Origin of the sequence: Winslowiella toletana (assembly GCF_017875465.1) — a bacterium.
GTDB lineage: Bacteria > Pseudomonadota > Gammaproteobacteria > Enterobacterales > Enterobacteriaceae > Erwinia > Erwinia toletana.
This window is the reverse complement of sequence record NZ_JAGGMQ010000001.1, coordinates 1,030,954-1,144,896: the sequence shown is the minus strand read 5'-3', so window position 1 is coordinate 1,144,896 and position 113,943 is coordinate 1,030,954. Positions and strand designations below refer to the sequence as shown.

General features: G+C 54.0%; 106 protein-coding genes, 6 tRNA genes, 1 other RNA gene and 1 pseudogene (1 of these 114 only partly in view). 70 read left to right on the top strand and 44 right to left on the bottom strand.

Annotated elements, in window-relative coordinates:
• Positions 1 to 90 precede the first annotated feature (90 nt).
• The 17 genes from J2125_RS05380 to J2125_RS05300 all read left to right on the top strand — a co-directional run bounded on the left by J2125_RS05380 (position 91) and on the right by J2125_RS05300 (position 15,620).
• Positions 91 to 315, top strand: a complete 225-nt coding sequence (locus J2125_RS05380; RefSeq protein ID WP_017803194.1) for a DUF943 family protein — start codon at positions 91 to 93, stop codon at positions 313 to 315.
• Between the two features lie 267 nt (positions 316 to 582).
• Positions 583 to 1,149 carry an acetate uptake transporter gene (satP, locus tag J2125_RS05375; protein ID WP_017803195.1) on the top strand — a complete coding sequence of 189 codons (567 nt, stop codon included), beginning with the start codon at positions 583 to 585 and terminating at the stop codon, positions 1,147 to 1,149.
• Positions 1,150 to 1,334: 185 nt separating this feature from the next.
• Positions 1,335 to 1,994 carry a DUF2625 domain-containing protein gene (locus tag J2125_RS05370; RefSeq protein WP_017803196.1) on the top strand — a complete coding sequence of 220 codons (660 nt, stop codon included), beginning with the start codon at positions 1,335 to 1,337 and terminating at the stop codon, positions 1,992 to 1,994.
• 475 nt (positions 1,995 to 2,469) lie between these two features.
• Complete coding sequence (locus tag J2125_RS05365) at positions 2,470 to 3,546, top strand: ABC transporter substrate-binding protein (protein ID WP_420864408.1); 1,077 nt, start codon at positions 2,470 to 2,472, stop codon at positions 3,544 to 3,546.
• An 87-nt stretch (positions 3,547 to 3,633) separates the two neighbouring features.
• The gene (locus J2125_RS05360) at positions 3,634 to 5,403 is read left to right on the top strand and encodes an ABC transporter permease (RefSeq protein WP_017803198.1); all 1,770 of its coding nucleotides are present in this window, start codon (positions 3,634 to 3,636) and stop codon (positions 5,401 to 5,403) included.
• The gene (locus J2125_RS05355; protein ID WP_017803199.1) at positions 5,396 to 6,466 is read left to right on the top strand and encodes an ABC transporter ATP-binding protein; all 1,071 of its coding nucleotides are present in this window, start codon (positions 5,396 to 5,398) and stop codon (positions 6,464 to 6,466) included. Before J2125_RS05360 ends, J2125_RS05355 begins: the two co-directional genes overlap by 8 nt.
• 355 nt (positions 6,467 to 6,821) lie before the next feature.
• Positions 6,822 to 8,267, top strand: a complete 1,446-nt coding sequence (locus tag J2125_RS05350) for an NAD(P)-binding domain-containing protein (protein WP_017803200.1) — start codon at positions 6,822 to 6,824, stop codon at positions 8,265 to 8,267.
• A complete protein-coding gene (locus J2125_RS05345) occupies positions 8,264 to 8,746 on the top strand; it encodes a carboxymuconolactone decarboxylase family protein (protein ID WP_026111996.1) in 483 nt (160 codons plus the stop codon). The genes J2125_RS05350 and J2125_RS05345 overlap by 4 nt, the downstream gene beginning before the upstream one ends.
• Entirely contained in the window at positions 8,743 to 9,306 is a 564-nt protein-coding gene (locus J2125_RS05340) for a peroxidase-related enzyme (RefSeq protein WP_017803202.1), read from the top strand. The genes J2125_RS05345 and J2125_RS05340 overlap by 4 nt, the downstream gene beginning before the upstream one ends.
• Before the next feature lie 57 nt (positions 9,307 to 9,363).
• The gene (locus J2125_RS05335) at positions 9,364 to 10,101 is read left to right on the top strand and encodes an amino acid ABC transporter ATP-binding protein (protein ID WP_209499472.1); all 738 of its coding nucleotides are present in this window, start codon (positions 9,364 to 9,366) and stop codon (positions 10,099 to 10,101) included.
• A gap of 20 nt (positions 10,102 to 10,121) precedes the next feature.
• Positions 10,122 to 10,940 carry a transporter substrate-binding domain-containing protein gene (locus J2125_RS05330; protein WP_017803204.1) on the top strand — a complete coding sequence of 273 codons (819 nt, stop codon included), beginning with the start codon at positions 10,122 to 10,124 and terminating at the stop codon, positions 10,938 to 10,940.
• Between the two features lie 86 nt (positions 10,941 to 11,026).
• Positions 11,027 to 11,719 (top strand): amino acid ABC transporter permease, encoded by a 693-nt coding sequence (locus J2125_RS05325; protein WP_017803205.1) that lies wholly within the window; start codon positions 11,027 to 11,029, stop codon positions 11,717 to 11,719.
• Between the two features lie 18 nt (positions 11,720 to 11,737).
• Positions 11,738 to 12,430 (top strand): amino acid ABC transporter permease, encoded by a 693-nt coding sequence (locus J2125_RS05320; RefSeq protein WP_017803206.1) that lies wholly within the window; start codon positions 11,738 to 11,740, stop codon positions 12,428 to 12,430.
• 113 nt (positions 12,431 to 12,543) lie between these two features.
• On the top strand, positions 12,544 to 13,125 hold the full coding sequence (locus tag J2125_RS05315) for a peroxiredoxin (protein ID WP_017803207.1): 582 nt from the start codon (positions 12,544 to 12,546) through the stop codon (positions 13,123 to 13,125).
• A 24-nt stretch (positions 13,126 to 13,149) separates the two neighbouring features.
• Positions 13,150 to 14,382, top strand: coding sequence for a protein-disulfide reductase DsbD family protein (locus tag J2125_RS05310; protein WP_017803208.1), 1,233 nt, complete (start codon positions 13,150 to 13,152; stop codon positions 14,380 to 14,382).
• 49 nt (positions 14,383 to 14,431) lie between these two features.
• Positions 14,432 to 14,989 (top strand): sigma-70 family RNA polymerase sigma factor, encoded by a 558-nt coding sequence (locus J2125_RS05305; RefSeq protein ID WP_017803209.1) that lies wholly within the window; start codon positions 14,432 to 14,434, stop codon positions 14,987 to 14,989.
• Complete coding sequence (locus J2125_RS05300; RefSeq protein ID WP_017803210.1) at positions 14,976 to 15,620, top strand: NrsF family protein; 645 nt, start codon at positions 14,976 to 14,978, stop codon at positions 15,618 to 15,620. The genes J2125_RS05305 and J2125_RS05300 overlap by 14 nt, the downstream gene beginning before the upstream one ends.
• A gap of 182 nt (positions 15,621 to 15,802) precedes the next feature.
• On the opposite strand, the gene J2125_RS05295 is transcribed toward J2125_RS05300, so the two are convergent.
• The gene (locus tag J2125_RS05295) at positions 15,803 to 16,267 is read right to left on the bottom strand and encodes a nuclear transport factor 2 family protein (protein WP_017803211.1); all 465 of its coding nucleotides are present in this window, start codon (positions 16,265 to 16,267) and stop codon (positions 15,803 to 15,805) included.
• Positions 16,268 to 16,411: 144 nt separating this feature from the next.
• On the opposite strand from J2125_RS05295, the gene J2125_RS05290 reads away from it, so the two are divergent.
• A complete protein-coding gene (locus tag J2125_RS05290) occupies positions 16,412 to 16,771 on the top strand; it encodes a winged helix-turn-helix transcriptional regulator (protein WP_209499558.1) in 360 nt (119 codons plus the stop codon).
• 74 nt (positions 16,772 to 16,845) lie between these two features.
• Positions 16,846 to 17,625, top strand: coding sequence for a DUF3750 domain-containing protein (locus tag J2125_RS05285; RefSeq protein ID WP_017803213.1), 780 nt, complete (start codon positions 16,846 to 16,848; stop codon positions 17,623 to 17,625).
• Here the strand turns inward: J2125_RS05285 and mgtE are convergent, their stop codons facing one another.
• Together mgtE and J2125_RS05275 are read right to left on the bottom strand one after the other, a co-directional pair.
• Positions 17,626 to 19,062, bottom strand: coding sequence for a magnesium transporter (gene mgtE / locus J2125_RS05280; RefSeq protein WP_017803214.1), 1,437 nt, complete (start codon positions 19,060 to 19,062; stop codon positions 17,626 to 17,628).
• A 123-nt stretch (positions 19,063 to 19,185) separates the two neighbouring features.
• The gene (locus J2125_RS05275) at positions 19,186 to 19,368 is read right to left on the bottom strand and encodes a YfgG family protein (protein WP_026111999.1); all 183 of its coding nucleotides are present in this window, start codon (positions 19,366 to 19,368) and stop codon (positions 19,186 to 19,188) included.
• A gap of 308 nt (positions 19,369 to 19,676) precedes the next feature.
• Here J2125_RS05275 and J2125_RS05270 point away from each other — a divergent pair, with 308 nt between their 5' ends.
• A complete protein-coding gene (locus J2125_RS05270) occupies positions 19,677 to 21,911 on the top strand; it encodes an EAL domain-containing protein (RefSeq protein ID WP_071590558.1) in 2,235 nt (744 codons plus the stop codon).
• On the opposite strand, the gene tehB is transcribed toward J2125_RS05270, so the two are convergent.
• The 3 genes from tehB to ppk1 form a co-directional block, all read right to left on the bottom strand.
• The gene (tehB, locus tag J2125_RS05265) at positions 21,901 to 22,509 is read right to left on the bottom strand and encodes a tellurite resistance methyltransferase TehB (RefSeq protein WP_017803217.1); all 609 of its coding nucleotides are present in this window, start codon (positions 22,507 to 22,509) and stop codon (positions 21,901 to 21,903) included. The two genes, J2125_RS05270 and tehB, sit on opposite strands and share 11 nt — an antisense overlap.
• A 73-nt stretch (positions 22,510 to 22,582) precedes the next feature.
• Positions 22,583 to 24,109 (bottom strand): exopolyphosphatase, encoded by a 1,527-nt coding sequence (ppx, locus tag J2125_RS05260; RefSeq protein WP_017803218.1) that lies wholly within the window; start codon positions 24,107 to 24,109, stop codon positions 22,583 to 22,585.
• Between the two features lie 5 nt (positions 24,110 to 24,114).
• Positions 24,115 to 26,175: a polyphosphate kinase 1 gene (gene ppk1 / locus J2125_RS05255; RefSeq protein ID WP_017803219.1), complete on the bottom strand. Its 2,061-nt coding sequence runs from the start codon at positions 26,173 to 26,175 to the stop codon at positions 24,115 to 24,117.
• Between the two features lie 154 nt (positions 26,176 to 26,329).
• Between ppk1 and J2125_RS05250 the strand changes: the two genes are divergently transcribed.
• The 3 genes from J2125_RS05250 to pstB are packed head-to-tail and all read left to right on the top strand — an operon-like array spanning position 26,330 to position 30,908.
• On the top strand, positions 26,330 to 28,462 hold the full coding sequence (locus J2125_RS05250) for an ABC transporter permease subunit (RefSeq protein WP_017803220.1): 2,133 nt from the start codon (positions 26,330 to 26,332) through the stop codon (positions 28,460 to 28,462).
• Complete coding sequence (gene pstA, locus J2125_RS05245; protein WP_017803221.1) at positions 28,459 to 30,111, top strand: phosphate ABC transporter permease PstA; 1,653 nt, start codon at positions 28,459 to 28,461, stop codon at positions 30,109 to 30,111. The genes J2125_RS05250 and pstA overlap by 4 nt, the downstream gene beginning before the upstream one ends.
• A 14-nt stretch (positions 30,112 to 30,125) precedes the next feature.
• On the top strand, positions 30,126 to 30,908 hold the full coding sequence (gene pstB / locus J2125_RS05240) for a phosphate ABC transporter ATP-binding protein PstB (protein ID WP_017803222.1): 783 nt from the start codon (positions 30,126 to 30,128) through the stop codon (positions 30,906 to 30,908).
• A gap of 36 nt (positions 30,909 to 30,944) precedes the next feature.
• On the opposite strand, the gene purN is transcribed toward pstB, so the two are convergent.
• Together purN and purM are read right to left on the bottom strand one after the other, a co-directional pair.
• Positions 30,945 to 31,583, bottom strand: coding sequence for a phosphoribosylglycinamide formyltransferase (gene purN / locus J2125_RS05235; protein ID WP_026112001.1), 639 nt, complete (start codon positions 31,581 to 31,583; stop codon positions 30,945 to 30,947).
• Positions 31,580 to 32,620, bottom strand: coding sequence for a phosphoribosylformylglycinamidine cyclo-ligase (gene purM, locus J2125_RS05230; RefSeq protein ID WP_017803224.1), 1,041 nt, complete (start codon positions 32,618 to 32,620; stop codon positions 31,580 to 31,582). The genes purN and purM overlap by 4 nt, the downstream gene beginning before the upstream one ends.
• 240 nt (positions 32,621 to 32,860) lie before the next feature.
• Between purM and upp the strand changes: the two genes are divergently transcribed.
• The 3 genes and pseudogenes from upp to hda all read left to right on the top strand — a co-directional run bounded on the left by upp (position 32,861) and on the right by hda (position 35,752).
• Entirely contained in the window at positions 32,861 to 33,487 is a 627-nt protein-coding gene (upp, locus tag J2125_RS05225; protein ID WP_017803225.1) for a uracil phosphoribosyltransferase, read from the top strand.
• Between the two features lie 81 nt (positions 33,488 to 33,568).
• Positions 33,569 to 34,852: pseudogene (gene uraA / locus J2125_RS05220) on the top strand (uracil permease).
• Between the two features lie 198 nt (positions 34,853 to 35,050).
• A complete protein-coding gene (gene hda, locus J2125_RS05215; RefSeq protein WP_241764046.1) occupies positions 35,051 to 35,752 on the top strand; it encodes a DnaA inactivator Hda in 702 nt (233 codons plus the stop codon).
• 6 nt (positions 35,753 to 35,758) lie between these two features.
• Here the strand turns inward: hda and arsC are convergent, their stop codons facing one another.
• Both arsC and bepA read right to left on the bottom strand, forming a co-directional pair.
• Positions 35,759 to 36,106 (bottom strand): arsenate reductase (glutaredoxin), encoded by a 348-nt coding sequence (gene arsC, locus J2125_RS05210; RefSeq protein WP_017803229.1) that lies wholly within the window; start codon positions 36,104 to 36,106, stop codon positions 35,759 to 35,761.
• Positions 36,107 to 36,112: 6 nt separating this feature from the next.
• Entirely contained in the window at positions 36,113 to 37,579 is a 1,467-nt protein-coding gene (gene bepA, locus J2125_RS05205) for a beta-barrel assembly-enhancing protease (protein WP_017803230.1), read from the bottom strand.
• Between the two features lie 742 nt (positions 37,580 to 38,321).
• Between bepA and J2125_RS05200 the strand changes: the two genes are divergently transcribed.
• The 4 genes from J2125_RS05200 to J2125_RS05185 all read left to right on the top strand — a co-directional run bounded on the left by J2125_RS05200 (position 38,322) and on the right by J2125_RS05185 (position 42,633).
• A complete protein-coding gene (locus J2125_RS05200; RefSeq protein WP_017803231.1) occupies positions 38,322 to 38,927 on the top strand; it encodes a DsrE family protein in 606 nt (201 codons plus the stop codon).
• Positions 38,928 to 38,957: 30 nt separating this feature from the next.
• A complete protein-coding gene (locus tag J2125_RS05195; RefSeq protein WP_017803232.1) occupies positions 38,958 to 39,560 on the top strand; it encodes a DsrE family protein in 603 nt (200 codons plus the stop codon).
• Between the two features lie 273 nt (positions 39,561 to 39,833).
• Positions 39,834 to 41,444: a sensor domain-containing diguanylate cyclase gene (locus J2125_RS05190; protein WP_026112003.1), complete on the top strand. Its 1,611-nt coding sequence runs from the start codon at positions 39,834 to 39,836 to the stop codon at positions 41,442 to 41,444.
• A gap of 121 nt (positions 41,445 to 41,565) precedes the next feature.
• Complete coding sequence (locus tag J2125_RS05185) at positions 41,566 to 42,633, top strand: AI-2E family transporter (protein ID WP_017803234.1); 1,068 nt, start codon at positions 41,566 to 41,568, stop codon at positions 42,631 to 42,633.
• A 105-nt stretch (positions 42,634 to 42,738) separates the two neighbouring features.
• On the opposite strand, the gene bcp is transcribed toward J2125_RS05185, so the two are convergent.
• Together bcp and J2125_RS05175 are read right to left on the bottom strand one after the other, a co-directional pair.
• Positions 42,739 to 43,206 (bottom strand): thioredoxin-dependent thiol peroxidase, encoded by a 468-nt coding sequence (bcp, locus tag J2125_RS05180; RefSeq protein WP_017803235.1) that lies wholly within the window; start codon positions 43,204 to 43,206, stop codon positions 42,739 to 42,741.
• Entirely contained in the window at positions 43,184 to 43,777 is a 594-nt protein-coding gene (locus tag J2125_RS05175) for a glycine cleavage system transcriptional repressor (RefSeq protein ID WP_017803236.1), read from the bottom strand. The genes bcp and J2125_RS05175 overlap by 23 nt, the downstream gene beginning before the upstream one ends.
• A gap of 158 nt (positions 43,778 to 43,935) precedes the next feature.
• Between J2125_RS05175 and dapA the strand changes: the two genes are divergently transcribed.
• From dapA to J2125_RS05150, 5 genes are all read left to right on the top strand, one after another.
• Complete coding sequence (dapA, locus tag J2125_RS05170) at positions 43,936 to 44,814, top strand: 4-hydroxy-tetrahydrodipicolinate synthase (protein ID WP_026112004.1); 879 nt, start codon at positions 43,936 to 43,938, stop codon at positions 44,812 to 44,814.
• A gap of 14 nt (positions 44,815 to 44,828) precedes the next feature.
• A complete protein-coding gene (bamC, locus tag J2125_RS05165; protein WP_026112005.1) occupies positions 44,829 to 45,863 on the top strand; it encodes an outer membrane protein assembly factor BamC in 1,035 nt (344 codons plus the stop codon).
• Between the two features lie 117 nt (positions 45,864 to 45,980).
• On the top strand, positions 45,981 to 46,694 hold the full coding sequence (gene purC / locus J2125_RS05160; protein ID WP_026112006.1) for a phosphoribosylaminoimidazolesuccinocarboxamide synthase: 714 nt from the start codon (positions 45,981 to 45,983) through the stop codon (positions 46,692 to 46,694).
• Positions 46,695 to 46,882: 188 nt separating this feature from the next.
• Positions 46,883 to 47,737, top strand: a complete 855-nt coding sequence (gene ypfJ / locus J2125_RS05155; protein ID WP_017803240.1) for a KPN_02809 family neutral zinc metallopeptidase — start codon at positions 46,883 to 46,885, stop codon at positions 47,735 to 47,737.
• 6 nt (positions 47,738 to 47,743) lie between these two features.
• Positions 47,744 to 49,759, top strand: coding sequence for a tRNA(Met) cytidine acetyltransferase TmcA (locus J2125_RS05150; protein ID WP_017803241.1), 2,016 nt, complete (start codon positions 47,744 to 47,746; stop codon positions 49,757 to 49,759).
• A 6-nt stretch (positions 49,760 to 49,765) separates the two neighbouring features.
• On the opposite strand, the gene J2125_RS05145 is transcribed toward J2125_RS05150, so the two are convergent.
• Genes J2125_RS05145 through J2125_RS05135 form a run of 3 tightly spaced genes read right to left on the bottom strand, consistent with a single transcriptional unit; the run spans position 49,766 to position 51,458 of the window.
• Positions 49,766 to 49,954, bottom strand: a complete 189-nt coding sequence (locus J2125_RS05145) for a YpfN family protein (protein WP_017803242.1) — start codon at positions 49,952 to 49,954, stop codon at positions 49,766 to 49,768.
• A gap of 24 nt (positions 49,955 to 49,978) precedes the next feature.
• Complete coding sequence (gene dapE, locus J2125_RS05140) at positions 49,979 to 51,106, bottom strand: succinyl-diaminopimelate desuccinylase (protein ID WP_017803243.1); 1,128 nt, start codon at positions 51,104 to 51,106, stop codon at positions 49,979 to 49,981.
• 1 nt (position 51,107) lies between these two features.
• Positions 51,108 to 51,458, bottom strand: a complete 351-nt coding sequence (locus J2125_RS05135) for an ArsC family reductase (protein WP_040462559.1) — start codon at positions 51,456 to 51,458, stop codon at positions 51,108 to 51,110.
• Between the two features lie 309 nt (positions 51,459 to 51,767).
• Between J2125_RS05135 and J2125_RS05130 the strand changes: the two genes are divergently transcribed.
• Positions 51,768 to 51,944 carry a Hok/Gef family protein gene (locus J2125_RS05130; RefSeq protein WP_209499471.1) on the top strand — a complete coding sequence of 59 codons (177 nt, stop codon included), beginning with the start codon at positions 51,768 to 51,770 and terminating at the stop codon, positions 51,942 to 51,944.
• Positions 51,945 to 52,191: 247 nt separating this feature from the next.
• Positions 52,192 to 52,368 (top strand): Hok/Gef family protein, encoded by a 177-nt coding sequence (locus tag J2125_RS05125; protein ID WP_083865670.1) that lies wholly within the window; start codon positions 52,192 to 52,194, stop codon positions 52,366 to 52,368.
• A gap of 95 nt (positions 52,369 to 52,463) precedes the next feature.
• Here J2125_RS05125 and J2125_RS05120 read toward each other — a convergent pair whose 3' ends face one another.
• Entirely contained in the window at positions 52,464 to 52,901 is a 438-nt protein-coding gene (locus tag J2125_RS05120) for a GNAT family N-acetyltransferase (protein WP_017803245.1), read from the bottom strand.
• Positions 52,902 to 53,087: 186 nt separating this feature from the next.
• Here J2125_RS05120 and ypfM point away from each other — a divergent pair, with 186 nt between their 5' ends.
• Entirely contained in the window at positions 53,088 to 53,147 is a 60-nt protein-coding gene (ypfM, locus tag J2125_RS05115; RefSeq protein ID WP_101505280.1) for a protein YpfM, read from the top strand.
• Positions 53,148 to 53,245: 98 nt separating this feature from the next.
• Here the strand turns inward: ypfM and acrD are convergent, their stop codons facing one another.
• The 5 genes from acrD to J2125_RS05090 form a co-directional block, all read right to left on the bottom strand.
• The gene (acrD, locus tag J2125_RS05110) at positions 53,246 to 56,362 is read right to left on the bottom strand and encodes a multidrug efflux RND transporter permease AcrD (protein WP_017803246.1); all 3,117 of its coding nucleotides are present in this window, start codon (positions 56,360 to 56,362) and stop codon (positions 53,246 to 53,248) included.
• A gap of 248 nt (positions 56,363 to 56,610) precedes the next feature.
• Positions 56,611 to 57,438, bottom strand: a complete 828-nt coding sequence (locus tag J2125_RS05105) for a metal ABC transporter permease (protein ID WP_017803247.1) — start codon at positions 57,436 to 57,438, stop codon at positions 56,611 to 56,613.
• Entirely contained in the window at positions 57,435 to 58,286 is an 852-nt protein-coding gene (locus tag J2125_RS05100) for a metal ABC transporter permease (protein ID WP_017803248.1), read from the bottom strand. The genes J2125_RS05105 and J2125_RS05100 overlap by 4 nt, the downstream gene beginning before the upstream one ends.
• Complete coding sequence (locus J2125_RS05095; protein WP_017803249.1) at positions 58,283 to 59,089, bottom strand: manganese/iron ABC transporter ATP-binding protein; 807 nt, start codon at positions 59,087 to 59,089, stop codon at positions 58,283 to 58,285. Before J2125_RS05095 ends, J2125_RS05100 begins: the two co-directional genes overlap by 4 nt.
• Positions 59,086 to 60,009: a metal ABC transporter substrate-binding protein gene (locus tag J2125_RS05090; RefSeq protein WP_017803250.1), complete on the bottom strand. Its 924-nt coding sequence runs from the start codon at positions 60,007 to 60,009 to the stop codon at positions 59,086 to 59,088. Before J2125_RS05090 ends, J2125_RS05095 begins: the two co-directional genes overlap by 4 nt.
• A gap of 471 nt (positions 60,010 to 60,480) precedes the next feature.
• On the opposite strand from J2125_RS05090, the gene J2125_RS05085 reads away from it, so the two are divergent.
• The 4 genes from J2125_RS05085 to J2125_RS05070 all read left to right on the top strand — a co-directional run bounded on the left by J2125_RS05085 (position 60,481) and on the right by J2125_RS05070 (position 64,615).
• On the top strand, positions 60,481 to 60,756 hold the full coding sequence (locus J2125_RS05085) for a YdgH/BhsA/McbA family protein (protein ID WP_017803251.1): 276 nt from the start codon (positions 60,481 to 60,483) through the stop codon (positions 60,754 to 60,756).
• Between the two features lie 355 nt (positions 60,757 to 61,111).
• Positions 61,112 to 62,617, top strand: coding sequence for an L-asparagine permease (gene ansP / locus J2125_RS05080; RefSeq protein WP_017803252.1), 1,506 nt, complete (start codon positions 61,112 to 61,114; stop codon positions 62,615 to 62,617).
• A gap of 109 nt (positions 62,618 to 62,726) precedes the next feature.
• Entirely contained in the window at positions 62,727 to 63,305 is a 579-nt protein-coding gene (gene nudK / locus J2125_RS05075) for a GDP-mannose pyrophosphatase NudK (RefSeq protein WP_017803253.1), read from the top strand.
• A 260-nt stretch (positions 63,306 to 63,565) separates the two neighbouring features.
• Complete coding sequence (locus tag J2125_RS05070) at positions 63,566 to 64,615, top strand: DUF1176 domain-containing protein (protein ID WP_026112010.1); 1,050 nt, start codon at positions 63,566 to 63,568, stop codon at positions 64,613 to 64,615.
• Between the two features lie 75 nt (positions 64,616 to 64,690).
• Here J2125_RS05070 and tkt read toward each other — a convergent pair whose 3' ends face one another.
• From tkt to rpiB, 3 genes are all read right to left on the bottom strand, one after another.
• A complete protein-coding gene (gene tkt / locus J2125_RS05065) occupies positions 64,691 to 66,691 on the bottom strand; it encodes a transketolase (protein ID WP_017803255.1) in 2,001 nt (666 codons plus the stop codon).
• Positions 66,692 to 66,782: 91 nt separating this feature from the next.
• Positions 66,783 to 67,733, bottom strand: coding sequence for a transaldolase (gene tal, locus J2125_RS05060; protein ID WP_017803256.1), 951 nt, complete (start codon positions 67,731 to 67,733; stop codon positions 66,783 to 66,785).
• Positions 67,734 to 68,082: 349 nt separating this feature from the next.
• Positions 68,083 to 68,541, bottom strand: a complete 459-nt coding sequence (gene rpiB / locus J2125_RS05055) for a ribose 5-phosphate isomerase B (RefSeq protein WP_017803257.1) — start codon at positions 68,539 to 68,541, stop codon at positions 68,083 to 68,085.
• Between the two features lie 445 nt (positions 68,542 to 68,986).
• On the opposite strand from rpiB, the gene J2125_RS05050 reads away from it, so the two are divergent.
• The 7 genes from J2125_RS05050 to maeB all read left to right on the top strand — a co-directional run bounded on the left by J2125_RS05050 (position 68,987) and on the right by maeB (position 78,173).
• Positions 68,987 to 70,327 (top strand): MFS transporter, encoded by a 1,341-nt coding sequence (locus J2125_RS05050; protein WP_017803258.1) that lies wholly within the window; start codon positions 68,987 to 68,989, stop codon positions 70,325 to 70,327.
• Positions 70,324 to 72,081, top strand: a complete 1,758-nt coding sequence (locus J2125_RS05045; protein WP_017803259.1) for a dihydroxyacetone kinase family protein — start codon at positions 70,324 to 70,326, stop codon at positions 72,079 to 72,081. The genes J2125_RS05050 and J2125_RS05045 overlap by 4 nt, the downstream gene beginning before the upstream one ends.
• The gene (locus J2125_RS05040) at positions 72,078 to 72,869 is read left to right on the top strand and encodes a triose-phosphate isomerase family protein (protein WP_017803260.1); all 792 of its coding nucleotides are present in this window, start codon (positions 72,078 to 72,080) and stop codon (positions 72,867 to 72,869) included. The genes J2125_RS05045 and J2125_RS05040 overlap by 4 nt, the downstream gene beginning before the upstream one ends.
• On the top strand, positions 72,870 to 73,676 hold the full coding sequence (locus J2125_RS05035; protein WP_017803261.1) for a sugar phosphate isomerase/epimerase family protein: 807 nt from the start codon (positions 72,870 to 72,872) through the stop codon (positions 73,674 to 73,676).
• 3 nt (positions 73,677 to 73,679) lie between these two features.
• Entirely contained in the window at positions 73,680 to 74,537 is an 858-nt protein-coding gene (locus J2125_RS05030; protein WP_017803262.1) for a phosphogluconate dehydrogenase C-terminal domain-containing protein, read from the top strand.
• Positions 74,538 to 74,718: 181 nt separating this feature from the next.
• Positions 74,719 to 75,681 carry a sugar-binding transcriptional regulator gene (locus J2125_RS05025; RefSeq protein ID WP_017803263.1) on the top strand — a complete coding sequence of 321 codons (963 nt, stop codon included), beginning with the start codon at positions 74,719 to 74,721 and terminating at the stop codon, positions 75,679 to 75,681.
• Between the two features lie 212 nt (positions 75,682 to 75,893).
• Entirely contained in the window at positions 75,894 to 78,173 is a 2,280-nt protein-coding gene (maeB, locus tag J2125_RS05020) for an NADP-dependent oxaloacetate-decarboxylating malate dehydrogenase (protein WP_017803264.1), read from the top strand.
• An 82-nt stretch (positions 78,174 to 78,255) separates the two neighbouring features.
• Here the strand turns inward: maeB and hemF are convergent, their stop codons facing one another.
• Positions 78,256 to 79,164, bottom strand: a complete 909-nt coding sequence (gene hemF / locus J2125_RS05015) for an oxygen-dependent coproporphyrinogen oxidase (RefSeq protein WP_026112011.1) — start codon at positions 79,162 to 79,164, stop codon at positions 78,256 to 78,258.
• A 36-nt stretch (positions 79,165 to 79,200) separates the two neighbouring features.
• Positions 79,201 to 80,061 (bottom strand): N-acetylmuramoyl-L-alanine amidase AmiA, encoded by an 861-nt coding sequence (amiA, locus tag J2125_RS05010; RefSeq protein ID WP_017803266.1) that lies wholly within the window; start codon positions 80,059 to 80,061, stop codon positions 79,201 to 79,203.
• A 220-nt stretch (positions 80,062 to 80,281) separates the two neighbouring features.
• On the opposite strand from amiA, the gene J2125_RS05005 reads away from it, so the two are divergent.
• The 4 genes from J2125_RS05005 to J2125_RS04990 all read left to right on the top strand — a co-directional run bounded on the left by J2125_RS05005 (position 80,282) and on the right by J2125_RS04990 (position 82,913).
• The gene (locus J2125_RS05005) at positions 80,282 to 80,707 is read left to right on the top strand and encodes a GNAT family acetyltransferase (protein WP_017803267.1); all 426 of its coding nucleotides are present in this window, start codon (positions 80,282 to 80,284) and stop codon (positions 80,705 to 80,707) included.
• A 62-nt stretch (positions 80,708 to 80,769) separates the two neighbouring features.
• Positions 80,770 to 81,219 (top strand): DUF2919 domain-containing protein, encoded by a 450-nt coding sequence (locus J2125_RS05000; protein WP_017803268.1) that lies wholly within the window; start codon positions 80,770 to 80,772, stop codon positions 81,217 to 81,219.
• 66 nt (positions 81,220 to 81,285) lie between these two features.
• Entirely contained in the window at positions 81,286 to 81,900 is a 615-nt protein-coding gene (locus tag J2125_RS04995; protein WP_017803269.1) for an RpoE-regulated lipoprotein, read from the top strand.
• A gap of 116 nt (positions 81,901 to 82,016) precedes the next feature.
• The gene (locus J2125_RS04990) at positions 82,017 to 82,913 is read left to right on the top strand and encodes a Dyp-type peroxidase (RefSeq protein WP_017803270.1); all 897 of its coding nucleotides are present in this window, start codon (positions 82,017 to 82,019) and stop codon (positions 82,911 to 82,913) included.
• A 32-nt stretch (positions 82,914 to 82,945) separates the two neighbouring features.
• On the opposite strand, the gene J2125_RS04985 is transcribed toward J2125_RS04990, so the two are convergent.
• Positions 82,946 to 84,427 carry a PhoPQ-activated pathogenicity-related family protein gene (locus J2125_RS04985; RefSeq protein ID WP_017803271.1) on the bottom strand — a complete coding sequence of 494 codons (1,482 nt, stop codon included), beginning with the start codon at positions 84,425 to 84,427 and terminating at the stop codon, positions 82,946 to 82,948.
• A 332-nt stretch (positions 84,428 to 84,759) separates the two neighbouring features.
• On the opposite strand from J2125_RS04985, the gene J2125_RS04980 reads away from it, so the two are divergent.
• From J2125_RS04980 to cysM, 5 genes are all read left to right on the top strand, one after another.
• Complete coding sequence (locus tag J2125_RS04980) at positions 84,760 to 85,776, top strand: sulfate ABC transporter substrate-binding protein (protein ID WP_017803273.1); 1,017 nt, start codon at positions 84,760 to 84,762, stop codon at positions 85,774 to 85,776.
• A complete protein-coding gene (cysT, locus tag J2125_RS04975; RefSeq protein WP_017803274.1) occupies positions 85,776 to 86,609 on the top strand; it encodes a sulfate/thiosulfate ABC transporter permease CysT in 834 nt (277 codons plus the stop codon). Before J2125_RS04980 ends, cysT begins: the two co-directional genes overlap by 1 nt.
• Positions 86,609 to 87,484, top strand: a complete 876-nt coding sequence (gene cysW, locus J2125_RS04970) for a sulfate/thiosulfate ABC transporter permease CysW (RefSeq protein WP_017803275.1) — start codon at positions 86,609 to 86,611, stop codon at positions 87,482 to 87,484. The genes cysT and cysW overlap by 1 nt, the downstream gene beginning before the upstream one ends.
• Positions 87,474 to 88,562 (top strand): sulfate/thiosulfate ABC transporter ATP-binding protein CysA, encoded by a 1,089-nt coding sequence (gene cysA / locus J2125_RS04965; RefSeq protein WP_017803276.1) that lies wholly within the window; start codon positions 87,474 to 87,476, stop codon positions 88,560 to 88,562. Before cysW ends, cysA begins: the two co-directional genes overlap by 11 nt.
• Before the next feature lie 108 nt (positions 88,563 to 88,670).
• Positions 88,671 to 89,552, top strand: coding sequence for a cysteine synthase CysM (cysM, locus tag J2125_RS04960; protein WP_017803277.1), 882 nt, complete (start codon positions 88,671 to 88,673; stop codon positions 89,550 to 89,552).
• A gap of 74 nt (positions 89,553 to 89,626) precedes the next feature.
• On the opposite strand, the gene J2125_RS04955 is transcribed toward cysM, so the two are convergent.
• Positions 89,627 to 91,567, bottom strand: coding sequence for a MacB family efflux pump subunit (locus tag J2125_RS04955; RefSeq protein ID WP_017803278.1), 1,941 nt, complete (start codon positions 91,565 to 91,567; stop codon positions 89,627 to 89,629).
• A 3-nt stretch (positions 91,568 to 91,570) separates the two neighbouring features.
• On the bottom strand, positions 91,571 to 92,764 hold the full coding sequence (locus J2125_RS04950; protein WP_017803279.1) for an efflux RND transporter periplasmic adaptor subunit: 1,194 nt from the start codon (positions 92,762 to 92,764) through the stop codon (positions 91,571 to 91,573).
• A 175-nt stretch (positions 92,765 to 92,939) separates the two neighbouring features.
• Between J2125_RS04950 and J2125_RS04945 the strand changes: the two genes are divergently transcribed.
• Positions 92,940 to 93,620 carry a response regulator transcription factor gene (locus J2125_RS04945; protein ID WP_017803280.1) on the top strand — a complete coding sequence of 227 codons (681 nt, stop codon included), beginning with the start codon at positions 92,940 to 92,942 and terminating at the stop codon, positions 93,618 to 93,620.
• Positions 93,617 to 94,966: a sensor histidine kinase gene (locus tag J2125_RS04940; RefSeq protein ID WP_017803281.1), complete on the top strand. Its 1,350-nt coding sequence runs from the start codon at positions 93,617 to 93,619 to the stop codon at positions 94,964 to 94,966. The genes J2125_RS04945 and J2125_RS04940 overlap by 4 nt, the downstream gene beginning before the upstream one ends.
• Positions 94,967 to 95,012: 46 nt before the next feature.
• On the opposite strand, the gene crr is transcribed toward J2125_RS04940, so the two are convergent.
• The 5 genes from crr to cysZ all read right to left on the bottom strand — a co-directional run bounded on the left by crr (position 95,013) and on the right by cysZ (position 100,182).
• Positions 95,013 to 95,516, bottom strand: a complete 504-nt coding sequence (gene crr / locus J2125_RS04935) for a PTS glucose transporter subunit IIA (protein WP_017803282.1) — start codon at positions 95,514 to 95,516, stop codon at positions 95,013 to 95,015.
• Positions 95,517 to 95,559: 43 nt separating this feature from the next.
• Entirely contained in the window at positions 95,560 to 97,287 is a 1,728-nt protein-coding gene (gene ptsI / locus J2125_RS04930; protein ID WP_017803283.1) for a phosphoenolpyruvate-protein phosphotransferase PtsI, read from the bottom strand.
• Between the two features lie 163 nt (positions 97,288 to 97,450).
• Positions 97,451 to 97,708, bottom strand: a complete 258-nt coding sequence (gene ptsH / locus J2125_RS04925; RefSeq protein ID WP_017803284.1) for a phosphocarrier protein Hpr — start codon at positions 97,706 to 97,708, stop codon at positions 97,451 to 97,453.
• A gap of 540 nt (positions 97,709 to 98,248) precedes the next feature.
• Positions 98,249 to 99,220, bottom strand: a complete 972-nt coding sequence (cysK, locus tag J2125_RS04920; RefSeq protein ID WP_017803286.1) for a cysteine synthase A — start codon at positions 99,218 to 99,220, stop codon at positions 98,249 to 98,251.
• Between the two features lie 191 nt (positions 99,221 to 99,411).
• Positions 99,412 to 100,182, bottom strand: a complete 771-nt coding sequence (gene cysZ / locus J2125_RS04915) for a sulfate transporter CysZ (protein WP_017803287.1) — start codon at positions 100,180 to 100,182, stop codon at positions 99,412 to 99,414.
• 76 nt (positions 100,183 to 100,258) lie between these two features.
• Here cysZ and J2125_RS04910 point away from each other — a divergent pair, with 76 nt between their 5' ends.
• The 4 genes from J2125_RS04910 (at position 100,259) to J2125_RS04895 (ending at position 103,661) form a co-directional block, all read left to right on the top strand.
• On the top strand, positions 100,259 to 100,405 hold the full coding sequence (locus J2125_RS04910; RefSeq protein WP_157819481.1) for a hypothetical protein: 147 nt from the start codon (positions 100,259 to 100,261) through the stop codon (positions 100,403 to 100,405).
• Complete coding sequence (zipA, locus tag J2125_RS04905) at positions 100,402 to 101,355, top strand: cell division protein ZipA (RefSeq protein ID WP_017803288.1); 954 nt, start codon at positions 100,402 to 100,404, stop codon at positions 101,353 to 101,355. Before J2125_RS04910 ends, zipA begins: the two co-directional genes overlap by 4 nt.
• 70 nt (positions 101,356 to 101,425) lie before the next feature.
• On the top strand, positions 101,426 to 103,444 hold the full coding sequence (gene ligA, locus J2125_RS04900) for an NAD-dependent DNA ligase LigA (protein WP_017803289.1): 2,019 nt from the start codon (positions 101,426 to 101,428) through the stop codon (positions 103,442 to 103,444).
• Between the two features lies 1 nt (position 103,445).
• On the top strand, positions 103,446 to 103,661 hold the full coding sequence (locus tag J2125_RS04895) for a DUF3820 family protein (RefSeq protein ID WP_017803290.1): 216 nt from the start codon (positions 103,446 to 103,448) through the stop codon (positions 103,659 to 103,661).
• Positions 103,662 to 103,695: 34 nt separating this feature from the next.
• Here the strand turns inward: J2125_RS04895 and J2125_RS04890 are convergent, their stop codons facing one another.
• The gene (locus tag J2125_RS04890; RefSeq protein ID WP_017803291.1) at positions 103,696 to 104,718 is read right to left on the bottom strand and encodes a bile acid:sodium symporter family protein; all 1,023 of its coding nucleotides are present in this window, start codon (positions 104,716 to 104,718) and stop codon (positions 103,696 to 103,698) included.
• Between the two features lie 94 nt (positions 104,719 to 104,812).
• Here J2125_RS04890 and J2125_RS04885 point away from each other — a divergent pair, with 94 nt between their 5' ends.
• Positions 104,813 to 105,733, top strand: a complete 921-nt coding sequence (locus J2125_RS04885) for a LysR family transcriptional regulator (RefSeq protein ID WP_017803292.1) — start codon at positions 104,813 to 104,815, stop codon at positions 105,731 to 105,733.
• Here the strand turns inward: J2125_RS04885 and J2125_RS04880 are convergent.
• From J2125_RS04880 to J2125_RS04850, 7 genes are all read right to left on the bottom strand, one after another.
• The gene (locus J2125_RS04880; RefSeq protein WP_017803293.1) at positions 105,730 to 106,089 is read right to left on the bottom strand and encodes a FlxA-like family protein; all 360 of its coding nucleotides are present in this window, start codon (positions 106,087 to 106,089) and stop codon (positions 105,730 to 105,732) included. The genes J2125_RS04885 and J2125_RS04880 overlap by 4 nt on opposite strands.
• Positions 106,090 to 106,228: 139 nt before the next feature.
• Positions 106,229 to 107,779 carry a methyl-accepting chemotaxis protein gene (locus J2125_RS04875; protein ID WP_017803294.1) on the bottom strand — a complete coding sequence of 517 codons (1,551 nt, stop codon included), beginning with the start codon at positions 107,777 to 107,779 and terminating at the stop codon, positions 106,229 to 106,231.
• A 256-nt stretch (positions 107,780 to 108,035) separates the two neighbouring features.
• Positions 108,036 to 108,163: non-coding RNA, RtT sRNA (locus J2125_RS04870), on the bottom strand.
• Positions 108,164 to 108,208: 45 nt separating this feature from the next.
• Positions 108,209 to 108,284: transfer RNA gene (locus J2125_RS04865), tRNA-Lys, on the bottom strand.
• A gap of 4 nt (positions 108,285 to 108,288) precedes the next feature.
• A tRNA-Val gene (locus tag J2125_RS04860) sits at positions 108,289 to 108,364 on the bottom strand.
• 44 nt (positions 108,365 to 108,408) lie between these two features.
• Positions 108,409 to 108,484: transfer RNA gene (locus J2125_RS04855), tRNA-Val, on the bottom strand.
• Positions 108,485 to 108,524: 40 nt separating this feature from the next.
• Positions 108,525 to 108,600: transfer RNA gene (locus tag J2125_RS04850), tRNA-Val, on the bottom strand.
• Positions 108,601 to 108,871: 271 nt separating this feature from the next.
• Between J2125_RS04850 and gltX the strand changes: the two genes are divergently transcribed.
• On the top strand, positions 108,872 to 110,287 hold the full coding sequence (gene gltX / locus J2125_RS04845) for a glutamate--tRNA ligase (protein WP_017803296.1): 1,416 nt from the start codon (positions 108,872 to 108,874) through the stop codon (positions 110,285 to 110,287).
• Positions 110,288 to 110,339: 52 nt separating this feature from the next.
• On the opposite strand, the gene J2125_RS04840 is transcribed toward gltX, so the two are convergent.
• Together J2125_RS04840 and J2125_RS04835 are read right to left on the bottom strand one after the other, a co-directional pair.
• Entirely contained in the window at positions 110,340 to 110,693 is a 354-nt protein-coding gene (locus tag J2125_RS04840) for a YfeC-like transcriptional regulator (protein WP_017803297.1), read from the bottom strand.
• A gap of 131 nt (positions 110,694 to 110,824) precedes the next feature.
• Positions 110,825 to 111,613, bottom strand: a complete 789-nt coding sequence (locus J2125_RS04835; protein WP_017803298.1) for a formate/nitrite transporter family protein — start codon at positions 111,611 to 111,613, stop codon at positions 110,825 to 110,827.
• 359 nt (positions 111,614 to 111,972) lie between these two features.
• Here J2125_RS04835 and J2125_RS04830 point away from each other — a divergent pair.
• From J2125_RS04830 to J2125_RS04815, 4 genes are all read left to right on the top strand, one after another.
• Positions 111,973 to 112,048: transfer RNA gene (locus J2125_RS04830), tRNA-Ala, on the top strand.
• A 44-nt stretch (positions 112,049 to 112,092) separates the two neighbouring features.
• Positions 112,093 to 112,168: transfer RNA gene (locus J2125_RS04825), tRNA-Ala, on the top strand.
• A gap of 517 nt (positions 112,169 to 112,685) precedes the next feature.
• Positions 112,686 to 113,249, top strand: coding sequence for a hypothetical protein (locus J2125_RS04820; protein WP_017803299.1), 564 nt, complete (start codon positions 112,686 to 112,688; stop codon positions 113,247 to 113,249).
• Between the two features lie 562 nt (positions 113,250 to 113,811).
• Positions 113,812 to 113,943, top strand: the 5' portion of a protein-coding gene (locus J2125_RS04815) for a hypothetical protein (RefSeq protein ID WP_017803300.1). 51 nt of this gene lie beyond the right edge of the window; the window shows 132 of its 183 coding nt (coding positions 1-132); the start codon lies at positions 113,812 to 113,814; the stop codon falls past the right edge of the window.

Sequence of the window (113,943 nt, the reverse complement as noted above, 5' to 3'; positions counted from 1 at the left end):
TGGCAAATACAAACTATTAGCAATGATGTTTTCGTCTGGCAATAATTCTACCCTGCCGCCGTTAATGGAAACATTTATGACTGAATTTCAGTGCAAATATTGCATCAGAAAATTGATGATGAAGAAAGTTATAAAAATGATTTATACTGCTTTAATGCTATGAAAACAAATAGAAATTGCATCAGGAAAAATCTTCTTCTGACGATTAGAAAGGGAGTGGATGGGAAAACAAAATTTACCATTGGTATAGATGGTGATGCTTATGTTTTGGATAATAATAAAATACTAAAAATCCAGCAGAATAAAAACTGGTAAGCACAGGGTTCCAGAGACCTGGCGCGATCGGGAAAAGAGCGACACGATGCAGTGCCATCAGGATGTATTCTCTGTTGATAATCCTGCCAGTGGGCAGCAGACCAGCGTCTGACTGCACCCGTCAATGAGAAAGCATAAAAATTTCAAATTTCACCCTGTCTGGATCAAAGTCGTTGTTGATAGTTCTGATTATGATTTCGCGCCCGGCCTGAGAGCGTCGGCGTGGGTTTAACCATTTCAGCATATCAATAATGATTTTGAGGACTTATGGGCAGCACTAAATTAGCTAACCCGGCTCCGCTGGGTCTGATGGGTTTTGGCATGACGACAATTTTACTGAATCTGCACAACATCGGTTTTTTCCCGATGGATAGCATTATCCTGGCAATGGGGATTTTCTATGGCGGTATCGCACAAATCTTTGCGGGCCTGCTGGAATATAAAAACGGCAATACCTTCGGTTTAACCGCCTTTACCTCTTACGGTTGTTTCTGGCTGACGCTGGTGGCGATTCTGCTGATGCCGAAGATGGGGCTGACAGATGCGGCAAACGCGCACTTCCTCGGCGTTTATCTGGGGCTGTGGGGCGTATTTACCCTGTTTATGTTCTTCGGCACCCTGGCAGGCAACCGCGCGCTGCAATTTGTTTTCCTCAGCCTGAGCCTGCTGTTCGCCCTGCTGGCGATGGGTCATCTGGTGGATAGCCAGCGCATCATTCACACGGCAGGCTGGATTGGTATTGTCTGCGGCGCCAGCGCTATTTACCTGGCAATGGGTGAAGTGCTGAACGAACAGTTTGCTCGCACAGTTCTGCCGGTGGGTGAAGAACACTAATTGCTTCCTTGCTTGCCTGCGCGCGCAGGCAAGTCTCTCTCCCGCAACGTCCCGTAAATTATCGTATGAGAATAGTTTTCTCTGATTACTTATCGCATCGAAACTTTACATGAGATAACGGACGAAAAAATGAGACCATGCAGCTATAAAGTGCAAAGGTGTGGTTAAACGATAGGGGGAAAGCGGTGCGGGAGTTATCTGAATTAATCGACCAGCAGGAACCAGCCTGGCTGATGGTGCAGGAGTGGTTAAGCAATGCGACCAATGACTATGAGGTTCTGCCGCGTGATGCGGATCTCGCCCGGCGGGCATTACATCAGCTTCAGGTAACGACACGCTCGCCGATGGGGGCTGTGGTATTCGAAACGGGTGGGATCCTGATCGACAACGGCTGGCTGCGGATTCTTGGTTCAGGGCATTCCCGCCTGACACGCAGCCCCGCTGCGTGGACGCAGTCGAAGGCTGAATGCCAGTCGTTGCAGGCGCTGTTGATTGCTGACGATGCCTCGGGTGGTTTTTTTGCTGTTAACGGTGGCGGGCTTGGTGAGGATATCGGCTGTGTTTATTACTTTGCCCCGGATTCTCTCGAATGGGAGAGCCTTGAGGTGGGTTATTCGGCCTTTCTGCAATGGGCATTATGCGGTGACCTGGCGCTGTTTTACCAAACCGTTCGCTGGAATGGCTGGGGTGAAGAGCCATTGCCGCCAGCGGGTGACGAGGTTTACGCTTTTTTCCCCTTTTTATGGACCGAGCCACATTTATCCGTGGAAGAACGTTCCCGCTCCATCGTGCCGATTGAGCAACACTGGCGTCTTACGCAGGAATTAAAACAGCAATTAATATAACGCCATGCGCGGTCTGTCTATTATGTTTACAGGCCATGTCAGGAAATAGATTATGTCAGATTAACTATTGAAAAACGTGGGGTGATATATCTTGTTAAGTTTTAAATAAAAGATGTAAGTGCATTTTTTCTCACTCAGTAATAAATGGTGTGTTATTAATTTGCAAGTGGGGTTTATTTCGTGGTTATTGTAGTAAAGCATTCTGCTTAATGTTATTTTTTTTAGCCTCGCAGTGAATTTACCATCATAAAATGGCATAATTTCACTGCGGAATTATTATTTGGCAAAGCCACTTATATGGTGTTTTTAAACGCTGGATGCTGTGTCTCAGGCTTTAATTCATCTTATTTAAAACGCATAACCGTCACAAAAGTCAAAAAAAACAAGTAACCGCGTTGCATCGTGCGCGCAACGCGCTATATGTTAATTTTATGTTTAAACACGATGGTTAGGGGCTGAGCTTATGAATAAAAAAATGGGTGCTATAGCTGCTTCACTGGCGACGATATTTTCCGGTTCCATTCTGGCGGCGGTTCCGCAGGGCTATCCTGCTGATTATCAGAAAGTGGTTGATGCCGGCGTGAAGGAGGGCAAAGTTGTCATCTACTCAACCACAGACACTAAAGCCGCTGGCCCTCTAATCAAAGGTTTTGAATCACTGTACCCGGGAATTAAAGTTGAATATAACGATATGAACAGTACCGAACTGTATAACCGTTATATCAGCGAACAGGCTTCAGGCGGCGCCAGTGGTGATGTGGTCTGGAGTTCTTCAATGGATACTGGCCTTAAACTGGCGACAGATTATGCCGCGGAGTATGCTTCGCCGGAGCTGGATAAATTGCCGAAATGGGCGGTATGGCAGCAAAAGGCGTATGGCACAACCTACGAGCCGGTGGTATTTATTTATAATAAACGTCTGATTCCCCAGGGCGATGTACCGGATTCACATAGCGCACTGGCAAAATTGATCGCCAGTCAGACCGACAAATTTAAAAATAAAGTCACCACTTATGATATTGAAAAATCCGGGCTTGGCTTTATGCTCGCTGTGCAGGATCGTAAGGCCGATGCGGACTATTTCAAAACCCTTGGCGAGGTGGCAAAAGGCGGCCTGACGGTACAGTCATCGACCGGTACGATGATGGAACGCGTCTCCTCCGGGGAAAACCTGATTGGGTATAATATCCTCGGATCCTATGCTGAAGCGCGGGCGAAAGGCGATGCATCGCTGGGCATCTCTTATCCGAAAGATTATGTGCTGGTGCTGTCGCGTGTGTCATTTATCAGCGATCAGGCTGAGAACAGCAATGCCGCGAAACTATGGCTTGACTATGTATTGTCGGAAAAAGGGCAGAGCATTCTTGCCAACCAGTCCGATATTCCCTCCCTGCGGAATGATATCGAAGGCAAAAATGATATTGACGGCATCACCAAAATTCTCGGCAATGCGTTGAAACCGATTCCGGTTGATGAGTCGCTGCTGGAATATCTCGAGCCGAAAAAACGCCTGGAGTTTATTAAGCAATGGCGCGCAGCCGCGGCCAAATAAACTCTGCTTCGGTTGCGTGTTTATGACGCGCAACCCTCTTTATCACCCAACTGGTTGGCATTAAGCATCTGACCAAAGGGATGGCATATGAATAGCTTGCGCAGAAAGTGGCAGGGGTTGCCGCGTGGCGTAGTGGTATTGATAACGGCACTGGTTATTTATATACCGCTACTGTTTATCATCGTGCAGAGTTTTCTCTCTGCGCCTTTTTTTGCCCGTAGAAAAGAATTCAGTCTCGAGTCTTTTGCGTTTATTTTTACCGACCCCGATTTCTGGCATGCACTGGAATCAGGATTTATTCTGGCATTTGGGCTGGTGATCATCGCGATTCCTCTGGGCGGGATCCTCGCTTTTTTAATGGTGCGCACCGATTTACCCGGTCGCAGAATTATTGAACCCCTGATTCTGGTGCCGATATTTGTTTCCCCGATGGTGCTGGGCTTTGGCTATGTGGTGGCCGTTGGCCCGGTAGGCTTTTTCTCCCGCTGGGCAGAGCAACTGCTTGGTTTTGTGCCGTGGAACATCTATTCGATGTTCAGCATTGTGGTGATCGCGGGTCTGACGCATGTACCGCATGCCTATCTCTATATCTCTTCGGCGTTACGCAGCGTCGGCTCCGATGTGGAAGAGGCCGCCAGAACGGTGGGCGCTTCGCCGCTACAGATAATGACTGCTGTCAGCTTGCCGATGGTACGCCCATCGATTCTCTACGCCTGTGTGCTGCTGTTTTTCCTCGGACTGGAAGTGTTCGGCCTGATGCTGGTGCTGGGCGATCCGGAAGGCAATATGGTGCTTGCCACTTACCTGTATAAACTCACCAACAAGCTGGGCACTCCCTCTTACCATCTGATGGCGGCGGTGGCGGTGGTGCTGATCTGTATCACTATCCCACTGGTGATGCTGCAACGCCGGCTGATGCGCACCGCTAACCGCTTTGTCACGATGAAAGGCAAAGCCTCTCAGGCGCGGGCGCTGCCGCTTGGCAAATGGCGCTGGGTGGCCGGTGCGGTAGTAATGGCCTGGCTTACCGTCACCATTGGCGTGCCATTGCTGGGCGTGGTGCTGCGCGCCTTTATTTCCAACTGGGGTGTCGGCGTCTCAGTGTGGGATGAACTGTCACTGGATACCTTCCGCAATATCTGGCAGCAACCGAATCTGCTGCGCGCCATCGTTAACTCTATGGCCATCGGGGTGTTTGGCGGTGCGCTGGCCGTGCTGTGCTATCTGTTTGTCGGCATCGCCATGCACCGTAAGCAGGATAACGTCACGCGATTCCTTGATTACAGCGTGCTGGTTCCACGTGCGGTGCCCGGGCTGCTGGCCGGGCTGGCATTTCTGTGGGTGTTCCTGTTTCTGCCGATGTGGCTGGATCAGTCGCTGAAAAATGGCTGGCTTTCGCTACTGCCGGTGGCGGAATGGCTGCGTGAACATCTGATCGTCTGGCTGCGCTCGTTGCGAAGTACCATTTTCAGCGTCTGGCTGGCCTACACCGTGGTGTGGATGGCTTATGGCTTGCGCCTGATATCCTCAACGCTGTTGCAGGTGGGGCCGGAGCTGGAAGAAGCGGCGAGAAGTACCGGCGCCACGCGCGGACAGGTAACTCGCCATATCACCGTCCCGCTCTCGCGTTACGGTTTGATTGGCTCCTGGCTGTTGATGTTCCTGATTTTTGAGCGTGAGTATTCCACCGGGGTTTATCTGCTCTCCTCCGGCACGGAAACCATTGGTTCCATGCTGGTTTCCCTGTGGGCGGCTGGCGCCATTGATATCGTGGCGGCGCTCTCCTTTATTAATATCCTGCTGGTGGTCATTGGCCTTGGTGTGGCTCTGCGCTTTGGAGTGAAATTACATGATTGAACTATCGGTAGAAAACCTGCATCTGACCTATGGCGACAACCCGGTGCTGAAAGGCGTTTCAATGCAGCTGAATAAGGGGGAAGTAGTATCGCTGCTTGGGCCTTCGGGAAGCGGAAAAACCACCTTATTGCGTGCGGTCGCCGGGCTGGAAAAACCGACCCAGGGGAGAATTACCATCGGCAGCAATATTGTCTATGATGGCAACCCCCGCAGTGAGATCCCGGCGGAAGAGCGAAATCTGGGGCTGGTGTTTCAGTCGTATGCGTTATGGCCGCACAAAACGGTGTTTGAAAATGTCGCCTGGCCACTTAAATTGCGTAAAGTGGCTGCAGCTGAAATCAACCAGCGGGTACAGAGCGTGCTCGACCAGCTTGGCCTCGGGCATCTGGGCAAGCGCCACCCACATCAGCTTTCTGGCGGGCAGCAGCAACGCGTGGCGATTGGACGTGCGCTGGTCTATAACCCACCGGTTATTCTGCTTGATGAACCCTTATCTAATCTGGATGCCAAGCTGCGTGAAGAGGCCAGAGTCTTCCTGCGTGAGCTGATTGTTAAACTGGGATTGTCAGCACTGATGGTGACGCATGATCAGAATGAAGCGATGGCGATTTCTGATCGCATCCTGCTGCTGAATAATGGCGTGATAGAACAGCAGGGGACACCACAGGAAATGTATGGCACGCCGTCAACACTGTTCGCCGCCGAGTTTATGGGCAGTAACAACCGCTTGCATGGCAAAATTACCGAGGTGGCGGAAGGAAAGGCGCGTATTGAAGGCGCGAAGTGGGCGCTATGGGGGCGCGCTGGCGCAGGGGTAAGCGTCGGCCAGCACGCTACGGCCGTAATTCGCGTTGAACGCCTGCATTTTAGCGAATCGCCTGCGGAAAACTCGCTTGAGCTTCCGCTCCTGACCAGTATGTATCTTGGCGACCGTTGGGAATATCTGTTCCGCACCGAAGGAGATGATTTTTCTATCCGTGTATATGGCAAAGAGATACGTAACGCACAACATTGTCATATTACGTTGCCCGCCAGTGATTTGTGGATTTTCCCCAAACAGTGAAGACGTAGCAGTCAAAACAGCGATTTCATCTTGACCCCGACATCCAAAATAACCCTCTGTTTTTACAGAGGGTTTTTTGTTAATTGGCCTGTAAAATATCCTATATATGAATTTATGCATAAGATATAAGAAAACCATTGGTTAAAAATCAGGCGTTATTATTGACACCTCTGTGCGGAGGAGAGAGTATTCCGGGCCATGTCTTTTACTATGCAGTAAACAGATACTGAATAACTAATTATGCATTAAGGCGATAATAAAAACGCACAACTACCGGGCCTCTTTTGCTCCCGTGCGCCTTAATCAAACAACCTGTGACACGCCCGGAATCGGGCAAACGTTAAGGAACCAAATCATGTCGACAGCTCTTTCCGCGCTGGAAGCGCAACTTCAGCAGGATCTCGAGCTGCTTGAACTGCCCGCTAAACCCTGGGTGCCTGAACAGCTGCACGATGGCGTGCCGGTTCGTGACGTGGTGGTGATTGGCGGCGGCATGTGCGGGCTGGCGGCTACGGCAAAGCTGATTCTGACCGGGATAACCAATATTGTCGCTTATGATGCGTCGCCAGCCGGTCGTGAAGGGCCGTGGGTCACCTTTGCGCGCATGGAGACGCTGCGTTCACCGAAAACCCTGCATGGCCCGGCGCTGGGCCTGCCGCAGCTGACTTTCCGCGCCTGGTTTACCGCGCAGTGGGGCGCTGAGGCCTGGCAGGCGCTGGACAAAATTCCTAAAGATCAGTGGATGGATTACCTCGTCTGGTATCGCAAGGTGCTTAATCTGCCGGTGCGCAATAATGTGCGTATGACGGGGATTACCCAGGTCGGCGATCTGATTGCCATCGATATTGCAGGCGCTGAAACTGGCCGGGTGCTTACCCGTCGGCTGGTGCTGGCAACCGGGCGCTCCGGTCTGGGTGGTTTTGCCGTTCCCGATTTTCTTCAGGGTATCGATCGTGCTTATTGGGCGCATTCTGCCGACGATATTAATTTCGCGCAGCTGCAGGGTAAACGTGTGGCGGTGATCGGCGCGGGCGCTTCCTCAATGGATAACGCTGCAACCGCGCTTGAGGCGGGGGCAGGGGCGGTTGATCTGCTGATCCGCCGCAAAGAGATGCCGCGTATTAATAAGATGACCGGTATCGGCAGCCAGGGTGTGGTTCACGGCATGCACCAGTTACCGGATGCATGGAAATGGAAATTCGTCGATTACACCGCTTCGACCCAGACACCGCCACCGCGTTCCTCAACGCTGCGGGTGTCGCGTCATCCGAATGCCCGCTTCTTTCTCGATTGCGGCATTGTGGCGGTGAAGCAGGATGCCGATGGATTGCTGATTGAAACCACCCAGGGAGCGATGCGCTACGATTTCCTGATTGCTGCGACCGGTTTTTCCAATGACTTTAGCGGTCGTCCGGAGTTTAGCGCCATTGCGCCGCATATTCGTAACTGGGCGGATGGTCGCTACACGCCAGAGATGGGCGCGCCGCGCGCAGGTCTTTCGGAAGCGCCAGATCTGGGGCCGGCCTTCGAATTCCGTGAGCGTGTCTCCGGCAGCTGCCCGATGCTGGCGCATATCCACTGCTTTAACGATGCTGCGATGCTGACCCATGGCAAGGTCTCCGGTGATATTCCGGCCGTCAGTGCTGGCGCCGATCGTCTGGTACGCGGCATTGCCGCATCATTGTTTGCCGAAGATGTTAAAACTCACTTCGCCAGCCTGGTCGCTTATAACAACCCGGAACTTCAGGGTGATGAGTGGCTGGATTCGACCCCCTTTATTAAACAGGAGAACGCGTTGTGATCGACGCAATAGACAAGGCCGCCGGTCTTTCCCCGGACGACGTACTGTTCAGCGCCCGACGTTTTCGACCAGAATTCGTTGAGGGGGCGGAGCTTTGCCGCCTTTCGGTACTGCAACCCGCAAATGATCAGGGGCTGACGCCGGTGTTACGGGCTGCGCTGGCGCGCCGCATGGCCGCGCTCAATGCCGATCAGGATTTAATTGCCGCCTTTGATGCGCAGCTGGCCGGATTTGCCGCCACTGAATCGCAGCTGGCGCTGGCCGCAGGCGCGACCGATCTGGAGCAACCGCTGGCGGCCATCGCTCGTCATGTCGATCTGGTGACGCTGACGCCGGTGAAGGCCGTCGCCGACGATATCCGGCTGCTGGAGCAGGCCGGGCTGAACAATCCACAAATCGTCGCGCTTTCCGAACTGATTGCCTTCGTCAACTTCCAGACGCGGGTTGCGGCCGGTTTACGCCTGATGAGGTCATTATGATTCCGCTGGTCAGCCTGAAGCCACTCTCCTGGCACCCTTATATCGCGCCGGTAGAGCTTGCCGACGCCACGCCTGAACAGCTTGAAGCGATGAAGGTGACGCCATCCAGTAAGAAGATTTCAGAATATGTACGTACGCTGGCGCATGATCCTGACAGCTATGTGGCGCGTACCCTATTGTTTAACGCCATTATGTATGTTGAGGGCGGGCTGGCGCGCCCCGATCGCGAACTGGGCGCGCTGGGCGCCTCGATCGTCAATGGCTGCAAATATTGCGCGGTAGTGCATGCCCGCCGCCATGCTCAGCTGACGAAAAGCGATGAAGTAGTCAGCGCACTCTATTTCGATAAAGCTGAAACCCTCGGTGCGCGTGATGCGGCCATTTACCGTTTTGCCCGTAACCTGTCGGCGGCGCCTGCCGAGGCGACGCCGGAGGATATCGCTGCGTTGCGCGCTGTCGGCATGGATGACCACGAGATTATCGATCTGATCCACGCCATCGCTATTTTTGGCTGGGCAAATCGCCTGATGCACGTGCTTGGCCACGCTGAAATCGCGTAATGAAATTTCACCTGCAACAAGCGTTAAATAAAGACTCTCATTAAAGGGCACAAATAAATGCTTGAATTAAAAGATTTAAAACTGTCGTACGGCAGCACACCGATCCTGAAAGGCGTCAACCTTTCAGTGAAGCGTGGTGATGTAGTGTCAATTATCGGCCCGAGCGGCACCGGTAAAACCACGCTGCTGCGCTGCATTAATTATCTGGCTAAGCCAGCATCAGGAATGATTACTTTCGATCAGATTCGCATGGATTATCGGTCAGCAAATAAAGCTGATATCCAGGCGATCCGTTTGCGCACCGCGATGGTGTTCCAGCAATTTAACGTGTTCAAGAATATGACAGTGCTTGAGAACGTGATGGATCCCCTGGTGGTGGTGCAGCGCAAATCCAGAGAGGAGGCGCGCGCTATCGCCATGGAAGAACTAGAACGTGTTGGCCTCGCGGCAAAGCAGGGCCACTATCCGTCGCAGCTTTCCGGCGGTCAGTTGCAACGCACCGGTATCGCACGTGCGCTGGCGGTGCGACCGGATGTGATTCTGTTCGATGAGCCAACCTCATCGCTGGATCCGGAACTGGTAGGGGAAGTGCTGAAGGTGATTAAAGATGTCACCTCTTCAGGTATTACTTCGCTGCTGGTGACTCACGAGATGCAGTTTGCGAAGAGCGTATCCAATCGCATCGTGTTTATGGATCAGGGCGTTGTCGCTGCAGAGGGCAGCCCGGCGGAGATTTTCGATAATCCCACTCTTCCACGTCTTGCGCAGTTCCTTAATTCTGAAACAGTACTCTGATAATAAAAGGAATCAACGATATGCCTGCAATCAAATCAACATTACGTCGCCTGGCGGTGCTGGGTGGTATGACCCTCGCGCTGTCGATCTCCGCGTTAAGCCATGCTGAATCGGTACGCACCATCAAGATCGCCACTGCGGCGGAATCCAAGCCACTGTCATGGGGGGCTATCGGCGTTGAGCCGCAAGGCTATGAGCCAGATGTGCTGAAAGCCATCAACGCTAAGCTGCCGCAGTACAAGTTTGTTATGGAAGGCGCTGCGGATATTGCGCAGGAGACCGGCCTTGTCACCGGCAAATACGATATGGCGACTGGTGGCTACTATAAAGCGCCGGCACGCAGCAAACAGTTCCTGATCCCGGACAGCCCGATGGGCGCCAGCCTGATGAAAATCTATAGCCGTGACGATAGCAATATCAATGGTATGAAGGATCTGGTCGGCAAGAAAATTGTGCCGGTTACCGCAGGCGGTGGCGTATACAAATTTGTGAAGCAGTGGCAGCAAGATAACCCTGATGCAGAAGTCGATATTAAAGCCTCCAGCGCCGGTATTCCTTACCCGGATCGTCTGAAGGAAGTGCAGAACGGCAAATATGACGCGCTGATCCTGCCATCAAACCTCGGTGAGCAGACGGTTATCGATAATCAGAAGCTGAAAATTAAAGCCAGTGAGCCGGTGGCGATCAATAACACCTACGCTCTGATCCACAAGTCAGATGAAAACAAGGTGCTGAGTGACGATATCGATAAGGCGCTCAAACAGCTGAAAGAAGACGGTACGCTGGACAAACTTTCACAGAAGTGGTTTGGCGAAGAAGTCGTCAAGTATATGAAGTAACTGATTCACCGGAAACCCAGCGTTTTGTGGTCAACGGTCAAAGCTGAAATTGCCATCAGGAGTGTTTTACAGTGGATTTATCTACCATGATCCCCGAGTTACTTTCGGCTTTGCCGCTGACGCTCGCGATTATGTTTGTCGCCCTTATCGCCGGTTTCTGCCTGGCGCTGGTAGCGACAACCTTCCGCGTGCGCAGGGTGCCGGTTATCAGCCAGCTGGCCGATCTCTATGTATCCTACGCCCGCAGCGTGCCGGTGGTGCTCCAGCTCTTTGTCGCGTTTTACGGGCTGCCGCTGGTCGGCAGTCTGTTTGGCGTGGACGACTTTTTCTCGGCGACCGTCGCTTCAATGGTCGGGCTGAGTCTTTACCATGGTGGCTATCTGTCAGAGGTGATGCGGCCTGCATTCCTTGCAGTTGAACGCGGTCAGCATGATGCGGCAGACAGTCTGGGCTACAGCTTCCGCCAGAAGATCCGCCGTATCGTCGGTCCGCAGGCGTTACATATCGGCCTGCCGGGCTACGGCAACGCGGTTATTTACCTGATCCACAATGTCGCGCTGGTGATGTATATCGGCGCCGCCGATGTGATGGCCACCGCGCATCTGATTATGGAACGTGACTATAACCAGTATCAGTTTGGCACCTATCTGGTGCTGGCGGTGCTCTATTCGTTGCTGTGCCTGGTTGCGTGGCTGATTGTGCGTTTCTTTGAACTGCGCCATGCAAAGTACAGTTCGAAAACCGCATCGGCGAAGATTAAGTTCACGGCGAACCTCTGACAGAGAGAGTAATCATTTATGTTTGATATCGACGTTTTGTTACCAGATTTCTGGAGCATTATGGACGCCGTGCCGGTGACGCTGGCGATGGCGGTCACCATCTTTATCTTTTCCACACTGATCGGCGGTCTGTTTGCGTGGGTTGAACACAAACGACTGCCAGTGCTGCGCCAGCTGGTTGTGACCTATAAAGTAGCCTTTAAAGGCGTGCCGATGGTGGTGGTGATCTTCCTCGCCTATTACGGTATTCCACCGGCGCTGCATTTTGTCGCTTCACTGCTGGGGGTAGAGGTTAACGCCCACTCAATGCCGAACTGGGTGATTATCGTTGTGGCGCTGACCGCCTGTGTGGCCGCGTTTCAGGCCGAGGTGGTTAAAGGTGCGCTGAATTCTTTTGACAGCGGCCAGTCGGATGCGGCGCACTCGTTAGGCTACACCAACGCTCAGCTGTTTCGCCGGGTGATGTTTCCGCAGATTATTGTCGCGGCGATCCCTGATCTGGCGAATGCGTTTATGGTGATTATGAAGGCGCTTTCACTGGCCTTCGCCATTGAAGTTGTCGATATTTTTGCCCAGGCGCAGTTAACCGCCGCGCTGAATTTTTACTATCTCGAAGCCTTTGCGATTGCCGTCGTGTTCTATATGGTCATTGCCTGGGTAGTGACAAAAGTCGCCGATAAAATTGAGGCGGCGCTGCGGGTGCGCACCTGATGAGATCGGCTGATTAGTTAATTTTTTTCCTGCGGCGAAACTTTTTGCACCGACACAGCGAACTGTTATTGAGAGTCCAAATCCGGACCTGTTAACAGTCGCAGGAGCAGAAGATGAACCGCATAAAAAATCTTGTTTGCAGTCTGAGTATCGCAACGGCCATCGGCCTTTCTTTCGTCGCGCTGCCTGGCGAAGCCGCGCTGCCCGCCGGGGCGAAAGCGCCCAATTTTGAGTTGCAGGGCGCGCTGGGCGGCAAGCCGCTGACTTTCTCCCTGCAGAAGGCGTTGCAGAAAGGACCGGTGGTGCTCTATTTCTTCCCCGCAGCCTTTAGCGCCGGTTGCACTATCGAAGCCCATGCGTTTGCTGAAGCCAGTGACAGCTTTAACAAAATGGGCGCGACGGTGGTCGGTGTAACCGCTGGCAATACCGATCAGGTCGACGAATTCTCGAAACTGGAATGCCGCGATAAATTTGCCGTTGCAGCAGATCCGGGCGCGAAAGTCGCTGCTGAGTACAACACGCTTATGCAGATGAAAGGTAAAACCCTCTCGGACCGCACCTCATATGTTATCGCCCCGGATGGCAATATCCTGTTGAGCTATACCGACCGCAACCCCGATGCGCATATCCAGAAAACCCTCGACGCGGTGAAGCACTACAGTGAATCTCATCCGCAAACCGCGGCTGCCAATTAATCCTTTATCATCCCGGGGCCAATTATGCTGACCGCCATGCTGGCCGCCTTTATTGGCGGCATAATTCTTAACCTTATGCCTTGTGTTTTCCCGATTATTTCGCTGAAAGCACTGGGATTATTGCGGCATCAGGGCAGTCCGGCCAGCGCACGTCGCGAAGGGCTGGGCTTCCTGCTGGGCGTGATTGTTACCATGATGGCGCTGGCGGGCGTGTTACTGGCGGTTCGTGCCGGTGGCGCAGCGGTTGGCTGGGGCTTTCAGCTGCAGTCGCCGCTGGTGGTGGCCATTCTCGCGCTGGTGATTCTGGGGGCGGCGCTCAACCTGCTGGGGGTCTTTGAGGTTGGACTTTCGGTGCAACGGGTTGGCGCCGTTTCCGCTGGTGGTGGGGTGTTTATGCGTTCCGCACTGACCGGCGCACTGGCGATTATCGTCGCCACCCCCTGTTCCGCACCCTTTATGGCCAGTGCGGTAGGCTATGCGCTGGTGCAGCCACCGGCGGTCGCGCTGGCGATCTTCGCGGCGCTGGCGCTGGGATTTGCCGCGCCTTTTACCCTGGTCTCGTTATTTCCCGTGCTGGCGAAAATCCTGCCACGGCCCGGCGCCTGGATGGATGTACTGAAACGCGGGCTGGCCTTCCCGATGTTTGGCGCGTATGCCTGGCTGGTATGGGTGCTGGCGCAACAGGCCGGGACCGCCGCGCTGGCGACCCTGCTGGCCTGTTCCGTGGTGCTGGGCTTCGCCGCCTGGTTATACGGTATGGCGCAGCTGCGGCGTTTTGCGGGTAAAGGGTATAAAGTTCTGTTCGCTGTCACTGCGGCGCTGGCGCTGGCTGTCATTGTACCGCTACCCTCTATGATGAAAGTGGGGGCGTCATTGCCAGACAGCCAGCTAACGGAAAACGTAACGCCGGTAAAATGGACGCCGCAAAATGTCGACGACAATCGCGGTCATGGCAAAGCGATCTTTGTAAACTTCACCGCATCCTGGTGTATAACCTGCCAGGTTAATGAGCGGACGTCGCTCTCTACCGCGGCGGTAAAAGACGCGCTGGCCAAAACCGGCGCCCTGTATATGGTGGCGGATTCCACCAAATTTAATCCTGATGTTGATGATGCGCTGAATCAATTTGGTCAGGGTGGATTGCCGCTGTATGTGGTCTATCCTGCCGATGGGAGTGCGCCAAAAGTTTTGCCGCAGGTGTTAACCCCCGGCATTGTGGTCAACGCGCTGAATCAGGCGGCCGGTAAGAAGACATGACAGTCAGGCGGCGCGCAGACTGTCTGTCATCATAGCAATAAGGTGAAATATGGTTATGTGCGATGCGGCGCGAGAAAGCTGGCCCGGCTTAATGGCACGCGCCCAGGCGGGTGATCAGCACGCCTATACGCAGCTGTTAAAAGCGCTGGTGCCGGTTATTCGTTCGCTGGCGCATAAACATATCGCGGATGAGGTGCTGGTCGAGGATGTGATTCAGGACGTGCTGCTGACGTTGCATCGGGTGCGCCACACCTATGATCCGCAATATCCGTTTCTGCCATGGTTAATGGCGATTGTCTCGGCGCGCGCGGTGGATGCGTTGCGGCGTCGCGGCCGTTATCAGCGCTGGGAGGCGGAAGAGAGCGCCGCGAGCGACAATATTGCCGACAGCAACGCCGGACAGCAGGAGTCGCGCGAGGAGCTGGGGATCTTTTTACGTCAGCTTCCGTTGCGACAGCGGGAGATTGTCGAGCACGTGCATCTGCGCGAGATGAGTCTGACGGAAGCCGCTGCGCATAACAACCTGAGTGTGGCGGCGGTGAAGTCGTTATTGCATCGCGCGTTAAAAAATCTTCGTCGTTTCGGAGCCCATCATGGCAGATCATGATTTGTTAATTGAAAAACTGAGCCGTTCCGCCGATCCGGTAAAGCGGCCTTTACCGACTCGCTGGCGTGTGGCCTGCTGGATGGCGATCGCACTGCCTTGCGGCGTGGCCGCCAGCCTGCTGGTGCAACGCACCCTGACCGACTGGACGCAACCCGGCGTGCTGCCGACCATCCTGCAACTGCTGCTGTCATTTCTGCTGGGCGTACTGGCGATCCGTAGCGCATTTAATCTCAGTATTCCCGGGCGACGCGTAATGAGCTGGAAAGTCTTTGCGCCATTGATTGCGCTCTGGCTGATCGCCAGCAGCAGCAATCTGTCGGCAGAGCCTTTGCTGGCTAATATTGCCGAAGGGACGGGGTGTTATCGGTTTATGCTGGTAGTCAGCCTGCCGATGATCGCGCTGATTATTGCCACTCTGCGCCGCACGCGGACGTTATATCCGCTGCGCAGCCTGGCAATGGCGGGGTTTGGCGTCGCCTGTATGGCGATGACCATGCTGGCGTTTTGCCATCCGCTCCATTTTCATCCACTCGATTTACTGATGCACCTTGCGGCGATTGCAACCATTGTGGCGCTGACGATGGTGAGTGGGAAGCACTGGGTCAGATTGCAGGCATTTTCTTCCAGCTGAATCTTTCAGCAGGATATATTGCTGATATAATCAGCACCGCAGCTCTGTGCTTACGTCCTCTCCCAGCCACCTTACTGGTGATGACACCAGGTTCATTCTGGCCCTGTTATGCAGGGCCACTCCAATTCCCTGACGAACCCGCCAGATCCCAGTATGCGACTCGAATGTTCTGTTAGTCTCTGTTAAACCCCTGCCAGCACAGCTGGATCACCGCTACGCCAGACGTTATCCACGGTATTACGCTCGATCAGCCAGCTTTCACCCTCCCTCACCAGCTCGACCTGATAGCGATTTTTCATCAGATAGTGGCGTGAGTGATCGTCACGCGGCAGATGCTGTGCTTCGACAATCGCTTCCAGCTGTGCTTTATCGCCGTCGATGCTGACGCGCGGATTACTGACTGAATGGGTGGTATCGAACGGGCTAAGGGCGGCAGACAGCATGGCGACAATATTCTCCCGGCCTTCCAGCAGCGGATAGTCAAAACCCGCTTTCGCCGCCGCAGGGCGGAAATCGGATACGGCATTTTCTGCCAGCGCAGAAGCCAGTAGCGCGTTATCGCGCAGATCTATACCCGCGGCAAAGCGGTAGAGGGCTTCCACGACTGCGAGCTGGTCAGCGGCCTGATTAGGGGATGTGAATGACATAATGAACTCCTTATTTAAAATGTAGCGCCATGGTATATTCTGTATACCTGGTGTCAATCAGGCACTTAAAATCTATCAGGTATCGCGGAGGAAACTATGTCGGCAAATAATCAACAGACGGCGGAACAGCCCGGGCCAGAAGTTATGGCGTGCAATGGCGACAGTGCAAGCCGTTTATTGCTGGATCAGATCACCGATAAATGGTCGGTACTGATCCTGACGGTGCTCTGCAAGCAGCCGCAGCGCTTCAATGAAATTAAGCGGCAGCTGGAAGGTATTACGCAAAAATCGTTAACCCAGAGTCTGCGCCGTCTTGAGCGCAACGGCATTCTTGCGCGGCGGGTGATCCCTGCTTCGCAGATCGCCGTGGAGTACAGCATCACGCCGTTAGGGCGCACGCTGGAAGCGCCGTTTCAGGCGTTGTATTTGTGGACGGTCAGCCATTCAGCGGCAGTGATGCAAGCGCAGGCGCAGTATGATCAGCGCACAGTTGAGGAGATATAAATTGACGCCAGCTGGCAGTACACTGGCTGACCGGGCGTTAACCTGCTTTTCTTGCCACTGGACCGATGAAATCTATGAGCCTTCTTAAAGTGATCAGTATCGTTTTTATCTGCGTGTTGTTGCTGTCATTTGGTCAGAGTCTGGCGCAGTCGATGCGTAAAGGTGAAAGCACCAGCGCTCAGGGCTGGATGACGGCGCGCCGCGATTCTGCCGGGATTGCGCCTGATGCGCGTCAGTATCGCAATCTGGCGATTGTGCAGGTCTATACCGCCCAGACCTATGGCTGGCGTGGACTGTTTGCCGTCCACCCGTGGATTATCTTTAAGCGCGCCGGCGAAACTCAGTATCATCGCTATGAAGTGATTAGCTGGGGCAGCAGTGATGTGGTGCGCCATAACTATACGGTGCCGGATGGTTTCTGGTTTGGCGCAAAGCCGGGACTGCTGCTGGAGCATCGTGGCGCGGCGGCGGAAGCGATGATTCCGCATATTGAAGCGGCGATTAAAAGTTATCCGTGGCCGCATACTTATCACGCGTGGCCGGGGCCGAACAGCAATACCTTTCTGGCCCATATTGGCCGCGAAGTGCCGGAGCTGAAGCTGAATATGCCGGCTAATGCCATCGGCAAGGATTATCGTGCCCTGACCAACCCGATTGGCTTACCGCCGTCAGGTAAAGGCGTGCAGCTCTCCTTACTGGGCGTGCTGGCGCTGACTGTTGGCGCGCAGGAGGGGCTGGAGGTCAATATCCTCGGCCTGAATCTCGGCGTGAATATTGCGCCTCCGGCGCTGCGCTTGCCGTTTATTGGTCAGCTGGCCGCGGCAACGGCGGAAAAGCCGGACAGCGGATATTAATCACTGCAGTAAAAACAGCGTCGCCAGACCGAGGAAAATAAAGAAGCCGCCGGTATCGGTTAAAGCGGTGATTAATACGCTGGAGCCGACTGCCGGGTCGCGGTTCATCCGCGTCATAATCAGCGGAATCAATACTCCCATCAGCGCCGCCAGCAGCAGGTTCAGCACCATCGCCAGCATCATTACGCCGCCCAGTTGCGGATTGTCATACATCAGCCAGGTGACAATGCCCATAATGCCGCCCCAGAACAGGCCATTAATCAGCGCCACGCCAAGTTCACGCATAATCAGGAATGAGAAGTTGCCCGGCTCCACCTGATGCAACGCAAGCGCGCGCACAATCATGGTAATGGTCTGATTGCCGGTGTTACCGCCAATTCCGGCGACAATCGGCATCAGCGCCGCCAGCGCCACCAGCTGTGAAATGGTGGCTTCAAACATGCCTATCACCCGCGAAGCGACAAAGGCGGTGCAGAGATTGACCGCCAGCCACGCCCAGCGCGTGCGCACCGCTTTTTTTACCGGCGCAAACACATCTTCGTCCGGGCTTAAGCCGCCCATTTTGCGAATATTGCTGTCGCTCTCTTCGTTTACCAAATCCACCACATCTTCAATGGTGACGCGACCGATCAGCTTACCTTGCTGATCGATAACGGCGGCGGAGATCAGGTTATAACGTTCGAAGGCGCCTGCCGCATCTTCCGCTTTGTCGTCAAGGCGAAATGTGGTCGGCTTGCTGTTCATTACTTCAAGTACCCGTTTATCCGGCGTATTCAGCAGAATCGCGGTTAACGGCAACTCACCGAGCAGAGTGTTATTCTTATCGGTCACAAACAGTTTATCGGTGCCGCCGGGCACCGACTTCTGGCGGCGCAGAAAGCGCTGCACCGTCGCCAGCGTAACGTCGGCACGGACCGTCAGCAGATTGAAATCCATAATGCGTCCGACACGATCGCGGTCGAAATGCATCATATTTAATACATGCGCGCGCTGGCCCGGCTCCAGCGAGGTCAGCAAGCGGCCAGTCAGGTCACGTGACAGATACTTGGCCAGGTAAGCCTGATCGTCGATATCCAGCGGCTCGATCGCCTGCAGGATCGCTTTATCGCTCATCTCCTCAATCAGGCTTTCCCAGACGCTCTCCGATGCTTCAACCAGCACCTGGCCGCGGCGTTCATCTTCAATCAGACGCCAGAGCGCCAGACGTTCATCTTCCGGCAACGCTTCGAGAATATCCGCGAGGTCAGCCGCGTGCAGCAACGGGATATACTGCTGAAGTTCAGCCGTTTGCTGCTCGACCGCCTGGGTCTCTTGTTCGGTTTCACGATGGGGATGTTCGAGAAGGGTGTCGACTAAATCATTATTATTCAGCAGCAGGTTGAGAATACGGCTACGGATCTCAGCCAGCTGTTGGGCGTGGGAAGCAGGTGCAGACATAGATATCCCTTGTGTCTGTAAAGCAACACGTCAAAGCGGCATTAAGCCGACAAAGCAACTATATGAAATGAGGGTAAGTTGTCTCAATCAAGGCAACTTAACTCTCGTGTCATCACGTGAGCATTATGGCGTGGTTACTGGGGCGGTGATTGCCGGTGCTGGTGTGTTCTTTTGCTGATAATGTTCGATGGCGCCCGGAATCGTGTAGAGCAAACGCCCAAGTAAAATAATAAAACTGATCAGCAGAACGATGCGTGTCATCCGTCCAGTTTTTTTGTGTCGTCGTATATGCATAGCGTTATTCACGCGAAGGGTTCCTGTCGTAAGCCCGCGCTGCGAGCGATGGGGGTATTTAGGCACAGCGCAGCGATCAGGTCAATCCGCCACACCGTTCAGGCTACTAAAATAGCATCCTGTTGCTGACCGCTGGTTAAACATGCTGGTTGTTCAAAAAATTATCAATCTGTTTGTTGATTTATGTCAAACTTAAAGTGACCTGGTGGCATACCAGGCAGCCCCGGACAGGGGCGGGCCAGCCCTCACGGGCTTCTTCAGGACGAAGAGCATCCAACGGCAGAGACAGATCGCCGGGCTCTGCAACATAGATGATGCATATGCGCAAAACTTTCCGTTACCGATATTTCAGCACACACTGGTGGGGACTGCCGCTGCTGTTGCCGCTGATTCTGATGCCGCTTTCCAGCCATTTCTCCGCACGTCTGCAACTTGCCGAAGGTGATGTTTATCTGATCTATCTGCCGCTGGCGATGATGGTAGCGATGCTGATGGTATTTGACTGGGCGGCGCTGCCGGGGATCTGCATCGCGCTGCTGTTTCGCTACGCGATGATTATCCCGCCGGGCCAGGCGCTGATTGCCAGCGTATTGTTTCTCGCCGGAATCTGTATCAGCTGGGCCGGTTATCGCATGCATGCGCGTAATCGCTGGGGCGTTGGCTTTGGTGCGCTGGGTATGGCGCCAGTGCGACTGTTCTGGCTGGCCTTTTTTCTGCCGACACTGATGCTTATTCTGTTGCAAATGGTGGTGACACTGGGGGTTTTGCCGGAAGCCAGCGCTATTTTCTCACGCGATCCTTTCACTATCCGCACGCTGATTAACTTTCAGGCGCTGTTGCTCTCCTGCGCTTCGGTGTTGCAGGTCTATTACTGGCTGATTCGCGTTATAAAACATCCGCGTTTTGCGCTGATTTTATGGCGGCGATTAAAGCAGCAGATTGCCGAAGAGGCTACGCTGCGCGAGTTGATCTGCTGGGCAGTACTGATGACGCTGGTGCTGGCGGTGCTTACCCATTTTCGCGTCGACCGGGCGAACCTGCTGACCAGTGACTACACCTTAACTCTGCTGCTGCCGCTGATGCTGTGGGCGGCGATGCGCTTTGGCTATCTGATGACATCACTGAGCTGGTCGCTGATTTTGCTGGCGCTGTATCAGTTTCGTGAGCAGTTTCTCGATATGCAGACGCAGTTACAGCATCTGGCGATTATCTCCTCCAACCTGCTGGTGTTTACCGTCACCATCTTTATGATGGCGGCGCTGGGCACCCATCAACGGCGGATTATTATTAAGGCGAAACGCGCGGCGTTAACCGATCCGGTGATTGGTCTGCCGAATCTGCGCGCGCTCAGCGCCGACCTCTCGGCGCGTGTCCACTCGACGCTCTGTTTTTTGCGTATTCCCGAACTCGACCTGTTGAGCCGCACCTACGGTCTGCAACTGCGTATCCAGTACAAACGCTGTCTGGCTGGCCATTTGCGCCCCTTTATGCGCGCGGGTGAAGAAGTGTATCAGTTGCCGGGCTTCGACCTCGCTCTGCGGCTGGAGAGTGACGCCCCGCTGGTGCGTGTGGAGGAGATTGCCGCACGGCTGAAGAACTATCGCCTGACCTGGGATGGTTTACCGTTACAGCCGAGTGTCGGCCTGAGTTTTTGCAGCGTCAGGCCGCCGGTCAGCCATCTGCATGAGCTGCTCGGTGAACTCAGCGCCATGGCGGAGGTGTCACTGAATAGCGGGTTGCCGGAAAACCTGCAGCAGGGCGGCATCCCGGTACAGCGTAAAGTCAAAGATAAGCTGGCGATGTTGCATGAAGTGCAGTTTGCGCTGGATAACGACAGATTCGTGTTGCTGGCGCAGCGCATTCAGGGGCTGCGTGGCGATGACTATCACGAAATATTGCTGCGTATGGTGGATACGCAGGGTGAGCAGCTGAAACCAGAAATATTTCTGCCGGTGGTGCATGAGTTTGGTATGAGCTGGGAAATTGACCGCTGGGTGCTGGAGCAGACACTGAGCTTTATTGATGAACATCGCCAGTCATTGCCCGGAGCGCGCTTTGCCGTCAACCTGTTTGCTTCCACGATGTGCCGTCCGCACCTGGCGAAGGAGATCGCCATGATGTTGCGCCACTACCATATTGAACCCTGGCAGCTGATTGTGGAGGTGGAAGAGTCACATATGCTCAGTGACTTAACCTGGGGCAATCGTTCGATTAATCAGTTGCGTGAGCTGGGATGTCAGGTGGCAATCGATGATTTTGGCACCGGTTACGCCAGTTATACCCGTCTGCGCGAGATTCAGGCGGATATCCTGAAAATCAATGGCAGCTTTGTGCGCAATATTCTTATCAGCAGTCTGGACTACCATATTATTGAGTCAATCTGCTGCGTCGCGCGGCTGCGGCGCATGAAGGTGGTGGCGGAGTTCGTTGAATCTGACGATATCGCCACCGCTTTGCGGAAAATGGGGGTGGATTATCTGCAGGGCTATGCCATCAGCCTGCCGCAGCGGCTGGAGACACTGGCGCCAGCGGGTGGCGCAGAGATCAATCCTTAGTCGGCGCTTTTTGCGCCAGTAGCGTGGCGAAACGCAGGCTGATGCGATTACCTTGCTCATCGGTTTTAAACAGCTGACCGACATCCTCGTTATATTTCACAATATGCCACTTGCGGTAATAGTGGCTGAGTTCACCGGATTTAAAGGTGAACGGGAAGGGCAGGGGGCAGGGGTAATCGCTGCTGTCCATCGCGGCGACAATCAGGTTATAACCGTCGCGGCGGGTGCTGGCCTGCATATCGGCAATCATCTGCGGAATGGTGTTCGCTTGCAGGAACATCATCACCACGGTGGAAAAGACAACATCGTATTCGCCATTAAAGCGCAGATTATCGAGATCCTGGATGGCGGTGCGGATATTGCTGAGCGACTCCTGTGTAATAATATGGTTTAGCGTGGCAATGCTGTCGGCGTTTTTATCCCAGGCGGTTACATCAAACCCGAGTTGATTGAGGTACAGCGAATTGCGTCCGCTGCCGCAGCCGAGATCGAGCGCTTTGCCCGCAGGGATACGTGTGGCGGCGGCCACAATTTCGGAGTGGGGAGCGCTAAGCTGATACTTTTCGGCAAAAAATTTTGCACTGTCTGCTGCTGTCATTATTAAACCATTCGTCATTGCTTGCCGGTTAAGCGCGATGGCATAACCGGCAGTGAACTCGTGCGCCGGGTGTTTACAACCCTTCCTGAATCATCAGCTTCCAGCCGATGACCTCTTCCCAGTACGCCTGCTCACGCTCAAGATCGAGCTGAACGAGGTTGTTCTGGGCGAAATAACCAGTCGGGAAAGTCAGCGTCCAGTGACCATCGTCGGTTTCCAGCTTTAACGCCTCGGGCCGGGTGGTTGCCTGACGCTGATTATTTAACAGCGCGCCTAAACGCAGCAAAAAGACCAGCGGCAGAAATTGCTTCTTCTTAAACAGCGTGAAGCGCGGCATCTCATCCACTTTTACTGCTTTACGGTGATAGCGTACCAGCATCGCCAGTAGCGACTGTTGATCCTGGTTAAAGCCCGGCATATTGGTATTTTGCAGGATATAAGAGGAGTGGCGTTGCAGACCGCTGTGGTTAATGGTCAGGCCGACTTCGTGCAGCATCGACGCCCACTTCAGCAGCGCTGCCAGCTGCGGATTGGCCAGTTTCGGGTTCTGATCTTTCCACTGCAGATAGAGCTGCTCTGTGGTATCGAGCACGCGGCGCGCCTGATCGGTATCGATATTGTAGTGATTGGCGAGGCTCTGCGCGGTACGGCTGCGAATATCCTGATGGCGGAAGCGTCCCTCCATCTCATACAGCACCCCTTCACGTAGCGCGCCGTCAGAGAGACGCAGCTCGCGGATCGCCAGCGCATCAAAGACGCCGCACAGGATCGCCAGCCCTGGCACAAACACCGCTTTACGTTCGTCAGAAAGGCCCGGCAGACTAAGTGCATCAAAAGATTTATGTTTGATCACTTCGTCATACAGCGTCTCCAGACGCTCTGGCGTAATCAGCTTCTCTTTCTCGCCCATTGCCTGCAACACTTCGCAGGCCGCCTTAATGGTGCCGGAGGCGCCAAGCGCAAACTGCCAGCCGAGCAGGCGATACTGCCAGGCCAGCGTTTCCAGTTTCTGTGCCGCCGCCAGGCGCGCGCGACGGAAATTCTCTTTGCTGATCACACCCTGGGCGAAATAGTGCTGGGCAAAACTGACGCAGCCCATACGGCGGCTCTCCACCAGTTTTGGCTCAAAATCTTCGCCAATTACCAGTTCCGTCGAACCGCCGCCGATATCAATTACCAGCTTGCGGCCTTTTTCCGGCTGCGTATGTTCCACACCCATAAAGATCAGACGTGCTTCTTCGTGGCCGGAGATCACCTCGATCGGATAGGGGATCACATCGGCGGCGCGTTGCAGAAACTCTTCGGCATTGATTGCCTGGCGAAGGGTATGGGTGCCGACAATCGTCACATTCGCCGGGCTGAAGCCCTGCAGGCGCTCGGCAAACAGCGCGAGGCAGCCCAGTCCACGCTGGATTGCATCTTCGCTCAGCACATTATTGGCGTCGAGACCGTCAGCCAGGTGCACCCGCTGTTTCAGCCGTCCCAGCACCTGCATGGCGCCATCCACCACGCGGGCAATCACCATGTGAAAACTGTTAGAACCGAGGTCAATGGCAGCAAATTCCTGCGGTTTTGGCGTACTTTTATGGGATATTGGCATAGTGATTATTCAGGTTGTTCCAGGGATTTGATGTAATCGTAAATGGCTAACTGCGCGCGTACTTTACGGCGGTTACCACGCGGCACATAACGGTTACTCAGCTCTTTATCAACGTAGCGGGCTTTCAGGGTATCACTGAACAGGATGCCAATAATATCCAGGATCCGCTGTTTCAGCGTCGGGTCGAGGATCGCTACCGCCACTTCAATACGATAATCGATGTTACGCGTCATCCAGTCAGCGGAAGAGAGATACACTTTTTTATCGCCGCCGTTATCAAAGATATAGACCCGATCGTGCTCAAGGTAACGGTCTATGATGCTGATTACCCTGATATTATCGCTGATGCCTTCGAGGTTGGGGATCAGTGAGCACATGCCGCGTACCAGCAGATCAACCTTCACGCCAACACTCGACGCGGTGTACAGACGGTCGACCAAACCTTTATCCACCAGATTGTTGATTTTCAGCGTAATGCCAGCCGCAATACCATTCTGTGCATTGGCGATTTCGTTATCGATTAGCTGATACAACATACGGCGTGAGTTTTGCGGCGATACCATCAGATGCTCAAATGTGACCGGGCGGTAAGGGTTTTCAATAAAGTTAAACACCCGGCGCACTTCGTTAGTAATGCGCGCATCAGCGGTCAGCAGTGAATAATCGGTATACAGGCGCGCGGTCTTCTCATTAAAGTTGCCGGTACCAATATGAGCGTAGCGCACAATCTCACCGTTCTCACGGCGCGAAACTAAAAACAGCTTGGCGTGAATTTTCAGACCCGGCGCGGAGAAAATTACATGCACTCCGGCTTCGGTTAAGCGTTTGGCCCAGTGAATATTGGCTTCTTCATCAAAACGTGCCTGTAACTCCACCACTACCGTGACTTTTTTTCCGTTATAAGCGGCGTGGATCATCGCATCGATAATGCGCGAGTTTTTGGCTACGCGGTAAATATTGATTTTTATCGCCAGTACGCTTGGGTCAAACGAGGCCTGACGCAGCAGCTCCAGCACATGCTCAAAGGTGTGATACGGATAGTAGAGCAGCACGTCGTGATTGCGGATGGCGTCAAAGCCATTGCGAAAACGGTCAAACCAGATATGACGCAGTTGCGGCAGCGGTTTATTGACCAGATTAGCTTTGCCGACATTGGGGAAGCTAATAAAGTCTTTGAAGTTATGGTAGCGGCCACCGGGGATTATCGAGTCGTAGTTGGAAATATTCAGCTTGCCACGCAGTAGCTCGACCAGTGTATCCGGCATATCGCGCTGATAAACAAAACGTACCGGCTCGGCGGTCAGACGCTGTTTCAGACTGGATGACATCAGCTCCAGCAGGCTGGATTCCATCTCGGTGACCAGATCGTATTCCGCATCACGCGTCATCTTCATCGAATAGGCATTCAGCGCGTCATAATCGAAGAAGCCTTTAAAAATATCATCCAGGCAGTAGCGCAGAATGTTATCCAGCAGGATCATCGGCTTGCGACGGCGCGGTGCTTCCGGCGGCAGATTGACGAAGCGCGGCACTTTATCGGAGGGGATCTCCAGCAGGGCATGGTGCGCCTCATCGCCCCGAATAATTTCGACCGCCAGATAGGTGTAATCATCTTTCAGGAATTCGGTCAGGTCGGTGTCGTGATTAATCAGGATTGGCGTAATGTGCTGACGCAGATGATGCTTAAAATAGTGACGCAGCCAGCTCTGCTGATTGGGTGACAGCTGACGCTCATTGATCAGGAAAATCTGGTTGCGCGCCATTTCCAGCAGCAGATCGTTATACAGGCCGTCAAATTCCTGATCGGCTTTCATCACCCGTTGCTGGATCTTTTTCAGTAAATGGCGTGGCGTACTGGCGGACCCCTGCTCTTCACCGATCAGAATGCGACGTTTCAGATCGGCAAAGCGTACCTTATAGAACTCATCAAGATTATTGGAATAAATACCCAGAAATCGCATGCGTTCAATCAGCGGGTTAGTCTTGTCAGCCGCTTCCTGCAGCACGCGTTCGTTAAAGGATAACCAGCTAAGTTCTTTTTCTATATATAACTTTTCCTGACCCATTTTTACTCCGTTGTGCTGATTTGGCACCAGGGTACCCCATGTCCACACCCATTATGGCGAGAGTATGGCCGCATTGTCCAACCCCAACAGTTGTCTTATCAGGCAGCTACGGGCAACATAGCGGCTTGAAAATGAAACGGACACCCATGCAGGCATGATCGATAACCATATTCCCGTACAGTTCAGCGACAAACGCCGGCGATTTATCGACCGGCTGACGCGTCGCGTGGTGACGGCCTGTGGCATCGGCATCTTGTTGGTGATGATGCTGCTTTTCTTCTGGCTTATCTGGGTGGTGACACCGTTATTTTCTTCACCTTCACTACAGTCAGTCAGCACCTTTTCCCTGTGGCAGCCGCAGCCCGCGGTGGCGCTTGGCCTTAACGGCAACTGGGGCTGGCGTATTGACCAGCAGGGTATGGCGCGCTTTATCCCGCTGAGCGGCGAACCGGCTGAACCGGCGCTGCAACTGGCGAACGGCCCGGTGCAGGCGGCGCTTACCGCCGACAAATCTGCGGTGCTTTTGTTACAGTCTGATGACAGCGTGAAACTGGTCAGCGCAGATTTCACTGCCCGTGACGGTGAGCCGCGCTGGAAATTCCCGTTGGGTGATATTGCACAGAAGATTGCTTCACAACGATTGCAGCATCCTGCAGTGGCGCGCAGCGGCGACGATCAGTGGCTGGCGGCGGCATCAACTGGTGACGCTATCGTGCTGGCGCAATTACGCGCCAGCCAGCCGCCAGTGATTCGCACCATTAACGCTGCCAGCAGCGACCAGCTATTACTGACCCCGGATGGCAAACTGCTGTTTGCGCTGGCCGGTAATCTGTTGCGCGTCTGGCGCATCACGGATGACCAGATTAACTTACGCGACATCATTACGCTGCAAGAAAAACCGCAGCAGATGCAGCTGCTCAGTGGCGGTAATTCGCTGCTGATTGCCGGACCGTCTGGTGTTGCGCAGTGGTTTGATATCGCCAGCGCTACCGGCCCGCATCTGAATTTTATTCGTTATTTTAATGGCGCCAGCACGCCATCCCTGCTGATCACTGAAGCGCAGCGGCGGGTATTTGCCACGCTTAATCCGCGCGGCGAGCTGCAACTGTTTGCCAGTAAACAGGATGGTGCAATCTTCGCGCAGAAACTGGTCGCCGGTATCCGCCATGCGGAGTTTGCGCCACAGGGCGATGGGCTGCTGGTGGAGCGCAGCGGGCAGTGGCAATACTATCGTTTGCATAATCCGTGGCCCGACTTTAGCTGGCGTAGCCTGTGGCAGAAGGTCTGGTATGAAAACTATCCTGAACCGGCCTGGGTATGGCAATCCACCGCTGCAGACGACCACTATCAGGCGAAATTCAGCCTGATGCCGATGGTGTCCGGCACGCTGAAAGCTTCGGCGCTGGCGCTGCTGTTCGCCACGCCGCTGGCGCTGGCCGCTGCAATTTACAGCGCGTGGTTTATGTCGCCCGCGCTGCGACGCTGGGTTAAACCGGGGATTGAAATGATGGGCGCACTGCCCAGTGTGGTGGTGGGGTTAATTGCCGGACTCTGGCTGGCGCCGCGTATTGCCGATCATCTGCTGGGCGTGCTGCTGCTGCCCTTTATGCTGGCGCTGGCGTTGCTGCTGTGCGCCTGGGGTTCGCGACGGTTACCGGCACGCTGGCAGCGACTCTGCGCCGACGGGCGTGAAGTCTGGCTGTTACTGCCATTGCTGTTGCTGGTCAGCATCCTCAGCCTGTGGCTCTGGCCGCTGCTGGATAGCGCGCTATTTGGCCGTGGGCTGGCCGATCGTCTGACGCACGGCTATGAGCAGCGCAATTTGCTGGTGGCCGGTGTGGCGATGGGGTTTGCGCTGGTGCCATTGATTTTCACCCTGGCGGAGGATGCCATTTTTAGTGTTCCGGCTTCTTTGGGGCAGGGATCGCTGGCGCTGGGCGCAACGCCCTGGCAAACCCTGTCGCGCGTAGTTCTGCCGAGTGCCTCAGCGGGCATTTTTGCCGCGCTGATGATCGGTTTTGGTCGCGCAGTGGGTGAAACCATGATTGTGCTGATGGCCACCGGCAACACCCCGGTTACTGATGGTGGCCTGTTCGATGGCTTGCGCACGCTGTCGGCAAATATCGCCGTGGAGATGCCGGAAGCGGCGGCGGGCAGCGCGCACTATCGTATCCTGTTCCTCAGCGCGCTGGTGCTGCTGGTGTTTACCCTGGTGGTAAACACGCTGGCCGAGCTGGTGCGTCAGCGGCTGCGTCAGCGTTTTGGTAAGCATGAGGGGCAGGGATGAATAAACCGACGCGGCAAAACGATCGCTGGCGCTGGTTAACTGCGGGGGCCGTCGCTTTTAGTCTGCTGGCCTTTTTCCTGCTGATTACTTTGCTGGCCTGGCAGGGATTGCGTGGCTTCTGGCCGCAACCGGTAACGCTGTTTACCCTCAATCAGCCGGGGGCTGGTGGGGTACAACTGCTGGGCGAGGTGGCCAGCAGTAGTCAGGTATCGCGCCAGCAGTTGCAGGCCAGCGGGCGCCAGATACCGGCGGATATGCCGCCGCAAGTGACGCGTTACCTGCTTAAAACTGGTAATCGTGACTTTGCCGCCCCGGATTTCCGTGCATTGTTATCCAGCGATATCAGTGAGCGGCAGCATCCCAGAGAGATAATCGTGTTGCAACGGCGTAGCGGCGGCAATGCCTATGGCTGGTTCGAAGGGCTGCGGGAAGGGACACAGCCGCTGATCGCGCATAATATGGGGCGCGCTTTGCAGCAGCGTCTGCAGCAGACACATCAGCAGCTGGCGCAGGCGGCTGAGCTGCGCCGCGTTGAGATGGCGCGTATAAATGCCCAGCTGGAGGCGCTGCAACATAAGGCTGAAGAACTGCGCGCCGCAAAGCGCTTTGATGCGCAGGAGCAGTCCATTTATCAGGCGGATCGCGCCGAGTTACAGCGCCAGTTCAATCGTCTGGCGACGCGACTGGCCTCCCTCAACAGTGAAATTGACCGTAGCGCGCTGATCCTGCGTGATGCCAGCGGTAGCGTGCAGCGCATTCCGCTGGCGCAGGTGGTGGCCGCCTGGCAGCCGAACGCCATGAGCCTTGGGCAGAAGTGGCGCCATTTCGCCAGCCAGCTGTGGCGCTTTGTCAGCGACTCGCCAGCCGAAAACCAGTCGGAGGGCGGGGCGTTTCCGGCGATTTTCGGCACGGTATTAATGGTGTTGCTGATGTCGGTGGTGGTCATGCCGCTGGGGGTGATTGCGGCGGTCTGGCTGCATGAGTATGCCGGTCGCAACGCCTTAACCCGGCTGGTACGTATTGCGGTGGTTAATCTGGCCGGGGTGCCGTCGATTGTCTATGGCGTATTTGGTCTTGGCTTTTTTGTCTGGCTGATTGGCGGCTCGCTGGATCAGTTATTCTTCCCGGCGGCGCTGCCGAATCCGACTTTTGGCACGCCTGGCCTGCTATGGGCGTCGCTGACGCTGGCGCTGCTGACGTTGCCGGTGGTGATTGTCGCCACCGAAGAGGGGTTGTCACGAATTCCGCCGGCGCTGCGTCAGGGCTCGCTGGCGCTGGGCGCCACTCGTGCGGAAACGCTATGGAATATCACCCTGCCGCTGGCGTTGCCAGCGATGCTGACCGGCCTGATCCTCGCGGTGGCGCGCGCGGCGGGGGAGACTGCGCCACTGATGCTGGTTGGTGTGGTAAAAATGGTGCCGGAATTGCCGATCGACGGTATTTTCCCGTACCTGCATCTTGACCGTAAATTTATGCACCTTGGCTTCCAGATCTATGATCTGGCGTTTCAGAGTCCTGATGCGGAAGCCGAGCGGCCGCTGGTGTATGCCACCGCGCTGTTGCTGGTCACCATCGTATTAGGACTGAACCTGGCGGCGATGGGTTTGCGCCATCGCCTGCGTGAGCGCTACCGCGCGCTGGTGCAATAACTGTGGAACCTGTTATGGATTCAACTGTAGCGTTTGCCGATGATGAAACGGCGCTGGAACTGAAGCAGTTGTCGTTATGGTATGGCGAGAAACCGGCGCTGAAGGATATCTCCTTACGGCTGCCAAAGAACCGCATTACCGCGCTGATTGGCCCCTCCGGCTGTGGTAAATCGACGCTGCTACGCTGTTTCAACCGCATGAATGATCTGATTGATGACTGTCGGCTGGAAGGCGATATTCTGCTGGAAAAAGAGTCGATTATGCAGAGGTCTGGCGATCTCTCCGCACTGCGGCGGCGGGTGGGCATGGTGTTTCAGCGGCCAAACCCGTTTCCGAAATCGATTTATGAAAATGTGGTTTACGGCCTGCGTTTGCAGGGCGTGCGCGATCGGCGGGTGCTGGATGAAGCCGTTGAGCGTGCGCTGCGCGCAGCGGCGTTGTGGAGTGAGGTGAAAGACAGTCTGCGGCAGAATGCCCTGACGCTCTCCAGCGGTCAGCAGCAGCGTCTGGTGATTGCGCGTGCGGTGGCGGTTGAACCGGAAGTTTTGCTGCTTGATGAGCCGACGTCGGCGCTGGATCCAATCTCCACGCTGGTGATTGAAGAGCTGATGACCACCCTGAAGCAGCACTTTACGCTGGTGCTGGTGACGCACAATATGCAGCAGGCGGCGCGCGTCTCGGATTACACCGCCTTTATGCATAACGGCAGCGTGGTGGAGTTTGCAGAGACTGACGAGTTATTTACTGCACCCAAAGCGCGGCGCACGGAAGATTATATTACTGGCAGGTATGGCTGAGCATGACTGGCCAGGATTAAGCTGGCCAAAAATGCATTATTCGAAGCACTGACCTTCAGCCGGGAGTTTTTCGCCATCCATCCATGCGGCGTTATCGCGCATCGTCAGACGACCATCGACAAACCAGCTGATCACCAGTGGGTAGATAACGTGTTCCTGATGCTGAACACGCGCATTCACCGCTTCTTCGCTATCACCGGCGACAATCGGCACCTTAGCCTGCAGAATAACCGGGCCGCCATCCAGCTCATCGGTAACAAAATGCACGGAGGTGCCGTGCTCCGTATCACCGTTTTCCAGCGCTTTACGGTGTGTATGCAGGCCAGGGTATTTCGGCAGCAGCGAAGGGTGGATATTCAGCAGGCGTTGCTGATAGTGGCCGACAAACGCCGGACTCAGAATCCGCATATAACCCGCCAGCACCACTAAATCCGGTACGTAAGCGTCGATTTCCATCATCAGCTGACGATCGAACGCTGCGCGGTCGGAGAACTGCGAAGCTACTATTGCGTGCGCCGGAATCCCCGCCGCTTGCGCGCGCTCCAGGCCATAAGCATCGGTTTTATTGCTGAAAACGGCAGCAAGGCTGCCGTTGATTTGTCCCTGCTGGCAGGCATCCATAATCGCCTGAAGGTTGCTTCCATTCCCGGAAACCAGCACGACTATCTTTTTCATGCGTTAATAACCACACGCTCAGCCGCGTCGGAAGCGTTGATCACGCCGATTTTCCAGGCTTTTTCGCCAGCGTCTGTCATCAGCTGCACGGCTTTATCGGCTTCTGCCGGGCTGAGAGCGATTAACATGCCCACGCCACAGTTAAAGGTACGGTACATTTCGTGACGGCTTACATTGCCTGCCTGCTGCATCCAGCTGAAGATGGCTGGCCACTGCCAGCTGGACTCTTCCAGTACCGCCTGGGTGTTGTCCGGCAGTACACGTGGGATATTTTCCCAGAAGCCGCCGCCGGTCAGATGGCATATCGCATGCACTTCAACCTGTTCAATCAGGCTGAGAATGTTTTTCACGTAGATGCGGGTCGGTTCCAGCAGGTGATCGGCAATGGTTTTGCCTTCCAGCTGGGTGCTTTCTGGCGCGGTCTGACTGACTTCCAGAATTTTACGCACCAGCGAGTAGCCGTTGGAGTGTGGACCACTGGAGCCAAGGGCAATCAGCACGTCGCCGTCCTGCACTTTGCTGCCGTCAATAATTTCTGATTTTTCTACCACGCCGACGCAAAAACCGGCCACGTCGTAGTCTTCGCCATGGTACATGCCTGGCATCTCGGCGGTTTCACCGCCAACCAGCGCACAGCCAGACTGCTGACAGCCTTCGGCGATACCGGTGATTACGCTGGCTGCGGTATCCACATCCAGTTTGCCGGTAGCATAATAGTCGAGGAAGAACAGCGGCTCTGCGCCCTGTACCACCAGATCGTTAACACACATGGCGACCAGATCGATGCCGATGCTGTCGTGGCGCTTCAGATCCATAGCCAGACGCAGCTTCGTGCCGACGCCGTCAGTGCCGGAAACCAGAATCGGTTCGCGGTATTTTTGCGGCAGCGCACAAAGGGCACCGAAACCGCCCAGTCCACCCATCACTTCCGGGCGACGAGTCTTTTTCACTACACCTTTAATACGATCGACTAAAGCATTACCAGCATCGATATCTACGCCGGCGTCTTTATAGCTGAGAGAGGTCTTGTCGGTCACTGCGAAATCCCCACGCGGTTGCGGTTGGTGGTTTGAAAATAAAGCGCGGCAATTCTATCAGCGCAGGCAAACGTTTGCGAGTCTCATCTGAGCTGACATTGCGTATAGCCAGATTTTAGTCAATTCTTAGCCGAAGCAGTGAGAATTGATCTTAATTGCCTTAAGTCATATGGCGCAGTGAAAAAAAGGCGGTATAATCCGGCGATTTTTTTTGCCGCTAACCACTCCGGGAGAACAACAATGAAGATCGTGGAAGTCAAACACCCGCTCGTCAAACACAAACTGGGCCTGATGCGTGAGCATGATGTAAGCACCAAGCGTTTTCGTGAGCTCGCCTCAGAAGTGGGAAGTTTACTGACTTATGAAGCCACCGCCGATCTGGAAACCGAAACCATTACGATTGAAGGCTGGAATGGCCCGGTAGAGATCGAGCAGATCAAAGGCAAAAAAATTACCGTGGTGCCGATTCTGCGTGCCGGTTTAGGTATGATGGAAGGGGTGCTGGAGCATGTTCCGAGCGCGCGCATCAGCGTGGTGGGGGTTTACCGCGATGAAGAGACGCTGAAGCCGGTGCCTTATTTCCAGAAACTGGTTTCCAATATTGAAGAGCGCATGGCGCTGGTGGTTGATCCGATGCTGGCAACTGGCGGCTCGATGATTGCGACCATCGACCTGCTGAAAAAAGCGGGCTGCAGCAGTATTAAAGTGCTGGTGCTGGTCGCGGCGCCAGAAGGTCTGACGGCGCTGGAGCAGGCGCATCCGGATGTTGAAGTGTATACCGCGTCGATCGATCAGGGGCTGAACGAGAAAGGCTATATTATTCCAGGCCTCGGCGATGCCGGAGATAAGATTTTCGGTACCAAATAATTTCTGAAAAAATGAAGCCGACCGCAGAGTCGGCTTTTTTATGGCGTTTTTCATAGCAAGAAAACATCTCAAGGGGATTCCATGACTCGTCGCGCTATCGGCGTCAGTGAGCGGCCACCGCTGCTTCAGACCATTCCGCTCAGTTTCCAGCATCTGTTCGCCATGTTTGGCGCCACGGTGCTGGTGCCGATTCTGTTTCATATCAATCCGGCGACGGTGCTGCTGTTTAATGGTGTTGGCACGCTGCTGTATCTGTTTATCTGTAAAGGCAAGATCCCGGCTTATCTTGGCTCCAGCTTTGCGTTTATTTCGCCGGTGCTGCTGCTGTTGCCGCTGGGTTATGAAGTGGCGCTTGGCGGCTTTATTATGTGCGGCGTGCTGTTCTGCATCGTGGCGCTGATTGTGAAAAAGGCCGGTACCGGCTGGCTGGACGTGATGTTCCCGCCAGCGGCGATGGGGGCGATAGTCGCCGTCATTGGTCTGGAACTGGCGGGTGTGGCGGCAAATATGGCCGGTCTGCTGCCTGCTGAGGGCGCATCAGCCGACAGCAAAACGGTGATTATCTCGCTGGTTACGCTGGCGGTAACCATCTTTGGATAGGTGCTGTTTCGTGGCTTTATGGCGATTATTCCGATTCTGATTGGCGTGCTGGTCGGTTACGGCCTCTCTTTCGCCATGGGAATTGTTGACTGGACGCCAGTGCGCGATGCGCCCTGGTTTGCGCTGCCCACTTTCTATACCCCACGCTTTGAGTGGTTCGCCATCTTTACTATCCTGCCTGCGGCGCTGGTGGTGATTGCGGAGCATATCGGCCATCTGGTGGTCACCGCCAATATCGTCAAAAAAGACCTGCTGAAAGATCCTGGCCTGCATCGCTCGATGTTTGCCAACGGTATTTCAACGGTCTTCTCCGGTCTGTTTGGCTCCACACCGAATACCACCTACGGTGAAAATATCGGTGTGATGGCGATTACCCGTGTTTACAGCACCTGGGTGATTGGCGGTGCGGCCATTCTGGCGATTATGTTGTCCTGCGTCGGCAAACTGGCGGCGGCAATCCAGGCCATTCCGGTGCCGGTGATGGGCGGCGTATCACTGCTACTGTACGGCGTGATTGGTGCTTCTGGTATTCGCGTGCTGATTGAATCGAAAGTGGATTATAACAAAGCGCAAAACCTGATCCTGACATCGGTGATCCTGATTATCGGCGTCAGCGGGGCGAAAGTGCATATCGGTGCGGCGGAACTGAAAGGGATGGCGCTGGCGACCATTGTTGGCGTCGGCTTAAGCCTGATCTTTAAAGTCATCAGTATGCTGCGTCCGGAAGAAGTAATCCTTGATGCGGATGAAAAATCGCCAGATTGATCGACAGATAATCCGACCGTAGGGGCGGCGTTCTCGCCGCCCGTGGCGATGGTTTGCACTGTGTCCGCCATCTGAACGGGAGCCGATAACGGCTCCCCTACGACAGATAATGCTGCCTGCGCGGCTGCCCGTTTTATTAAATGGCGAAAGTTATGATAAACTTTTGCCGTTTTCTGCCCGTTCACACTTGAGGTGCTTCTGAACACGCCGGCACAGCTTTCATTGCCACTCTATTTGCCCGACGACGAAACCTTCGCCAGCTTCTGGCCGGGGGAAAATCCGTCGCTACTGGCCGCGCTAAAAAGCGCTCTGCTTCAGGAACATGGCAGCTATTTCTATTTCTGGTCACGCGAAGGCGGCGGACGCAGCCATTTGCTGCACGCGGCTTGCGCCGAGCTTTCCGCACGTGGTGAAGCGGTGGGCTATGTGCCGCTGGATAAGCGCACCTGGTTTGTGCCGGAAGTGCTGGATGGCATGGAGCAACTGGCGCTGATCTGCATCGATAATATTGAATGCATCGCCGGTGATGAGCTGTGGGAAATGGCGATCTTCGATCTCTATAACCGTATTCTTGAAACCGGTAAGACGCGCCTGCTGATCACCGGCGATCGTCCACCACGTCAGCTGAATCTTAAACTGGCCGATCTTGCTTCGCGCCTCGACTGGGGACAAATCTATAAGCTGCAACCGCTTTCCGACGAAGACAAGTTGCAGGCGCTACAGCTGCGCGCCAATCTGCGTGGTTTTGAGCTGCCGGAAGACGTTGGCCGTTTCCTGCTGAAGCGACTGGATCGCGAAATGCGTACGCTGTTTGTGACGCTGGACCGGCTGGACAGTGCATCCATCAGCGCCCAGCGCAAGCTGACCATTCCGTTTGTAAAAGAGACGCTCGACCTTTAAAAGTATCTATAAAATTTCCAGTACCTGCTCAGGCGGACGTCCGATCCGCGCCTGACCCCCGGCGACCACAATCGGCCGTTCTATTAGTTTCGGATTATCAATCATCGCCTGCATCAGCTGCGTCTCACTTAAGGTCGCATCCGCCAGCTGCAGAGTCTTGTATATCTCTTCTTTATTGCGCATCAGTTCACGCGCGCTATTCATACCCAGCTGCTTCAGCAGCGTTTTGAGTGTTGCCAGATCGGGGGGCGTTTCAAGATAGAGCAGCACTTGCGGCGCGACGCCACGATTCTGGAGCAAAGCCAGTGTCTCCCGGCTCTTGGAACAGCGCGGATTATGATAAATAGTCACCATCGGGTGTTATGTCCTTGTGTACTGGCGGAAGCGTTTTTGCAGCTGGCGCAGTTGATCGATACGCGCATCGTAGCGCGCCTGCTTTAAGCTACCCAGTGGAACCTGCGCACTGGCGCTGCTTAAGGTGGTAATCGCCTGATCGAGACGTCCGGCAATCGCCAGACCTTCGGCGCGGGCGGACAGCTCTTCATCACGTAAACCCTGTGCCGCCGAAGCCTGCGCCAGCAGATCCCAGCCGTTAGGATCGTCAGGATGGGAGAAAGTATAGCGATTAAGAATACGGCTGGCGGCAGCGGGCTGCTTCGCTTCAACATAGGCATTCGCGAGGTTAAGCTGCAGCACCGGATTGCTGGTTGAAGCGCGTAGCGCGGTCAGGCGTTTAATCGCCTGTGGCGCCTGATTCAGACCAATATCGATATCCGTCATAATATCCAGATACCAGACGTTATCCGGCTGCTTACTCAGCAGCGGTTCAACAATCCGCTTCGCATCGGTGAAGCTTTTCGCTTCAAGGAACTGAATCGCTTTACCATATTGCGCCGCCTGCTGTTCGCGCACATTGCCTTTTGACCAGCTATTCAATAAATCGTCGCCCAGCTGATTACGTCCGGTGGCGTACATACCCAGCGCGCGCACTTTGGCCATATAGTAATCCTGCGAGGATTGCGTTACCACCGGGCGCATCTGATTGGCGCGGTTGCGCGCATCGGCCAGACGGCTGTCGGGCAGTGGGTGGGTCAGCAGAATTTCTGGCGGCTTAGACGCAAAACGTGACTGATCGGCCAGCTTTTGCAGGAAATTCGGCATGGCCTGTGGATCAAAACCGGCACGTTGCAGCACCTGAATACCGATGCGGTCCGCTTCCTGTTCATTGTTCTGGGTAAAGCTGATGACCCCCTGCTGGGTGCCGGCGAGCGTACCGGTCAGCGCCGCCATACCCGCCTGTGGATTCGCCATGGCCAGTAAAATTGAGCCTAAGGCGCCGACCCAGGTCAGCGGCGCATTGCGTTGCTGCTCCTCCATCGCGCGCGCCAGATGGCGCTGGGTGACGTGGGAGATTTCATGCGCCATGACTGACGCCAGCTGGCTCTCGTTATCGGTATAACGGAACAGCGCCGAATGCAGCACGACATTGCCGCCAAAAAAGGCGAAAGCATTGATCTCATCATTACGGATCAGATAGAAATGAAATGGTGTTCGTACGGAGTTGGCATGGGCAACCAGCCGTTGTCCCAGCTGGTTAATATAGTCATTCAGCAGCGGATCGTTAATCAGTGGCGCACTGGCGCGCAGCTGGCGCACATAAAAGTCGCCCATCTGCAGTTCCTGATTAATCGACAGCGTTCCGCCCGCGGTGGTGCCAATATCCGGCAGGGAATCGGACAGATCATCCGCCCTGGCAGGGAGCATGCTGCCTGCCAGCAGTGTGGTAATCAGTGAAGCGACCAGACTTTTCTTCAACCGGTTGAACATACTTCAGTCCCATAACAAGAAGGTAGAATTTTGACAGGCGGCAGGACGAAACGTTCTTTACTGACTGCGCAAACGTGCCTCACTTACGTTGACAGTTTACCGAGTGCTGATTGAGAAAGAAATCACCGTGCGGCAGCGGAATGTGACGTAAAACAGCATTTAACGCAGAGTTGGCGTAAAAAACTGAACATTAGCAGAAACTAAAAGGGTAAAAAATTGCTGGCAGTCGGCTTTTTAATCTGACAGCGGTGGGCGTGGTTTTTTAAAGTTGTGTAAAACTGTTCAGTAAAATTGAATGTGGCATGCGGTTTTCCAGGTAAAATTCTGAAAAAAACGCCCGTTAATCTGTTAAAAATTCGTCGCTTAATGCAGTTAATTTAATCTTTAATCCTTTTTTTTACGCCAGACAGGTGAAGGTATTGGCCGCAATTATATCTTTTTCTGCGTGTTAAATGGATAAAATATTCAGCTTTAAAGCCATCATTTATGCCATTTTATTGCTATTGGGTTAAATAAATAGATCCAGTGTTAAATAAACTTAGGAAACTTTACAGACAACGCTGGCTTTATATTTAACCTGGCTAATTATCACCGGAAAAGTAGATTTATCACCTGCGGCATTGATGGAAAAAAGGTTGAACCGGACGCGCTGTGATATAGATAAATTAGTCATCTTTGTTGACTCGAATAATCAGCGTCTGTTTTCCCTGGCCTGTCGTCGTTTTACCGGAGAGTACAATTTATGCGTTCTGTTGTTTCCTGTTTATTTATTGCGGTTGTTGCAGGTTCTGTTGGTGCGGCTGTCAGTCAGGCGCCAATCCTTTACGATAAAGTGAGTACGCACTTTGCTACCGTTGCCGCAGACCCGGAAGGTTTTTGGTCGACACCTGCGATTGCGGGCTATGGCAAAATACACTATGAAAACGACGTGCAATTTAAGCCAGATGCGTCAATGTCGAATAAAATCGTTTTTCAAATCACAAAAAGTGAAGGGTCGATGAAAGAGGCGAATCTGGGCCTTGAACGCGTGGCGCGGGTAGTGAATCTGTATGTTGCTTCTGGTGTGCCTGCTGAGCAATTAAAATTTGTGGTTTCGGTTACCGGGGATGCCACTCCGGCAATGTTAAGTAATGCCCAGTTCAGTAAAATATATGGTTTTGATAACCCAAATCTTAAGCTGATTGATGAACTTAAAAAGTCTGGCGTAGTGGTTTCAGTCTGTGACCAGTCCGTGGCCTTTCATCATTATCAATTCGACTGGATCGACAGATCAGTGGTCCATGCGCTTTCCAGTCCCACCACGGTTTCTACCCTCGAAAATCAGGGATACGCCTTTTTACCACTGTAATCAGTTCCGTTTCCGTCGGGAGAATAAACTATGCGTCCTGTCATCTCATATATTCTGATTGCTGCTATTGCCGGTTTTGTTGGCGGTAATATTACTGAGTTTCCAAAAGTTGCTGATAAAATAAGCCAGCGTTTTGCTGATAATCCGGAACCCGCCGATTTCTGGACCACGCCAGCCATCCCTGGCTATGGAAAAATACATTATGTTGATAACGCCGCTTTCAAACCGGGCGATGATCTGAGTAACAAAATTGTGTTTCAGATTAACCGCAGCGAAGGGGAGATGATTAGCCCCAACCTCGGTCTGGAGCGGGTTGCACGCGTGACTAATCTCTACGTGGCGGCCGGGGTGCCAGTAGATAAACTGCAGTTTGTGGTATCGATCAACAGTGATGCAGTACCTGCGGCGCTGAATAATGAACAGTTTCGTAAAAAGTATGGCGTGGATAATCCAAATCTGAAGCTAATTGCTGAATTACGCAAAGCTGGAGTAGAAGTGACGATTTGTGATCAATCTGTTGCATTTCATCATCTGCAACGTGACTGGATTGATAGATCTGTGATCCACACTCTTTCCAGCGGTACTACCGTCGCGACTTTAGAAAATCAGGGATACGCCTTTTTACCGCTTTAATCGGTCGATAGTGAAAGAGGTGGATATGCTTAACTCTGGTTAACAGGGCTGCATATCCTTACCGGTGTAATATATTTCGCGTAATTTATCTCGCCTGACGAAATAAATGAGTAAATATTTCATTTGCCGGTCAAAGCCAATTGCAGTGGCAGCCATTGGAGGAATACAATCGTGCAGTGCTTCACCAGGGCATACATCGCACGTATAAGAATTGCGCACAATAAAATCATACCAGGGCGCTAATAAAATGTTCAGTAAAATCGAGATAAGTCTATGTTAAGGCGACTCTGGCCGAAGACAGACTTACGCACGTTGATCACCATGCTTGCGATTGCCAGCATTGTGATTACGCTAGCTAATACACTGTATGCTACATGGCGCGTACAGCGTGAGCTGTTGATTAATAACACGCTTGAGTCGAATCGGGTTTACGCCACGAAACTGGCTTCAACGACTGAAATTTTCTTTCAGCTGGCGCAATCGCAGCTCTCCTGGAGTGCGAATATCCTGAGCAATGGCTTAGATGATGATGCGGCGTTGCAGCAGGAGGTTGACCGGTTACGCGAGCAAACTACCAGTTTTAACTCAGTGGTGATTGTTGACGCCAATGGCTGGGTACGCTCAATTTCGCCAGAGTCGTTGATGCTGAAAGGAATGCATCTGACCACGGCTGCAGCGCGCCAGGCGTTGACCGAGCGTAAGCCGCTGATTAGCCAGCCGACGATTTCGGCGGCGAACAATCTTATGGTGTTTATCTCTTATCCTGTCTGGTCGAAAACCGGCACTTATCTCGGTTATGTCGGCGGCACGCTGTATCTGAAGAAGAAAAGCATTCTGAATGAATTACTCGGCGAGCAGTATTATCGCGACGGTTCTTCACTGTATGTGGTCGATAAACAGAATCAGGTGCTCTATCACCAGGACAGTAAACTGATTGGCAAAGGTATTGCGCCGCTAATCAGTGATGAAGAGAAAAGTAAGCGCCGCAATGGTTATCTGGAAATTCATCCACAGAATAGCGAGCCGATGCTGGCGGGTTATGCCATGGTTCCCTCCGCTGACTGGATGATAGTGGCGCTGAAACCTACCAGGGCCACACTCGCCCCCCTTAGCAGCCTGTTGCTTCAGGTACTGAAAAATTCGGTGCCTTTCGCGCTGTTGACGCTGATTGCCGCATGGATTCTGGCGCGCCTGATCGCCTTGCCACTGTTTCAGCTGGCGCGTAAAGCCAGCCAGATGGATGCGCAGGGCGTATCGACAGAGATTAATGGCATACGCTCCTGGTACTTTGAAGCGGCGCAGATTAAGCGTGCGCTGCTGGCTGGCATTGGCCTGCTGCAGGATAAGATTGGCCGGCTGAAGTTTGAGGTGCAGACCGATCCGTTAACCCAGTTGCTGAACCGTCGTGGCCTCAGTGCGGTGATGGAATATTTCCTCACCACCCGCCAGCCTTTTGCGCTACTGGCGCTGGATATCGACCATTTTAAGCGGGTTAACGATACCTTTGGCCATGATGTCGGCGATGAAGTGATTATTCGCATTGCGCGTGAACTGGAGCATAGTTCGCGTCAGACCGATGTGGTATGCCGTAATGGCGGCGAAGAGTTTTTGCTGATTCTGCCGGGCGCAGATAGCGAAACTGCACTGATGATCGCTGAACGCGTGCGCCAGCGTGTGGCGCAGACGGAGATTAAACAGGTCGGAAATGTCTCGGTTTCCATCGGCGTTGCCCTGTGGCGGCCTGATGGCGAGAGTATGGAAGAGGTGTTTAAACTCGCGGATGATGCTCTGTATCAGGCCAAAAAAGCCGGTCGTAACTGTGTGGTTCATGCCGGGATTCAACAACCGCAGCTGCTGATTACACCCGCCCGTTTACACGGCTAAACAAGTCAGAAGTCAGCAGGTCAGACAAAAATTGCGCTAACCTGCTGACTGCCTTTCTGTTCGCTGCGCCTTTCAAGTACAATCCTGCCTTCTCCAAAATGCACTCAAGGAAGTTAATGTCATGCTGGCATTGTTAATACAGTGGTATCGCCGTCGCTTCAGCGATCCACAAGCCATTGCGTTGTTGATCATTTTGGTTGCTGCGTTCTGTATTTTATTCTTTTTTAGCGGTTTGCTGGCTCCGCTGCTGGTAGCGCTGGTGCTGGCTTACCTGCTGGAATGGCCAACCGTTCGTCTTGAGCGTATGGGCTGCTCGCGCAGCTGGGCGACCAGTATTGTGCTGACGGTTTTCGCCGGTATTCTGCTGCTGATGGTACTGGTGGTGGCGCCGGTGGTCTGGCAACAGGGCATCAACCTGACGCGCGATATGCCGAATATGCTGAATAAGCTCTACACCTATGCTGCGGGCTTGCCAAAGCGTTTTCCGGCGCTGATGGATGCCGGCATTATCGATATTATCGTCGAGAATTTGCGTAGTCGTCTGACCGGACTCGGTGAGTCGCTGGTGAAATATTCGCTGGCATCGCTGGTCGGTTTAATGACACTGGCGATCTACCTGGTGCTGGTGCCGCTAATGGTCTTCTTCCTGCTGAAGGATAAAGATCAGATGCTGAATGCCGTGCGCCGGGTGCTGCCGCGAAATCGCGGACTGGCAGGGCAGGTGTGGAGCGAAATGAATCAGCAAATTACCAATTATATTCGCGGTAAGGTGCTGGAGATGGTGGTGGTCGGGATTGCCACCTGGATTGGTTTCCTCGCTATTGGCCTGAACTATTCGCTGTTGCTGGCGGTGCTGGTCGGTTTCTCGGTGTTAATTCCTTATATCGGTGCGATGGTGGTGACTATTCCGGTGATCTGCGTCGGCCTGTTCCAGTGGGGGCTTGGCAGCGATTTCTGGACCATGATTATTGTCTATCTGATTATTCAGGCGCTGGACGGTAATCTGCTGGTGCCGGTGCTGTTCTCCGAGGCGGTGAATCTGCATCCGTTAGTGATTATTCTTTCGGTAGTGATCTTTGGCGGTTTGTGGGGATTCTGGGGCGTGTTCTTCGCCATTCCGCTGGCGACGCTGGTGAAAGCGGTGGTGCATGCCTGGCCAGACGGGATGCTGGTCGACGAGGAACAGTGATTTAACCGCTTGTAGCGGCGGCGTTCTCGCCGCCGGTGTCGGTGGTTTGTCGCATGGCTGCCATCCAGACGGGAGCCGTTAACGGCTCCCCTACAGGCTTGCAGTTCAGGCCGACTTCAGATAATCCATCACCACATCGTGATGATTGGTGGTTTTGAAATCGTCGAACACTTTTTCCACTTTACCATTGCCATCCAGCAGGAAGCTGACGCGATGGATGCCATCATAGGTTTTCCCCATAAAGGTTTTCTCACCCCAGACGCCAAACAGCTGGCAGACCTGATGGTCTTCATCGGAAAGCAGCGTGAAATTCAACAGCTCTTTCTCGGCAAAACGTGACAATTTTTCTGGCTTATCGGTGCTGATGCCCAGCACTTCTACGCCAGATTTCTTTAAATCATCCATATTATCGCGCAAACCGCATGCCTGAATGGTGCAGCCCGGTGTCATCGCTTTCGGATAGAAATAGACCAACACGCGCTGTCCCTGGAAGTCGGCCAAATTTACTTGTTCGCCGTCTTGATCGGGCAAGCTAAATTTCGGTGCAGTATCACCGGCTTTCAGTGGATTCATCACTACTCTCCATTTTCTCTTCATGCTGTGGGTAATTCACGACACTAATAGTGCCCTGAGCCTGCAGTTCTGTACATAGCTGGTTAAACGCTTGTTCAATAAATGAGGCATCCTGACTGGCAGGACTGTGGGCGGTAATTTGAATATAGAGGAATGGCGGCTGATTTTCTTGTGCCGGTTGAGTACGCGACACCAGTTCCGCGATATTCATCTGATGTGAATCAAACAGATCGGTAAAGCGTTCAATGATATGCGGCGAGTCAGTGACTTCCACCTGTACCCATACCGTGGCGGGCATCGGCGGGTGCGCTCTGGCATTGGTACGCTTCATCACAATCAGTAACTCCAGCTCCGCGCCCTTTAGCGGCAGGGTCGATTCAATCAGGGTAATGGCATTCCAGCTGCCGGAAAGCAGCATGATAAATGTAAACTCATCGCCGAGCATGGCAAGCCGACTATCTTCAATATTACACCCACAGCTGCTGACATGGCGGGTAATGGCATTGACGATACCCGGACGGTCAACGCCCAGCGCGGTAATGACCAAATGATGTTGCTGTGACTGCGGCAAAATGATACGTCCTGTCGGTCATGGTGATTAGCAATAGTGATAACCCTAAGGTAAACATAAAAAATACCCTCTGCCAAGGGTCTCCGGGGTGTTGCCTGCTTGCTTTTCAATGCCCGTCAAACGTACCATGAAGGACTTGTTTGTGGAGGGGATGGCCAATGTTCACGGGAAGTATAGTTGCGCTCGTTACGCCAATGGATGACAAAGGTAATGTCTGCCGGGCGAGTCTGAAAAAACTGATTGATTATCATGTCGCTAGCGGAACCGCAGCGATTGTATCTGTAGGCACTACCGGTGAGTCCGCCACCCTCAGCCATGATGAACATGGCGATGTCGTGATGCAGACGCTGGAGCTGGCCGATGGTCGTATTCCGGTGATTGCCGGAACCGGTGCTAACGCGACAGCGGAAGGCATCTCTCTTACCAAACGCTTCGAGAATTCCGGGGTTGTCGGTTGCCTGACCGTAACGCCTTACTACAACCGTCCGACGCAGGAAGGGTTGTATCAGCACTTTAAAGCTATTGCGGAGAGTACTTCACTGCCGCAGATGCTGTATAACGTTCCTTCACGTACTGGCTGCGATATGCTGCCGGAAACCGTAGGTCGTCTGGCCAAAATTAAAAATATTATCGGGATTAAGGAAGCCACCGGGAACTTATCGCGTGTTAGCCAGATCCAAGAGCTGGTTGATGAAGAGTTTGTGCTGGTAAGCGGCGATGACGCTTCGGCACTGGACTTTATGCAACTGGGCGGTCATGGCGTGATCTCGGTAACGGCGAATATCGCCGCACGCGAGATGGTTGAACTCTGCGCCCTTGCGCAGCAGGGCAACTTTGTCGAAGCGCGCCGCCTTAACCAGCGCCTGATGCATCTGCATCAGAAGTTATTTGTTGAACCCAATCCTATCCCGGTGAAATGGGCCGCGAAGAAGTTAGGATTAATAGCAACCGATACGCTGCGTCTTCCAATGACGCCAATAACCGACGCGGGGCGTCCGGTTATCGAGCAGGCGCTCAAGCATGCGGGTCTGCTGTAAATTAGGGAGATTTGATGGCTTACTCAGTAAAGAAGTCCACGGTAGTGAAAGTTGTTGGACTGTCAACGGTGATGCTGCTTGCAGCTTGTTCTACCGATCAGCGCTATAAGCGTCAGGTCAGTGGCGACGAGTCTTATTTGCAGGCGACCGAACTGAAAGATTTAACCGCACCAGCAGGAACCATTCTGCCGCTGCAGAACGGTGATTATGAGATCGCAGCCACCAACAGCACCGGTGCTGTTGGCAAGCAGCTCGACATTCGTCCGCCAGCCCAGCCTCTGGCGCTGATGAACGGAACACGTACGCAGTTTACCGGCAATACCGGCATCCTGCTGCTGGAGAACGGGCGTAGCGGTTCGGTCTGGTCACAGGTAGTGAATGTGGTTCAGTCGTATAAGTTCCCGATTGCCGATCGTCAGGATGCCAGCCAGCAGCTGACCACCGACTGGGTACAGTGGAATCGTGCGGATGAAGATAATCAGTATCGTGGCCGCTATCAGGTGAGCGTGCAGCAGCAGGGCTATCAGCAGGCGCTGACGGTACGTTTACTGCAGCTGCAGCAGCAGGATAAAGATGTCACTTCTCCGGTGCAGATTCAGCGCTATACCGCGCAGATGCTTAACGACATCAGTACCGGTTTAGACAAAATTGAATCCGCGCAGGAAGATGCCGCTGCTAATCGCAGCGTATCGCAAATCGATGTGCAGAGCGGCGCGGATGATACCGGCCTGCCGAATCTGATTCTGCGCGCACCGTTCAACGCGGTCTGGCAGCGTTTGCCGGATGCACTGAAGCGTGCCGGCATGACAGTGACGGATAATAACCGCTCGCAGGGCAGCCTTGCGGTGACCTATAAGTCGCCTGGCAGCGGTCACTGGGACGACCTGGGTGCGAAAGATCCTGGCTTGCCAAATGGTGACTACAAACTGCAAGTCGGTGATTTAGATAACCGCAGTAGTTTGCAGTTTATCGATCCGAAAGGACATACGCTGACCCAGTCGCAAAATGATGCACTGGTCGCCGTATTCCAGGCGGCATTTAGCAAGTAAACTAAAAGGGCCGGAGCACTCCGGCCTTTTTTCATTACTAACCTCTTTAACCGACGCAGGGGCCTGTGCCCGTGCAGATGTATAGCAACATTTCTACCACGTTTGGAGTTAATCAAGATGCAAAAGAAAGCTGAGTTGTATCGCGGCAAAGCGAAAACAGTTTACAGCACCGAAAACCCGGACCTGCTGATACTCGAATTCCGCAACGATACGTCAGCAGGAGATGGTGCGCGTATTGAGCAGTTCGACCGCAAGGGTATGGTCAATAACAAGTTTAACCATTTTATTATGACCAAACTTGAGGAAGCGGGTATCCCGACGCAAATGGAAGCGCTGCTGTCCGATAACGAAGCCCTGGTGAAAAAGCTGGAGATGGTGCCGGTGGAATGCGTAGTGCGCAACCGTGCCGCAGGTTCACTGGTGAAACGTCTTGGCGTGGAAGAGGGTATCGTTCTCAATCCGCCGCTGTTCGATCTGTTTCTGAAAGATGATGCCAAACACGATCCAATGGTAAATGAGTCCTATTGCGAAACCTTCGGTTGGGTGAATAAAGAGAATCTGGCGCGTATGCGTGAGCTGACTTATAAAGCCAACGAAGTGCTGAGCAAGCTGTTCTCTGATGCGGGTCTGATTCTGGTGGACTTTAAACTGGAGTTTGGTCTGTTCAACGGTGAAGTGGTGCTGGGTGATGAGTTCTCACCAGATGGCGCGCGCCTGTGGGATAAAGAGACCATGGCGAAAATGGATAAAGATCGCTTCCGTCAGAGCCTCGGCGGCGTTATCGAAGCCTATGAAGAAGTCGCACACCGTCTTGGCATTAAATTAGACTAACTGCGCAATCGTTTACCTCGCTTTTCTGTGCGAAGAGGCCGGTCGATCCCGGCCTCTTTTTATTGTCTGAATGCCCTCCACTCTGCTCAGAAATGGCCCTGTTGCGCGCTTTGGCCGCGCTACGCTCTGGTTATTCGCTGGCGGCACGACTACTATCTATTTTATTGGCACAATTGCAGGAGCTGGCTATGCGTTGGCAAGGGCGTCGCGAGAGCGACAATGTGGAAGACCGACGCAACCAGTCGCCTTCCATGGGCGGCGGGCGCATGCGCATCCCGCGTGGTAAAGGCGGTATCGCGTTACTGATTATCGTGATGGTGGCGGGTTATTATGGTTATGATCTGACGCCGTTACTGACCGGTGAGCAGCCGACCACCCAACAGTCATCACAACAGAGCATCAGCCCGAATGATGATGAGGCGGCAAAGTTCACGTCGGTGATTCTGGCTACGACCGAAGACACCTGGCAAAAACTGTTTCAGCAGATGGACAAACCCTGGCAGGCGCCGAAGCTGGTGATGTACCGCGGCGCTACACGCACCGGATGCGGTACCGGTCAGTCGGTGATGGGGCCATTCTACTGTCCGGCGGATCAGACGGTATATATCGATCTCTCTTTCTATGACCAGATGAAAAACAAACTCGGCGCTGACGGTGACTTCGCTCAGGGCTATGTGATTGCGCATGAAGTTGGTCATCACGTGCAGAAGTTATTGGGAATAGAGCCGAAAGTACGTCAGATGCAGCAAAACGCTTCGCAAACTCAGATCAACCAGCTATCGGTAAAAATGGAGTTGCAGGCTGACTGCTTTGCCGGTGTCTGGGGGCACTATATGCAGCAGCAGCAAATTCTGGAGCCGGGCGATCTGCAGGAAGCGCTCAATGCCGCTGAAGCCATTGGCGATGACCGCCTGCAACAGCAGAGTCAGGGCCGGGTGGTGCCAGACAGCTTTACCCATGGTAGCTCCGAGCAGCGTTACAGCTGGTTTAAGCGCGGCTACGATAATGGCGACCCGGGCAAATGTAATACCTTTGGTGGTTAATTTCTGATGGATCTGCAACAGCTTACCGTGCAGATGCAGCGCCAGGGCATGCGTCGATTGCTGGTGATTAGCGGCGATGCACTCTGGTGCCAGCAGCAAGTGGAGACGTGGCAGGCGCAGCTGACAGGCGACTGGTTGTGGGTTGGCGAAGCAGCAGCGCAGGAGCCACATTGTGCGCCGGGTGCGCTGCGTAACTTGCTGGGGCAGGAGTTTCGTCACGCAGTGTTTGATGCCCGCCACGGTTTCCATGCCGAGGCTTTTGCTGCGCTGGCGGGCACACTGCTGGCCGGCAGCTGGTTACTGCTGCTGGCGCCGCCCTGGCAGGCATGGTCAGCCGCCATCGACCGCGATTCACTGCGCTGGAATGATGCCGCCGAGGCCATCGCCACACCTAATTTTGTCACCCATCTGCAACAACAACTGCTCAGTGATAAACGTGTGGCGATCCTGCGCCAGGATGCGCCGTTTTCTCTGCAACCCTTATCTGCAGCAGCCGACTGGCAGCCTGAAGGCGAACAACAGCAACAACGGCTATTAAAGCAGTTGCTGGCCGCATCGCCGGGTGTGTCGGTGCTCACCGCCGCACGGGGACGTGGTAAGTCAGCACTGGCTGGCATGCTGGCACAGCGCTGGCCGGGAAAATGCTGGGTAACCGCACCCGCCAAAGTGTCAACCGATGTACTGGCGCAGTTTGCCGGAGACGCATTCGAGTTTTATGCGCCGGATGCGTTGCTGGCTGCCTGTGCCAGTCAGCCGCCGACACAGATTGACTGGCTGTTGATCGATGAAGCGGCGGCGATCCCGACGCCGATGCTACAGCGTTTAATCAGCTATTTTCCGCGCGTGTTGCTGACTACCACGGTGCAGGGCTATGAAGGCACCGGGCGCGGTTTTCTGCTGAAGTTTTGTGCTGCGCTGCCACAGGCGCAGTTTTTCACTCTCGATCAACCGTTACGCTGGGCGCCCAGTGATCCCCTGGAGCGTTTTATTGATCGCAGTTTGCTGTTTGATGAAAGCGACAGCCTGAGCAGCAGCGGAGAAGTGCATCTTCAGCGGCTGGAACAGCATGACTGGCAGACCCGGCCAGCCTCGCTGGCAGCGTTATACCAATTGCTGGCCAGTGCGCACTATCGCACCTCACCGCTCGATTTACGCCGTATGATGGATGCGCAGGGGATGCATTTTGTTGCCGCATATTGCCAGCAGCAGGTGATCGCGGCGTTGTGGCTGGTGGATGAAGGCGGGCTGAGCGCAGAGCTGGCAGCAGCAGTCTGGGCGGGCTTACGCCGTCCGCGTGGCAATCTGGTGGCGCAGTCGCTGGCGGCGCATTCTGGTTTTCCTGAGGCGGCGCAGTTGCGTTCACGGCGAGTGTCGCGCATCGCGATTACGCCGTCACGCCGCCGCAGCGGCCTCGGACGTCAGCTGATAACCCAGTGCATTGCTGACGCCGCCGGGCTGGATTTTCTGTCAGTCAGTTTCGGCTATACCGATGAGCTTTGGCAATTCTGGCATGCTTGTGGTTTTCAGCTGGCGCGCATCGGCACCCAGCGTGAAGCCAGCAGCGGCTGTTACAGCGCGATGGCGTTACTGCCGCTCAGTGATGCAGGGCGGGATCTGACGCAGCGTGCGGTGAAGCGGCTGGCGCGTGACTACTACTGGTTGCAGCAACAGCTGGATCAACCGCTGACGATAGCCAGTGATTTACAGCAGGAACTGAACAGTGAAGACTGGCGGGAGGTGGCCGGATTCGCCTGTGCGCATCGTCCGTTTGAAGCCGCGATGCCTGCGCTCGGACGTCTGCTGGCGCGCTCGTCGCTGCCGCTGCCCGCACTACGCGGAGCCATTACTCAGCGGTTCTCCGTCGGTGAATTATGCCGCTCGCTGGGATTAGCCGGACGTAAAGCATTACTACAATGCTGGCGTCAGGAAGCCCGTCTGGCTTTGGCGGATGTCGATCCATCCGGGGCGATAAGCGAACAGATATCAGAGGATTTTCCTCTCCCGGACGGGAGAGGAGCGTGAGGCTGACTATTTCTTTTTCGGCCAGTCGTCTTCGTCATCCCATTTATCGTTAAAATCACGATGGGGCGGCAGATCGGGCTTGTTGTCCATATACTTTTTATGATCGATTCGTTTCAGATCTTTATAGACATTCATCAGGATGCCAACCATCAGCACGATAATCAGAATCCACCAGTACTCTTTAAACCACTCCATGAGCTTTTCTCCCCAGCGATGCGCTTATGCGACCAGCTGTTCCATAATACGTTGATACATACGGCTAAGCAGTTGCAGATCGGCAGCTTTAACGCATTCGTTGATTTTATGGATAGTGGCATTCACCGGTCCCAGTTCAACAACCTGCGCGCCCATGCGGGCGATAAAGCGACCATCTGAGGTGCCACCAGTGGTCAGCAACTGCGGTTTAATTTCATTATAGTGCTCAACGGCGTTCACCACCGCATCAACCAGTTTTCCACGGCTTGTCAGGAATGGCTGGCCGGAAAGTTTCCACTCGATGGTATAGCGCAGCTGATGGCGATCGAGCAGCTGCTGAACGCGCTGCTGAATCAAAGCGTCGGTCAGCTCGGTACTAAAGCGGAAATTGAACTGTACGAAGCATTCGCCGGGGATCACATTATTACTGCCGGTGCCGGCCTGCAGATTGGCAATCTGCATGCTGGTGGCCGGGAAAAATTCATTACCCTGATCCCATTCAGTGGCGACCAGCTCATTTAGCGCTGGCATGACGCGATGTACCGGGTTATCCGCCAGATGCGGATAGGCAACGTGGCCCTGCACGCCATGAATGGTCAGATTCGCGGTTATTGAGCCACGACGGCCATTTTTCACCACATCGCCCACCACTTCTGTGCTGGATGGTTCTCCCACCAGGCAGTAGTCGAGGCGTTCATTACGCGCCATCAGTTTTTCCACCACTTTAACCGTACCGTTGGCGCCGCTGGCCTCTTCATCAGAGGTGATTAAAAATGCCAGGCGACCCTGATGGTGAGGATTTGCCGCCACAAAGCGTTCGGCTGCCACCACCATTGCCGCCAGGGAGCCTTTCATATCCGCAGTGCCGCGACCAAATAACATACCGTCACGGATTACTGGTTCAAAAGGGGGATTAATCCAGCGGCTGGCGTCACCGGTCGGCACCACATCGGTGTGACCCGCAAAGGCTAAGGTTTCGCCCTGACCGCGCCATGCCCAGAAATTGAGCGTATCGTCGATATTCATCGGCTCTATAGTGAAGCCGATCGCCTGCAGGCGCTGGATCAGAATAGCCTGACAGCCGGCATCATCCGGGCTGAGGGAAGGGCGACGAATAAGCTGCTGCGTCAGCTCAATGACCGGACAGAACATATTATGACTTCTCCTGCATAAACTGCTGATAAGTTTCTTCACTAAAGCCCAGCAGCATAGAGCCGCTGGCGTCGCAGAGCAATGGGCGTTTGATGATTGCGGGTTGCGCCAGCATCAGTTCTCGCGCGGCATCAGCATTATCAATCGCGTTGCGCTGTTCTTCAGGCAGTTTACGCCAGGTGGTGCCGCGGGTATTGAGCAGTGCGCTGTAACCCAGTTTATCGATAAAACCCTGTAGCAATTCGCGCTCAAGGCCATCAGCGCGGTAGTCGTGAAACTGAAAATCAATTTGCTGGCTTTCCAGATAGCGGCGGGCTTTTTTAATCGTATCGCAATTTTTGATGCCGTACATCGTCAGCGCGGGCTTCTGATTTGTATCAGTCACATTATTCTCCGGGTAGTCATTTAATTTATTGTTATTGATGATCATGCAATAAATTTAGTGTGCAATACACTATTATTTTCGATCTGTCTCGGATTTTTATAGTTTGTTAACGGGATGATTAATGACGAGGTGAAATAACAGGGTTAGAATTGCGTCGGGTGCCTGAAGCTGTCTGCTTCAGGTATTGTCGGGAGCAGGCAGAAGAAGGCCCCAGGTAATATCACTATTAACCTGAGGCCATCCCGACACACCAACAATGTCAGGATAGCCTCTTAATTGCAGAAATGCAACGGAGATAAAAATGCCAAAAAAGCATTATTACAGGGACTGATTGTGCTTTGTCTCACAATTCTTTCCTGCCTGTGGCTGGTACGCGATCGTTTATGCGAAGTGCGTATTACTCACGGAAGTAATAACTATATGGCGCTTTTAAACTACGAACTTAAGAGCTAACCACAGGCGGGGGTAACCCCGCCTGACGGGTTGCGGTGGTCTGGCATTCAGGCGCCCTTTTTTATTTTATTGTTTATTAGTCTGTCGATTAATGACTCAGCGAAATAAGACAGGTTAGAATTGCGTCGGGTGCCTGAAGCTGTCTGCTTCAGGTATTGTCGGGAGCAGGCAGAAGAAGGCCCCAGGTAATATCACTATTAACCTGAGGCCATCCCTGACACCCAACAATGTCAGGATAGCCTCTTAATTGCAGAAATGCAACGGAGATAAAAATGCCAAAAAAGCATTATTACAGGGACTGATTGTGCTTTGTCTCACAATTCTTTCCTGCCTGTGGCTGGTACGCGATCGTTTATGCGAAGTGCGTATTACTCACGGAAGTAATAACGATATGGCGCTTTTAAACTACGAACTTAGGAGCTAACCACAGGCGGGGGCAACCCCGCCTGACGGGTTGCGGTGGTCTGGCGTTCAGGCGCCCTTTTTTATCTCATTATTATTGATTGAGTTAATTATTATTCAGTCAATAAATCTTCCATTCCGTAAACGGCTAATCACATTCTCTGGGGCATAAACCATAGCGCTATTTAACTGATGGAACTGCAGGTGCTGGTAAAACTCTATTTTATCCAGCATTGCGTAGATAACCACTTTACCAAACGGCGAGAGGGTTTCAAGGATAGCCTGCATTAGCTGACGGCCATAGCCGTGGCCCTGATACAGTGGATCAATAACCACGTCAGAAAGGTAAGAGGAATAAGTCAAATCGCTAATGGCGTGGGCGGTTGCGATGAGTTTATCGCCAATATAGCCAAACCAGGCAAACTGACTGTGCTGATAAGCGCGTTGCAGAATCTGCGGATCACGCGTACCCAGACCTGCACGTTCAATCAGCTCTGCCAGCTGTTGCCAGTTAACTTGTGGATTGTCATCTTTGGTTTTGAGAATAAAACCCATTCACAGGCTCCTTTATTTTCCATTCGGCATATTTAATCAGTGGTTGCGAAAGTTTATTCAAAATAGATATAAGTATCAAAAAATTTTACAGTTCTGATAAAAAATGCCGATAATCATTATAGCGCCAGACTCTTCACCCGAATAAAAAACCCGCGTATACTGGCGCTAATTATTAGAGAGGGCATCATGATCGATTTAGAACTAGGGAACTGGAAAGACTTTATTGAAGCAATGTTGCGTAAGTAAGCGATTCTTTAAGAAAAGCGGTTACAGTATCTATTGCGGTAAGTTCTGACCACAGCAAATAAATAAAGGCAGCCAGCTTGTTGGCTGCCTTGTTTTTTTTAGTCTGTCATTTTCTCTTGTAGCGGGAAGCGCTGGCGTACGACCACAAAGAACAGCGGCACAAAGAAAATCGCCAGCACCGTCGCCGAGATCATCCCGCCCATTACCCCGGTGCCTACCGCATGCTGACTGCCTGAACCCGCACCGCTGCTGATCGCCATCGGCAACACACCGAAAATAAACGCCAGTGATGTCATCAGAATCGGTCGCAGACGTTGGCGCGATGCTTCCAGAGTGGATTCAATCAGATCGCGTCCTTTGCTGTTTATCTCATTGGCGAATTCAACAATCAGAATCGCGTTCTTCGCCGCCAGACCAATCACCGTCAGTAATCCGACCTGGAAATAGACATCATTCTCCAGACCGCGCATCCAGGTGGCGAGCAGCGCGCCAATTACCCCTAGCGGCACCACCAGCATCACCGAGAAAGGCACTGACCAGCTCTCATAGAGCGCCGCCAGGCAAAGGAAGACCACCAGCAGCGAGATGGCATACAGCGCTGGCGCTTGTGAGCCGGACAAGCGTTCCTGATAAGAGGCGCCGGTCCATTGAAAACCAACGCCCAGCGGTAACTGACTTACCAGCTGTTCCATCACATCCATTGCCGTGCCGTTACTGACGCCAGCCGCTGATTCACCAACGATCTCCAGCGCGGAATAGCCATTATAGCGTTCCAGACGCGGTGAGCCGGTTTCCCAGGCAGTGGAGGCAAAAGCGGTAAAAGGCACCATGCCGCCGTTGCTGTTGCGCACATACCATTTGCTGATATCGTCCGGCAACATGCGGTATTTTGCGGCGGCCTGCACATAGACTTTTTTCACCCGGCCCCGATCAAGGAAGTCGTTAACATAGGTTGAACCCCAGCCGGTTTTCAGGGTGTCATTGATATCATCAATTGACACGCCCAGCGCCTGCGCTTTGCGCTGATCGATATCAATGCGCAATTGCGGGCTGTCATCCAGACCATTATGACGCACGCGGGCCAGCGCCGGATTCTGTCCCGCCAGCTCCAGCAGTTTATCGCGCATCTGCATCAGCTGGGTGTGACCAATACCGGCGTGATCCTGCAGCTCCATATCAAAGCCTGCCGAGTTACCCATGCCGGTTATGGCCGGTGGGCTACTGGCAATCACGCGCGCTTCGTTTATTTTGCCAAAGGCGTGGGTGGCTCGTTCGATAATCGCAAAGGAAGTACGATCGGCGCCCGGACGATCTGGCCAGTCTTTCAGGCGGATAAACAGGCGCGCAACGTTTTGCCCGTTACCGCCAGGGCCGGAGCCGACGGTAGCGAATACCGACTGCACATTCTCCTGTTCATGAGTCAGATAGTAGTTCTCAACTTTCTGCACCACTTTCAGCGTTTGCTGCTGGGTTGAGCCAGGCGGTAACTGCACCTGGGTGGTAAACACCCCGCGATCTTCCAGCGGTAAGAAGGAGGTCGGCAGGCGCAGGAACAGAAACGCCATAATGCCAATAATCGCCAGATAGAGCAGGATCCAGCGGCCGCTTTTTTGCAGGATTTTCGCCACCCCACGTTCATAGCGCTCGCTGTTACTGTTAAACATGCGGTTAAACCAGCCGAAAAAGCCGCGCCGGCCATGGTGGTGGCCCTGCGCCAGTGGTTTAAGCAGGGTAGAGCACAGCGCTGGCGTCAGGACCATAGCGACCAGTACCGACAGCACCATCGCTGCAACGATGGTGATCGAGAACTGGCGATAAATAGCGCCAGTGGTGCCGCCAAAGAACGCCATCGGAATAAACACCGCGGAGAGCACCAGCGCGATGCCTACCAGCGCGCCCTGGATCTGCCCCATGGATTTACGTGTCGCATCACGCGGTGAAAGGCCTTCTTCACTCATAATACGTTCAACGTTCTCCACCACCACAATCGCGTCGTCCACCAGCAGACCGATGGCCAGCACCATAGCGAACATTGTGAGGGTATTAATGCTGAAGCCGCAGATATAGAGCACTGAAAAGGTACCAAGCAGCACCACTGGCACTGCGATGGTCGGGATCAACGTGGCGCGGAAGTTTTGCAGGAACAGATACATCACCAGGAAGACCAGCAGCACTGCTTCAAACAGCGTTTTCACCACGTCATGGATCGATGCGGTGACAAAAGGTGTGGTTTCATAAGCGACTTTGGCTTCCAGACCATGCGGGAAGAAAGGCGTCAGTTCAGCAATACGCGCTCGTACCAGCTTATCGGTTTCCAGTTCGTTGGCGCCGGACGCCAGCTTAATTCCTAAACCTGATGCTGCCTGACCGTTGTAGCGGCTGAGATAATCATATTTTTCTGCCCCCAGCGCGACTTCGGCGACGTCGCCCAGCGTAACCACCGAGCCATCCTGATTGGTGCGCAGGGTTATTTGTTTAAACTGCTCGGGAGTCTGTAGTAACGATTGCGAATTAATGGTGGCATTCAGCGCCTGATTATCCACCGAAGGGGTGCCGCCAACCTGGCCGACGGCGATTTGGCTATTCTGTGAAGTAATCGCATCAACCACATCCTGAGTGGTCATCGCATAGTTGATCAGTTTGTTTGGATCGAGCCAAATACGCATCGCATATTGCGAACCATAGGCATCCACCTGGCCCACGCCACTGACGCGACTCAGCGGATCCTGAATATTACTGGCCACATAGTCGGCGATATCCTGTTTATCCATGCTGCCGTCGGTAGAGACAAAAGCCAGCATCAGGATATTGGTGTCGCCGGTTTTATTGACCGTTACTCCCTGATTTTGCACATCCTGTGGCAACTTGCGCAGAGCTGATTGCAGCTGGTTTTGCACCTGCTGACGCGCTTCATCGGGATTGGTGCCTGCGGTAAAGGTCAGTGTAATGGTCGCCTGGCCGGTGTTGCTGCTCTGCGAGGACATATACATCAGGTTATCGATGCCGGTCATGCTCTGCTCGATAACCTGCGTAACGGTATTTTCCAGGGTTTCAGCCGAGGCGCCAGGGTAGTTAGCGGTAATACGTACGTTAGGTGGCGCGAGATCGGGATATTGCTCAATCGGCAGTGACATAATCGACAATACGCCGGTCAGACATATGATTATCGCCAAAACCCAGGCAAAAATCGGGCGATCAATAAAGAAATTCGCCATCGAATCACAGCTCCTCAGCAGTGTTTAGTCAAAACTCACAGTAGAAAATGCACCAGTAACCGCGTTATTGGTGAAGGGGATGATGCTACCGGGTTAAATTTATCTGTAGATTCAGGCTTCTCCGGCAATAAATCACTTTACTCGCAGTGGATTGAAGAATCGTGGAGAAATTGAGGAGAAAATGTAAAAGATCGTCGTAAAGGACGGCAGGGCGTAACTGAAACGCCCGACCGCCATCAGCGTAAGGATTAGCGCGGGGTGCGGATACTGGCGATCAGCCATGCCAGCAGAAACAGCGCCGCCTGAACCAGCACAATACAGGGACCGGTGGCCGCATCCAGCCAGAAGCTGGCCAGCGTGCCGCTTATTGAGGAGAACACCGAGGTCAGCACCGCGCAGATTAACATCGCGCTAAAACGGCGGCACAACATAAAGGCGGTGATCCCCGGCGTAATCAGCATGGCGATCACCAGTACAATCCCGATGGCCTGTAGCGCGGCGACAATCGTCAGCGCCAGCATACTCAGCAAGCCATAATGCAGCCATTTAACCCGCAGACCAATCACGCGCGCCTGTGCCGGGTCAAAGCAGTACAGCAGCATATCTTTGCGCTTCACCAGCATCACCACAATCACCACCGCGCTGATCACCACGCATTGCCAGAATTCTGCCGGTGTAATCCCCAGCACGTTACCAAACAGAATATGACTAAGATGCTGATCGCTCTCAATACGCGAAAATATCACCAGCCCGATGGCAAACATGCCGGAAAAGACGATACCCATTACCGTATCTTCTTTGATGCGGCAGTTGTCTTTGATATAGCCGGTGGCAATGGCGCAGAACAGCCCGGAAGCAAAAGCACCCACCACCAGCGGCGCGCCAGCCACATATGCCAGCACCACGCCGGGCAGCACCGCATGCGAAATGGCATCGCCCATCAGCGACCAGCCTTTTAACACCAGATAGCAGGAGAGGATGGCGCAGACCGCGCCGCTGACCATTGCCGTCAGCAGCGCGCGCTGCATAAACGGAAAGCTCAGGGGCAGGGTAATCAGTTCACTGATACTGCTCATACTGTGCTCCCACGCGCTTTACGCTGGCCAGCTAACAGGCCATATTTCGGCGCAAACACAAAGGCCAGCAGAAACACGGCGGTTTGCAGGCTGACGATAACCCCGCCGGTCGCGCCATCAAGATAGTAGCTAAGCCAGGCGCCGACCGCGCTGGTCACTGCGCCCAGCACCACGGCAATCAACAGCAGGCGCGGGAAGCGATCGGTCAGCAACCACGCAGTCGCGCCGGGAGTGATCACCATCGCAATCACCAGGATAGCGCCGACGGTCTGCAGGGCGGCAACCGTGGAGGCACTGAGCAGGGTGAAGAAGATAATTTTCAACCGCAGCGGCGAAAGGCCCACCGAAATCGCATGGCCTTCATCAAAAAACACCGCCAGCAGATCTTTCCAGATTATCAGCATCACCAGCAGCGATACGCCGCTAATCAGCGCCACCTGAATCACATCTTCATCAGCGATGCCGAGAATATTGCCGTAAATAATCGACTGGATATTTATCGATGTCGGATTTAGCGAAATGATTAACAACCCGGCGGCAAAAAAGGTCGAAAAGACAAAACCGATAATCGCATCCTCACGTAAACGCGTCAGGTGGCGCACCAGCGTCATCCCCAGCGCCGCCAGCATGCCGGTAATAAAAGCGCCCAGCGCATAAGGCAGACCGATAGCGTAAGCGGCAGCCACCCCGGGCACCACCGAGTGCGACAGCGCATCCCCCATCAGTGACCAGCCTTTCAGCATCAGATACGCCGATAAAAAGGCGCAGCTGGCGCCGACCAGCGCACTGACGCCAATCGCTTTGACCATATAGTTATAATTAAACGGTTCCAGCAGCAGTGCCATCATGACGGCGGGCCTCCAAACAGTGGCACATCCTGCGGACGCAGCGCGGATTCGGTAGCGGCGGGCAGGTTGAGATAACTCAGCACGCCGCCAAAGGTGCGCTGCAGATTGTCATGGGTAAAGGTGGTGGCGGTCGGTCCGGCGGCAATGACGGTGCGGTTAATCATCACCACCCGATCGCAAAACGACGGCACTGAACTGAGGTTATGGGTCGACACCAGCAGCAGATGCCCTTCATCGCGCAGCGCTTTCAGCATATCGACGATGGCATTTTCCGTTTGCACATCAACGCCGGTAAACGGCTCATCAAGCAGCAGGATCTTTCCCTGCTGCGCCAGCGCGCGGGCAAGAAATACCCGTTTGCGCTGGCCGCCGGAGAGTTCACCAATCTGACGATTACGCAGATGCAGCATGCCGACGCGATCAAGTGCCTGGTCCACCAGGTGTTTATCTTCTGCAGAAGGGATACGCAGAAACGACATTTTGCCGTAACGGCCCATCATTACCACATCGTTAACCAGTACCGGAAAATTCCAGTCCACCTCTTCGGTCTGCGGAACATAGGCAATCAGGTTACTGCGCAGCGCTTTCGCCACCGGTTGCTGGTTAATGGTCACCTTACCGCTGGCGGGTTTTACCAGACCCATAATACTCTTAAACAGCGTCGACTTACCGCTGCCATTCACACCAATCAGGGCGCACAGGCTGCCAGCATTCAGCTCGAAACTGGCGTCGCTCAGCGCGGTATGGCCGTTACGATAAGTGACGGTAATATTCTGCAGCGAAATATGCGCCTGTGTGGTCATTGTCCGAACCCTCTGGCAATGGTATCGACCGTCACCTGCAGCAGGTCGATATAGGTTGGTACCGGTCCGTTGGCTTGCGACAGCGAGTCAACATACAGAACGCCGCCATAGCGGGCGCCAGTCTCTTTGCTCACCTGTTTCGCCGGTTTGTCTGAAATGGTGCTTTCACTGAACACCACCGGGATCTGCTGTTTACGCACGGTATCAATCACCCGCTTCACCTGCTGTGGCGACCCCTGTTCGTCGGCATTGATTGGCCACAACCACACCTCTTTCAGCTGATAATCCCGCGCGAGGTAGCTAAATGCCCCTTCACTGGTCACCAGCCAGCGCTGCTGAGCAGGGATTTTGTCGAGGCGGGCGCGGAGCGGTTCATCCAGCGCAGCGATTTTTGCCGCATAGGTTTTAGCATTCTGGTTATAGGTTTGCGCATTATTCGGATCGTATTTAACCAGTGCCTGACGAATGTTTTCGATATATACCAGCGCGTTGGCCGGAGACATCCACGCATGAGGATTGGGCTTACCGGCATAAGGACCCGCATTGACTGACATCGGCTCGATACCTTCGGTCACCACCACAGAAGGCACATCATGCAGATTGCTAAAGAAGCGGTTGAACCAGCGCTCCAGATTGAGACCGTTCCACAAAATCAGATCTGCCGACTGGGCTTTCATCACATCACGCGGGGTTGGCTGATAATCATGGATCTCCGCCCCTGCGCGGGTGATGGATTCGACCACTGCCGCGTCACCGGCGATATTCTGCGCGATATCCTGAATCACGGTAAAAGTGGTCACTACCTTAAATTTGTCTGCTGCCCGCACACTGCTGCTGCTAAAAGCCAGCAGCAGCACAAGTGCGGATGTTGCCAGCAACGTATTAAAAATTGACCGCGTATTTCCAGACGTTTTATTCATCAGGTCTTTCCTCAGACTCAGTTTCAACTTATGCAATTTGCTGATTATTAATTTTGTCACTGCCTCGCGCCGAAATGGTGTGGTGGGTTATCCGGCAACGGGCGGCGCTTTTATATACAGATATAGCATCGGCTATATTAGTTAGCAAGTGCTATAAAGCAGATGGGCGGAATTGCTGATGCTGTCACAAGGGGATGACGCTGCCAGTGTGTTAAAGCTGGGAGGGATCGCGCTGCTGATAACTGACCATTCGGGCAGGGAAGTGTGTCATTGCCGCAGATATTTATCACATCAGGTTACTGTTGACACAAAAGACCACTAATCCTGACGTTTCCCTGGATTCCTGCCGCTTCTCTTCACAAAGCTTTAATGCTTTTACCTGCGCTTCACGTTGGCTTTCATTGTAACGGTAATAATCAATCTCGTGATTAACGAATCAACTAACGAATAATGTGTTCTGAGGAGCATCTGATGAAGATTAAATTACCTGCGATTATTGCTGTAGCCCTGTTTGCTACCACCTCCTTTACTGCCATGGCTGCGACTGAGGTCGATCGTCAGCAGAGTCAGGGTTTGCAGAGCATGGGTAGTGTCTCTATTTCAGGCGTTAACGGCACACTGGATGACGCGACCCGCACGCTTTCGCAGAAAGCTAAAGAGATGGGCGCCACCCATTACCGTGTGGTTGGCGTCGATAATCCAGGCGATTCCAGCCTGTGGAGCGGCACCGCCGAGATTTATCGCTAAACCTGTTTTTACCTTCCATCCCTGTAGCCTTAGTTTGCCTGCGGGCATCGACTGAACCGACCGAATTTTACGGTCGGTTTTTTTTGCTATCGGTCAAGCGAAACGCAACTTTTCCTGCTGTCAGCCCACATAATTACAAATCATAACGAATTCCATAATCGGATATTTTGCTTCGTTCACGGAGAACGGGTAGGATTCATCGCCGTAAAATTAGCATCATCCGCAACATTATAAATAACAGGATGATAGCCACTTCCCCCCCTTGCCAGCGGTGGAACGCAAACGATTGGTTGTGCTGGTGGCGATGGGTAGAGCGTACAGGCGCTCTATTATTGGACAGGAAACAGGACTGATAATGAAAGCTACGAAAAGAAGTGCAGCTGATGCTCGCGCTGCAAAAAGACGCTGGTTGAATTCTCATGATACTGGCTATCAAAAAGCGATGGGGAATCGTCAGGTTCAGATGATTGCCATCGGTGGCGCTATAGGAACCGGTCTGTTCCTTGGTGCGGGGGGGCGTTTACAGGCTGCTGGTCCGGCACTGGCGGTGGTCTACTTGGTCTGCGGTATCTTCTCATTCTTTATTTTGCGTGCGCTGGGTGAACTGGTGCTTCATCGCCCCTCAAGCGGTAGCTTTGTCTCTTATGCCCGTGAATTCCTCGGTGAAAAAGCCTCCTATGTTGCTGGCTGGATGTATTTCGTCAACTGGGCAATGACCGGTATTGTCGATATCACTGCGGTGGCGCTCTATATGCATTACTGGGGCGCGTTTGGCGATGTGCCGCAATGGGTGTTTGCGCTCGGGGCGCTGGCAATAGTCGGCACCATGAATATGATCGGTGTGAAGTGGTTTGCCGAGATGGAGTTCTGGTTTGCGCTGGTGAAAGTGCTGGCGATTGTGGTGTTCCTGGTGGTCGGTACGGTATTTCTCGGTAGCGGCAAAGTCCTTGATGGCAACGCCACCGGTTTCCATCTGATTACTGACAATGGCGGATTCTTCCCGCATGGCCTGTTGCCGGCGCTGGTGCTGGTACAGGGAGTGGTGTTTGCCTTTGCTTCGATCGAACTGGTTGGCACCGCGGCGGGGGAGTGTAAAAACCCGGAAACTGTGCTGCCAAAAGCGATTAACAGCGTAATCTGGCGTATCGGCCTGTTCTATGTCGGCTCGGTGGTGCTGCTGGTGCTGCTGCTGCCATGGAATGCCTATCAGGCCGGACAGAGCCCGTTTGTGACCTTCTTCAGCAAACTTGGCATGCCATATATCGGCAGCATTATGAATATTGTGGTGCTGAGTGCAGCGCTCTCCAGTCTGAACTCGGGCCTCTACTCAACCGGACGTATTTTGCGTTCGATGTCGATGGGCGGTTCTGCGCCGCAGTTTATGTCGAAGATGAGTAAACAGCAGGTGCCGTACGCCGGAATTCTGGCGACCATCGCGGTGTATATTATCGGAGTAATTCTTAACTACTACGTACCGTCGCAGGTGTTTGAGATTGTACTGAATATCGCTTCGCTGGGCATTATCAGCTCCTGGGCGTTTATCGTGGTGTGCCAGATGCGCCTGCGCAAGGCGATCAAAGAGGGCAAAGCTGACGATGTAAGCTTTAAGATGCCATGGGCGCCGTTTACCTCGTGGCTGACGCTGCTGTTCCTTGCCAGCGTACTGGTGCTGATGGCGTTTGACTATCCTAACGGCACTTACACCATTGCATCGATTCCGCTTATTGCGGTGGCGCTGATTCTCGGCTGGTTTGGCGTGCGTAAACGCGTCAATGCGATTGCTGCCACCGAGCATGAGTATCACGCACAGCATGACAAGGCCGATGGTCAGGATCGTCCGCTGACCGAACAACCTGAGTAAATCTGCTTACCGGGCCAGCTTTCGCTGGCCCGTATTACTGCTTTAAGATAGTTTTCCCCCGCTTTCCGTCTTAAGATGACAGGCTCCGTTACTTTGCTATGGAGATGCTATGTCAACGAAAGTCGAGATCATCAAGAATAAAATCCTGTCAGAAAACTGGTTTGTCTTGCGCAATTTTACCTACGATCTGATTGCCAAAGATGGCACGGCGCTGCGTCATAAGCGTGAAGTGTATGATCGTGGTAATGGCGCGACTATCCTGCTGTATAACCGCGAAAAAAATAGTGTGGTGCTGACAACGCAGTTTCGTATCGCGACTTATGTCAATGGCAATGAAAATGGCATGCTGATTGAAGCCTGCGCCGGACTGCTTGACGACGATTCGCCGGAAGATTGCATCCGTAAAGAGGCGATTGAAGAGACCGGCTATGCGATCGGTAAGGTGGAAAAACTGTATGAAGCCTATATGTCGCCAGGCGGCGTGACCGAGCTGATTCACTTTTTTGCCGCAGAGTATGACGAATCACTGCGCGCAAACGCCGGTGGCGGTGTGGAAGATGAAGCTATCGATGTGCTGGAAATAAGTTTTCCGACGGCGCTGGCGATGGTTAAAGAGGGGCGTATCCGCGACGGTAAGACCATTATGTTACTGCAACACGCCCAGCTGGCCGGATGGCTGAAAGCGTAATTCTCTGGCGGCGACGACCGGTCGCCTGCTTTTTCCCCTGCCTGCATCACTTCTTTTCGCCGTCTGGTTAATTGTCCGACAAATCCGATTGAGCCATTGCCGCCGCGTCAGGATGATAACAATTCATCAACACGCTCTTTTCAGCCTGTCCTGGCCGCGTTCAGTACCGCTTTATGGTCTGAGTCACAGATTAAGACATGTTGATCGTCTGCCGTTGCGTTATTATCACCGCATGATTATTTCGGGGACCTGATTATTTAATGCCATATTGGATAAAGCCGCTGCTTTTGTTGCCTTTTCTGTTCGTCGCGAGCGTGCGGGCAGAGCCATTGCAAAAGACATTTTCCGACTGGCAAGTGACCTGCAATAACCTTAACTTTTGTGAGGCGCGCAGCACCTCCGGTGAAAACAGTCTGGTGATGAGCGTTTCCCGCCATGCGGGCAGTAACGATCGTCCGCTGCTGCGGATTGATTATGGTAATCAGTATACCGGCGAACTGAGCGGCGGTTCGCTTAAGGATAATCTGCTGCTCGATCAGCAGCGTCTGCGTCCGGATCTGAAACACTGGGCGGTTGAGCCGCACCACCTCTCCACGTCTTATGCTATCTCCATTGATGAGTTTCTCGCCCAGATTATGGATGCGGATGAAATACAGCTGACTTATCGCCCGCAGGCGACGATCTCGCTGCACGGAATGAAAGCGGCGCTGCTGTTGATGGATGATATTCAGGGCAGGGTCAATGGCATGAGCGCCTGGGTCAGGCGCGGCGATCGCGTGACTTTCGATGTGCCGCCGGAACCGTCGCCGCCGCAGCTTCAGCGTGCAGAACATGCACCGGCGCCGCTGACGCGGGAAGAGAGTAACGGGCTGATTGATTTTGCTACCTGGCGGGTAAATACCGATGAGTGTTCACTGGATCCGATGCGCCGTGAGGTTAGCGTTGCACCGTTAACCGATAATAAAGCGCTGCTGCTGGTCAGCTGCGAAATGGGCGCCTACAACATTATCTATTTAGCGTTTGAAGTGACGCGCACGCTGCCGTATGTGGCGCGCGGCATCAGCCTTGAGCTGCCGTTTACCCCGCCGAATCGCACCGAGAAGCAGATGGAGCTGATTAACGCTGAATATGACGCCGCCAGCGGCCAGTTAATGACTTTTTCCAAAGGACGTGGGCTGGGCGATTGTGGCAATACATCGCGCTGGCAATTTAACGGCCAACGTTTTGTGCTGGCGGATTATGCTGAAGAGACAACCTGCGATAACTGGCACGGTAGCGACGAGTGGCCGACATTATGGGTTACGCATTAAATAGGGCGGCGTTCTCGCCGCCCGTGTCGATGATTGGCATTTAGCGTGATGACGGCGTTTTCGCCGCCCGCTTAATCAGTGCGGTTTCAACAATGCTTCTGCCTTACTGACGATATTTTCCACCGTAAAGCCAAACTCAGCAAACAGCTTATCGGCTGGTGCAGATTCACCAAAACCGGTCATACCGACAATCGCGCCGTTCAGGCCAACATATTTGTACCAGTAGTCGGCAATCCCCGCTTCTACCGCCACACGCTTGCTGACCGTCGAAGGCAGTACCGATTCACGGTATGCGACGTCCTGCTTATCGAACATATCGGTGGATGGCATCGACACTACGCGCACCTTATGGCCGCTGGCGCTAAGTTTCTGCGCCGCACCCAGCGTGATCTCCACTTCTGAACCGGTGGCGATAAGAATGACATCCGGCGTGCCGTCTGCATCCTGCAGAATATAAGCGCCGCGCGAAATATTCTCCAGCTGCGCCTGGCTGCGTTCCGGCTGCGCCAGATTCTGCCGTGACAGGATCAGCGCAGTCGGGCCGTTATGGCGCTCGACCGCATGTTTCCACGCTACGGCGGTTTCAACCTGGTCACACGGACGCCAGACGCTCATATTTGGCGTCAGACGCAGGCTGGCAAGCTGTTCAACCGGCTGGTGGGTTGGACCATCTTCGCCAAGGCCAATCGAGTCATGGGTATACACCATAATCTGACGCGCCTTCATCAGCGCCGCCATACGTGCGGCATTACGCGCATACTCGACAAACATCAGGAAGGTCGCGGTATAAGGCACAAAGCCGCCATGATGGGCAATACCGTTGGCAATTGCCGTCATGCCGAACTCACGCACGCCGTAATGGATATAGTTACCGGCGATATCATCTTTAATCGACTTTGAGCCAGACCAGATGGTCAGGTTACTAGGCGCGAGGTCAGCGGAGCCACCAAGGAACTCCGGCAGTAACTTACCGTAAGTTTCGAGGGCGTTTTGCGACGCTTTACGGCTGGCGATTTTCTGCGGATTCGCTTGCAGATCGGCGATATATTTCTGCGCTGCGGTCTGCCAGTTTTCTGGCATACCGCCATCCATACGGCGGGCAAATTCCTGCGCCAGTTCAGGATGAGCCGCTTTATACGCTGCGAACTTATCGTTCCAGCTCTTCTCTTTTTCCTGACCGGCGCTTTTGGCATCCCACTGGCCATAAATCTCTTTTGGAATTTCAAACGGCGGATAATTCCAGCCCAGCGCTTTACGCGTCAGAGCCACTTCCTCGTCACCCAGCGCCGCGCCATGCGCTTCCTCTTTACCGGCTTTATTTGGCGAACCAAAGCCAATAATGGTGCGGCAGATAATCAGTGACGGCTTATCGGTGACACTCTGCGCTTCTTTAATCGCGGCGGCGACTGCGGCAGGATCGTGGCCATCAATTTCATGCACCACATGCCAGTTATAGGCTTCGAAACGTTTGGCGGTGTCATCGGTAAACCAGCCTGCGGTTTCACCATCAATGGAGATGCCGTTGTGATCGTAGAAACCGATCAGCTTGCCCAGACCCAGCGTACCTGCCAGCGAAGAGACTTCATGGGAGATGCCTTCCATCAGGCAGCCATCGCCCATAAACACATAGGTGAAGTGGTCGACAATATCGTGATCAGGACGGTTAAACTGCGCGCCCAGCGTACGTTCGGCGATAGCCAGACCAACGGCGTTAGCCAGACCCTGACCCAGTGGGCCGGTGGTGGTTTCCACACCCGGGGTATAGCCAATTTCCGGGTGACCCGGGGTTTTTGAATGCAGCTGACGGAAGTTTTTCAGCTCTTCCATCGGCAGATCGTAACCGCTGAGGTGCAGCAGGCTGTACAGCAACATTGAGCCGTGACCGTTAGAGAGAATAAAGCGGTCGCGATCGGCCCATGCCGGATTGGTCGGATTATGCTTGAGGAAGTCGCGCCAGAGCACTTCGGCGATGTCTGCCATGCCCATCGGCGCACCGGGATGGCCCGATTTGGCTTTCTGTACGGCATCCATACTGAGCGCACGAATTGCGTTAGCAAGCTCTCTACGTGAAGACATATCTTCTCCCCTGTTTTTGGTTCGGGAATAAAGCACGGGCGACGAGATTGTCGTCCGTGCGTGCTGTTAGCGCAGTAATAATGCGGCTGAATTACAGCTTAGCGGCCAGCACATCTTCCAGCTTCTGCTGGTCGACGGCGAACTGACGAATACCTTCCGCCAGTTTTTCTACTGCCATTGGATCCTGATTATGCTCCCAGCGGAACTCTGATTCAGACAGCGAGGCTGGCTGATGGAAGGCTTCGGTCGACGGCGCCAGTTTGCGTTCAACCGGTGCATCGCTGGCCTGCAGCTCTTCCAGCAGGTTAGGGGAGATAGTCAGACGATCGCAGCCTGCCAGCGCCAGGATCTGCTCAACTTTACGGAAGCTGGCGCCCATAATGACGGTGTTATAGCGATGCTGTTTGTAATATTCATAGATATCGCGCACAGACTTAACGCCCGGATCTTCGTCAACCACGTACGGATCCAGTGGTTTGCGGGTGTTGTACCAGTCATAGATACGACCGACGAACGGCGAGATCAGGAACACACCGGCTTCAGCGCAGGCGCGCGCCTGCGCAAAGGAGAACAGCAGCGTCAGGTTACAGTTGATGCCATTTTTTTCCAGCTCTTCCGCTGCGCGGATCCCTTCCCAGGTAGAAGCCAGTTTGATCAGGATACGTGAACGATCAATGCCGTGATCTTCGTACATTCTCACCAGTTTTTCCGCTTTGGTGACGCACATTCCACGGTCAAACGAGAGGCGGGCGTCCACTTCAGTGGAAACACGGCCGGGGACGCTTTTCAGGATTTCCATCCCGAGGTTAATCGCCACTTTATCGCTGGCGTTAATAATCTGCGTCTCTTTGCTGCCGCCCTGTTTTTTGGCGTAATCAATCGCATCGTCGATAAGGTGTTTGTAGGAGTCGAGACCGGCGGCTTTCAGAATCAGTGACGGGTTGGTAGTGGCATCTTCAGGATGGTAGTTACGAATCGATTCAATATCGCCACTATCTGCCACAACGGTAGTGAACTGTTTTAATGCCTCTAGCTGGTTCATCTCTTGTCTCCTTGATAAGCAATCGCTAATGCGAATAGAGCCGTGGCGGGCGTTGTCTCGGGGGCGTGCGCTATAAACCTGCGGGCGTCCGGGGGTGACGTTTCACTGCCCGCGCCTGTCTTCAGGCGGCAGGACGACGACGGCACGACGACTCTGACCGACACGGCTAAGTGTTTTCAGGCGAAACATTGCATCAGACGTTCGGGAATAGAAATGCGTTTTCTCTGATTGTTGCGATGGGTTCGCTCAATGGCCGTGTAGCGGACAATAAAAAAAGCCGCAACTGAAAGTGTAGCAGTTCCGCAAAAAACTGTGACGGCGCACACCTTCGGTGCGCCGCAGTGCCGGACTATTTCGCGCAGACGCTCTGCTCGTAGTAGCTGATTTTATCCACTTTTTCCGACGATCCGCCGCCTTCAAATTCTGAGTTTAGCCAGCTGTTAACGATGCTGCGCGCCAGCTCCGGGCCAATTACGCGCGCGCCGAGGGTTATCACCTGCGCGTTATTGCTTTTGCGGGCGCGCTCGGCGGAGTAGGTGTCGTGGCACTGGGCGGCGCGGATGCCTGGTACTTTATTGGCGACAATCGCCATGCCAATACCGGTGCCGCAGATCAGAATACCGCGCTGATGTTTGCCTTCGCGGATAGCGTTGGCCAGCGTCCAGGCAATATCCGGGTAGAGCGGTTTCGCCGCCTGGGCGTCGTTACTGTAGTCGCTGACAGCAATATTTTTTTCCTGCAGGAACTGCTTAATCAGATTTTTCAGTTCCAGAGCTGCATCGTCGGCGCCAATTGCAATAGAAGACATATAGGGTTACTCCGCTGGGTTAACAGGGCCGCAGAGTCGGGGGGCAAAAAGTTATCCCGGGCGGCGGTTCGCTATTACCCTAACGCACTTTTGTTCATTTGTTCAATAGGTGTTCTTTTGTTTGTTTTCTTTTTACCGCGTCGCTTGCCGCTTTATTCCCTTTACGCGCCTGCGGTGCGTGAATATGAGCATTTAAAAGCGGAATTGAAGGTTATGAGCTGGGTCACAATTTTCGTTTTGTGCGCTGGGGTTTGAACATAAATTCATATAGTGTTCATATGTTCACGCATTGATGCAATGCACAAGAAGACCCACTGAGGACTCAAACCATGCGTCAAATCTGCCTTCTGCCTGGTTTATCACAGGCGAAACATCGCCGTAATGCCCCCACACCAGGGCGCCCGTTTATGCAGCCTGCGCGGCAGCTCTCTGCCGGAGGTGCTCAATGAACGCGATCGATCAACATGCCGTCGAGAAATCCGCCATCCGTAAGGTGTCACTGCGACTGGTGCCCTTTGTCGCGCTGATGTTCTTTATCAACTTCCTCGACCGTACCGCCATCTCTTTTGCCGGGCCTAATGGCCTGACCGAGGATCTGGGGCTGCATGCGGCGCAGTTTGGTCTCGCATCCGGCATCTTCTTTATTGGCTATATCCTGCTGGAAGTGCCGAGCAACCTTGCGCTGCATCGCTTCGGCGCACGCAAATGGCTGGCGCGTATTATGGTCAGCTGGGGCATCGTCTCATTACTGTTTACCTGGGTCAGCAGCGTGGAAGGTCTGTATACGCTGCGTCTGCTGCTGGGGATTGCCGAAGCGGGCTTCTTCCCGGGCGCAATCCTGTTTCTCAGCATGTGGGTACCGGCGAAACACCGTAGCAAAGTGCTGTCGCTGTTCTATCTGGCGCAGCCACTGACGGTGGTGCTGGGCGCGCCGCTGGCCGCCGCGCTGATTGAGCAACACGGTCTGTTTGGTCTTTCCGGCTGGCGCGTGATGTTCCTCGGCGTATCGATCCCGGCGATTATTATCGGCATCGTCGCCTGGTTCTATCTGGTGGACTCGCCGCGCGAAGCCAAATGGCTTAATGCGCAGGAGAAAGAGTGGCTGACCACTGCGCTGGAAAAAGAGCAGCGTGAGAAAGGCGGCAACGCGCATGCCAGCTTACGCAGCGTGATGTTTAACGGCCGTGTCTGGATGCTGTGCCTGATCTACTTTGGCTTTATCTACGGCCTGTATGCGCTGGCATTTTTCCTGCCAACGATTATTTCCGGCTTCCAGCAGCAGTTTGGCACCTCGTTTAACGTGATCGAGAAAGGGCTGATTACCGGCGTGCCTTATCTGTTTGCCGCCGTGGTGATGTTCTTCTGGTCGAAGGACGCCACCCGTCGCGGTTGTAAAACCTGGCATATCGCGCTGCCAGCACTGACCGGTGCCATCAGCGTGCCGCTGGCGCTGTATATGGAATCACCGCTGGCCACTATCCTGGTGATCTCGATCACCGCCAGTTCCATTTTTGCCGCCCTGCCTAACTTCTGGACGCTGCCAACTCAGTTCCTCACCGGCGCTTCCGCGGCGGCGGCGATCGCGCTGATTAACACCTTAGGCAATGTCGCCGGTTTCTCCGCCGGATACCTCACCGGCATGCTGCACGATGTCACCGGGGGTTACACCGTTTCAATGATGGTGGTGGGCGGTTTTATGCTGCTCTCCGCGCTACTGATGCTGTTACTTAACGCTAAACGTTCAGGATTTCAGTCTGCCCACATTCCACAGGAGCACACCCAATGACCTATCTGTTTAATCAGCCCTCCGCCTTTGCCAGTGAACTGATTGAAGGTTTTGTCGCCGCCAACGCCGATAAAGTGCGCCAGGTGGCAGGTGGCGTGGTGCGCAGTACCCGCAGCCAGCCAGGCAGTGTGGCGCTGGTGATTGGCGGCGGCTCCGGCCACTACCCGGCATTTTCCGGCCTGGTAGGACAGGGGATGGCGCATGGCGCGGCGATGGGCAATCTGTTTGCTTCACCGTCGGCGCAACAGATCTATAACGTGGCGCGCGCTGCCGATAACGGTGGCGGCGTATTGCTGGCCTTCGGCAACTATGCCGGTGATGTGCTGCATTTTGGCCAGGCGTGCGAGCGGCTGAAAGCCGAAGGTATTCCCTGCGAACTGCTGGCGGTGACTGACGATATTTTTAGCGCCGAACTGAATGAGCATGAGAAACGTCGTGGCGTGGCGGGTGACCTGGCGGTATTTAAAGTCGCCGCCGCCGCTGCTGAAGCGGGCTACTCGCTGACGGAAGTCACCCGTCTGGCGCGTCATGCCAACCACCGCACCCGTTCGCTTGGCGTCGCTTTCTCTGGCTGTACGCTGCCGGGCGCCACGCAGCCGCTGTTTGAGGTGGCGCGCGGCACCATGGCGCTGGGCATGGGGATTCATGGCGAACCGGGTATTCAGGAGTGCGATATCCCGGCCGCCGATGCGCTGGCGGAGCTGTTTGTCAGCAGCCTGATGAAAGAGTGTCCGCAGGAAATTAGCACATGTCGCGGCCAGCGAGTGGCGGTGATCCTTAATGGTCTCGGCTCGGTAAAATATGAGGAGCTGTTTGTTGTCTATCGCCGCGTGGCGCAACTGCTGGCCGACGAAGGCTTGCAGGTGGTGGAGCCGGAAGTGGGTGAATTTGTCACCAGCTTTAATATGGCGGGCGCTTCGCTGACGCTGATGTGGCTGGATGAGCAGCTGGAAGGCTTCTGGCGCGCACCGGCCAATGCGCCGGCATTCCGCAAAGGCAGTGTGATCGTTGCCGAGCAGCTGAGCGCCGTTGAACAGCAGCTGCCTGAGATTGACCAGGTACCTGAAGCCAGCAAGGTCTCACAGCAAGCCGCCCGTTGCACGCTGGCGATTATCGAAGCGATTGCCGAAGTGATTGAAGTCAATGCCACTGAGCTGGGTCGTATCGATGCGGTGGCCGGTGACGGCGACCATGGCATTGGTATGGAGCGTGGCTCGCTGGGTGCGCTGGAGAAAGCGCGTGAAATGCAGCAGCGTAATGCGGGTGCTGGCACCTTACTTTGTCGTGCTGCTGACGCCTGGGCCGATAAAGCGGGCGGCACCTCCGGTGCGCTGTGGGGCGTGGCGCTGACCGCGATTGGCACCGCGCTGGGCGACAGCCAGGCGCCGAATGCGCAGCGGGTGGCGCTGGGTGTGCAGCATGCGAAAGAGGGCATTATGCACTTTGGCAAAGCAAAACCTGGCGATAAAACGCTGGTGGATGTGCTGGTGCCATTCAGTGACTGCCTGACCAGCCGGGTAAATGCCGGTGACAGTTTAGTGGATGCCTGGGCCGCTGCAGCGCAGCAGGCAACGCAGAGCGCCAAAGATACTGCCCGGCTGCTGCCAAAAATGGGTCGCGCGCGGCCGCTGGCGGAGAAAAGCCTCGGGACTGCGGATGCCGGTGCGGTGTCGCTGGCGCTGATCGTTAATAAAGTGCTGAGCGTATTACAGGCCAACGCGTCAGTACCGCAGTTACAGGAGATCAACGAATGACACAGCCGCGTATTACGCTGGGCGTTAGTCTGAAGATGTACTTCAGCTATCAGCAGACGCTGGCATGGAGTGAGGAGGTGGCGGAGATTGCCCGTCATCATCCGGCGATGGTAAACGGCGAGGTGGGGCTGTTTGTCTTGCCTGCCTTTCCGGCGATAGCGGCGATTGGGCAGATCTTCTCTGCTACTGCGGTCAGTATCGGTGCGCAGGATCTGTGCTGGGAAGATAGCGGCGCCTGGACCGGTGAAGTTGGCGGCCCGATGCTGGCCGAACTGGGTTGTCGTTATGTGGAGATTGGCCATGCCGAACGCCGCCGCCATTTTGCCGAAACCGATGTGCAGATTGCCGCCAAGCTGGCCGCTGCCCTGCGCAATGGCCTGACGCCGGTGTTGTGTTTTGGCGAAGCGCAGCAGCTGCCGCCAGATCAGGCGATTGCAACCTGCCGCCAGCAGCTGATCGCCGCGTTAAGCGAGGCGAATCGTCAGCAGCTGAGTGGCGATGTGGTGCTGGCCTGGGAGCCGCAATGGGCGATTGGCGCGCCAGCCCCGGCGCCGGACGCGTTTATTGCTGAGGTTTGTCACGGGCTGCGTCAGCTTCACGACCTCGGTGATTTCCGTTTCCGCGTGATTTATGGCGGCAGCGCCGGACCTGGCCTGCTGAGCCGTCTCGGCCATCAGGTTAACGGCTTGTTCCTCGGACGCTTTGCCCATCAGCCCACGGCGTTGCGCCAGATTATTGATGAGGCTGCCGCGCTGGCCGCCACCTCGCCATCAGCTACGGAGGCATAAATGGCTATCGGATTAAGCACTTACGCGTTTTTCTGGCGCAGTTCGGCGCGGGTTCCGGCGCCACTGAACCTGGCGCAGATGCTGGAACAGACCGCCGCCATGGGGGTGAAGCTGTTTCAGATCTGTGATTACCCGCAGATTGAAAGCTGGAGCGACACTGAGTTACAGGCACTGCGCCAGCAGGCCGACCGCCTCGGTATTGAACTGGAGCTGGGCACTCGCGGACTGCAAACCTCCCATCTGCAACGCTATTTGCAGCTGGCCAGCATTCTGCAGGTCACAGTGATTCGTTCAATGTTTAACAGCGCCAGTCATCGTCCGACGCTGGTGGAAGCGGCGGCGCTGATTGAGACTATCCTGCCGCAGTTTGAAAGGCAGCAGGTAAAACTGTGCCTGGAAACCTATGAACAGGTGAACAGCGCCGAGATGATGGCGGTGATTACGCGTTTTCCTTCCGCTTACCTTGGTGTCTGTCTTGATCCCGCCAACTGTGTCGCAGCGCTGGAGCAACCGCAACAGGTGATCGCCAATACCGCCGGGCGGGTGCTGAATCTGCATATTAAAGATTTTGCCTTTAGCCGGCAGGAGGGTTGGGTTGGCTTTACGCTGGCTGGCGCGCCGCTGGGTGAGGGACTGCTCGACTATGACCTGCTGATTGCGCAGGTGCGCCCTGATGAGCGCGGCATTAACCAAATCGTAGAACACTGGCTGCCGTGGCAGCAGGATGCACAGAGCACCTGCCAGCGCGAAGCGGAGTGGACCCAACAAAGCGTTGATTTTTTACGTCACAGACAACCCCAGGAGTAACTGATGAGCACACAATTAACCACCATCACCGTGATTGGCGCAGGCGGCAAAATGGGCATGCGCATTTCCGCCAACCTGCAGAACAGCGACTATCAGCTGTTTTACTGTGAGAGCGCGCCACAAGCGCAGGCGCAGGTCACCGCGCAGGGGCGTGAGATCTCTGATGCTGAATCCGTGGTGCCATTAAGTGATGTGGTGATCCTTGCGGTACCGGACATCGTGCTGGGCAAAGTTTCTGAGCTGGTGGTACCGCAGATGAAAGCAGGCGCCACACTGTTAACCCTCGATCCGGCGGCAGCCTATGCCAACCTGATTGCGCTGCGCGACGGCATTCATTACGCGGTAGCACACCCGTGCCATCCGTCAGTGTTCCTTGAGCGTTATACCAAAGAAGAGCATGCGGATGCTTTTGGCGGCGTAGCGGCGATTCAGCATGTCGCGGCGTCATTTGAGAGCGGCAGCGACGCGCAGAAAGCGGAGCTGAGCAAAGTGATTAGCGTGATGTACGGCCCGGTTGAGCAGGTGCACTGGGTCACGGTAACCCAGCTGGCTTATCTGGAACCGACACTGGTGGAGACCGTGGCCTGTATGGTCGGGGCCTTTATGAAAGAAGCACTGGATGAGACAGTGAAACATTCAGGCGTGCCGGAAGAAGCGGCAAAAGCGATGCTCTACGGCCATATTCAGATCGCGCTGGCGGTGGCGTTCCGCGCCACTAACCCGTTCTCTGATGCCTGCATGATCGCCATGGAATATGGCCGCGAGAAAATTGTGAAACCCGACTGGAAACAGATTTTCGATCAGAAAGAGCTGGATATCGTGATTGCCCGCATGCTGAAAATCGACGCCATTCGTCGTTGATTCCTTCCCGGATGTGTCAGCCTGTCGCCTGGCTGGCACGCCATCATTTTCGTGATGTCAGATGATGATCTGACAAAGAAATTCGCCAGCTGAGCGCCAGAAAATGGTATAAATTGTTGCCCCAGGCGCGGCGGCTCAGTGCGCGCCCGCCCATAAAATCGATCAAGAGACGACAGCCCGGATGGAAAAAAACACGTTATCTCAGGACATCGAGCTGCTGACGGAAATTGCGGTTGCTTATTACCAGGATGAGATCACTCAGGAAGAGATTGCGCGTAAGTTTGGTATCTCGCGCATTAAAGTCGGACGCTTATTAAAACGCGCCAAAGAGGAAGGCATCGTTGAGATCAATGTCCGCTACCATCCGGTGTTCAGCACCCGTCTTGAACAGCAGCTGCTGCAACGTTTTTCACTACAACGCGCGCTGATTGCTCTTGACCATCCCGATGATGAAGAGCAGCGACGTCAGGTTGCGGCGCTGGTGGCGATGCACCTGTCACAAACGTTAAAAGATAATTCAGTGGTGGCGGTGGGACAGGGGCGCAACGTGGCGGCGGTCGCCGATCATCCGGGCAGTGTGCCGACGCGCAACTGCCACTTTATCAGCGGTATTGGCGGCACTCACCGGCCTGGTGACGCAATCAATGCCGATCATATCAGCCGCCGTCTGGCGAAGAAATTTGGCGGCATCAGCGAAACGCTGTATGCCCCGGCGTATGTGGAAAATCGTGCGTTAAAAGAAGCCTTTATGCAGAACGGCACCATTAAAGAGACACTGGATCGCGCGCGTAAAGCCGATATCGCGCTGGTCGGTATTGGCGATATGAACGAAAACAGCTATATGGTTAAGCTCGGCTGGTTCAGTCCGCATGAAATTATTGATGCCAGTCTGAATCAGGGCGTTACCGGTGATGTGGCGGGCTATGACTTCTTTAATGCGCAGGGCGAACATGTTGATACGGTGATGAACGATCGCGTGATTGGCGTCAGTATCGAAGAGCTGCGCAAAATCCCCTGTGTGATTGCTATCGCCTCGGAAAACACCAAAGCGATGGCGATTCTTGGCGCATTGCGCACCGGGGCGATTGATATTATTGCCACCTCGGCGCAGAACGTGCGCACATTATTAAATATGACCAAATAGGGGCAGCGTTATCGCTGCCCGTATTAATGATTTACACCAGTGTAAATGCGTTCTCGCCGCCGTTGTTGAACATTCCCCCCGGAAAATTTGGAAATTATTTCCATAATCCCTCCTTGCCACTGCAAAGTTTGAAGCGGTTCATGTTTTTCCGCCGTTTGCCGCTTCTATACTGTCGACCCGGACTTCGTGATAACCAATAAGGGATTCTGACGATGGATGATCAACTGAAGCAGAGTGCGCTCGATTTTCACCAATTCCCCACCCCCGGCAAGATTCAGGTTTCCCCCACCAAGCCGCTGGCGACCCAGCGCGATCTGGCGCTGGCGTATTCGCCGGGGGTGGCTGCGCCCTGTCTGGAAATCGCCAAAGACCCGTTAGCCGCGCATAAATACACCGCTCGTGGCAATCTGGTGGCGGTGATCTCTAATGGCACCGCGGTGCTCGGACTGGGCAATATCGGCGCACTGGCGGGCAAGCCGGTAATGGAAGGTAAAGGTGTGTTGTTTAAAAAGTTCGCCGGTATCGATGTGTTTGATATCGAAATCGACGAGCAGGATCCGGACAAGCTGATTAATGTAATTGCCGCGCTGGAACCGACGTTTGGCGGCATTAACCTTGAAGATATTAAAGCGCCGGAGTGTTTCTATATTGAGAAAGCGCTGCGTGAACGGATGAAAATTCCGGTATTTCATGACGACCAGCACGGCACCGCGATTATCTGTACCGCTGCGGTGCTGAATGGCCTGCGGGTGGTGAAGAAAAATATCTCTGATGTGCAACTGGTGGTGTCCGGCGCGGGGGCATCGGCCATCGCCTGTATGAACCTGCTGGTGGCGCTCGGCATGCAGAAGCACAATATCGTGGTCTGCGATTCCAGAGGGGTGATTTACCAGGGACGCGAAACGCCAATGGCGGAAACCAAAGCGGCTTATGCCGTCGTGGATGATGGCAGGCGCACTCTCGACGAGGTGATTACCGGCGCGGATATTTTCCTTGGCTGTTCCGGACCGAAAGTGATGACCCAGCAGATGGTCAGCCGGATGGCGCCCAATCCGCTGATCCTGGCGCTGGCCAACCCGGAACCGGAAATCCTGCCGCCGTTAGCAAAAGCAGTGCGTCCCGATGCGATTATCTGCACCGGCCGTTCGGACTATCCGAATCAGGTCAATAACGTGCTCTGTTTCCCGTTTATTTTCCGTGGCGCGCTGGATGTCGGCGCCACCGCGATTAACGAAGAGATGAAACTGGCGGCGGTGCACGCGATTGCGGAACTGGCGCTGGCGGAGCAGAGCGAAGTGGTGGCATCGGCGTATGGCGATCAGGAGCTGAGCTTTGGTGCTGATTATCTGATCCCGAAACCCTTTGATCCGCGCCTGATTGTGCAGATTGCCCCGGCGGTGGCGAAGGCGGCGATGGAGTCCGGCGTCGCCACACGCCCTATAGACGATTTTGATCTCTACCGTGAGAAACTGACGGAGTTTGTCTACAAAACCAATCTGTTTATGAAACCGATCTTCTCGCAGGCGCGGCTGGATCCAAAACGGGTGGTGCTGGCCGAGGGTGAAGAGGCGCGGGTACTGCATGCGACGCAGGAACTGATCAGTTTAGGGCTGGCGAAACCGATTCTGATTGGCCGTCCGAGTGTGATTGAGATGCGGCTGCAAAAACTCGGGCTGAAAATTGAAGCCGGTAAAGATTTTGAAGTGGTGAATAACGAATCCGATCCGCGTTTTAAAGCTTACTGGAGTGAGTATTACCAGATTATGAAACGCCGCGGGGTCTCGGCCGAAGAGGCGCAGCGCGCGGTAATCGGCAATCCGACGCTGATTGGCGCCATTATGGTTCATCGTGGTGAGGCGGATGCGCTGATTTGCGGCACCATCGGCGACTATAAATCGCACTATGATATCGTGGAGAAACTGTTTGGTTTCCGTGCCGATGTGAAGATGGCCGGAGCGATGAATGCGCTGTTGCTGCCAAGCGGCAATACTTTTATCGCCGATACCTATGTTAACGAAGATCCGACACCGGAAGAGCTGACGGAGTTAACCCTGATGGCTGCGGAAACCGTGCGCCGCTTTGGTATCGAGCCAAAGGTGGCGCTGCTGTCGCACTCCAGCTTTGGCACCTCCAATGCGCCCGCGGCGCGCAAAATGCGCGATACGCTGGCACTGGTAAAAGCCCGCGCGCCGGAACTGGAGATTGATGGTGAAATGCATGGCGATGCGGCGCTGGTGGAGAGTATTCGCCACGATCTGATGCCGGACAGTCCGTTAAAAGGCGCCGCTAATATTCTGATTATGCCAAATGTGGAAGCGGCGCGTATCAGCTATAACCTGCTGCGCGTCTCCTGCTCGGAAGGGGTTACCGTCGGGCCGGTGCTGATGGGGATTGCCAGACCGGTGCATGTACTGACGCCCATCGCCTCAGTGCGGCGGATCGTTAATATGGTGGCGCTGGCGGTGGTTGAAGCGCAGACGCAGCCGTTGTGAAATGTGCGGGCGGCGAGAACGCCGCCCCTACAGATATGATTTTCTTGTAGGGGCGGCGTTCTCGCCGCCCATGCTCAGCCGATTACAACCAGTCACGGACCTTAATAAAATCACTGTACAACGCAGCTTCCGGCGACCCCGCTGCCGGCTGATAATCATATTCCCAGCGTACCAGCGGCGGCATCGACATCAGGATTGATTCGGTGCGACCGCCGGTCTGCAAACCAAACAGCGTACCGCGATCCCATACCAGGTTAAATTCCACATAGCGGCCACGACGATAGAGCTGGAACTGACGTTCACGCTCGCCCCACGGCAACGCTTTACGGCGTTCAACAATGGGCAGATAAGCATCAAGGAAGCCACGACCCACCGCCTGGGTAAAGTCGAAACAGTAATCAAAATCTGGTGTATTCAGGTCGTCAAAAAACAGGCCGCCGATACCGCGCTGTTCATCGCGATGTTTCAGCCAGAAGTAGTCATCACACCACTTCTTGTAGCGTGCATACACCTGGTCGCCAAAGGGCTGACAGAGGTTAAACGCGGTCTGATGCCAGTGCACCGCATCTTCCTCAAAACCGTAGAACGGCGTTAAGTCAAAGCCGCCGCCAAACCACCAGACTGGCTCTTCACCCGGCTTTTCGGCGATAAAGAAGCGCACATTGGCGTGGCTGGTCGGCACATAGGGGTTTTCCGGGTGAATCACCAGTGAAACCCCCATCGCTTCAAAGCTGCGGCCCGCCAGCTCCGGACGATGCGCAGTGGCGGAAGCGGGCATCGTGTCGCCATGCACATGGGAGAAATTGACCCCAGCCTGCTCAAAGACTCCGCCATTACGCAGCACGCGACTGCGTCCACCGCCGCCACCGGGGCGCTGCCAGCTGTCTTCCGCAAACTGCGCCGCGCCATCGGCGAGCGCCAGTTGCTGACAAATTTGATCCTGCAGCGAGAGCAGAAACTGTTTTACGCGAGCGATATCGGGAGAGTTCATAAGCATGCCGTTGTTAATCATTTTGCCTGATTATACCTAACCCGCGCGGCGATTGTGACGATCAAAATCATCGAAATAACTGACAATGCCGTCAGCAATGGCGCCAGCAATCTTCTGCCGGAAGGCGGTGGTGCCTAACAGCTGCTCTTCATCCGGGTTAGTGATAAACGAGGTTTCCACCAGTACCGAAGGAATTGATGGTGATTTCAGCACCGCAAATGCCGCCTGCTCGGTATGCTGGCTGTGCAGATGATGCACCGGGCGGATCTGGTTCAGCACATGTTTGCCCAGCGTCAGGCTGTTTTTAATCGTATCGGTCTGCACCAGATCGAACAGAATCTGCTGCAGATAGTGATCTTTATCGGCGGCCTTGACGCCACCGACATCATCAGCGGCATTTTCCCGCTGCGACAGATAGCGCGCCATGGTGCTGCTGGCGCCGCGATTAGAGAGGGCAAACACCGACGCGCCGTTGGCGTCCGGGCTGGTGAAACCATCGGCATGAATCGACATAAACAGGCTGGCGCCATGCTGGTGGGCGATCTCAACGCGCTGAAACAGCGGAATAAAGTGGTCGCTTTCACGCGTCAGCCGCACGTCGATATGCGGATGTTCGCTGAGCTGCTGGCGAATATGGTTGGCGATCTCAAGGACGATATGTTTCTCTTCGGAGCCTTCATGACCGACCGCACCGGAATCAATACCGCCGTGTCCCGGATCGATCATAACAATTTTTTTGCCGCTGCTGGCAGGGGCTGCCGGACGATGGTCAGTGGTGGTTTTCAGCGCCGCCTCTTTCGCCTGTACACTTTTTGCGGAGAATAGCGCCAGCGCCAGGCCGGAAAGTAAAAGCTGGCGGCGCGATGCCAGCGGCGTCAGTGGTGAGAATTTTTTCATGGTAATCCTGCGTAGTCCTGCCCGGCATATAAAGAGAGTATTGTTATATCGTATCAATTCGCCGACTGCGACCACGGAACTATGTCAGCATTTTACTTTTTATTTCAGTACGCTAATTAAGGAAAACCATTTTTTTTGCCCCGCAAAGGGATTCGCCCCTTGCGCCATGCAAAGAATGCGTGATAATCAGCAGATTGTGCGAAACATTTGAGAATACTCCATGGAAATCCGCGTATTCCTCCAGGACGATTTTGAAGAAGTCATCACCCTCTGGGAGCGTTGTGACCTGTTACGCCCGTGGAACGATCCCGAGATGGATATTGAACGTAAACTGAATCATGACCCTGACCTGTTTCTGGTGGCGGTAGTGGGCGGTGAAATCGTGGGTACGCTGATGGGCGGTTACGACGGACATCGCGGGTCGGCCTACTATCTCGGCGTGCATCCGGATTATCGTGGCCGTGGCTTTGCCAATGCGCTGATGAACCGGCTGGAGAAAAAGCTGATTGCGCGTGGTTGCCCGAAAATCAACCTGATGGTGCGTGAAGAGAATGATGCAGTAATGGGGTTTTATGAAAAACTTGATTACGAAATGCAGGATTCCGTATGTCTCGGCAAGCGCCTGATTGAAGATCGCGAATATTAATTCTGCTGCGGGCGACTTTGCCCGCCCATCTGGTCCTCTCTGTGCGGTACTTCTGTTTATCTATGATCTCTCCCGACGATTACGACCATAAAGGCCAGCTGCGGCTGCCGCTGACTTTCTGGATTATTCTGCTGTTACAGGCGCGCACCTGGCTGTTATTTGTAATGGCTGGTGCATCACGTCAGCAGGGCGCCGAACTGCTGGAGCTGTTATACCCGGATCGCCAGGCGTTCTGGATTGGCATGGCGTCAGGCGTTCCGGCGGCCCTGGGTCTGCTGCTGACCGGTTATCGCCAGCGGTTGCCGCGTCTGTGGCAGAGCTGGCGCTGGGTACTGTGCCTCGATCTGCTGGCGATGATGTTATTGCAGGGTGTGACGCTGTGGCAGGGGGATGACGCTTTCTCTCCGCTGATGCTGCTGTTTATGCTGTTCGATTTGCTGGCGCTGGGCTATCTGCTGTTCAGTCAGCGGGTCCGTAACTGTTTCGATCCAACACTTAACGCGGTGGAATAAAACTTTTCCCCCATTCAGCACTCAAAGCTGACTCGCACGCGTTTCGTGCTGACTACAGGAGTTGCAATGAAATCTGTTTATCCGGCGTTAATGACGGCCGCATTACTACTTACCGGCTGCGCCAGTTCCGGCTCCAGCGCGCCGTCTGAAGGCAGCTGGTGGAACCCGTTTGCCAAAGTATCCTGGTCAAGCCTGTCACCGCTTAACTGGTTTGGTTCCTCACTTGAAGTGAATGAGCAGGGCGTCGGCGCGATCAATGGCAGCACGGCGATGAACGCCAGCGCCATCGATAAAGGTCTGGATGGTCATTACACGCTGCGGCAGGGGATGCGCACCAGCGATGGCAATGTCGTCTCTTTCTGGCAGGCACTCGACGACGGCAAGGTGAAGCTGGTGATTAACGGTAAAAGCAACGTAACCAGCGTTGAGGTGATGGATGAAGCGGTCGCCAGCAGCGATGGCGCTAAAATCGGCAGCAAGTTCAGCGAGCGCTACAGCAAAGCCTTTGGCGCTTGCGAGAAGGCGGCGGGGCTGGACAGCAGCGCCGTCGAATGTAAAGCGCCTGGCAGCCAGCATATCAGCTATGTCTACAGTGGTGACTGGCATGGTCCGGAAGGCTTAATGCCATCCGATGACACGCTGAAAAACTGGACGCTGAGTAAAATTATCTGGCGTAGCTGAGTACCCTGTGAAAGTGCGGTAATTTTTGCCGTGGCGCAAGATGCGGTCTGAAACATCGCGTATGATAAGCGCTTAAATCGACTCGCGTTTACTATCATACTCAGGAGATCCTCCGCATGTCTCAGTTTCAGAGCGGCATTTTACTTGAACATCGCCGTTTTGCGATTTACCTCGAAGCCAGCGTTCAGGGTGATACAGACGCGATTCGCAGCGGCAGTAAACAGTTTCTGCAACAGCTGACACAACTGCAACAGCAGTTTCCGGATGCCGGTTCAGGTGCAGTGCTGGCCTTTGGCGATGCGCTGTGGCGCGATCTGAGCGCCGGGCAAGGCGCTGCGGAGCTGAAAGCCTTCCAGCCGCTGGGCAAAGGTATTGCACCGGCTACCCAGCGCGATCTGCTGATTCATATCCAGTCACTGCGTCACGATGTGAACTTTAGCCTGGCGCAGGCGGCTCTGGCGGCCTTTGGCGGCGCCATCACCGTCGAAGATGAAACCCATGGCTTCCGCTGGGTGGAAGATCGCGATCTCTCTGGATTTGTCGATGGCACTGAAAACCCGCAGGGCGAAAAGCGTCAGCAGGTGGCGATTATCGCCGATGGCGACGATCGCGGCGGCAGCTATGTGTTTACTCAGCGCTGGCAGCATAATCTGCAACAGTGGCAGCGTCTGGAGGTTAGCAAGCAGGAGCAGGTGATGGGACGCACTAAGCTCAGTAATGAAGAACTGGACAGCGCAACGCGTCCGGCTACCTCGCATATCAGTCGCGTTGATTTAAAAGAGAATGGCCAGGGATTGAAAATCCTGCGCCAGAGCCTGCCATATGGCACGGTCAGCGGCGCTAATGGCCTGTACTTTATCGCTTACTGCGCCACGCTGTACAATATTGAACAGCAGTTGCTCAGTATGTTTGGTGAACGCGACGGCAAATACGATGCCATGTTGCGCTTTACCAAACCGGTTACTGGCAGCTATTTCTACGCGCCATCGCTTAAGCAGTTGCTGGCGTTGTAATCAGCCGGGGGGCAGCATCTGCCCCCCGGTGGTTATTCACTTTTTAGCGCACGTTTTCCATTACTCAGACTTCCATCACCCAGACCTCGCCCTGGCAGTGATAAGCAGGTTGGTGCGGTGGTCGGATACTCCTCATCCGGGGTGATATACACCCGCGTCGTCGCCACATAGCCATCACTGAAGGTCGCTTCAACATAGCTGGCTTCCCAGCCTTGTTGCGGTCTGTTCAGCGTCACCTCAATATTATCGCTGACCTTGATCGGCGCCGAGGTATAACGGATGCCACAGGCGTAGCGGAAGTCGCGTGCATTAAGATTCACCGCACTCCAGCGTTTAATAGTTTCAGGTTTTTCAGAAAATGAGATTAACAGTTTCTGTTTTTGTTGTTGTGTATTGATTACCGGTAATGCTTTGTTGTGTTGCAGACGGTTGGTAAATGCCGCCAGGGAGGATTCAGCATATTTTTTAATATCATAATGCCCGCTATTGGCCACTACCCGCAGTGATTTTACGCCGGGTAAATGGTCGTAATAAAATCGTGTATTGTCAGGGACGTAAAAATCATCACCACTGGCATTAATAATATACTTTGCAACTGACAGCCTGGGGAAAAAATCATTACCGCTATATTGCATCGGATCGAGAATCTTCATCAGTCTGGCAAACGATGCAGTGGCGATTTTGGTGTCAATATTTTGCATATAGTAGGGATAAAAGGCGGCAGGCCAGTTATTGCCATAGGAATGATACATATGGGTTAACGCCGGACGGATGTCGGGTAAGTCGAAGACCATCGGTACTATGGCGTCGACACGCGAGTCGGAGAGCAGCGTCAGCCAGGTGGTCCAGCCGCGTTTTGAGATGCCGGCGACGATAAACTTATCAATATGCCAGGAGGTTAACTCCCGTACCGCCAGCGACATCGACTGTGAGACGGCGGCGGTCATCGGAATATGTAATGGCATCTCAGTGTTGTTTTCCGGATCCTGCAAAAACTGTGACCAGCTCACCGCCACCAGGTCGTCCTCTCTGCGTGCTGTGTTGTCGCCGGGCAGGGTAAGATATTGATTGGGAATATTGCTTAGCGAAATCACGATGGTCTGTGTCTGACGCGATAATGATGCCAGCGATGCTTCACTCATATCTGACGGCAGCTCAGGCGCGGCGTCATTAATATTATGGTTAATGCCATTATTAATAAACACCAGGGCGCGTGACGACAGGGGGTGCTGAGGAATATAAATATCGACTTCATGCTGCCATGCAGTTTGCGCCGATTTATCTTCCGGCCAGGATTGTGAGGTCAGTTGATAACGGCGAAGTTCTACTTTGTCTAATTGTTCTGTTTTAATTAATTTGTAATTTAAAGGTAATGATTCCAGCTTTTGTCGGTAGCAGGATAATACATAGTTAAAATCTTTATTCTCCGGGCAGATAGTTTGTAAATCGGCGGCGGTAGATGTAGCGCTAATCATAAACAGCGCAACAGAAAGGGCGCATCTGGCACTTAGCATGGCTATTCTCCTTGTGCATAAATAAACCAGCGAAGGATTCGCTGATTAAATATCTCCGTAAAATATTTACTATTTAATTGCTGGCGGTGATTGAATTATATACAGCCCTGCGCGGCTTCGGCAAACGGTTTATGCGCTCCTTGTATCCGCCGCTCACCACGCTGCCGGAGGTGTCGATTTCCGCCTGGCGCATAACTTTTGCCGATCGCTTATAGCTTTTTAGACTTCCAAATCACCAAACGGTATATAAAACCGTTACAGCTTTTCACTGCGTTATAAATACACTGATGGTTACTGGTGGCATTCGCCAGATGCTGACTTCAGGGTGCTAAATGACTTCTTCCAGGATAAACAAATTCGTAAGCGGCGCAGCCTTATCGCTGCTGCTGGCGAGCGCTGCGCAGGCGACGGAGTTACTTAACAGCTCTTATGACGTCTCACGCGAGCTGTTTGTCGCGCTGAATGCCCCTTTCGAGAAGCAGTGGGCAGAGCAGCATCCTGGTGACAAACTGACGATTAAACAGTCGCATGCCGGTTCTTCCAGGCAGGCGCTGGCGATTTTGCAGGGGCTGAAAGCCGATGTGGTGACTTATAATCAGGTCACTGATGTGCAGATTCTGCACGATCGCGGCAAGCTGGTCGCCGCCGACTGGCAGCAACGACTGCCGAATAACAGCTCGCCGTTTTACTCCACCATGGGTTTCCTGGTGCGTAAGGGCAATCCAAAAAATATTCACAGCTGGAGCGATCTGGTGCGCAGCGACGTGAAACTGATTTTCCCCAATCCGAAAACCTCCGGCAACGCGCGTTACACTTATTTAGCGGCGTGGGGAGCGTTTGATCAGGCGGATGGCAAGGACAAAGCGAAAACTGAACAGCAGATGACGCAGTTTCTGAAGAACGTCGCAGTATTTGATACCGGCGGTCGCGGCGCGACAACCACCTTTGTTGAGCGTGGACTGGGCGATGTGCTGATTAGCTTTGAATCTGAAGTGAATAATATTCGTAACCAGTACGGCAAAGATGATTACGAAGTGATCGTGCCGAAAACCAATATTCTGGCGGAGTTCCCGGTGGCCTGGATCGATAAAAATATCGAACAAAATAAAACCACTACCGCCGCCACAGAGTATCTCAACTACCTTTATTCGCCGCAGGCGCAGCAGATTATTACGCAGTTCTACTATCGCGTGCACAATCCTGAGCTGATGGCGCAGCAGAAAGAGCGTTTCCCGCCTGTGGCGCTGTTCCGGGTGGAAGATGCTTTCGGTAGCTGGGATCAGGTTATGAAAACCCATTTCGCCAGTGGTGGTGAGTTAGATAAGTTGTTAGCGGTGGGGCGCGGGTGATGTTTGCAGGAAGTAGTAAGCGGGTTCTGCCCGGATTTGGACTTAGCCTTGGCAGTAGCCTGTTTTTCACCTGTCTGGTGTTACTGTTACCGCTGAGCGCACTGTTAATGCAGCTGTCGCAGATGACGCTGGCGCAGTACTGGGAAGTGATCACCAACGAGCAGGTGGTGGCGGCCTATAAGGTGACGCTGCTGGCCGCCGGTGTGGCATCCCTTTTCAATGCGGCTTTCGGCATGCTGATGGCGTGGATCCTGACCCGCTACCGTTTTCCGGGGCGCGCGCTGCTTGATGGCCTGATGGATCTGCCATTTGCGCTGCCAACCGCCGTTGCAGGTTTAACCCTGGCCGGACTGTTTTCGGTAAATGGCTGGTATGGCGAATGGCTGGCGCAGTATGACATTAAAGTCTCTTACACCTGGCTCGGTATTGCCGTCGCCATGGCCTTTACCAGCATCCCGTTTGTGGTGCGTACCGTGCAGCCGGTGCTGGAAGAGTTAGGCCCGGAGTATGAAGAGGCGGCGCAAACCCTTGGCGCCAGTCCGTGGCAGAGTTTCCGCCGCGTGGTGTTGCCGGAAGTGGCGCCTGCGCTGCTGGCCGGCACTGCGCTGTCGTTTACCCGCAGTCTCGGAGAGTTTGGCGCGGTGATTTTTATCGCCGGTAATATCGCGTGGAAAACCGAAGTGACCTCGCTGATGATTTTTGTGCGTTTGCAGGAGTTTGATTATCCGGCCGCCAGTGCCATCGCCTCGGTGATTCTGGCCGCCTCGTTACTGCTGCTGTTTGGCATTAATACCCTGCAGAGCCGGTTTGGCCGTCGCCTGGGAGGTCAGTAATGGCTGATGTATCTGAATTTAACGGCGTCGCGCGTCCGCGTATCAACTGGAGCAAGTGGCTGCTGATTGGTCTGGGTATGCTGATCTCGCTTGGTTTGCTGGTGGTGCCGCTGATTGCCATTTTTGCTGAGGCTTTTGCCCAGGGGATTGGCGCGGTGTTCAGCAACCTGCAGGATCCCGATATGCTGCACGCCATCTGGCTGACGGTGCTGGTGGCGTTGATTACCGTACCGGTGAATCTGGTGTTCGGCACGTTGCTGGCGTGGCTGGTAACGCGCTTTACCTTTCCGGGACGTCAGCTGCTGCTGACCCTGTTTGATGTGCCATTTGCGGTATCGCCGGTGGTTGCTGGCCTGATTTATCTGCTGTTTTACGGCACCAACGGTCCGGCTGGCGGCTGGCTGGATGCGCATAATATCCAGCTGATGTTCTCATGGCCGGGCATGGTGATGGTGACGGTGTTTGTCACCTGTCCGTTTGTCGTGCGCGAGCTGGTGCCGGTGATGTTAAGCCAGGGCAGTCATGAAGATGAAGCGGCGGTGCTGTTAGGCGCCTCCGGCTGGCAGATGTTCCGGCGCGTGACGCTGCCGAATATTCGCTGGGCATTGTTGTACGGCATTGTGCTGACCAACGCGCGCGCGATTGGCGAGTTTGGTGCGGTCTCGGTGGTTTCGGGATCGATTCGCGGCGAAACCTATACGCTGCCATTACAAGTTGAATTACTGCATCAGGACTACAACAGCGTCGGCGCTTTTACTGCTGCTGCGCTGTTGACCCTGATGGCGATAGTGACACTGTTTCTGAAAAGCGCGCTGCAATGGCGTTTAGAGAGCCAGGACAAGCGCTTGCAACAGGAGGGAAATCATGAGCATTGAGATTAACTACATCAATAAATCATTTGGCCGTACCAAAGTGCTGAATGACATTACGCTGGATATCCCTTCTGGCCAGATGGTGGCGCTGCTTGGCCCCTCCGGATCCGGTAAAACCACGCTGCTGCGGATTATCGCTGGCCTCGAGCATCAGAACAGCGGTCAGCTGAGTTTTCATGGTAAAGATGTCAGCCGCCTGCATGCGCGCGACCGCCAGGTTGGTTTTGTGTTCCAGCACTATGCGCTGTTCCGCCATATGACGGTTTTCGACAATATCGCTTTTGGTCTGACGGTATTGCCACGGCGTGAGCGTCCTTCTGCTGCGGTGATTAAACAGAAAGTGACGCAACTGCTGGAGATGGTGCAACTGGGCCATTTAGCCAGCCGCTATCCGGCGCAGTTGTCCGGTGGTCAGAAGCAGCGCGTGGCGCTGGCGCGCGCGCTGGCCGTTGAGCCGCAGATTTTATTGCTGGATGAGCCTTTTGGCGCGCTGGATGCACAGGTGCGTAAAGAGCTGCGCCGCTGGCTGCGTCAGCTGCACGAAGAACTGAAATTCACCAGTGTGTTTGTCACCCATGATCAGGAAGAAGCGATGGAAGTCGCCGATCGCGTGGTGGTGATGAGCCAGGGCAATATTGAACAGGTTGGCACCCCGGATGAAGTGTGGCGCGAGCCATCGACGCGCTTTGTGCTGGAGTTCCTTGGTGAAGTAAACCGTTTTGACGGTGAAATTCACGGTTCGCAGTTCCATGTTGGCGCGCATCACTGGCCACTGGGTTATGCACCAGCGCATCAGGGCAACGTTGAACTGTTCCTGCGTCCGTGGGAAATCGACGTCAGTCGTCAAAGCAGTCTTGAAACCCCGCTGCCGGTGCAGGTGCTGGAAGTCAGCCCGCGCGGTCATTACTGGCAGGTGGTGGCTCAGCCTGCGGGCTGGCATCTCGATCCGGTGACGCTGGTGGTGGAGGGCGACAATGTTGCCCCGATTCGCGGTGAGCGTCTGTTTGTCGGCCTGCAACAGGCGCGTCTGTATAACGGCGATGTGCCATTACGCGCGGTTGCCTTTGCTGAAAGCGCCTGATATTTTCTGGCATAATCCATTTAAGAAAGAGGCGGGATTTATCCCGCCTCTTTCTTTGTGCATCATATAGCCTTATCGCGCCATGCATCGGCCAGCCAGGAAGCCACAGTGACGACACTCGAACAGACCATCGGTAACACCCCGCTGATTAAACTCCAGCGCCTGACGCCTGCGAATGGCAGTGAAATCTGGCTGAAGCTGGAAGGAAATAACCCTGCCGGATCGGTAAAGGATCGCGCGGCGCTGTGGATGATTCAGCAGGCGGAACAGCGCGGTGAAATCCATCCGGGCGATGTGCTGATTGAGGCCACCAGTGGCAATACCGGCATTGCGCTGGCGATGATTGCAGCGATGAAAGGCTACCAGCTGAAACTGCTGATGCCGGACAATATGAGCATTGAGCGTCAGGCGGCGATGAAAGCGTATGGCGCCGGGCTGATTCTGGTCAGCAAACAGCTGGGAATGGAAGGTGCGCGTGATCTGGCACAGGAGATGGCGGCGCGTGGTGAAGGCAAAGTGCTGGATCAGTTTAATAACCCGGACAATCCGCTGGCGCATTACAGCACCACCGGCCCGGAAATCTGGCGGCAGACTGACGGACGCCTGACCCATTTTGTCTCCAGCATGGGCACTACCGGTACCATTACCGGTGTCGGTCGCTATCTGAAAGAGCAGGGCCATGGTGTTGAGATTGTCGGGCTACAGCCGGAAGAGGGCAGTGCGATTCCTGGTATTCGCCGCTGGCCGGCCGCTTATCTGCCTGGCATCTACCGTCCTGAATTAGTTGATCGGGTTATCGATATGGGGCAGAACGAAGCGGAGCAGACCATGCGTCAGCTGGCGCAACGCGAAGGGATTTTCTGTGGCGTCAGTTCCGGCGGTGCGGTAGCGGGGGCGCTGCGGATTGCGCGTGAGCAGCCAGGCAGCGTGGTGGTGGCGATTATCTGCGATCGTGGCGATCGTTATCTCTCGACTGGCGTTTATAACTGATGGACGGGCGGCGAAAACGCCGCCCCTGCGGTTGATTGAGGTCGGGGCGGCATTTCGCCGCCCGTGTAAATGATTTACTCCCGCTCCAGCGCATGAATCGGATCCATCCGTGCGGCGCGGCGGGCGGGAAAGAAGCCAAACAGCACGCCAATCAGGCTGGAACAGATAAAAGCGGCAATAATCGAGAACGGCGAATAGATCATAGCGAAACTGCTGCTGCTCTGCGCCAGCAAGACACCTGGCAGCAGCGCCAGCAGTACGCCAATAATGCCGCCGGTCAGACAGACCAGCACTGCCTCAATCAGAAATTGCTGCATAATATCGCTGGCGCGGGCGCCCACCGCCATACGTACGCCAATTTCCCGCGTTCTTTCAGTTACCGATACCAGCATAATATTCATTACGCCAATGCCGCCAACCAGCAGCGAAATCAGCGCAATCGCCGCCACCAGCAGCGTCATGGTATTGGTGGTGCTCTCAATCGCATTGCGAATGCTGTCGGTGTTCATAATAAAGAAATCTTTGCTGCCGTGACGCTGTTGCAGCAGTTTGGTGACCCCCTGTTCCGCCACCGCGAGGTCAATATTATCCTTTATCCGCACCGTAATGCCGCTAAGGTAAGTTTTGCCAATCATGCGCTTCATCGCGGTGGTGTAAGGCACCCAGATATTGAGGTTGCTGTCGCGGCCAAAGCTACTCTGGCGCGTGGCAACCCCGATAATCCGTACCGGCATATTGCCCAGCATAATCACCTGACCCAACGGATTTTCATTGTTGGGAAACAGTTTCTTCAGCGTATTTTCATCAATCACCGCTTCCTGCGCGACCGCATCAACACTGGCGCGATTAAAGGCCATTCCCTGCGATAAGCGGTAGCCACGGACGGCAAAAAATTGCTCACCCACGCCATTTACCGCAATCGTCAGCGCCTGGTTACGGTATTTCAGTGTGGTGCTGTTAGTGATCGAAGGGGTGACACTGTGGACATAGGGCTGCTGCGCCAGTGCATCGGCATCACTGGGGCGCAGCGTCTGGATGCGTGCGGAATTCATATCGCCAAAATCAGCGCCGGGGAACACATCCAGCGTACTGGTGCCCATTGAGCTAATTTCCTGCAGGATTTTTTGTTGCGAACCTTTCCCCAGCGCCACCACTGAGACCACCGAAGCGATACCAATAATAATGCCAAGCATGGTGAGGAAAGTGCGCAACCGCTGCGACATCATCGAAACCAGCGCCATTTTAAAGGCTTCATTCAGACGGTCGCGCAGTGCGCGCCAGGGGTGCGGAACCACCGGAGGGCTGAACTGAATCCGCTGATGTTGCGGTACACCCTCGCTGCGGTTATCGGCAATAATTTCGCCGTCGTGGATTTCGATAATCCGGTCGGCGTTTTGCGCAATGCGCATATCGTGAGTGACGATCACCACGGTATGTCCCTGCTGATGCAGATCGCGCAGGATATTCAGCACTTCTTCGCCGCTGTGGCTGTCCAGCGCCCCGGTCGGTTCATCGGCGAGGATCACTTCGCCGCCATTCATCAGCGCACGGGCAATACTGACACGCTGCTGCTGACCGCCGGAGAGCTGGCCCGGACGGTAGTGCAGGCGTTCACCCAGCCCTAAGCGTGTCAGTAACGCCGTGGCGCGCTGACGGCGTTCTGCGTGGCTTTTACCGGCATAGATCGCCGGGATCTCAGCATTGCCCAGCGCGCTAAGTTCACCGAGCAGGTGATAACGCTGAAAGATAAACCCAAAGTGCTCGCGACGCAGTTCGGCCAGCGCATCGCTGTCGAGCCGGGCGGTGGCTTTGCCCGCCACCAGATAATCACCGCTACTGGCTTTATCCAGACAGCCTAACAGGTTCATCAGCGTCGATTTACCGGAGCCGGAAGCGCCGACAATCGCCACAAACTCGCCAGCCTCGATCGACAGGTTGATATTTTTCAACACCCGCACGCGCTGTTCACCGCTGCTAAACTCGCGGTTAATCTGTTTCAGCTGCAGAAGCGCCATCCGTTACATCCCCACCGGGTGTGCGGCATCTGAGGCGGTTCCCTGGCTGATAATCACCTGTTCACCGGCTTTCAGGCCCGCAGTAATCTGCGCTTCGATATTGTTATTAATACCGACTGTGACTTCACGGCGCGTTATCTGCTGCTGGTCATCCACTACCTGCACGCTGGTTTTACCGTTGAGCGTATCCAGCGCAGTCGAAGGGATAACAATGGCGTTCGGGTGATCGCCCAGCACAATATGCACTTCAGCGGTCATTGAGATGCGCAGCGTATGTTGCGGATTAGCGACATCAAACAGACCGTAGTAGTAAATCGCCTCACTGGAGGATGACGCGCTGGAGGTGCTGCCACTGCTGGCGCTGAGGCTGCTGTCGGTATTAATCGAATCGGGCGCAGGTTCAATTGCACGCAGGGTGGCGCTGTAGCGTTTATCAGGCTGGCCGAGAATGGTAAACCATACCTGCATGCCAGGCCGGACGCTGACCACATCCGCTTCGGAAATCTGCGCTTTAACCGTCATGGTATCGAGGTTGGCGACTTTAACAATGGTTGGCGCGCTCTGTACGGCGTTAACCGTCTGGCCCTCTTCAACCGGAATTGACACCACGGTGCCATCCATAGGAGAAAGGATCTGGCTGTAGCCAAGATTGACCTGCGCGGTATCGACCTGGATCTGCGACTGGATAATTTGTGCATCCAGCGCCTGGATATCAGCTTGCGTGCTGTTGAGATTGGCCAGTGCGGCATCGTAATCCGCTTTCGCGGTCAGGTTCTTTGCCAGCATCGCTTTCTGGCGTAAGAATGCGGCATTATAGTTGGTCAGCACCGCCTGCTTAGCCGCGCGCTGCGCCTGGATATTTTTCAGCGCCGCCTGCGCATTGCGCAGTTCGTTTTGCTGCGTCAGGTTATCAATTTCCGCAATTAGCTGGCCCTGTTTGATCTGTTCGCCAAGCGTAACCTGTAGCGATTTTATCTGGCCTGATGCCTGCGCGCCGACGCTTACTTGCTTGCTGGCGGTAATCTTGCCATCGGCCAGCACTGTCTGTTGCAAATCGCGCTGTTGCGCCAGTGCCGTAATATAATTGGGTTTTTGCTGAACTTTATGCAGGCTAAACCAGCCAAACAGCCCAACAACTGCCACAATTAGCAAAATAATAATGATCCAGCGTCGGCCTGAAGCGCGGCGTAATTCCATAACCAAAAGATTCCTTTATCCGGGGGCAGTGCAGATATAACGCAAAACTTTACGCCTGCAAAGCTAAACCGGCGTTCAAGGATCTGCTGTCTGAGTTGTAAGGATTAAGTAAAATCAGCTGCTAAACAACCTGCCACAGGTGAAAATAGCGTCAACTATGATCGAGAGAAGCACAATGAAAATTTTATTAGTCGACGACGATGTTGAATTAGGCACCATGCTCAGCCAGTACCTGATCGGCGAAGGCTTTGATGCTTCGCTGGTGCTGACCGGCAAAGCGGGCGTGGAAGGTGCGCTTTCCGGCGAATATACCGCGATGATCCTCGATATTATGCTGCCGGATATGAGCGGCATTGATGTGCTGCGTCAGGTACGCCAGAACAGCCGCCTGCCGGTGATTATGCTGACGGCGAAAGGGGACAATATCGACCGGGTGATCGGTCTGGAGATGGGCGCTGATGACTATATGCCGAAGCCCTGTTATCCGCGTGAGCTGGTAGCACGCCTGCGTGCGGTGCTGCGTCGTTTCGAAGAGCAGGTTCCGGCGCCGGAAAAGAAAGATCTGATTACCTGGGGGGATCTGGCGCTAAATCCAGCCACCCGCATCAGCCAGTGGAAAAATAAACCTTTTGATCTTACCGCCTCGGAATTCAATCTGCTCGATCTGCTGCTGCGTTCGCCGGATCGCGTGGTATCAAAAGATGAGCTGTCCGAAAAAGGCCTCGGACGTCCGCGTGAAGCCTATGACCGCAGCGTCGACGTGCATATCAGTAATATTCGTCAGAAGCTGGCCCAGCTGACAGGTGATACCATCAATATTGAGACGGTGCGCAGCATCGGTTATCGCATTCGATGAATAGTCGTTTTCGTGGTCGTCTGTTCTGGAAGATCCTGTTTGGCTTCTGGCTGGTGTTTCTGGTGATCAGCCAGCTGTTATGGCTCGGCTTTACGCTCAATGGTAAGCATCATGAACCGCCGGAAAATATCACCGTACGCCGTATTGTTAACCTGCAAATGACCTCAGCAGTATCGGTATTGCAGCGCGGCGGGCTGACGGCGCTTAACGATATGATGGCTGACTGGTCGCCGGGCGACCGGCGTTTCTTCTCGGTGGAGCCGATGCCGATGCCGCCGCAGGAGACTTCACGCAAAGAGCTGGACCATATGCTGACGCCCGGTTCGTTTCCCAGTGAAGTGGTTGAATGGGTCACCGGCGCTGATGGTCAGCAGTATATGCTGCGCTATGACGTCAGGGGGTTACGTGAAGACAGCGCGATGGGCGGCCATCCGCGCAATATTCTCAATATTCCGGAGCCGATGTTTATCTTCGCCGGCGTGGCGGGATTGCTGTTTAGCCTGTTGCTGGCGTGGAACCTGACGCGGCCAATGCGTCAGCTGCGCGAAGGTTTCGCCAAAGTGTCGAACGGCGATCTGTCGGTGCGGCTCTATCCCACGATGCGTCGCCGCCACGATGAGTTATCAATTGTCGCCAGTGATTTCGATGCGATGGTCGAGCGCCTGTCGGTGCTGGTGCGGGCGCGTGAAGAGTTACTGCATGATGTCTCCCATGAGTTGCGTTCGCCGCTGGCGCGCCTGCAACTGGCGACCGGACTGGCGCGCCAGACACCCGCTTCCGTTGAAAGCTCGCTCGATCGTATTGATGAGGAAGCGCGTCGGCTGGACAAGATGATTGGCGAGCTGCTGACGCTGTCGCGCGCCGAGAACGAGACCATGCCTGATGAGCAGTATTTCGATCTGCTGGGGTTGCTGGAGGCGGTGGTCAACGATGCGCGCTATGAAGCGCAGGTGCCGGGCGTGGAGATTCTGCTGGATGCCAGCCGCAAAGAAGACTTTACCGTGAAGGGCAATGCTGAACTTATCCGCCGCGCGGTGGAGAATGTGGTGCGCAATGCGCTGCGTTTCTCACTACACGGGCAGCAGGTGAGGGTGACGCTACGTCAGGAGAGCCACTGGCTGGAGATTTGCGTCAGTGATAATGGCCCGGGGGTTGAAGCGGAAAAACTGTCCAGCATCTTTGATCCTTTTGTCCGCGTTAACTCGCCGCTGATGGGCAAGGGCTACGGTTTAGGGCTGTCGATTGTGCGTAAGGTGGTCCTGGCGCATCAGGGTGAAGTACATGCGGTTAACGGCAAACAGGGCGGTCTGGAGCTGACCATTCGCCTGCCGCACTGGGTGGTGTAAGGCAAAAAAAACGGTGCCTGAGCACCGTTTTCACTTCAACGCTGAGTTACTTCCTGATGCGGATAATTGGGGTTTCGCCCACAACTACGCTACCGGTAAGTTTGATCAGCTCTTTGATCTCATCCATATTCGAGATCACTACCGGAGTCAGCGTAGACTTCGCTTTCTCTTCCAGCAGCGCCAGGTCAAACTCGATGACCACGTCACCTTTCTTAACCTTCTGACCTTCTTCAGCGATGCGTTTAAAGCCTTCGCCTTTCAGTTCAACCGTATCGATACCGAAGTGGACAAACAGCTCAATGCCATTGTCAGATTCGATAGAAAAAGCATGGTTAGTTTCGAAAATCTTACCGATGGTACCGTCTACCGGCGCTACCATTTTGTTGCCAGCAGGCTTGATGGCGATACCGTCGCCAACAATTTTCTCTGCAAACACAACATCCGGCACGTCTTCGATATTTACGATTTCGCCAGACAGTGGTGCAACGATCTCAATGGCACCAGACGTCGTTTCTGATTTATCGCCAAAAAGTTTAGAAAACAAACCCATGATCTTCTCCTAAGCAGTAATATTGGGCCAGCGTCTCGCGGAATCAGCAGAGTGTTTTTTCTTCAATGAACTTGTTGACCAGGTTCATTAACTCTTCCGCGGTCGGTTGAGCCAGAGCCTGCTCTGCTAATGCCTTCGCATCTTCAAAATTCGTATTACGAATAATTTTCTTGATGCTTGGGATAGAAATGGCACTCATACTAAATTCATCCAGCCCCATTCCCAATAACAGTAGTGTAGCACGTTCATCACCTGCCAGCTCACCACACATACCGGTCCATTTGCCTTCAGCATGAGAAGCATCAATAACTTGCTTGATCAGACCAAGGACGGATGGCGTCATCGGGTTGTAGAGATGGGAGATCAGATCGTTGCCGCGATCTACCGCCAGAGTATACTGCGTCAGGTCATTTGTCCCAATACTAAAGAAATCGACTTCTTTCGCCAGGTGGCGGGCGATCACTGCCGAGGCGGGTGTTTCCACCATAATGCCTACTTCGATAGTCTCATCGAAAGCTTTGCCTTCGTCACGCAGTTGCGCTTTAAGCAGCTCCAGCTCGACTTTCAGCGCGCGAACTTCTTCCACTGAAATAATCATCGGGAACATAATGCGCAGTTTGCCGAATGAGGAAGCACGCAGAATAGCGCGCAGCTGGGCATGCAGAATCTCTTTACGATCCATGGCGATACGGATAGCGCGCCAGCCGAGGAACGGGTTATCTTCTTTTGGCAGGTTCATGTACGGCAGATCTTTATCGCCGCCGATGTCCATGGTACGCACGATCACTGCCTGCGAGCCCATGCCTTCGGCTACCGCTTTATACGCCTGGAACTGCTCTTCTTCGGTTGGCAGCGAGTCGCGATCCATAAACAGGAATTCAGTACGATACAGGCCAACACCTTCTGCGCCGTTGCGCTCTGCACCGGCGATATCACGCACGGTACCGATATTGGCGCACACTTCAACCTGATGTCCATCCAGGGTGATAGCCGGCAGGTCTTTCAGTTTTGCCAGATCGTTTTTCTCGGTAACATATTGGTTGTGTACCGCTTTCAGTTCCTCGATAACGTCCGCAGTCGGGTTAACATAAATTTTATTGTTAACGCCATCAAGGATCAGATAATCATCATTTTTCACCAGCGAGGTGACATTGCCGGTACCGACGATGGCAGGCAGCTCCAGGGAGCGCGCCATAATGGAGGTGTGCGAAGTGCGGCCACCCAGATCGGTAATAAAGCCCAGCACTTTGTCCAGGTTCAGCTGTGCGGTCTCTGAAGGCGTCAGATCTTTCGCCACCAGCAGCACTTCTTCTTTAATCGCGCTCAGATCGACGATATGCAGGCCAAGGATGTTCTGCAGCAGACGTTTACCGATATCACGCACATCAGCTGCACGCTCTTTCAGATACTCATCGTCCAGCTCTTCCAGCGCTTTGGCCTGGCCTTCAATGATGGTGTGAGCCGCAGCGTCAGCAGAGGCTTTCTCGTCTTTAATCAGGGCTATGATTTCCTGCTCGAGCTCTTCATCTTCCAGCAACATAATGTGGCCTTCGAAGATCGCTTCTTTTTCTTCACCGAATGTTTCGCCGGCTTTGATTTTGATTGCTTCGAGCTGCTCAGCGGCCTTACTACGGCCATCAAGGAAGCGCTTAACTTCCTGATCGACTTCTTCAGCAGAAATCTTTTTCCGGTTAATAACGATTTCATCTTCCTTCAGCAGAAGTGCCTTGCCGAAAGCGATACCCGGTGATGCTAAAATGCCTGAAATCATAACCTTACCTTTTTATAACGATGGCTTATTAGGCGACAAAACGCGGTGCCAGAGTTGCAAAAGTGTACTTTACGAAAGCAACAACGCGGACGTGATGTCCGCGATCAAAATGTTTGCACTCACTTCTGCCTGATGAAACATTTGCCCCGACGGACCGGGCGAATTACTCGAGCTCAGCCATCAGTTTAACCAGATGCTCAACCGCCTGCTGCTCATCTTCACCTTCAGCAGACAGGTTCACAACCGTGCCCTGAGTCAGACCCAGAGTCTGCAGTTTGAACAGGCTTTTCGCACTGGCGGATTTACCGTTAGAGGTCACAGTGATTTCAGAGGTGAAGCCTTTCGCTTCTTTCACGAACTGAGCAGCCGGGCGAGTGTGCAGACCGTTTGGTGCGGTAATTGTAACTTCTTGCTGGAACATTATATTTCCCCAACTTAATTGGTTTGGTGTTGTGGATCTAAAGTCTAGCCTGGGGGCCGAACTTTAGCCTGTGTTGGTCGCGCTGGCTTGAGTACAGGACTCGCCAAAAAATGCGCAATTAAGGGTAAAAGATGCAGCGTCGCAATAACCTGCTCTGAGCGCCGCTGGTCCACTTACCATTATGCCGCGCTTTGTACTGCATCGCCAAACCGGTAAATCGATTCAGCTAGATCCAATCGCGCGACGATTAATTTTGTGGATCGAAATAATTGCCAGCTTAAATACCAGACCTGGCGGGGTAAAATCAATCTGCATCCCCACTAAAGTATGATGAAGGTCACAAAAAAGGGCCGTTTAGCACCGATAGCCACATCAAATCAGACCATTTTTAAGCCATCATATTGCGCAAAATTAAGCGCATTTTTTTGCATAAATCAGACTAATCCGCGGCAGCAAAAAAAAACGCTCCGCAGAGGAGCGTTTTGTCGCAATTGTGTCGCGTCATCTGGGGCAAAAAAGCGCCTGCCGCGACAGATTATCTTACTGCTGCAGCTCTTTTTCGGTAAACAGATCGGCAAACAGTGCGGTACTGAGATAACGCTCGCCGGAAGAGGGCAGGATCACCACGATATTTTTGTTGGCGAAAGCTTCATCTTCCTGCAGCTTCAGGGCGGCTGCCACCGCTGCGCCGGAGGAGATACCGGCCAGAATGCCTTCTTCTTCCATCAGGCGGCGCGCAGTAGAGATTGATTCTTCATTGGTAATCGCCACAACACGATCGATCAGTTTCAAATCAAGGTTGCCGGGGATAAAGCCCGCGCCGATACCCTGAATTTTGTGCGGACCCGGTTTAATCTCTTCACCGGCCAGCGCCTGAGCAATCACCGGAGAGTCAGTCGGTTCCACCGCCACGGTAATAAGATCGGTTTTACCTTTGGTGTTTTTAATATAACGGCTGACACCCGTCAGCGTACCGCCGGTGCCGACACCGGCAATAAACACATCCACTTCGCCATCGGTGTCTTCCCAGATTTCCGGGCCGGTGGTTTTTTCATGAATTTCCGGGTTGGCCGGGTTGCTGAACTGCTGCAACAACACAAACTTATCCGGATCGCCCGCCACAATCTCTTCGGCTTTGGCAATCGCGCCTTTCATGCCTTTCGCGCCTTCGGTCAGCACCAGGTTAGCACCCAGCGCTTTCAGCAGTTTACGACGCTCGACGCTCATGGTTTCTGGCATGGTCAGGGTTAACTTGTAACCGCGCGCCGCAGCGACATAAGCCAGTGCGATACCAGTGTTTCCGCTGGTGGGTTCAACCAGCTCATTGCCGGGTTTCAGAATGCCACGTTTTTCAGCGTCCCAAATCATATTGGCACCGATACGGCATTTGACGCTGAAACTCGGGTTGCGGGATTCTACCTTCGCCAGAATGCGCCCATTACCGATGCGGTTCAGTCGAACCAGCGGCGTATGACCGATTGTCAGAGAGTTGTCTTCATAGATCTTACTCATAGCCCGTCCTTAACTGTATGAAATTTTGGCAACCCTAAGAGCATACCCTTTCAATTTCAGCACGGAAGGAAAGAAATCGTATATGTATATGATTGTCTGAAATAAGGCCTGCTGAAATGGCATAAGGCGGGGGAGTGCATTAATTCGGGCGGCGATAACGCCGCCCCTACAGGTTAAATGTAGGGGAGCCGTTATCGGCTCCCGCTTACCGCCCCCAGCCGATCGCGATAGCGGTCAACCCACATCGCGGTGGCACCACACACCGCCACCGGCATAATCGCCAGATTCAGCAGCGGCACCATGGTGAACAGGCTGACCAGCGCGCCAAACTGCATATTGTCGGTTTTATGCTGACGCAGCGCGCTGCGCATCTGCTGAAAACTCACTTTATGGTTATCAAACGGATAGTCGCAATACTGAATCGACAGCATCCAGGCGCTGAACAGAAACCACAGCACCGGCGCGACCGTCTGGCCAAAACCGGGAATAAAATAGAGCAGCAGCAGTCCCAGCGCGCGTGGCAGGTAATAAGCCAGTTTCTGCCATTCGCGCTTCATAATGCGCGGGATATCCTTTACCAGGCCCGCCCAGCCGCTATCGGGCAGCGGTTTGCCGGTCAGCCGTGCTTCCAGCTGTTCGGCCAGCAGACCGCAGAACGGGGCGGCAATCCAGTTGGCGATGGTGGAAAACAGATAACTGAACACCAGCACAATTGAAATCACGGTTAGCGGCCACAGCAGATAGCTTAACCACTGCAACCAGTCGGGAATATGGCCCATCAGCGCCGGGATCCAGTGGCCCAGACGCTCAAACAACCAGATAAAAGCGCCGCCCATCAGTAAAATATTAATCAGCAGCGGCAGGATCACAAAGCGGCGAATGCCAGGCAGGCGGATTAGGTTCCAGCCCTGTCTGAAGTAGTAAATACCATTATGCGTGTTAAGGTTTTTCTCGGTTGCCATCGACAGCGTCTCTCCTTTTGGTGGCAGTGCAGCGCTATCATAACGCAGCTTTTTACGCTGACTAGCGGGCGATTGGATGAAAAAACAACAAAAAAGCGTGGTTTGGCTATCTAATTTGTTAGAAAATAGTGCGCAGACTTGCACTTGTGTAGCGGGGCAAATACAGTTAGAGGATAAAGTTTGCCGTGGTGGCAAGGTATTGGAACAACAGAGAATACAATGATGCAGGATTTGCGTCTGATATTAATCGTTGTTGGCGCGATCGCCATAATAGCGCTTCTTCTTCATGGCTTGTGGACCAGCCGTAAAGAGCGCTCATCCGTTTTTCGCGATCGCCCGCACAAGCGTTTAAAGCAAGATAAACAGCAGGGCCCAGCCGACGACGAAGATGAAGGCGTCGGTGAAGTGCGCGTGCGCCGTTCACAACCTCAGCATGATGAGCCGTCGCTTGGTGGCTTTGATGCGGCTGACGACGACGTGCCGCCGCGTCAGCCTGCGCCACGCAAACAGCCTGAACCTGCGCGTCATGTGCCGGCGGTGGAAGAGCCGCCTGAACTTGATCCGCTGTTCGATGCTGAACCGCCGTACACTGCGCAGCCAAAAGCCGCACCTGCTGCGCCGCAGCCGGTAAAACAGCCGGTGAAGGCGCAGCCACAATTTGATCCGCTGTCAGACGATGAGCCGGAAGAGGATGAGGTGGAAACGCCTGCACCGCAGCCTGTCGCCCAGCCGGAGCCGCCAAAAGAGCGCAGTAAAGAGACGGTGCTGGTGCTGCATGTTGCGGCGCATGCCGGTGGCGTGCTTAACGGTGAAGCCTTACTGCAGGGGGTTCTGCAGGCCGGTTTCCAGTTTGGCGAAATGAATATTTTCCATCGTCATCTGAACCCGGCGGGCAGCGGTCCGGTGCTGTTCAGCCTGGCGAATATGGTGAAACCCGGCTCCTTCAATCCGGATGAGATGTCTGATTTCTCCACGCCTGGCGTGTCGATCTTTATGATGGTGCCATCCTATGGCGACGCGCATCAGAACTTTAAGCTGATGCTGCAATCTGCCCAGCGTATTGCCGACGATGTCGGTGGCGTGGTGCTGGATGATGAGCGTCGCATGATGACGCCGCAGAAGCTGGAAACCTACAAGGCGCGTATTCGCGATGTCATCGACGCGAACGCCTGAAGACTGTTTGTTATTAATATCCCCCCAGAACCCCCGCTAGCCGGGGGTTTTTTATCTCCGATGGTGCGTTATGGAATCCATACAAGACAAAATCACCCATTTGCGAACCACGCTTGCTCATCATGAATACCTGTATCATGTGATGGATGCGCCGGAAGTGCCGGACGCAGAGTACGACCGCCTGATGGGCGAACTACGCGAGCTGGAACAGCAACATCCAGAACTGATTACCCCGGATTCGCCGACGCAACGTGTCGGCGCCGCGCCGCTCAGCGCCTTCGAGCAGGTGCGCCATGAAGTGCCGATGCTGTCGCTGGATAACGCCTTTGATGAGGCCACTTATCTGGCGTTTAACAAGCGGGTGCAGGATCGACTAAAAACCAGTGATGAAATTACCTTCTGTTGCGAGCTGAAACTCGATGGTCTGGCGGTCAGCCTGCTGTATGAAAATGGTCTGCTGGTGCGCGCCGCCACGCGCGGTGATGGCACCACTGGCGAAAATATTACCGCCAATGTGCGTACTATCCGCGCCATTCCGCTGCGTCTGCAGGGGGATAATATTCCGGCGCGCATTGAAGTGCGTGGCGAAGTATTTCTGCCACAGGCGGGTTTTGAAAAGCTGAATGACGAAGCGCGCCGTACCGGTAATAAGATTTTTGCTAACCCGCGTAATGCCGCGGCGGGATCGCTGCGTCAGCTCGATCCGCGTATCACCGCCAGACGTCCGCTGAGCTTCTTCTGCTACGGTTTTGGCCTGCTGGAAGGCGGCGAAATGCCTGCCAGTCACTGGCAGCGTTTGCAGCAGCTGAAAGCCTGGGGCCTGCCGGTCAGCGACCGTATCCGCCTGTGTCACAGCGCTGAAGAGGTGCTGGCGTTTTATCGTCAGGTTGAAGCTGAGCGTCCCAGCCTCGGCTTTGATATCGATGGGGTGGTGATTAAAGTCGACGATCAGCAGTTGCAGGAACAGCTGGGCTTTGTCGCCCGCGCGCCGCGCTGGGCGGTGGCGTTTAAGTTCCCGGCGCAGGAGCAGATGACCAGCGTACGCGACGTCGAGTTCCAGGTTGGCCGTACCGGCGCGATCACGCCGGTCGCGCGCCTCGAGCCGGTGCTGGTGGCGGGGGTGATGGTCAGCAATGCCACGTTGCATAATGCCGATGAGATTGAGCGTCTTGGTCTGCGCATCGGCGACCGCGTGGTGATCCGCCGCGCCGGTGATGTGATTCCGCAGGTTGTCGGAGTCGTGGAGTCTGAACGTCCTGACGATACGCGTGAAATCCTGTTCCCCAGTCATTGTCCGGTCTGCGGCTCAGATGTGGAGCGGGTTGAAGGTGAAGCGGTCACGCGCTGTACCGGCGGGCTGATTTGCGCTGCGCAGCGTAAAGAGGCGCTGAAACACTTTGTCTCCCGTCGTGCGCTGGATGTGGACGGTATGGGCGACAAGATTATCGATCAGCTGGTGGAGAAGGAGTATGTTAAAACGCCAGCCGATCTGTTCCGTCTGACGGCAGGCGTGCTGACCGGTCTGGATCGCATGGGACCCAAATCAGCGCAGAACATCGTCGATGCACTGAATAAAGCCAGGCACACCACGCTGGCGCGTTTTCTCTATGCGCTGGGCATTCGTGAAGTCGGCGAGGCCACAGCGGCGAATCTCGCCGCCCATTTTGGCACGCTGGAAAAGATTATGGATGCCGATCTGGACGCATTAATCGCAGTGCCGGATGTCGGCACGGTGGTCGCCAGCCATCTGCGCAACTTTATGGAAGAAGAGAGCAACCGTGAAGTGATCCGTCAGCTGGTCGAGGATAGCGGTATTCACTGGCCGGCGGTGGAAGTGGTGAATGTTGCGGAAATCGACAGCCCGTTTGCCGGTAAAACGGTGGTGCTGACCGGCTCACTGAATATTATGGCGCGTGATGATGCCAAAGCCAGATTAGTGGCGCTGGGGGCGAAAGTCAGCGGCAGCGTATCAAAGAAAACCGATCTGGTGATTGCCGGTGAAGCGGCAGGCTCTAAACTGGCGAAAGCGCAGGAGCTGGGCATTGAGGTGATTGACGAAGCCGAAATGATTCGTTTACTGGGTGATTAATATGGAAAAAGAGAACCTGATTGAGATTGCCAACAGCGTGATGCCATTTGGCAAATATAAGGGGCGGCGGCTAATTGATCTGCCGGAACCTTATCTGCTGTGGTTTGCCCGCAAGGATGAATTTCCTGCCGGGCACCTCGGCGAGCTGATGCAGCTGACGCTGGCGATTAAAATTGAGGGACTTGAAGGACTGGTGACGCCCTTAAAGCGTGACTGAAAAAAACGGCTCGTGTTCACGAGCCGTTTTTGTCTCACTTCTGCGATTCAACCACTGTTTTATTGCTGCTGGCCGCCAGCTTTTTCGCGGCTTCCGCTTCGCCTTTTTTCTTGTAGCGCTGGGCGATCATCGAACAGACCATTAACTGCACCTGGTGGAAAATCATCAGTGGCAGCACGATAATCCCCACGGCGGACGCCGGGAACAGAATATTGGCCATCGGCACGCCGTTCGCCAGACTCTTCTTCGAGCCGCAAAACAGAATGGTAATCTCATCGGCGCGATTAAAGCCAAACAGGCGTGCAGCCAGCAGGTTAATCGTCAGAATCACAAACAGCAGACCAAGGCTGACGGCGAGGATAAACAGCAGTGTGGTGACGCCGACGCGGTTCCAGATGCCATTAACCACGGCTTCACTGAAGGCGGAATAGACCACCAGCAGAATCGAAGTCTGGTCAGTCTTGCCGATTAAACCGCGATGTCTCTCCACCCAATCGGCAATCCAGCGGCGTGACAGATGACCGACGACAAATGGCAGCAGCAGTTGCAGCATAATGCTGCCGATTTGTTCTAAACCGTTGGTGGCGCTGTCACTGTGGACATTCATCACCAGACCAACCAGCAGCGGGGAGATAAACACCCCGAGCAGGCTGGAAGCCGATGCGCTGCAGATAGCGGCCGCGACGTTACCACCCGCCAGCGAGGTGAGGGCGATAGCCGACTGCACCGTGGCGGGCAGAATGCACAGATACATAAAGCCGGTATAGATATCTTCGCCGATGTTAACGGGATGCCACCAGGCAAACAGCAGGCCGACAATCGGGAACAGCACAAAGGTACTGAACATCACCCACAGATGCAGCCGCCAGTGGCTGCTACCGGCGATGATTTTCTCGCGCGACAGCTTGGCGCCGTGCATAAAGAACAGCAGCGCAATCGCTGCGGTAGTCAGCCAGTGGAAAAACACCACGAAATCGCCGCGCGCGGGCAGGAAACTGGCCAGCAGCACGGTGATAATCAGTTTTACCATTAGTGGATCGATTCTGAAAATGCCCATTATTAACGCCTGGTTAAATAAATATCCGGCTATTGTGCGCTGACCCGGTTTAGAAATAAAATTGATTTATTGAATTCATATATGAATAAAATCGATGAATTACACTATTCGCCAGCTTCGCGTGTTTGTCGCGGTTGCTCAGCACGGCAGTTTCAGTCAGGCCGGTCAGAGTATCGGTCTCAGTCAGTCAGCGGTCAGCCACAGTATTAAAGAGCTGGAGGCAGAGATGGGCATCCGCCTGCTGGACCGCACTACCCGTGAAGTGATGCTTACCGAAGCCGGTCAGCAACTTGCCTCGCGGGTGGAACGACTGCTGGAGGAGCTGAACACCACGCTGCTGGAAGTGCGCAGCTATGGCCAGCAGCGCAGCGGCACAGTGCGTGTCGCCGCCAGTCAGACCATCTCCGCGCATCTGATGCCGCAATGTCTTGCCGCCAGCCAGCAGGCTTATCCCGATATCAAAGTGATGCTACGCGACCGCCCGCAGCAGTGGGTTCTGCAAAGCGTGCGTAATGCGGAAGTGGATTTTGGCATTGTTATTGGCCCGCTACAGTCACCTGATTTTCAGTGTGAACCGATTCTTGCTGAGCCTTTTCTGCTGCTGTGTCGCCGTGATGACCCGCTGGCCAGCGCGCCAGAGATCGGCTGGGGCATGCTGAATGGCCGCACTATGGTTTTGCAGGATTATGCTTCAGGCAGCCGCCTGCTGATTGACGAAGCGCTGCGCGACCAGCAGGTAGAGGCGGAAATTGTCCAGGAAATTGGCCATCCGGCTACGCTGTTTCCGATGGTGGAAGCCGGGATTGGCATCAGTATCTTACCGGCGCTGGCGTTGCCGCTGCCGGAGGGCAGGCCACTGATGGTCAGGCGTATTCTGCCGGAAATTAATCGCACCCTGATGCTGATACGGCGTAAAAACCGTTCGTTATCGCCAGCGGCAGAAGCGATCTGGCAGGAAGTGCGTCAGCAGGCAGCCCTGCTGACGCGTCAGAGAGAAAATTCACCAGCGTTCTAGACGTAGACGTTCAGTGAATTGGTCGCGGTTGGACGGTTAACGCCATCCGCTTTAGGTGCTTCTGGTGGTGGCGTGGATTCAGTATCAGCCTGTGCTTTTTCTGCCTGCTTCTGTTGCAGCTGTGCAAGCTGCGCCTGCAACAGGGCAATTTGCGCTTCCAGCAACTGCTGCTGTTCCGCTTTTTGCTCAGTGGTGAGATCTGAAGAGGTCGCCAGATCTTTTACTTGCTGTGTAACCGTCTGGATCTGTTTGGTCAGCGCGGCGATTTGCGATGAAACACTGCTGCCGCCGCTGGAACTGCTACCACTGCTCTGACCGATGCCGGTGCTGGTGCTGATTGAGATAGTTGATGACATATTTTCCTCCGTTACAGTTCATCACTACGAGTATCGGAATGGGGAAGTCAAAGCTTGAGCGCTGAAAGTGTTAAAGTTTTGCAAGGAAGGCGTAAAGATGGGGCGGCGAAAACCGCCCCTGACACTAAGCAAAAAATGATCAGGCGGTTTTAAATACCCGAATAGCCTGAGAAAGCTGTTCGGCCTGCTCCTGCATCGACTGAGCCGCCGCCGCAGACTGATTCACTAACGCCGCATTCTGCTGCGTCACCTGATCCATCTGGGTAATTGCCATATTGATTTCATCAATGCCGGTGCTCTGTTCGGAACTGGCGATCGAAATCTCACCCATAATCGCCGTGACGCTTTTCACGCTGGCGAGCACTTCTTCCATGGTCGCGCCCGCTTTTGCAACCTGCTTGCCGCCTTCATCAACCTTAGCTACCGAATCTTCAATTAACTGCGCAATCTCTTTCGCAGCAGAAGCGGAGCGCTGCGCCAGGCTACGCACTTCCGAAGCCACTACGGCAAAGCCGCGTCCCTGTTCACCGGCGCGGGCAGCTTCCACCGCAGCGTTCAGCGCCAGAATATTGGTCTGGAAGGCAATGCCATCAATGACGCTGATGATATCGACGATTTTCTTCGAAGAACCATTAATCATATCCATGGTGCTGACCACCTGCTTCACCGCATCGCCGCTTTGCACCGCGACTTTCGATGCCTGCGCCGCCAGCTGATTGGCCTGACGGGCGTTATCGGCGTTCTGTTTCACGGTGGCGGTCATCTGTTCCATTGCTGAGGCTGTCTCTTCCAGAGAACTTGCCTGCTGCTCGGTACGGGAAGAGAGATCCATATTGCCCGCCGAAATTTCACCGGAGGCGTTGGCAATCAAATCGGTGCCGGAGCGCACTTCGGTGACAATCTGCAGCAGGTTGTCATTCATATTTTTCAGCGCCTGCATCAGCTGACCGGTCTCATCAGCAGAGGTGACGCGAATGGTGGTGCGCAGATCGCCCGCCGCCACGTTTTCGGCGATGCTGACGGCTTCACGCAGTGGACGAACAATTGAGCGCGTCAGGAAGAAGCCCAGCAGAACCGCAGCGATAATTGCCAGCGCAGAGAACACTAAGGTGATAGTGATGGCGGTTGAGGCGTCAGCAACGGCTTCGGTCCCTTCTGACTGCAATTGTGCCGATTGGGAATCAGCAAATTTCACCACGATATCCAGAAACGTATTTTGCACTGAGGTGATTTTTTTCAGTGCATACTGCGCTGCGACATCCGGATTACCCGCCTGGACCAGGGTCAGCAGCTCCGCCTTACCCTGTTCAAAAGCCTGTTCGGCATCTTTTACCGCCTGGATTTTCTTCTGACCAATCTCGGTGGTTTGCAGTTTTGAAATCTTCTCAATGGCGTCATTGGTCTGTTTGGTTGCGGCATTGAGCTGGGTAACACGGCTTACATTGTTTTCCGGTCTGGTCGTATCAATCACCATGCCACGTAAAAATTTGATCTGGTCATTGACGCCGTCGCGCACATCAAAGGCGAGGCGGACTTTGATGTAACGGTCATTCACAATGCTGTCAATCGCACTGTTGATATTGCCAATCTTTACGACTGCGGTGCCACTGACGATAATCAGCAGCAGTATCACTAAGCCGAATGCCGCGCCAAGGCGAACGCCGACCTTCATATTCTTCACAGATGCCATTACATGTTTCCCTCTGAATTTTATGCAGCACCGCGGATCGGCAGAAAACCGTTGATACGCGATAATTCGCTGTTTTTATAAATAAAATGCTAAACGGGTGTCGGGAGCATAAATTACGCTCGTCGAGGCTGTTACATCGGCAGGGGGGCGGAAAACTTGATGTGAATTTGTGATGAATGTCGCATTGGGCAGGGCATGCGAAGTTCTGCGGCACGGAAACAAAAAAAGCACCCAAAGGGTGCTTTTTTTCTGAATTTGGTGGGTCGTGCAGGATAACTCGGCCAAAGGCCTCGCCCTGCGGGCCGTTGCCGGAGGCAACGTTGTCTCGCATGCGCTCGACCCGAACCTGCAGCAGGTTCGAACCCCGCACGAATAAGTTGCTGAGCTCGGAAACAAAAAAAGCACCCAAAGGGTGCTTTTTTCTGAATTTGGTGGGTCGTGCAGGATTCGAACCTGCGACCAATTGATTAAAAGTCAACTGCTCTACCAACTGAGCTAACGACCCGAAATGGTGGGTGATGACGGGCTCGAACCGCCGACCCCCTCCGTGTAAAGGAGATGCTCTACCAACTGAGCTAATCACCCATTTCGTTACTGCTTTAGCAAGACACCTTCGTGCTGTTGAGTCATGGTGGGCGATGACGGGCTCGAACCGCCGACCCCCTCCGTGTAAAGGAGATGCTCTACCAACTGAGCTAATCGCCCATGTCTCAACTTTCCTGCTCCACTGCGGCCATCTTAGAGATGGTGGGTGATGACGGGCTCGAACCGCCGACCCCCTCCGTGTAAAGGAGATGCTCTACCAACTGAGCTAATCACCCCCGCTGTGTGGAGTCGCATTATAGGGATCCGGCGAAATGAGTCAACGCTTTTTAAAACGAAAATGATTGTTCGGCTTAAATTTAGTCAGGATGTCGCCGTTTTAAGCAAAACCTCTGTTTTCTTGCGCGATATTCCGCCATATCAATTCGACAGGCAAGGTAAGGCCGTTGAGGAATCGCTGTCAGATGATAGAATGCAGGCAATTAATAAAGCGCCAAATGAGTCACTTTTGTAATTTGTCAGCGCATTCGCGTAATAAGGCACCGTTTAATGAAAATCAAAACCCGTTTTGCCCCCAGCCCAACCGGCTATCTGCATGTTGGTGGCGCTCGTACCGCGCTCTATTCCTGGCTGTTTGCCCGTAATCAGGGCGGTGAGTTCGTTCTGCGTATCGAAGATACCGATCTGGAGCGCTCCACGCAGCAGGCTATCGACGCCATTATGGACGGTATGAACTGGTTGAGCCTCGACTGGGATGAGGGTCCGTACTATCAGACCAAACGTTTTGACCGCTATAACGCCGTGATTGATGAGATGCTCGACGCGGGCACCGCCTATAAATGCTACTGCTCGAAAGAGCGTCTGGAAGCACTGCGTGAAAACCAGATGGCCAATAACGAGAAGCCGCGCTATGACGGTCGTTGCCGTGACAGTCATGAGCATCATGCTGCGGATGAACCTTGCGTGGTGCGTTTCCGTAACCCGCAGGAAGGCTCGGTAATTTTTGACGATCAGATTCGTGGCCCGATTGAATTCAGCAATCAGGAGCTGGACGATCTGATTATCCGTCGTACCGACGGTGCGCCAACCTATAACTTCTGCGTGGTGATCGATGACTGGGATATGGAGATCACCCATGTGATCCGTGGTGAAGACCATATCAACAACACCCCACGTCAGATCAACATCCTGAAAGCGATTGGCGCACAGGTGCCGGTTTATGCCCACGTTTCGATGATCCTCGGCGACGACGGCAAAAAGCTCTCCAAACGCCACGGCGCGGTGGGTGTGATGCAGTATCGTGATGACGGCTATCTGCCGGAAGCGCTGCTGAACTATCTGGTGCGTCTGGGCTGGTCCCATGGCGATCAGGAGATTTTCAGCATTGCCGAGATGAAACAGCTGTTTGATCTTAACGCGGTAAGCAAATCGGCCAGCGCCTTTAATACCGAAAAATTGCAGTGGCTGAATCACCATTATATCAACTCACTGGCGCCGGAATATGTGGCTACCCATCTGCAATGGCATATTGAGCAGGAAAATATCGATACCCGCACCGGCCCGGAGCTGGCGCAGCTGGTTAAACTGCTGGGTGAGCGCTGTAAGACGCTGAAAGAGATGGCTGCGTCGTGCCGCTACTTCTATGAAGACTTTGAGCAGTTCGATGCCGACGCGGCGAAAAAGCATCTGCGTCCGGTAGCGCGTCAGCCGCTGGAAGTGGTGCGCGACAAACTGGCCGCTATCAGCGAATGGACGGCAGAGAATGTGCACCATGCGATTCAGGCGACCGCTGATGAACTGGAAGTGGGAATGGGCAAGGTCGGTATGCCGTTACGTGTTGCGGTAACTGGCGCCGGTCAGTCACCGGGTCTGGACGTCACCGTGCATGCTATCGGTAAGTCACGTTCTGTGGCGCGCATTGAACAGGCGCTGGCTTATATCGCGGAACGCGAAGCCCAGGCGTAATCGCGTTACTAATAAAACCCCGGAAACAGCAATGCTGCTTCCGGGGTTTTTTTTACCCTTCGCTAATACCCAGACGCTGCAAAATGCCCTGAATACCTTCGCGTACCAGCAATGCCGACAGTCTCGCCTGCTCTTCTGGCGTCATCTGTTGCAAAGAGGTGATTAATAAGCCTGGTAATGGATTCTGATTTACCACATAGGATGCAGCAGGTTCTGCGGCATGACGCGTGGATTTCAGAAACTCTTTTACCCGCTCATCAATATGAATCATCCGCGCTTTACCACCCTGAACTCCGGGCTTTGGCGCAGTGGTCCAGCTTTCTCGTTTAATCCATTTGTTGATGGTTTGACGGCTATAGCCCGTCACCTTAGCCAGCTCTTCAGGTGTTAACCAGTCCTTTTTCACGTTTCAGTCCCTGTAACGAATGTATTAGCAGAACATCTTACAATAATTCGGTAAAGGAATAACTAATGGATAAAAAAATGAGATCTGGCGCAAAAAAATTTGCCCTCTACCGGCGATAAAGGGCGGAGGAACTAGCGGGAGGCTTTAACGCTTTCTGTTGCAGAGCGGAAGGCGAGGAAGTAGGCCAGACCGACAAATACGGCGCCACCTACAGCATTACCGAGGAATACGGCGATAAAGTTTGGCAGATATTCAGCCCAGCTCAGGTAGCCAGCGAAAATCGCCGCCGGAATGATAAACATATTTGCTACCACGTGCTGGAAGCCAATCGCCACAAACGCCATCACCGGGAACCACATACCGAAGATTTTGCCGACCATATCTTTACTGGCGAAAGCCAGCCAGGTTGCCAGACACACCAGCCAGTTACAGCCGATGCCGGAAATAAACGCCTGAGTAAAGTCAGCGTTAACTTTAGCGGTAGCAATGGCGACGGTTTTTTTCAGGAACGCACCTTCAGTCATGCCCAGCATATGACCAAAGAACCAGGCGACGGCCAGACTGCCGATAAAGTTAGCGACGGTGACCCAGAACCAGTTACGCAGCACGCTAATACCGCTGATCTGGCGGGCAAACCAGGCAATTGGCATGGTCATCATATTACCGGTTAACAGCTCGCCACCGGCCAGAACTGTCAGAATGATCCCTACCGGGAACACCGCTGCGCCTAACAGGCCGCCGAATGAACCCCATTCTGCGGGGAGCTGATAGATAACATGGATATCCAGCAGAAAGCCGGTGGCGATAAAGGCGCCAGCCAGAAAGCCGAGGATCATTAAGGTAGAGACAGAAGCATGACTTTTGGCAACGCCCGCCTGGATGGCGATGGCGGCGATTTCTTTAGGTGTATGCAAGGACATAGTAGCTCTGGTGTAGTTAATTATAAAAAGCGGTTAATAAAAATAGCCAATATCCGGCGCTGGTATCCGCCAGGGTACGCAGGGCGCACAACTGGGGGGTATTGGTTAAATAATTAGCGGGCGAAGTTTTGCACGGTGAATTAACAAAAACAAGCGACTTTTTATGCCATTTTTAACCTGAGAGTAACATCCACTACCGGGATTGGTTGTAAGCAGGTAGTAAGCGGAGGAAATTCAGTCAATTCGTCGCAGGTTGACGCCTTTTTCAGCGATTGACCACAGAATACCAATTTGCCGTTGACACCCTGGTGGCGGTCTCATATTATGCCGTCCGTCGATACGACACTGTTTTTCGGTTTGGGGCTATAGCTCAGCTGGGAGAGCGCTTGCATGGCATGCAAGAGGTCAGCGGTTCGATCCCGCTTAGCTCCACCAAATCTATCCAGCAGATTTGGAACTGAAAAACGCATCTCTGTAGTGGGGGTATAGCTCAGCTGGGAGAGCGCTTGCATGGCATGCAAGAGGTCAGCGGTTCGATCCCGCTTATCTCCACCAAATCTTCTTTGATCTTTATCAGTTTACTTAATACCTTTCTCAAAATCTGCCATCGTGTTTTTTCATAGTGAGCTTAGATAGCCAACTCGAATGCTAATGACGTGCCAGCTGTTTTGAAATCTCGTTCAACAAACTTTCAGTGAAGTGCATTTCAGCACGATACCTCTTTAATGCTGCCTGTTGTGATGACAGTGCAGGCGATAAACAGGTTTTATGGCGGTCAGAATACTCATACACCCAGTGCAAGCCCAGCCAGCGTCTCAGATATCCCCCCGAAATGAAACAGTATTACTCTCCAGAATTTTAAATCACTCTGATTTTTTTCGTTACGCTAATCTTGTGAAACCTCATGCCGTTGTAGGTTTTTTCGCCGCTCAAGTTCAAGTTTATCGAGCAACACGCTGTTTTATATCAAATTTATATTGATGTGCTTGATGTTTAAGCAGTAACATCTGGTCAATCGTTACCGTATAAAGATGGGTAGCGCTCTCATTAAATTGGTGGCGGATAACACACATTGGCAAAGTATCAAATAGACTCAATCCAAAGTTGGGAACCCTTCGAGCACGGTGGAGTGTCGTACTCGCTTTCTCACCTCGACGTACACGAGATCACATACAAAGGTGAGAAGCAGGATTTCAGGTTTGTGGTGACTTACGGTCTTCACTGCTTCGCGAAGGATGTCACGGCTTTCAATATTCCGCTTGTCTATAAAGACGGGCGTGAGCAGCTGACCATTTGCATGGAGCGTTACGAAGCGTCAAAGCATATACGCCAGATTTTGGCTAATCTACCAGCGATGAAGTTATTCCAGACAACGGCAGAGAAGTTTTTTACGCTGGAAATGCTGAATAGTGCCACGGGGCAGATTGAGCCATATAAGATTTGCATAGCGTTTTATAAAGAGAAGCGTCTGCTACGGATGCACATCCTGTCAGCTTTTTTTGCCCGAACGGGTCCGGGGGCTCCGGGTGAAGTAATCCCGAATAACTCAGTTAGTTTTTTTAAAGTTGCGACTGACACCGCAGCTAGAAAAAAACATGCACGCGTGCCGAAAGAAGCCAACAACAGACACCAATAACGGCTATGCATTAAAGACCGGTGCACGGTATCAAATAATTAGCGGCTTGAGTACAGAGCGAACTGGGCACGGACAGGGGGGGCGGGGAGCGAGTAAGGGACATGGTAGTAAATACGTTTGATAAGGCCTAACCTAAAAAGTAGCGACCCCCTTTCGGGGGTCTCAGCCGCCTTTCGGCGGGTCAGGACACTTTACCGTCATGGACGAACCTGTTGCCAGGAAGTGGGATGCGATCTCGCTGCCGAAATCCCTGTAACCATCCGTTAAATAATTTTATATGCATTCCCGCAGATATTCAACTAAAGGTTGAATATACCCTAAAGACTAACTTTTTCCGTCTGTAAGCGTGCACGCCAGATGAAAGAGAAACTGGCTAAACTGGGCGTGCAGAGCTAAGAAATTCAGACAGGGCTGCAGAGCATGGACGAGGCTACTCAACCCGGTTATCTTATTCTCCCTATTGATGGTCATCACCGCAGCCGTTTTTTAACACCGGTGCCCAGGAATTCCCCCTTAGTTATGTATTTCCTGATCGCCTCAGCGCCATGCGGTTAATCAATTAATGAAAAAATTCTTCAAGGGATGGTTGCAGCGTCAGCTGAGATACTTTGCAGGCACATTTGTCCCCATTCTGCTGATCCTTATTTTTGGCATGCTGGCCGTAACCTGGTGGCCCGCTTTTGCCTGGCGTTCG

What these genes read in the sequence shown, in the direction of transcription:
- J2125_RS04875 (WP_017803294.1), bottom strand. Translation starts at nt 107,779, where the DNA reads ATGGCATCTGTGAAGAATATGAAGGTCGGCGTTCGCCTTGGCGCGGCA.
- tehB (WP_017803217.1), bottom strand. Translation starts at nt 22,509, where the DNA reads ATGACAGCAGCAGACAGTGCAAAATTTTTTGCCGAAAAGTATCAGCTT.
- J2125_RS04985 (WP_017803271.1), bottom strand. Translation starts at nt 84,427, where the DNA reads ATGCTAAGTGCCAGATGCGCCCTTTCTGTTGCGCTGTTTATGATTAGC.
- J2125_RS04995 (WP_017803269.1), top strand. Translation starts at nt 81,286, where the DNA reads ATGAAATCTGTTTATCCGGCGTTAATGACGGCCGCATTACTACTTACC.
- J2125_RS05085 (WP_017803251.1), top strand. Translation starts at nt 60,481, where the DNA reads ATGAAGATTAAATTACCTGCGATTATTGCTGTAGCCCTGTTTGCTACC.
- J2125_RS05035 (WP_017803261.1), top strand. Translation starts at nt 72,870, where the DNA reads ATGGCTATCGGATTAAGCACTTACGCGTTTTTCTGGCGCAGTTCGGCG.
- J2125_RS05325 (WP_017803205.1), top strand. Translation starts at nt 11,027, where the DNA reads ATGATCCCCGAGTTACTTTCGGCTTTGCCGCTGACGCTCGCGATTATG.
- J2125_RS05045 (WP_017803259.1), top strand. Translation starts at nt 70,324, where the DNA reads ATGACCTATCTGTTTAATCAGCCCTCCGCCTTTGCCAGTGAACTGATT.
- amiA (WP_017803266.1), bottom strand. Translation starts at nt 80,061, where the DNA reads ATGAAAAAATTCTCACCACTGACGCCGCTGGCATCGCGCCGCCAGCTT.
- mgtE (WP_017803214.1), bottom strand. Translation starts at nt 19,062, where the DNA reads ATGTCTGCACCTGCTTCCCACGCCCAACAGCTGGCTGAGATCCGTAGC.
- ypfJ (WP_017803240.1), top strand. Translation starts at nt 46,883, where the DNA reads ATGCGTTGGCAAGGGCGTCGCGAGAGCGACAATGTGGAAGACCGACGC.
- dapE (WP_017803243.1), bottom strand. Translation starts at nt 51,106, where the DNA reads ATGTTCTGTCCGGTCATTGAGCTGACGCAGCAGCTTATTCGTCGCCCT.
- bepA (WP_017803230.1), bottom strand. Translation starts at nt 37,579, where the DNA reads ATGTTCAACCGGTTGAAGAAAAGTCTGGTCGCTTCACTGATTACCACA.
- dapA (WP_026112004.1), top strand. Translation starts at nt 43,936, where the DNA reads ATGTTCACGGGAAGTATAGTTGCGCTCGTTACGCCAATGGATGACAAA.
- crr (WP_017803282.1), bottom strand. Translation starts at nt 95,516, where the DNA reads ATGGGTTTGTTTTCTAAACTTTTTGGCGATAAATCAGAAACGACGTCT.
- J2125_RS04980 (WP_017803273.1), top strand. Translation starts at nt 84,760, where the DNA reads ATGACTTCTTCCAGGATAAACAAATTCGTAAGCGGCGCAGCCTTATCG.
- upp (WP_017803225.1), top strand. Translation starts at nt 32,861, where the DNA reads ATGAAGATCGTGGAAGTCAAACACCCGCTCGTCAAACACAAACTGGGC.
- J2125_RS05105 (WP_017803247.1), bottom strand. Translation starts at nt 57,438, where the DNA reads ATGAGCAGTATCAGTGAACTGATTACCCTGCCCCTGAGCTTTCCGTTT.
- J2125_RS05250 (WP_017803220.1), top strand. Translation starts at nt 26,330, where the DNA reads ATGATCGATAACCATATTCCCGTACAGTTCAGCGACAAACGCCGGCGA.
- J2125_RS05120 (WP_017803245.1), bottom strand. Translation starts at nt 52,901, where the DNA reads ATGGGTTTTATTCTCAAAACCAAAGATGACAATCCACAAGTTAACTGG.
- ptsH (WP_017803284.1), bottom strand. Translation starts at nt 97,708, where the DNA reads ATGTTCCAGCAAGAAGTTACAATTACCGCACCAAACGGTCTGCACACT.
- cysK (WP_017803286.1), bottom strand. Translation starts at nt 99,220, where the DNA reads ATGAGTAAGATCTATGAAGACAACTCTCTGACAATCGGTCATACGCCG.
- cysZ (WP_017803287.1), bottom strand. Translation starts at nt 100,182, where the DNA reads ATGGCAACCGAGAAAAACCTTAACACGCATAATGGTATTTACTACTTC.
- J2125_RS05290 (WP_209499558.1), top strand. Translation starts at nt 16,412, where the DNA reads ATGGCGTGCAATGGCGACAGTGCAAGCCGTTTATTGCTGGATCAGATC.
- cysA (WP_017803276.1), top strand. Translation starts at nt 87,474, where the DNA reads ATGAGCATTGAGATTAACTACATCAATAAATCATTTGGCCGTACCAAA.
- J2125_RS05320 (WP_017803206.1), top strand. Translation starts at nt 11,738, where the DNA reads ATGTTTGATATCGACGTTTTGTTACCAGATTTCTGGAGCATTATGGAC.
- J2125_RS04955 (WP_017803278.1), bottom strand. Translation starts at nt 91,567, where the DNA reads ATGGCGCTTCTGCAGCTGAAACAGATTAACCGCGAGTTTAGCAGCGGT.
- gltX (WP_017803296.1), top strand. Translation starts at nt 108,872, where the DNA reads ATGAAAATCAAAACCCGTTTTGCCCCCAGCCCAACCGGCTATCTGCAT.
- J2125_RS05355 (WP_017803199.1), top strand. Translation starts at nt 5,396, where the DNA reads ATGATTGAACTATCGGTAGAAAACCTGCATCTGACCTATGGCGACAAC.
- J2125_RS04950 (WP_017803279.1), bottom strand. Translation starts at nt 92,764, where the DNA reads ATGGAATTACGCCGCGCTTCAGGCCGACGCTGGATCATTATTATTTTG.
- J2125_RS04895 (WP_017803290.1), top strand. Translation starts at nt 103,446, where the DNA reads ATGGAAAAAGAGAACCTGATTGAGATTGCCAACAGCGTGATGCCATTT.
- ppx (WP_017803218.1), bottom strand. Translation starts at nt 24,109, where the DNA reads ATGCCAATATCCCATAAAAGTACGCCAAAACCGCAGGAATTTGCTGCC.
- J2125_RS05335 (WP_209499472.1), top strand. Translation starts at nt 9,364, where the DNA reads ATGCTTGAATTAAAAGATTTAAAACTGTCGTACGGCAGCACACCGATC.
- pstA (WP_017803221.1), top strand. Translation starts at nt 28,459, where the DNA reads ATGAATAAACCGACGCGGCAAAACGATCGCTGGCGCTGGTTAACTGCG.
- maeB (WP_017803264.1), top strand. Translation starts at nt 75,894, where the DNA reads ATGGATGATCAACTGAAGCAGAGTGCGCTCGATTTTCACCAATTCCCC.
- ptsI (WP_017803283.1), bottom strand. Translation starts at nt 97,287, where the DNA reads ATGATTTCAGGCATTTTAGCATCACCGGGTATCGCTTTCGGCAAGGCA.
- J2125_RS05040 (WP_017803260.1), top strand. Translation starts at nt 72,078, where the DNA reads ATGACACAGCCGCGTATTACGCTGGGCGTTAGTCTGAAGATGTACTTC.
- J2125_RS05150 (WP_017803241.1), top strand. Translation starts at nt 47,744, where the DNA reads ATGGATCTGCAACAGCTTACCGTGCAGATGCAGCGCCAGGGCATGCGT.
- J2125_RS05135 (WP_040462559.1), bottom strand. Translation starts at nt 51,458, where the DNA reads ATGTACGGCATCAAAAATTGCGATACGATTAAAAAAGCCCGCCGCTAT.
- nudK (WP_017803253.1), top strand. Translation starts at nt 62,727, where the DNA reads ATGTCAACGAAAGTCGAGATCATCAAGAATAAAATCCTGTCAGAAAAC.
- J2125_RS05340 (WP_017803202.1), top strand. Translation starts at nt 8,743, where the DNA reads ATGATTCCGCTGGTCAGCCTGAAGCCACTCTCCTGGCACCCTTATATC.
- J2125_RS05095 (WP_017803249.1), bottom strand. Translation starts at nt 59,089, where the DNA reads ATGACCACACAGGCGCATATTTCGCTGCAGAATATTACCGTCACTTAT.
- J2125_RS05145 (WP_017803242.1), bottom strand. Translation starts at nt 49,954, where the DNA reads ATGGAGTGGTTTAAAGAGTACTGGTGGATTCTGATTATCGTGCTGATG.
- J2125_RS05090 (WP_017803250.1), bottom strand. Translation starts at nt 60,009, where the DNA reads ATGAATAAAACGTCTGGAAATACGCGGTCAATTTTTAATACGTTGCTG.
- J2125_RS05300 (WP_017803210.1), top strand. Translation starts at nt 14,976, where the DNA reads ATGGCAGATCATGATTTGTTAATTGAAAAACTGAGCCGTTCCGCCGAT.
- cysW (WP_017803275.1), top strand. Translation starts at nt 86,609, where the DNA reads ATGGCTGATGTATCTGAATTTAACGGCGTCGCGCGTCCGCGTATCAAC.
- J2125_RS04945 (WP_017803280.1), top strand. Translation starts at nt 92,940, where the DNA reads ATGAAAATTTTATTAGTCGACGACGATGTTGAATTAGGCACCATGCTC.
- J2125_RS05000 (WP_017803268.1), top strand. Translation starts at nt 80,770, where the DNA reads ATGATCTCTCCCGACGATTACGACCATAAAGGCCAGCTGCGGCTGCCG.
- rpiB (WP_017803257.1), bottom strand. Translation starts at nt 68,541, where the DNA reads ATGTCTTCTATTGCAATTGGCGCCGACGATGCAGCTCTGGAACTGAAA.
- ligA (WP_017803289.1), top strand. Translation starts at nt 101,426, where the DNA reads ATGGAATCCATACAAGACAAAATCACCCATTTGCGAACCACGCTTGCT.
- cysT (WP_017803274.1), top strand. Translation starts at nt 85,776, where the DNA reads ATGTTTGCAGGAAGTAGTAAGCGGGTTCTGCCCGGATTTGGACTTAGC.
- arsC (WP_017803229.1), bottom strand. Translation starts at nt 36,106, where the DNA reads ATGGTGACTATTTATCATAATCCGCGCTGTTCCAAGAGCCGGGAGACA.
- J2125_RS05185 (WP_017803234.1), top strand. Translation starts at nt 41,566, where the DNA reads ATGCTGGCATTGTTAATACAGTGGTATCGCCGTCGCTTCAGCGATCCA.
- J2125_RS05270 (WP_071590558.1), top strand. Translation starts at nt 19,677, where the DNA reads ATGCGCAAAACTTTCCGTTACCGATATTTCAGCACACACTGGTGGGGA.
- tkt (WP_017803255.1), bottom strand. Translation starts at nt 66,691, where the DNA reads ATGTCTTCACGTAGAGAGCTTGCTAACGCAATTCGTGCGCTCAGTATG.
- J2125_RS04890 (WP_017803291.1), bottom strand. Translation starts at nt 104,718, where the DNA reads ATGGGCATTTTCAGAATCGATCCACTAATGGTAAAACTGATTATCACC.
- J2125_RS05025 (WP_017803263.1), top strand. Translation starts at nt 74,719, where the DNA reads ATGGAAAAAAACACGTTATCTCAGGACATCGAGCTGCTGACGGAAATT.
- J2125_RS05365 (WP_420864408.1), top strand. Translation starts at nt 2,470, where the DNA reads ATGGGTGCTATAGCTGCTTCACTGGCGACGATATTTTCCGGTTCCATT.
- zipA (WP_017803288.1), top strand. Translation starts at nt 100,402, where the DNA reads ATGATGCAGGATTTGCGTCTGATATTAATCGTTGTTGGCGCGATCGCC.
- J2125_RS05350 (WP_017803200.1), top strand. Translation starts at nt 6,822, where the DNA reads ATGTCGACAGCTCTTTCCGCGCTGGAAGCGCAACTTCAGCAGGATCTC.
- pstB (WP_017803222.1), top strand. Translation starts at nt 30,126, where the DNA reads ATGGATTCAACTGTAGCGTTTGCCGATGATGAAACGGCGCTGGAACTG.
- J2125_RS04910 (WP_157819481.1), top strand. Translation starts at nt 100,259, where the DNA reads ATGAAAAAACAACAAAAAAGCGTGGTTTGGCTATCTAATTTGTTAGAA.
- ansP (WP_017803252.1), top strand. Translation starts at nt 61,112, where the DNA reads ATGAAAGCTACGAAAAGAAGTGCAGCTGATGCTCGCGCTGCAAAAAGA.
- J2125_RS04990 (WP_017803270.1), top strand. Translation starts at nt 82,017, where the DNA reads ATGTCTCAGTTTCAGAGCGGCATTTTACTTGAACATCGCCGTTTTGCG.
- J2125_RS05315 (WP_017803207.1), top strand. Translation starts at nt 12,544, where the DNA reads ATGAACCGCATAAAAAATCTTGTTTGCAGTCTGAGTATCGCAACGGCC.
- J2125_RS05285 (WP_017803213.1), top strand. Translation starts at nt 16,846, where the DNA reads ATGAGCCTTCTTAAAGTGATCAGTATCGTTTTTATCTGCGTGTTGTTG.
- purC (WP_026112006.1), top strand. Translation starts at nt 45,981, where the DNA reads ATGCAAAAGAAAGCTGAGTTGTATCGCGGCAAAGCGAAAACAGTTTAC.
- J2125_RS05310 (WP_017803208.1), top strand. Translation starts at nt 13,150, where the DNA reads ATGCTGACCGCCATGCTGGCCGCCTTTATTGGCGGCATAATTCTTAAC.
- J2125_RS05305 (WP_017803209.1), top strand. Translation starts at nt 14,432, where the DNA reads ATGGTTATGTGCGATGCGGCGCGAGAAAGCTGGCCCGGCTTAATGGCA.
- purN (WP_026112001.1), bottom strand. Translation starts at nt 31,583, where the DNA reads ATGAAAAAGATAGTCGTGCTGGTTTCCGGGAATGGAAGCAACCTTCAG.
- J2125_RS05360 (WP_017803198.1), top strand. Translation starts at nt 3,634, where the DNA reads ATGAATAGCTTGCGCAGAAAGTGGCAGGGGTTGCCGCGTGGCGTAGTG.
- J2125_RS04885 (WP_017803292.1), top strand. Translation starts at nt 104,813, where the DNA reads ATGAATTACACTATTCGCCAGCTTCGCGTGTTTGTCGCGGTTGCTCAG.
- J2125_RS05295 (WP_017803211.1), bottom strand. Translation starts at nt 16,267, where the DNA reads ATGTCATTCACATCCCCTAATCAGGCCGCTGACCAGCTCGCAGTCGTG.
- acrD (WP_017803246.1), bottom strand. Translation starts at nt 56,362, where the DNA reads ATGGCGAATTTCTTTATTGATCGCCCGATTTTTGCCTGGGTTTTGGCG.
- tal (WP_017803256.1), bottom strand. Translation starts at nt 67,733, where the DNA reads ATGAACCAGCTAGAGGCATTAAAACAGTTCACTACCGTTGTGGCAGAT.
- J2125_RS05190 (WP_026112003.1), top strand. Translation starts at nt 39,834, where the DNA reads ATGTTAAGGCGACTCTGGCCGAAGACAGACTTACGCACGTTGATCACC.
- J2125_RS04880 (WP_017803293.1), bottom strand. Translation starts at nt 106,089, where the DNA reads ATGTCATCAACTATCTCAATCAGCACCAGCACCGGCATCGGTCAGAGC.
- J2125_RS04940 (WP_017803281.1), top strand. Translation starts at nt 93,617, where the DNA reads ATGAATAGTCGTTTTCGTGGTCGTCTGTTCTGGAAGATCCTGTTTGGC.
- J2125_RS05200 (WP_017803231.1), top strand. Translation starts at nt 38,322, where the DNA reads ATGCGTTCTGTTGTTTCCTGTTTATTTATTGCGGTTGTTGCAGGTTCT.
- J2125_RS05030 (WP_017803262.1), top strand. Translation starts at nt 73,680, where the DNA reads ATGAGCACACAATTAACCACCATCACCGTGATTGGCGCAGGCGGCAAA.
- J2125_RS05330 (WP_017803204.1), top strand. Translation starts at nt 10,122, where the DNA reads ATGCCTGCAATCAAATCAACATTACGTCGCCTGGCGGTGCTGGGTGGT.
- J2125_RS05195 (WP_017803232.1), top strand. Translation starts at nt 38,958, where the DNA reads ATGCGTCCTGTCATCTCATATATTCTGATTGCTGCTATTGCCGGTTTT.
- J2125_RS05100 (WP_017803248.1), bottom strand. Translation starts at nt 58,286, where the DNA reads ATGATGGCACTGCTGCTGGAACCGTTTAATTATAACTATATGGTCAAA.
- J2125_RS05005 (WP_017803267.1), top strand. Translation starts at nt 80,282, where the DNA reads ATGGAAATCCGCGTATTCCTCCAGGACGATTTTGAAGAAGTCATCACC.
- J2125_RS04835 (WP_017803298.1), bottom strand. Translation starts at nt 111,613, where the DNA reads ATGTCCTTGCATACACCTAAAGAAATCGCCGCCATCGCCATCCAGGCG.
- ppk1 (WP_017803219.1), bottom strand. Translation starts at nt 26,175, where the DNA reads ATGGGTCAGGAAAAGTTATATATAGAAAAAGAACTTAGCTGGTTATCC.
- J2125_RS05070 (WP_026112010.1), top strand. Translation starts at nt 63,566, where the DNA reads ATGCCATATTGGATAAAGCCGCTGCTTTTGTTGCCTTTTCTGTTCGTC.
- hemF (WP_026112011.1), bottom strand. Translation starts at nt 79,164, where the DNA reads ATGAACTCTCCCGATATCGCTCGCGTAAAACAGTTTCTGCTCTCGCTG.
- satP (WP_017803195.1), top strand. Translation starts at nt 583, where the DNA reads ATGGGCAGCACTAAATTAGCTAACCCGGCTCCGCTGGGTCTGATGGGT.
- bamC (WP_026112005.1), top strand. Translation starts at nt 44,829, where the DNA reads ATGGCTTACTCAGTAAAGAAGTCCACGGTAGTGAAAGTTGTTGGACTG.
- bcp (WP_017803235.1), bottom strand. Translation starts at nt 43,206, where the DNA reads ATGAATCCACTGAAAGCCGGTGATACTGCACCGAAATTTAGCTTGCCC.
- J2125_RS05050 (WP_017803258.1), top strand. Translation starts at nt 68,987, where the DNA reads ATGAACGCGATCGATCAACATGCCGTCGAGAAATCCGCCATCCGTAAG.